This window comes from Rhizobium sp. B21/90, from assembly GCF_019355815.1.
GTDB classification, from domain to species: domain Bacteria; phylum Pseudomonadota; class Alphaproteobacteria; order Rhizobiales; family Rhizobiaceae; genus Rhizobium; species Rhizobium rhododendri.
The window spans coordinates 1437995-1553337 of sequence record NZ_CP072163.1; the positions used below are offsets into that span (position 1 = coordinate 1437995).

Consider the following 115343-nt stretch of genomic DNA (forward strand, 5'->3'; position numbering starts at 1 on the left):
CGAGCCATGCCATGATCGCCTCGCCATGGGCCTCTGTCTTTCGGGAATTTCGATCTCCGCCAAGAGGACCAGGTTGCACGTCGCCTTGGCAAAGTTGCAGATTCCGCCAGCGGCTGACGCTCGCGGCACTCACGCCGAACCGTTCGGCGGCTTCGCGGTGGGTCGCACCAGCGGAAACAGCAGCAAGCACGCGAATACGCAGATCGATAGACAGAGCCTTTGACATATCCGCCGACCTCCATCGGCAGATAGTTTGAATCAGACGGCACCTGATTTGCAAAGTAAGCATTCGCCGAGGACCGCAGGTTCAGCTTTTCTTTCGCGATCGGCGTTTCCACTTTGCAGCTAAAGCCTCGACGTTTTTGCGGAGATTGCCGGCGTCGACATCGCCAGGATCGTAGTGCGCATCGCCCCACCATTCCACAAGTTCGTGGTGACGCTCATGGTTGGTGTCCGCAATGGCCTCGCGGAACTCTTCATAACCCCACGGACCGCCGACATCCTCCGGTGGACATCGTCCGACAACGTCAAGCAGGAAGGGATCGTCGAAGCCGGCGGTCGCCGGTAAAACCTTTTCGATTTTCACGGTGTGCGTCCAGCCGTCGCCGAAGTCATAGAGATACTTGAATGATTTCGCGCCGATATCTTCTATGGCAGCAAGAAGCGTTTCTTTGCGTGCATCGATGGGACCATCAAAGCCGCCATCAGGCACGCCGAACCCGATGTCACGGATCCTGAACTCATACAGATGGCTGTTCGTCCAGCCGAAAGCCTCCTGAAGAACCTCATGAAGCCGGTCAAGCCGAATGCGGAATGGGACGACAACGCGCCGCATCACCAAGGGATCAACGTCATCGAGCATGATCTTTAAGCGAACGAGAGGACCTGCCATCAGGCCGCCTGCCTCAGTGGCGATGTTGTGGTTTCCCGCCAATTCCAGGGGAGAAGCTCATCAAGACGGCTGACTGGATGGTCGGCGATGCGGGCAAGGACATCGGCAAGCCAGGCCTGTGGGTCAATGCGATTCATTTTCGCGGTGACTATCAGGCTGTACATGGCCGCCGCCCGCTGGCCCCCTCGATCGGAACCGGCAAATAGCCAGGCTTTCCGTCCGAGTGCCACACCGCGCAGAGATCGCTCCGCACAATTGTTCGACAGGCAAATGCGCCCGTCGTCGAGGAAACGGGTGAACGATTCCCAGCGGTTCAGCATGTAGTCAAACGCCTTTGCCAAGTCATTGTCGCGCGGTAACCTAGCGCGATGTTCGCGTATCCATATCTCCACGTCGTCGATCAGCGGTTTTGACAACTGCTGGCGGATTGCTTTTCTCTCATCGGCCGTACGGCCATTGATATGGCGCTCGATTTCGAACAGTGCGTCGATCCGCTGCACCATGTTCAAGGCGACCGGCGAGATGACGGCGGCATTTTTACCCTGCGCTTTTCGGCGCGCGTTGGCCTCCAAATCGGCTTGCGCAAAGAATGGTCGCCTCGCATGCGCCCAACACGCCGCCTCATGAATCGGGCCCGGACTTCGATCAGGAAGATAGAGCTGGCCATAGCCCGTATAGGCATCCGCCTGAAGGATGCCGCTATAATTGGCCAGATGCGCCTGTGGATGTTCGCCGGCCCGGTCCCGGGAATAATAGAACATCGCCGACGGAGGCGCCGTTCCGCCAAACGGAGCATCGTCCTTGACGTAGCTCCATATCCGACCGGTGACGGTCTTGCCGAGAGCGAGAACCGGCACGGTCGTGTCATCACCGTGGATCCGTTCAGACGCGAACGTATGGCTTTCAATCCGCCTCACAAGCGGGTCAAGGACCTGGCAGCACGCGCCAATCGCGTCTGCTGCTGTCGACAGACTGACTGGCACACCTTCCAGGGCAAAACGTTCGACCTGGCGATTGAGGGGAATGTGCTGGCCGAACTTGTCGCAGAGCATCATCGCCAAAAGGCTCGGACCCGCCCATCCTCTCGGTATGACATGGAAGGGTGCAGGTGCCTGGCTGATCTTCTCGCAGTCACGGCAGGTGAACTTTTCCCGCACCGTCTGAATGACCTTCCAGCTACGCGGTACGCTCTCCATCGTTTCGGTGATGTCTTCGCCGAGCTTGCGAAGCCGTTCACCGCCACAGCAGCTGCAGGCAACCGGACCAGGCACCACGACACGCTCACGCGGAAGATATTCCGGGAAAGGCTTCTTGACGGGCCGCTTGCGCGTAAAGCCGGTGACCGCAATCGCAGCAGCTGCGGCAACGGCCATTTCGGCGGCAAGCTCATCTTCGGTCGCCGCCGCTTCGGCGTCCTCAAGCATCAGCTCCATCTGCGCGATCAGCCGCGCTGTCCGTTCCGACTTCTGACCGCGCAGTTCCCGTTGCAGCTTTTCGATATAGACTTTCTGGCGAAGAATGATGGCCTGATCGTCGGCCTCCTTGGCCTTGGCAACAGCCAATTCGGCCAAAGCAGTAGCCCGTTCCGACCGCGCAATCGCTAGCTCTGCTTCCAGGGCTGCAGCATGATCACGGTGATTTCCCGAGCCGGTTTCCATGCTCGAAGTGAATCACAAAACCACTGATTTGTATAGCTTTTCTTGGTGCTGCCGCACGCAATCCCGCCAAAAAAACGCTATCCCGCGCTCGTCGGGCGCCATGTCTGCTGCGGGTTTCGCCAGTCAATTCCCTCAAGCAGATAGGACATCTGGCCAGCCGTCAGCGCAATCGCTCCATCCTCCGTCGCCGGCCAGATAAAGCGGCCGCGCTCGAGCCGCTTTGCGTATAGCGAAAGTCCAATTCCGTCATGCCAAAGAGCCTTGATCAGCCGGCCACTTTTCCCCCGGAAGACAAAAACGTCCCCCTTGAACGGATCACGGCCCAGACCTTCCTGCACGATCAGAGCAAGACCCTGCATCCCTTTGCGCATATCGCAATGGCCGCTCGCAATCCAAACACGCACGCTCGAACTGATCGGGATCATTTGAGCGCTCGCATTACTGCTGCGGCAAGATCACAAGGTGCCCCGGACGCAATCCTCACCTTGGTACCGTTCGCAAAGTCCACAGCGATCGTCGCCGCAACGACATCGCCACCGCCCGCGGCACCCACGACCGTCGCGGGCACGAAGGCAGGACCATCCGTCACCTCAACCGACAGCGCCTGGCGGCGCCACGTGTAGAGCAGCCCCGTCGAAACATCAAAACGACGCGCTACCTCCGACACATTTGCACCGGGAGCGAATGCTGCCTCCAGAATTTCCTGTCGATCATCCGGTGACCAACGACGGCGCCGTTCTTGACCCGTCAGCAAAATGGCCTGTGCCATAGTTCCTCATTGCGCTCTTAAATCCACTCTCAAGAGCGCAAAATCACGATATCGCCCAAAACTCGCAAGGCGGTCCACGCCGGAGCGATACTTTGCAAAGCCCCTACTGATTCAATCAGTCAGGGAACCGCTCTAGTGGTTACCGCCTGACATAAGAGTCCTGTATGGGATTCCATTTGCTGGGTTGGCATGCGAGTCTGGCGCATGCGCACAGGAATATCGTTCACCGTTTCGCCAACAGATCACCAACGCCTGATGGCCTTGACCAGGGATCGCAATGCGCCCCAAAAGCACGTCTGGCGGGCCGAGATCATCCTGCTGAGTGCCGATGGCGTCGGAACTGTCGAGATTATGCGCCAGACCGGCAAATCGAAGACCTGCGTATGGCGCTGGCAAGAGCGCTTCGCCACAGAAGGCGTCGAGGGTCTCCTGCGCGACAAGACGCGGCCGTCGCGTATTGTGCGGCTCGGACCCGATGTCGCCGAGCGTGTGGTGGCCCTGACGCTGGCTGATCCGCCGGGCGAGACGACGCACTGGACGGCCGACATGATGGCGACGGCCGCCGGCATCAGCGCCAGCGCAGTCAGGCGTATCTGGAAAGCGCATGGCCTCGCACCTCATCGGTGGCGGCAGTTCAAATTGTCCAACGACCCGAAATTCGTCGACAAGCTGCGAGACGTTGTCGGCCTCTATGTTGATCCGCCAGCCCACGCCGTCGTGTTGTCGGTCGATGAGAAAAGCCAAATCCAGGCGCTCGACCGCACCCAGCCGGGCCTGCCGATGAAGAAGGGTCGGCTCGGCACCATGACCCACGACTACAAGCGGCACGGCACAACCACGCTGTTTGCCGCCCTCAACGTGCTCGACGGCACCGTCATCGGCCGCAACATGCAGCGTCATCGTCATCAGGAGTTCATCCGCTTCCTCAACGCCATTAACGCCCAGGTGCCGGACGACAAGGCCGTCCACGTCATCCTCGACAACTATGCTGCCCACAAGCATCCCAAGGTGAGAGCCTGGCTCGACCGTCACGAGCGTTTCACCTTCCACTTCACTCCGACTTCAAGCTCATGGCTCAACGCGGTGGAGGGTTTCTTCGCCAGGCTGTCGAAGCGGCGTCTGAAACGCGGCGTTTTCCATTCCGTCGTCGATCTCCAGGCCGCCATCAACCGTTTCCTCGTTGAGCACAACAAAAAGCCAAAGCCCTTCACTTGGACCGCCGATCCCGACAAAATCATCGCCGCCGTTAAACGCGGGCACCAAGCGTTAGATTCCATCCACTAGACTAGCGAGATTTATTTGCACCAAATCTTGAATGGCGAAGTATATGTCCTTTGCCGTTGAGTTTATGTGTAACGGAGGGCGGGAAGACTGCTCGTGGCACCACCAGCCGCCGAATTCAGTTTTGCAGTGTAATTCGGAATGTCTCCAGGCTGCCCGACAACATGCTGCGCAGAGTCGTCAAATCGTAATTCAAGTTCAGACCTTCATTTAAGCCTTTCGGCGCAGATCAGTGCGACGATGTCTTGAAGCTGCTTGATTCGGTCGACAAGCCAATCAAGCTCTTCCTTGGTGATCTCATAGTGGGCTGAATAGCGGGCATCGACATAGGCACGGTCGAGACGGGTGAAGGATCTCGTCGCAAACTTTGTGTCGCGCGGCCAAGCCTCAATTAAGCGTGGATCTAGGCGCTCAGCATGTGTGCGGAGCATGCTAAGGCGGTGCGATTTCGGGCTGTACAGCGTCAGCACAAGAAGGACGCAGTGGTAAAGCCGTTCTGATGCTTGGTGCAGATCAAATGCGGCGTGGTTAAACATCCCGTCCTGGATGGCGTTCTGGCCTTGCTTAGCGCAATATACCGCATCGGAGAACCATTTATTGAAATGTCGTTGCGCCTCTTGGCGCTCAGCCTCTGGTGTCAGTGGCTTGGGCTCGGTTAGCGGATGCCCCGGGGCCTCATATAGCATGATGCCATCACGGGCGATGTCGACAAAGAAGGGCAGGCCGCGGGCAAGTTTATCATTCACGTCCGACAAGCTATGAACAATGACTTTCGCCGGCGTCTGGAGGCGCTGCGTGACGGTGAAGTCCTGTGTGAGGTGTTCGTCTATCTTAAGCCAGACCTCGTTTTCCTCAGCAAATCTGTTGGTGTTGACAATGGCCAGAAGGTCGTAGTCGGAGCGATAACCGCTGTTGTGATCTTCGACCCAGTCGCCACGGGCATAGGAGCCAAACAGGATAAGCTTCAGAATACGTCCCGCACGAGCTTGGTCCGAGAGTCTTGTTTTCTGGGCGTACTCGAACTCCTCAAAGATAATCTGCACGACGTGAGACAGCTCGCGGCGTTTTGTGACTGGCAGATGATCGAGTTGTTCGGGGAAGATCAAAACGGCCTCATAAAAACTTTCTTTGGAAATGCCCACCTTGCGAAAATTCGATTCTGTGACGCGAACGCCAAAAAAGCAAGCGCTGATACACTGCTATTAGGCGGTGCGATCCGCTCTCCTTTGCCAGGGAGCTAAAGCTATACTTTCGGCCCACTCCGCCGGAGGGCCGTGTGGCGGATGAACGCGAATAGTCCCTGTGTGAGAGTGGACCGCGACGTCGAGGTTGAACAGTTGTTTCGGATCCTGCGCGGGCTGGAGCCGGTGCGGTAAACCCGTTTCCGAGTGGAGCAGGGTGTCTTCACCCAAGCCCCTTTGATGGCTTGCGAAGCACAGCAGTAAATTCATTGGTGCCTGTTGGTTCGTGTGCCTCTTCGACGACTAGATCCGTATATCCTAGCGCGCCGAGATGCCTTACAATTTCTTGAAATGAGGATGGCGTGAATTGCCACGCGTGCACGTCGATGTACGCGCCGTCTGACCCTTCCCAAAGGGCAACAGCTTGCTTCACTCTGTTCAATAATTTTGTTTCGAAGTCTTCGTCGAAACTATCGCCTATCCAATGACGTGCGGGCTCATTGTGCGTAGTCAGCGCTAAATGCTCTATTACACTTGTTAAAGAATGAACTTTTCGCTTCTCAACATGTGCCGCAACGACCTCCGCCAGGTTGGAAACGTCAATTCCAGCGTCGAAACAATATCGTTTATCTGGTATGATTAGGAAGTAACGACCATCATCTCTCAGCAACCTGGAAACGGCTTGAAGATGATTTATTAGGTCTGGTTGGTGCTCAATGCAATGCGAGCTTAGCACCGCGTCGTACTCTTGATTTATGATTGAGAGGTCACCGACCGGCGAAACGAAATTAATGTTGGGAACGTGCTTTATCGGATAGCCAGTAGCTTTGGCTCGTGAGATTAGACCATTATGATCCAAGATATCGAAATATGAAACGTGCTCTCCAATCAGAACCGGATTGCAGAATGGGCCGATTTCGAGGACGCTGTTGGCTTGCAATGCGCGCATTGCCAAACCCATCCGATTTGATGCGTCAACGTGATATTTTCTCCCCTCAGCACGACCAAACTCGATGAAGTGCGTGGAGGGGTCAACCTTGGCATCGGCCACATCTGGGTTTAAGCGCAGATATACATCGGCATCGAAGTCAATTGGCAGCTTATTTTTCATTATTTGCTCCGCATCGCAGCTTTGGGTCGGACTCGCACAATCTCCACAACTTCCACGAGGCCATTGTCTGGGTGAAACTGAGAGCACAAGCTTGCACCGGGCCCAAATAACGACCATGCCACATTACGAAATACCAACATACCCCACGGCAGCCAACATAAACCAGCAGCGGAGCGAAAACTTCCGAGTTTAGCTAAAAGGTTCAGGCACTCCTCACGCATCAGGTCAGGTAATTCACTGTGCGGCTCATCCAAAATAACCTTGATTCGCCCAATAGGTTGAAGCTTGCGGAATGACATGACCGTTTTCCTAAAGGCAGGCTCGAGCCGCATTGGCAAGATCGGCCCGTTGATGAACGGGCTACTCCTGCGCTCGGAACAAAATGTCCCGGCTCTGTGATCCAATGATTTGGGCTGTACAAAGCGCATTTCGGGCCGTTGAGCTACGGACACGATAGCCTCGGCATCGGCTGCGTCATTCTTTTGGCGCCTCACAAAGGCTTCACCTAATGCGGCGCGTCCGAGTTAGTCATCGCACCAGCCCAATGGTTCGCACTTCCGCATGCCTCCGTCACGACGGAGCAGGAGGATGCTCCACCGCAAATTCCGAGAAGCCCTGTTGCGATCGTTTTTTCCGAAATTTCGGCTGGCCAATCATCGACGCCGCATGCAGTTGGAATACCGCCTTTGCCAGATCAACCCCGATCATTGTATCCTTTGTCACGGTTTTCCGTCCTTTTCGCTTGTTTCTCGGTAAGCGCCGTCTCCGCCCCATTGGATTGGGTGTATTTTGAGGCTTGCTGCATATGCGAGAAGGTTTCCAGTTGTATCTGGAGATTTTCATGGCAGATGATGGATTTGTTGGTCGCTACGAAGTTGTCGAGCCGCGCCGCGGAAACCGGCGTTGGCCGGATGATGTGAAGGCGCGGATCGTGGCGGAAAGCTTTGAGCCTGGTGTTCGCGTTGTGGATGTCGCGCGCCGTCACGGCGTTATAGCAAACCAGCTTTCCGATTGGCGACGTCAGGTGCGCGACGGCATTCTGGTGCTGCCGTTTGCGGCGGCAACGACGCCGTCGGAGCACGATGGTATCGAGCCGGCATTCGTGCCTCTGGCAATCGCTGCGGATGCGCCTGAGCCTGTCAATCGGTTGCCGCTGCCGAAGCTGGCCTCCGACGGGCCGAAGGTGCAGGTTTTGACGTTGGAGATTGGCTCAGACGTTGTGATGCGGGTTCCGAACGATGTGCCCGCTGAACGGGTCGCCGCTCTGGTTCGCGCTGTGCGAGGAGCGCCATGATTGTCGCGGGCCAACGACTGCCGATCCTGATCGCAACGCGTCCGGTGGACTTCCGCTGTGGGCATCAGGCGCTGGCTCTGATGGTGCAGACCGAGTTGAAGCTCGATCCACATTCCGGGATTACGGTCATCTTCCGGTCGAAGCGCGGAGATCGTCTGAAGATCCTGGTGTGGGATGGCAGCGGAATGGTGTTAATATATAAAATTCTGGAACAAGGCAGCTTTGCTTGGCCCAAGGTTCAGGATGGAACGATGCGTCTTTCCAGGGGTCAGTATGAGGCCATGTTCGAAGGTCTGGACTGGCGACGGGTGATGGCGCAACGGGTGAGTGCGCCGTCTGCAGCGGGGTAAATTCTGGCGGCTCTCGCATTGTTTTATTTGGATTTTTGATGCCATTTTGCTATAAAGTGGCATGTCGCAATCCTTTGATCTCAGCTTGTATCCGGACCTTCCACCAGAGGTCGCCAAAGCCTTCGCGGAGATGCAGTTCGAGCTGTCGGTCGAGCGTGCAGCACGTCAGCACGAGCAGGCAGTTGTGGCCGAAAAGGATGTGTTCATCGCCGAGTTGAAGGAGCTGATCGAGACACTCGAGGGTCAGGTTCATGAATATCGGCGCGCGAAGTTCGGGCCGAAATCGGAAAAGCTTGATCCGGGGCAGATGGAACTGGCACTGGAAGACCTTGAAACGGCGATTGCCGAAACACAGGCGCGGATCGCCGCCGTCGAGAAGAAGATCGAAGCCAGCGCAATCAATCCTGGAGAGGTTGGCGATCCGGACAAGGCCGTTTCTCGCAAGGAGCGTAAGGCCCGTGCACTGCCTGAACACCTGCCTCGGGTCGAGCGCGTGATCGAGCCCGAGAGCATCGTTTGCCCCTGCGGTTGCGGCAACATGGTGCGGATCGGCGAGGATCGGACGGAACGGCTCGACCGGGTCCCGGCACGCTACGAGGTGATCGTCACGATCCGCCCGAAATACGCATGTCCCAAGGGGCGAACTGGCGTTGTCCAGGCCAAAGCGCCTGCACATTTGCTGGAAGGGAGCTGGCCGACCGAAGCCCTTCTGGCGGAGATTGCCGTCTCCAAGCATTCCGAACATATGCCGCTCAACCGGCAGGCCGAGGTCATGGCACGACACGGGGTGCCGATAGACCGCACGGTCCTGGCCGATTGGATGGGGCGCACGGGCAGCGAAATCCGGCCGGTGGTCGACCATATGGCTAAACAGCTCCTGTGGGACAGCACGCGGCTCTATGTCGATGAGACGACCGCCCCGGTTCTTGATCCGGGGCGAGGCAAGACGAAGACGGGTTATCTCTGGGCCGTGCTGCGTGACGACCGCGGCTGGAATGGCTCTGCGCCATCAGGCGTGGTGTTCCATTATCGGCCTGGGCGTAAAGGCGAATATGCCGCTGAAATCCTCGACGGGTTCAACGGCACGATCCAGGTCGATGCCTACGGTGGTTACTCTCACCTTGCCACGTCGGAGCGTGTGGGCGGCGATCCCTTGAAACTGGCTTTCTGTTGGGCACACGGGCGCAGAAAGCTGATCAAGGCCACGCCGAGGAGCGGATCACCCATCGTTGATGAGGCGCTCATTCGCATCGCCGCGCTCTACAAGATCGAAGACAGTATTCGAGGCAATGAGCCCGAACATCGTCGGGCAGTCCGACAGGAGTTGTCGCTCCCGCTGGTGGACAAGTTCTTCACATGGATCGCGGCTCAGGCTGCACGTGTCTCACGCAAGTCAGATCTTGGAAAAGCCTTGGCATACATGCTGACGCGGCAAGACGGCTTCAGATTGTTCTTAGACGACGGCCATGTCGATATTGACTCCAACCTGGTGGAAAACGCGATCCGTCGCCCGGCCATGAACCGCCGCAATGCGCTCTTCGCCGGCCACGATGAAGGGGGCCGAAATTGGGCCCGGTTTGCCAGCTTGATCGGCACATGTAAAATGAATGGAATTGAGCCTTACGCCTATCTGTGCGACCTCTTCAATCGCCTCGCAAACGGCCACCTCGCCAAAGACATCGATGCCCTAATGCCTTGGGCCTATGCCGCCCGCATAAAGTCCTCACAATGAGCTCGTCAGATACTCGTCGGTGAGCTCACATCCGGACCCAAAGGCAATACCATCAAGCCGCTGCAACTGAAAAATCAATGGGGCGTGGACGCCGCATACGTTTCTCGCAGGACCACCAATTTTGCAAATCACGATGCCTTTTGCGGCGGCGGAAACCAATTCGTTCTCCTTGTGCTCCTCAGGCGGCAACTTCTGTCACTGCCACCAGTAATTTTTTTAAAAATCTTCAATGGCTTGAGCGTCTTGCGCGTGCGGGCAGCAAGCTTGCGGTAATTCATGGGCCGTACTTCGCGGCGCAGCGTTTGCTCGCTCACAGAAACGCGAATTTCTTCCCAAAGCAATTGACCCAGGTCGCTAGACGCCAGCGAACAATGCCGTCGAGATAGGGCGTTGGACTACGCTCGATGGCCTGCGTTACAGACAGCGATGCAAGGTTGATCGCGCCAGATGCGGGATTGCCGCCTGCAGGCTGTAGAGACAGTCGTTGAGCGGCAGAAGCGTATGTCGGCGAAACGCGATGATGTCGCCTCCTGGTCGCTCGAAAACACTGTCGACTTCGGCTCACTTGGACCGGTCGGCAGATCGACCATAAAGTTTCGCTTCTTCGACTTGGCCACGATCTTCAGGTTTGATGCCGTAGCGCTTGGTTAGCGCCCCCAGGCTTTCTTGACTATGCCGTATCTCTCGACGTACCGCCGCTGTTGTCGTGGCGCATGCGTGTCGAAACTGGCACACAACGCCTCCTTCCATTCATTGGAAGATGATCGCACCATTAAAGTTCGGGATCAAACACCGGAACTGTGCTCCTATGCAAATCGGACGATCGGACAGTAAACTGCACCCGCTGATTTCGAAAACAATGCGATTTCTGCCCGGCATAATATGCGCTATTTTCTAAATGTGACGGGTCGCCACAGCTCTGCTAACGACCGATCATCCGACGGATAAATCGAATGGGTGCTGAAACCCTCCAGGAGGTGCTATTCATCAGATCAACAATCCGAAGCCGGCTTAGAGTCAGCTCCTCCCGCAATTTGTGCATCTCGATTTCTTTACGCGAAGAAATTTCGTTGACGCGATTAATTTCGGCTCGGAGTTCAGTGATCTCACGCGACGCGTCCGAAGCTGGCTTCGTAACCAACCCTCGCTCTTGCATGGATTGCCCCACCGCAATCCATCGTTGCATCTGGGAAGATTTGAAGTACGGCTCCCTCGGTAAAGAACGATCACCCAATTCGGCACGAACGATGTCTGCGAAACTGCCAATTGCAATGGCTCCAACTACGTCAGGAAGCAGCACCGTCGTGTATTCGATGCCTAAACGCGTCAACATTTTTTCAAAATTTTGTATGGCGTCTGCGACGAGGTTGGAGTCGTGAAAAACTATCACGGCATCTTGCTTAACAAAATCCAACGTGCGCTCTGCATCAGAGAAGCAGGCAACATCAGTGTGCTCCCCATCGATAAGAACGAGATCGACTTTAGGTAGATCACGTGGCTCAACGTCACGGATATCAGCTCTAAAAATCCTCAAACGCGATAACTGCTCCGCGCGGAATTCAGAGCGAAGATTCGCCATCATTGCTTCCTCCCCGTTTGAAGGATAAGGAAAGCTAGCACCGCGCTCGTCAGGTTGATGATCGGGTCGAAGATCGATAGAAATTAATGTTGAGCAATTTTCGTCTGCCAAGATTGGAACGAGACTTCCGCCTTGGTCAGAACCAATCTCCAAGTAAACAAAATTTGGTATCATGGAGCTAACAATTCTTTGAATTCTCAACAGCGACTGCTTGTCATTGGGCGTAGTTGCTGAGGGAACCGAAAAGATACACGTGTCGAGGTCAGCGAGGAAGCTTGATGCAGTCATGTTTGTTCCAATTTTTTATCATATATACACGAATTGCGACTAAGATTTCTATTTGATAATTGGCCGCGATCATGCCCTCCGTCATCACTTCGTGCAACTAAGTTTCAGTCCCAAATAGCCACTTTCAGTTCAGAACGGCATCGATCTTAGCCGCCTATTAAGTGGGACGTAGCACGGCGATGAGCTCGTATATCACCGTCCAAGTGGAAGTTCAGGCGCGGCCGGCGAGTATGAAAGTACTTTTTTCGCCTTCGTATGTCCACGCTTGAAGAGGCTAAAACGCGTTTTGAACGCCAAAATATTAGCGAAGAGGCAGAATCAGCTGCAGATTCTCTGTTTGGTCTGACGAACGCGTCACAAATACTCACGGAGATGGCTATCAATGGCGCTCATTTTTGGCTAATTGCAAACTCTTTTTGAATGAAACCGTGAGATGCGATGTTTGCCGAGAAGCGTTTGGAATATGCGTGCCTAATTGCAGCGGTGCTAATAGCTGCGATCAGCTTATACAGGTCCATAGGGTACGCGATTTCTCTTAGCCACCCGCTGTATTACTGGGATCATTTTGGATATTTCGACGCTTTTCGGAACTGGCGCGTGAATGGCTGGGATACCTGGTCGTTTATTCACATGACTCACAACGAGCACCGGTTGGGACTAACGAAATTGACGATGCTTGCCGATCTTTGGCTCACCCGTGGGTCTAATGTCGTTCTGCAAGTTACGACCTATCTGACATTGTTCGCATCTGGAGCCCTTCTCATCGGCATTTCAGCAATAGGGATGCGAAGAAGATATCTTCAAATGCTGGCTCTTCTCGGCGGTGTATCGATGGTTGGCGTCGTTTCGCTCGGGAACTTGGCGTGGCCGACGCAGGTCCAATTTGGGTATGCTCAGCTCATCCCGGTCGTTCTGATGGTAGTCGCGTTTCAACCTGCTCTAAAATGGCCTGGAAAGGCGGTGGTCCTCCTGTTGTGTATCGTCAGCACGGAAACGATGGCAAGTGGCATACTGGCGCCGGTGGCAGGTCTAATCAGCGCCTTGGTGTTCGCCCGCGACGTCGAGCGATCAGCAATGATGGCTATAGGGTCCGTTTTAGCAATCGTTTATTATCTAATCCCCACAGCTCATGACTTTCCGGTTGGGCCAACTCACGGCTTCGGCGCTGACAACTTCATCTATTTTCTCGCTGCGTTAGGTAACTGGACGCAGCAGGCAGGAACTGCGTCCGCCATCTACACAGGGGCGCTACTGGGTTTTCTTGCCCTAGTGTTTGGGGCAATTGGGATATTAGGAGCACGTTTAAGAGGTATGCCCTTTACAGTTCTCCTTTCTGTTGCAATTTATGCTGGTGCCTCTATCGCTGCGATGGCGGTCAACCGCGGGACGGCGGGAAACCCTGACTGGGCGCTAACCTCGCGCTACTCGTCTCCCTCCATTTTGTTTGCCCTGTCCTTAGCCGGAATAATTCTGCGCTATGGTCTCGTCACTAAACGGAACGCGCTGAGTGCTTTAGCCGCCATTTTCCTTCTGGCCATTGTCGGTTTTTCAAATTTCAGCGACCGCGCCATTGCCGAGGGATTGGAGATCAATAGACAGCGAGACGAAGCAGCCGCTTTAATGCTTCGTGGCGACTACAATGCCGAAATCTACAAAAAAATTTACCCCAGTCCGCAAGTGCTTCTGCAAATAGTCGATTTCATGCGAGAGCGACACTACGGCCTGTTTCGCTCGGCAAACTAGATGCCGTAACGGGCCGGCTCTTCCGAGATTGTAGCCAGATTGGTGGCTGTCCCTCAGAATGACGATGTTGAAACGGGGTCCGAACGGGTCGGCCCCAAGGATCGGATCTGCCAAAGACTTATGACCACGCCGGGCGTTGGCGCGCTCGTTGCGATCACATATCGCTCGGCAGTGGACGACCCAACGCGGTTTGCAAAATCTCAAACCGTCGGTGCGTACTTCGGGTTGACACCGAAGAAGTACCAATCCGGCGAAACGGATCTGGACGGTGGCATCAGCCGGGTCGGTGACACAATGGTGCGCACTGCCCTTTACGAGGCGGCCCACATCATGCTGACCCGCGCCACCAGGTTCTCGGCGCTGAAGCGGTGGGCAGTCGACGTGGCAAAGCGGCGTGGCATGAAACGGGCAAAAGTTGCGCTTGCCCGCAAGCTTGCGACAATCCTTCATCGCATGTGGATGGATGAAAGCGAATTCCGTTGGGGCAAGGAAACCTCTGCGGCATAGATAGCGGCATCGAGACGAAGCCATTGTAAGGTTTCGTCTCCATCAAGGTCCCGTCACCGGGACGCGAGCCTGGCAAGGTCGTAAGTAGTGCTGTGAGGCTTCGGCAATCACGCCGCCTAGATTGACCTGCCGGTTCTGATCTTATGGCATGGTGTGGCGACCTTCGTGTTGACCACGGACAGAAGCATGATCCTGGTGATGAGATTTTGGAAATGAGGGACTTGACGAACAAAGGCCCATTACAGAAGCACTACTTTGGCAGAATTGAATTTTTGCTTTGAAAGTGCTGTTGACAGTGCGGATATCGGATCTGTGCTGTCGGTATAGCAAGCGCATTGATCACGGCTCGACGGACGGCTGGCAAGGTCGGTTCAGGCGGCCCTCGGCGAACTCGTCGCTTCCTTTTTTTCCCGCTTTGCAGTTTGCAATCTCTGGTGCTGGAGAAAAGCGTAAGCGATCATCGTCATCAGAGCGTGCCGATGTAGGCCTTGCCACGATCGGCCCTCGAAGTGATCGAGACCGAGCTCCTCTTTCATCTGCTGATGCGCCTGTTCGCAAACCCATCTCGCCTTGATCGCGGCCGCCAGCACTTTCAATGTCGCATCGACCGGCAAGTTGGACAGGTAGTATTTGCGCTCGTCGTTTGATCGCCATTCGCCAACTAGGCCACGGACTCATTAGTTGAGGCGATCCATATCCTCGTCGCGACGAGCTTGAGGGCGGCCATGTAGTTATCAGCGCGCCGGTCGTATCGCGTCGCGAGGCCTCGCATCTGCTTGATACGGTTGAAGAACCGTTCCACGAGATTGCGTTGACGGTAGACCCAGCGGTTGAAGCTGAATGTCTGCTTTCGATTGGCCTTTGCAGGGATATTCGCCCAACACTTGCGTTGCTTGGCAAAGTTACGAATTGCATCGGTATCATATGCCTTGTCGGCGAGGATCGTCGCGCCGGGCCTCAGGTCGCTCAACAGCTTTTCAGCCATCGGTGCATCGCCGGCTTGGCCGGCGGTGAGTTCGAGCCGAACCGGTCTGCCATCTGCATCGACAAGAGCGTGGATCTTTGTCGTCAGGCCGCCGCGCGAACGTCCCATGCAAGGATCGGCAGATCCCCCTTTTTAGCGTTGGCACCATGCTGGTGAACGCGAACACAAGAACTGTCGATCATCACGATGTCTCCATCGTAACGCTTTGAAACGGCGTCCAGAAGACGATCCCAGACGCCCGCCTTGCGCCATCGGGAGAACCGATTGTAAAGCGTCGTGCGCGGGCCATAACGCTCCGGCACATCTCGCCAAGACGAACCAGTCCTGAAACGCCAGAGGATGCCGTTGATCACCCGGCGGTCATCGACACGTTCAATTCCACGGCTATTGTTCGGCAAAAGAGGTGCAATGATAGCCCATTCTTCGTCGCTCAATTCGTGACGGCGCATAGCAATCTCCTTTCAAGGAAATTGAATCATACACCGTCAATAAAATGAACCCCGTTTATGGGGACACTGCCTAGCATTACAGTTGCAATTTTGATTTCAAGTGAGCGCGTTGGGCGACAGCTTGATGCGCTCGTCTCCAACATGACCATGCGATGATGTGGGCGGGCTTTATACGCCGCTGGGCAAGCTTATTCGCAATGCGTCGGACCTCTTGGATGGACCAGCGGATCAGATCGTGATGGTCGGCATCCTCGGTCTTTTTTGGGGTGCCGCATTATTGGCGCGATATCGGATCACAGCCATCATTGCGAAGGCGAGCATGACGAGCGAGACATGGCGATGCCAGCCATGCCACGAGCGGGTCTCGTTATGATCGAGGCCGAGTTCGTTCTTGGCTGTCTCGAAGCTGTCTTCGATTGCCCAACGGTGACCTTCGACGGATACGAGCGTCTGAATGCCTGTTCCGGCCGGGCACCAAGTCGTGAAGAATGCGAGGTCGCCATCGCTGATATTGCGCCGGATCAACAAGCCGCGCGTCCAAAGCCCGGTTTGCGTATCACTGTATTCGTCGGCATCGAGATCGGCCAGTTCGCAGTAGGCCCAGTCATGAAGCCGCGCGCCTTTTGTGCCATCGCCAGCGGAAAGGCGATGCCATGCAGCCGGATCGAGATCACGGGCAATCTCAAGAGCGGTTCCTGCGACGAAAGGCTTACCAGACCAAGCGCCAAAATGATGGTCGGATTTAACCCCAAGAACGTAACCTTTGCAGGCTCGGCGCAGCGCTCCTTCGACGTCTCCGACGCCATACACAGCATCTGCTGCCACCCATGAGAACGGCACTTTGGCTGTCAGCGCCCGCCGAATCATATCGACAGCGAGGGCAGGCTTGGTAGCGAAGGCTACAGTTTCAGGAACATGAGCGGCGGCAAGCCTTGCCGGATCGCTGGTCCAACTCTTTGGCAAGTACAAGGCTCGATCGATAAAGGCATGACCACGATCGGAAACATAGGCGGTGAACACACCGATTTGGCAGTTCGTTACCTTGCCCGCCGACCCTGTATATTGACGTGAAACACCGCAAGATGTCTTGCCCTGCTTGAGGAAGCCGGTCTCATCAATGACCAGGACCGCATCATCTGTGGCTAGGTGCTCCACAACATACTCGCGCACAATGTCGCGAAGTCCGTCTGCGTCCCAGCGTCCACGACCCAAGATGGCTTGCTGTCGCCACGGACCGGGATCGCCAGCCGCCTCAGCGCGCATCCAACCTGTCTTACGGCGCTCATCACCTAATAAGCCGTCCAGGAAAAGGTTCGCAGATGCTGCAACGCGTTCCTGCGTAAACAATCCGCGCATACGCGCCTTAACTTCACGCAGCGACGATGCCCAAAGTTCCAACGTTGTCTCGATCGATGCACCCATCATCCATGACCTCCGAATCATGGGGGCCTATGGATTCAGAACTTGTAAAAATACGCAACTGTAATGCTAGGCAGTGTCCCCATAAACGGGGTTCATTTTATTGACGGTGTATGATTCAATTTCCTTGAAAGGAGATTGCTATGCGCCGTCACGAATTGAGCGACGAAGAATGGGCTATCATTGCACCTCTTTTGCCGAACAATAGCCGTGGAATTGAACGTGTCGATGACCGCCGGGTGATCAACGGCATCCTCTGGCGTTTCAGGACTGGTTCGTCTTGGCGAGATGTGCCGGAGCGTTATGGCCCGCGCACGACGCTTTACAATCGGTTCTCCCGATGGCGCAAGGCGGGCGTCTGGGATCGTCTTCTGGACGCCGTTTCAAAGCGTTACGATGGAGACATCGTGATGATCGACAGTTCTTGTGTTCGCGTTCACCAGCATGGTGCCAACGCTAAAAAGGGGGATCTGCCGATCCTTGCATGGGACGTTCGCGCGGCGGCCTGACGACAAAGATCCACGCTCTTGTCGATGCAGATGGCAGACCGGTTCGGCTCGAACTCACCGCCGGCCAAGCCGGCGATGCACCGATGGCTGAAAAGCTGTTGAGCGACCTGAGGCCCGGCGCGACGATCCTCGCCGACAAGGCATATGATACCGATGCAATTCGTAACTTTGCCAAGCAACGCAAGTGTTGGGCGAATATCCCTGCAAAGGCCAATCGAAAGCAGACATTCAGCTTCAACCGCTGGGTCTACCGTCAACGCAATCTCGTGGAACGGTTCTTCAACCGTATCAAGCAGATGCGAGGCCTCGCGACGCGATACGACCGGCGCGCTGATAACTACATGGCCGCCCTCAAGCTCGTCGCGACGAGGATATGGATCGCCTCAACTAATGAGTCCGTGGCCTAGCATTACAGTTGCGTATTTTTACAAGTTCTGAATCCATAGGCCCCCATGATTCGGAGGTCATGGATGATGGGTGCATCGATCGAGACAACGTTGGAACTTTGGGCATCGTCGCTGCGTGAAGTTAAGGCGCGTATGCGCGGATTGTTTACGCAGGAACGCGTTGCAGCATCTGCGAACCTTTTCCTGGACGGCTTATTAGGTGATGAGCGCCGTAAGACAGGTTGGATGCGCGCTGAGGCGGCTGGCGATCCCGGTCCGTGGCGACAGCAAGCCATCTTGGGTCGTGGACGCTGGGACGCAGACGGACTTCGCGACATTGTGCGCGAGTATGTTGTGGAGCACCTAGCCACAGATGATGCGGTCCTGGTCATTGATGAGACCGGCTTCCTCAAGCAGGGCAAGACATCTTGCGGTGTTTCACGTCAATATACAGGGTCGGCGGGCAAGGTAACGAACTGCCAAATCGGTGTGTTCACCGCCTATGTTTCCGATCGTGGTCATGCCTTTATCGATCGAGCCTTGTACTTGCCAAAGAGTTGGACCAGCGATCCGGCAAGGCTTGCCGCCGCTCATGTTCCTGAAACTGTAGCCTTCGCTACCAAGCCTGCCCTCGCTGTCGATATGATTCGGCGGGCGCTGACAGCCAAAGTGCCGTTCTCATGGGTGGCAGCAGATGCTGTGTATGGCGTCGGAGACGTCGAAGGAGCGCTGCGCCGAGCCTGCAAAGGTTACGTTCTTGGGGTTAAATCCGACCATCATTTTGGCGCTTGGTCTGGTAAGCCTTTCGTCGCAGGAACCGCTCTTGAGATTGCCCGTGATCTCGATCCGGCTGCATGGCATCGCCTTTCCGCTGGCGATGGCACAAAAGGCGCGCGGCTTCATGACTGGGCCTACTGCGAACTGGCCGATCTCGATGCCGACGAATACAGTGATACGCAAACCGGGCTTTGGACGCGCGGCTTGTTGATCCGGCGCAATATCAGCGATGGCGACCTCGCATTCTTCACGACTTGGTGCCCGGCCGGAACAGGCATTCAGACGCTCGTATCCGTCGAAGGTCACCGTTGGGCAATCGAAGACAGCTTCGAGACAGCCAAGAACGAACTCGGCCTCGATCATAACGAGACCCGCTCGTGGCATGGCTGGCATCGCCATGTCTCGCTCGTCATGCTCGCCTTCGCAATGATGGCTGTGATCCGATATCGCGCCAATAATGCGGCACCCCAAAAAAGACCGAGGATGCCGACCATCACGATCTGATCCGCTGGTCCATCCAAGAGGTCCGACGCATTGCGAATAAGCTTGCCCAGCGGCGTATAAAGCCCGCCCACATCATCGCATGGTCATGTTGGAGACGAGCGCATCAAGCTGTCGCCCAACGCGCTCACTTGAAATCAAAATTGCAACTGTAATGCTAGCCAGGCCGCTTCGCCCGGCATGTGCTGCTGTCACTTGTCATAGATGCGCTGCGGCGTGCCATCGGCGATCCGGATGCGCAATGCTGCAAACCGTGCGGTCAGGCGACCTTTTGTGCCGCGGCGCCAACTGACCTTCTTCCAGCTTGCAGATGCCAACATCGTTTCGGCGGCAACTGAAAGGGTGTCGGGGATCGAATGCTTGCGAGGGCGGCCATGACCGGAGACGGGAAAAATCAATCTGACATCATCGGGATAAACCTTCTGATGCTTGGGGATACCGACCGCCCAGGTGAGGCCACGTTCACTTAAGCCCTTTCGGAACGCAGCCGACAGGCCGTAACCTGCGTCAGCCAGCACTGTGCCAAACCGGACACCGGTCACGATCAACCGATCGATCTCGGCAAGAGCAATCTCCGGCTTCGTGCGCGAGGTCCGCATGTCGTCTGGGACCCCAGCCTTCGCCATGCGCTCATGATCACCGATCCAGCTATCCGGCAGGAACAAACGCAGGCCAACCGGGACCGGCACTTCGTCTCGCGCAAGCGTCACCGACACCAGCGTCTGGCAATTTGCTCTCTTGCCCAGCATCGAGGCATATTGCGGCGCGACTCCGACCGAATGATCACCCTTCTTTGGCAGGCCGGTGTCATCAATCACCAAAAACGCATCGGATGCGCCAACTATTCTGTCCGTCTGCAGCGCGAGCTCGAAGAGGAACAGCATCCCAAAGGCCGTCGGAAATGAAATGGTGGAGGCGGTCGTACTGGCCTGGAGCGAACCGTTCCGCCATCGGCTCAATACTCTTGCGGTCTCCGGGACCGATAAGTCCCGACACATAAAGTGGACACATCTGTCGCCGTTTCTTGTGTCCAAGCTTCTCCAGAAACGGCTGCAAAAATGCTGAAAGCTCCGTATCCCAATCCGCCATATCGCGCCCCAAAAGTGAGAGCGCACATCATCTCAAACCAGGCTTGCCCGAATCTGCCAAAGTATTGCTAGCGTGGTGTCAATGTGGCGTGGCCTGAACTGCCAATAATTGATAACCTGATCAACGTTAAAAGGTGCCTCGGCTTGTCTGGATAGTTTCGGGCGTCTGCTAAGTGTTTCCGCCTCGGTTATGCCGCCACCATCATCGGTGCCAGCGCGTTCGAGTACGCCTGGACCGGTGTCTGCCGGTCAAGGGATGAATGTCGGCGTAGGCTATGTATAACAGAGTCGAGACAGCGAAGCGGTGGTGATTCGCGAGCATTCGTATCCGTGACATCCCTAGTCTGGGAAACTTGTATACATCCATGGATCAGTGGACAAGGGTCTGCCCTACTCCGCTGCAGCCTTTTGGGGCGGGCGTCATGCCGGATGCTCGAGTTCCGGTATAGATATTCGACTGAACACTGAGGCTGCGGTGGCTGGTTTTGCCAATTGGGCATGCTGATTCACTTGCCTATTTGCTTTGGCAAAGTTGCCGGAAGGGGGAGGAGCTCCGTCACAGGCCGCGAATACGGGCGCCGCATTGGTCCCTCACGAACGACTCGGGGGACGATCAAGTCACGCCAGTTTACGACATATCAGTTCGATCTGTTCTCGGGCACACACAGCGGGAAGACACCAGCGGTAACTCAGTGACAGATGTTGCCGAAAGGAACACAGCAGGTGTTCACGACCCCATCGTACGGCTGGTCGTCGACCGCGCCAACGACGAGAGCTCCTCCCAGTCGAAGTATGTCGGTCATGATGCATGGGAGGATCAGCTCACGCCATCTCGAGCGCGAGGCCATTCTGTCAATCAGCATGCAAAGTCGCCCCTTCTTTCTCGGGAGAGGAGTCTCGATCCTGATTCAACGTCGATTTGATACTTTACTTAAAGTCATCAGCGGGTCACTCTAGTTCGTCTCCTCAACACGCACCTTAAAGATTTACTTCCGCCCTTTCCACCAACACTCACCGCGAAGGCTCTTTACCTCTGCTGCATGTGGCGGTTAGAAAATTTGCCCCTCGAGGCCTACTTCGGGGGCGGGGCCGCCCCCCCCCGTCTTCGGTAAAGCTCCGCTCTTGTCTCAAGCCGAGAAAAGGCATTCACAGCACACGACCTCCTCATATTTGAACGCCAGAGTCGTGGGCGAACACGTTGTCTCGCCACGCACCCTGGCCATCCATCGAGATGGCAATTTCCGCCTTTTTCAACACCTCCGCAAAGTCGACGGAGGCAAGCTGCGACATCCTGGTCCGTGTTGAAGATTTTCGGCTTTCCGTAGCGGGCAAGTGCTCCTCCACCGCTTCGATTCAGAAGGCTGCTTCCCGAACAGGACGTGATCGATGCTCCGGAAGACTTACGGCGTGAAGTCGATGAACTTGTAGGACGCACCCATGCGGCCGACTGGCGATTTTGGCCAACGATCATGTCGACCTGCATATACTGTTATTGTTGGATAAGGTTTCGGTGAGTCTGCGAACTAAACCTTTGTCCTTATCCTTGAGAAACAGGATTTGCTCTCGCGTAATAAACTACCGTGACGCGAGTCCATTGAGTGGTTTTTTCTGGAGATCCACCGTATAGAGGCTTTGTGAGGAACCATTCAGTTAGGTTTTTATGAAGACGTCAGATTTATCCGCAACCCTCGGGGTTGTCACGCATTTGCCCATCGTTGTCGATCTCGACGGGACGTTGGTGCTGTCCGATACCCTCTACGAGACGGCGGCGATCGCGTTGTTTCGCAACCCCTTTGGTTTGGCTCGGTCCCTGCTCGCCCTTTGCAAGGGACGTCATGCCCTAAAGGCGAAGTTGGCCGAGGAAGTCGACGTCACCGAGGAAATACTGCCGCTGCGCGAAGATCTAGTGAAGTGGTTACGCGAAAAGGCTGATGAAGGGCACGAGTTGCACTTATGCTCGGCGGCCGATCAAACAATTGTTGACAAGGTTGCCCAGCGAGTGGGTATTTTTGCTTCGGCTACTGGCTCCGCCATTAGTAATCTGAAAGGTAAAGCCAAAGCGGAGTATCTGTCCGAACGTTTTGAAGAAGGCTTTATCTATGCCGGGGATCATGCTGTGGACCTGCCCGTCTGGCGGGCTTCGGCAGGAATAGTGCTCGCGGGCGTCACGACGCAGGTGGGGCGTCGAGCAAAGGCACTTGGTAAACCCGTCTTGAAAGAGTTTCATTCGCCTTCGTTGACACCGAAAGAGTTCATGAAGGCGATCCGAGTTCACCATTGGACGAAAAACGCTTTGCTATTCGTGCCGCTCATACTTGCGCACGAATGGTCAGATCTTCCAACCGTGTCGCACGCGATCCTAGCATTTTGTTGTCTTCTTGCAGTAACCTCGGCGACCTACTTGCTCAATGATATCGCTGATCTTAATTCCGACCGTCAGCACTGGTCCAAGCGCAACCGCGCTATGGCTAGTGGTCGTTTGTCGATCCGCGCTGGATTCCTTTTGGCTGGGGGGCTACTACTTGGCGGATTTACATTCGCAATACTGTTGTCCCCGAAGTTTGCGACCGCGCTAATGGCGTACCTGGCTATCACTGCCTGCTACTCGCTCGGGCTGAAGAGGGTACCGCTCCTTGATACATTGATCATTGGGGTCTTGTTTACGACGCGTCTCATCATGGGCACCGCATTGCTCGACAACCCCCGACCGGCTTGGTTGCTGACTTTCGCGGTGTTTTTCTTTTTCTCTCTCGCGACGGCAAAGCGTCATACGGAGATTGTACGTGCAGCGTCCAGCGGTGCGAATAGTCTCAGAAGCCGCGGTTACGAGTTAGAGGATGCGGCTTTGACCCTGGCGCTCGGTGTCGGCGCAGCGATAGCCTCGCTCGTGGTGTTCATGATCTTCGTGTTGCAGGAGCTGACGCCCGGATTTGCCTATTCGCGTCCAGAACTACTCAGCGGCATTTCAATTATGTTATCAATCTGGCTGGGCCGCATATGGCTTCTATCACATAGAGGGCAAATGAACGATGACCCGGTGAGCTTTGCCTTACGCGATCGGGTGAGTATCGCACTCGGCATCATCGTCGCGCTGCTCTTCCTGGTGGCGCTATGACGGTATTCAACCGCCAAGATGACTTTGGCTCATGGGGCAATGTGCTAAGGGCGCCGCATCAGGTGGCGCGGCCCTTTTGGCGTGACCAGTTGCATGCAACTGCGCTCGGCGGCCACCAGCAGGGACTGACGTTGCTTGGCGCAGGTTTGCGCCGGTCTTATGGAGATAGCGGCCTCAATCCTGAAGGTGGCATCATCGACATGACTTGTGTCGACCGGATTCTGCAATTTGACGGAGCTCGGCGTCTTCTGCGTGCAGAAGCCGGCCTGTCGTTCAACTCACTGCTGCAACTGATCGTGCGGCAAGGGTTTTTCCTGCCGGTGACGCCAGGCACGCGATACGTAACGCTTGGCGGTGCTGTCGCAAACGACGTGCATGGCAAGAACCACCACCGCAATGGTTCAATTGGCCGGTGGATACGCCGACTTAGTCTGTTGCGTTCGAACGGTGAAGAATTGCAGTTGTCACCGAGCGAGAATCCTGAATTGTTTGCTGCAACGATCGGTGGGCTTGGATTGACAGGCCTCATCACATGGGTGGAACTGGAGCTCACAGCGATTGATAGTGCTATGATCGATGCTGAGACGATTCCGTTTGAGGATCTCAACGCGTTTTTTACTCTTTCCAAAGAAAGCGAGGAACGCTTCGATTATACGGTCTCTTGGATCGATTGCCTGGCTAAGGGGTCATCTATCGGGCGCGGTCTGTTTTCGCGCGGTAACCATGCCGTGGTTGGTTCGCGACTTCTGGATCGTGGAAACACGCGCTTTTCTATGCCGTTCAACCTTCCGAGTTTAGCAATGAACCGCTACTCGATCAGCGCCTTCAACGCCCTTTATTACTGGAACGGAAAGCGAAAAGCGGGTAGATCCCGGGTTCCGCTCCATTCCTTCTTCTATCCGCTTGACTCGATCGGCCGCTGGAATCGTCTCTACGGCTACAAGGGAATGTTTCAGTATCAGTCTGTGGTTCCTCCAGCTGTGCAGTGGGACGCAACGAAGGAAATGCTGACAACTATATCGGCGAGCGGCCAAGGCTCATTTCTTGCGGTTCTCAAGACGTTCGGTGCTGCAAAGTCGCCTGGTATGCTGTCGTTCCCTACCGAGGGTACGACTCTTGCGCTTGATTTTCCCAATCACGGGAGCGAGACCCTGCGGTTAATGGAGCGGCTGGATGCCATTGTGCTCGAAGCTGGCGGCCGCCTGTATCCCGCCAAGGATGGCCGAATGTCGGCTCAAATGTTCCAGAGCGGTTTTCCTGCTTGGCAGGAGTTCGCCAAGTACGTAGATAGCGGTTTCAGCTCCCATTTTTGGCAGCGTGTCTCGCGAATATGAAGGGTTACTAAATTGCGCGTCATAATTTTGGGGGCGACGTCCGCCATTGCCGCGAGCACAGCGCGTCTCTATGCAAAGGATGGGGCATCGATTCTTCTCGTTGGCAGAGATGAGAGCCGGCTGTCACAGATGGCAGTCGATCTGAAAGCCCGTGGCGCTGAAAATGCCGTCGTTGCCACGAGTGATCTGGCGGCGACAACTGACATCGAGCAGCAGTTCGACCAGTTTGTTGAGCAGATCGGAGGCGTCGATCACGTCTTGATTGCCTATGGGACCCTCGGAGATCAGGGCCTCGCCGAACGCGATCTCGTCGTCGCTGAAGAGATATTTCGGGTTAACTTCACCTCCGCTGCGGCATGGTCGCTCGTCGCGGCCAATCTGCTTGAAGCGCAAGGAAGGGGTAGCCTGGTTGTCATTGGTTCCGTCGCTGGAGACCGGGGTAGACGAGCGAACTTCATTTACGGGGCCGCCAAGGCCGGCCTTGAAGCGTTGGTAGAAGGCATTGCCCACCGCTTCGCCAACAAGGGGCCACGGGCCATCTTGATTAAGCCGGGCCCGACGGTGACGCCAATGACCGAAGGAATGAACCGGAAGGGCGCTCTCTGGGCCAAGCCTGAGCAAATCGCCGCCATCACCTACGCCCGCGCCCACCGCGGCGGGCCGATAGCCTATGCGCCCGGGTTCTGGCGCTACATTATGCTGATCATTCGCAACCTGCCTGCGGCGATATTCAATCGGATGGAAATCTAGTGGAGAAAATCGTCATAACTGGAGCCGCCGGACTGGTCGGGCAAAATGTCATCGCTCGCCTGAAGGGTACGCCCGGGCTGAAGATCGTCGGCATCGACAAGCATCCTAGCAACACTGCGCTGCTGCGCAGTCTGCATCCGGAAATCGAAGTGATTGAGGCCGACCTGGCGATTGAGGGCCAGTGGATGGATGCCTTTGCCGGCGCAGACTCGGTGCTGTTGAACCAGGCCCAGATTGGCGGACTGATCGAGCAGGAGTTCACCGATAATAACGTGACTGCCACGGAGCAAATCGTAGAGGCGATGCGCCGTCATGGCACGCCATATTTCGTTCATATCTCCTCATCAGTAGTCAACTCCAAGGCAGACGATTTCTACACGCGCTCCAAGACCACCCAGGAGCGGTTCATAGACACCGTCGGCGACATCCCACATGTGGTATTGCGCCCAACGCTGATGTTCGGCTGGTTTGATCGTAAACATTTGGGCTGGTTGCGCCGCTTCATGGATCGCGTACCGGTTTTCCCGATTCCAGGCGATGGAAAATTCATCCGTCAGCCGCTTTACGTCGGGGATTTCGCGAGCATTATCATCTCGTCTCTCAAGAACAAGCAGGTTGGCACCTACGACATATCCGGGCTTCAGCAAACTTATTACGGCGATGTCATTCAGATGATACACGACACCGTCAGACCCAAGGCGCGCATCGTGCATATTCCCTACCAGTTGTTCTGGTGGCTGCTTTTCGTCTATGGCAAGGTTTCAAAAAAGCCGCCGTTCACAACAAGCCAGCTGGAAGCTCTTGTGATCCCCGAGACTTTCCCTGTGATCGACTGGCCGACTATTTTCAACGTCCAGGCGACGCCGCTGAAGGATGCCATTAGTGAGAGTTATCTCGACCCGCGTTACAGCAAGATTATACTGGACTTTTAGGAGAAGATGATGAGCCGAGTTGTGGTCATCGGCGCTGGCGCCATGGGGTTGGCGGCTGCACATCGCGCGGTGCAGCTAGGGCATGAGGTCGACCTGATCGAAATTGACAGCGTCCCAGGTGGCATGGCCGCGCATTTCGATTTCGGTCCGCTGTCGATCGAGCGTTTTTACCATTTCGTGTGCAAGTCGGATGAGCCGACCTTTGCCTTGATGCGCGAGCTTGGGATTGCCGACAAGATGCGTTGGCGCGCTACTTCGATGGGTTATTTCATCAAGGGAAAAATCTATCCCTGGGGGGATCCGATTTCCCTGTTACGGTTCCCGCATCTTAGCCTAATGGCCAAAATCCGCACTGGCCTGCAAATGTTCATAACCACCAAATCCAAGAGCTTCAAATCGATCGAGGACAAGACTGCCCGCGAGTGGCTCGAAAGTGGATCGGGCAGAGAAGTCTACAACACGCTATGGAAGCGGTTGATGAACCTAAAATTCTACGAGCTTGCTGACGATATTTCCGCCTCGTGGATCGCCACCCGCGTACGCCGTATTGGAAGTTCACGACGTTCCCTGTTTCAGGAAGAACTTGGATACATCGAGGGCGGCAGTCAGACCCTGGTCGATGCGCTCGTGTCGGCGTATACTTCTAAGGGCGGCCGTTTACATCTGGCAACCTCGGTAGAGAAGGTCGAGACGGAGGCCGGCAAGGTGAAAGGCGTGCGGGCCGGCGCTAGGTTCTATCCTGCCGATGCGGTCATTTCCACCGTCCCAACCCCGCTGATTTCGACCCTTGTGCCAGACCTGCCGGAGGACGCGAAGGCGCAATATGACGCGATCCGCAATATCGGTGTGGTATGCCTTATTTTTCGGCTTAAGAAGTCGATTAGCAAGCATTTTTGGATCAATATCATTGATGAGACGATCGAGATCCCAGGTGTGATCCAGTTCTCCAACTTGCGTCCCGTTGAAGACACAGTAGTTTACGTGCCATACTACATGCCCATTACCCAGCCGAAGTGGCAGTGGAGCGACCAGGAATTCATCAATGAAGCGTTTAGCTACATCCGCAAGGTCAATCCTGCAATTGCCGCGACAGACTTTATCGACGCAAAGGTCGGCCGTCTAAAATATGCGCAGCCTGTCTGTGAGCCCAATTTCCTAGACAAGCTGCCCCCCATCCAAACTGCGATCGCCGGTCTACAGATTGCCGACACCTGCTACTATTACCCCGAAGACAGAGGTATATCAGAAAGCGTGCGCTACGGTCGTGACATGGCGGAAGCAGTGTCAACATGAGGTCGGCATTGTCTGGTCTCTTATCCAAGCCATTTGTCAGATTTGCGATCTCGGGGGGCTTGGCGGCGGGCGTCAATATCCTTTCGCGGATTGCCTTATCTCAGATAACACCCTATTCGATAGCTGTTACGATCGCTTATTTGTTCGGCATGACCACCGCTTACGTACTGATGAAACTGATGGTGTTCGAACAGACTGGAAAGCGCGTTCACGAAGAGTATATCCGGTTCGCGCTCGTCAATGTCGTGGCTTTCGCCCAGGTTTGGTTGATAAGCATAACTTTGGCCCGCTACCTACTACCGAAACTAGGAATACAAACGCAAGCAGAGACAATTGGCCATATCATTGGGGTACTCAGCCCCATTGCGACTAGTTATTTCATGCACAAGTATTTTACTTTTTCGAGGCGCGGCACATGAGGGGAACGTCTCTTAGAACGGTCCGATACGGCCTTCTTCTTTTTCTGATGTGCGTAATTTTGTTTTACGCAAAATTCCAGCCGCTTCGTTTTCATCTAACCGAAGCCGGCCTTGATCCTTCTTGGCAGGCAACTCTCGCATTCGCCACTGAGCAGAGATGGCGATTCGGTACTGACATCGTGTTCACGGGTGGTCCGCTGTCGTCGCTCTATTCGCGGCAGTATGTTGGTGCATATACATACGCAGTTGCGGTTTTATCGATCCTTGTATTGCTGCATCTTGCAGTTTCGACCGCCACGGTTTTTAGGGATGGTGCCAGTCCCTATTCCGCTGCTTTGCGGTTCATCCTATTAAGTGTTTGCTTGATATACTTTGATACCTTCTTTCTAATGATGCCATTGGTCACCGCGCTCGTGTTCATAAACGGCGGTGGTCGAAATCTATGGCGAAATGCGCATTCGGCGGTCGGCTCGCTCCTGTGCGGAATCTTGTGCCTCGCGAAGTTTTCCATTTTTCCCCTATCTCTTATAACCGTCATTATACTTGACGTATTGACCATCCGCCGCAAGGCCGTCCCCGTTCAGACGGTGATGCTATTCATCGGAACAATTGTTGGCTTTACCATCAGTGGTCAGCAGATAGATCATTTGCCCTCGTTTTTTATTTCCAGCCTTGAGGTCTCCAGTGGCTACTCCTCGGCTATGAGCCTGCCTGGTCGATTTGCGGAGGTCAGCGCTTGGCTGATGCTTTCCGCAACCTTTGTTTTTGCTCTCGTACGACAGTCTTATATAGGCAGCGGTTCGAAAGATCCGCTCGCCGACGGGGCAAAGGTTATTGTAACCGCTGCCTATCTGTTTATCGCTTGGAAGGCCGGCTTTGTCCGTCATGACCTTCACTCCCTTATTGCTTGGAGCAGTCTTTCGGTGGCAGTCATCCTTGCGGGTTTCATGAGCTTGAAGCCTTTCAAGCCTGCCTGGTGCGGCATCGCTACGCTTGCAGTTCTCACTATCATACCGCCCTATGTGCTCGTATATAAGTTCAAGTTTCCGCTCCCGTTGGCCGTGGCCGAAGAGACTGCACAGGTCGTCAGTCGCGGTATTACGGACACTATTTCATTGATTATTGAACCGACAACTTGGCAGAAGCAACTTGAAGAACGACGCCAAATTTCACTTTCTGAAATTCGTCTAAAGCAGCCACTTCCCAAGCTTGAGGGGACCGTCGATATCATCCAATCAGAGCAGTCTGACCTTATCGCTAACGGCTTGCACTTCACTCCACGACCAACTATCCAGGAATATACGAGCTATTCAACTAAGCTAATCGCTCGTAATCACGCTTTTTTTGAAGGGAATCGGGCGCCGGACTATCTGTTTATGGCACCCGGTTCCATTGATGGGCGTCATCCAGCATCTGCGGAAGGCTCCTTGTGGCCCTTGTTTTTTGCATCATACAGTCCAGATAGTGACCTAGGACGCAATCTGCTTCTTAAGAAGCGGACGATGCCGATTGCGGGTGTAGAGGGGCAAGTGGTCCGCGTCGAGGCGAAGATGGGTGAAAAGATTCCTTTGCCCAATCAACCCGGTCCGATGATGCTATCGGTAAAAATGCATCCAACGGTTTTGGGGCGTCTTCTCGACTTGCTGTATCGACCCCCGCTTACGGCTTTAATCGTCACCTACGAGGATGGTAGTGAGACGGCCTACCGGATCATCCCGGCGATGGCTGCCGAAGGTTTCCTTATTTCCCCACTCGTCAGTACCCCATCAGACTATCTGATTGTGTCGACCGGCCACTCTCAAGAGGCGCATCTGCAAACTGCAAAATCTGTTGCGGTCGGCGAAAGCGCCTCAGTGCGATTGGCTTTTCAAAGCGACATCAATGTGGAGTTTACTCCGTTGAATAACGATGCGTTGAAGCGCGCGGATTCGGGAGCCCTCGTCTCGCAAAAGTTGACAGAACTGAAACGCCTCGAGCTGCTTGTCGCCAATAATCCTCTTAACGGGCAGACTCTGGCTGCGGTACCGGAAGGCATACTTGCTCATGCGCCGTCCAAACTGAGTATACCTGTTGTCTCCGGCGCCAACCTGAAGCTAGCGTTCGGAATGCGTGCAGGGTCCTGGAAGGATGGAGGTCAAACCGACGGGGTCTGCTTCGTTGCGACGGCTGTGACATCGACCCTAATGCAAAAGTGCCTCGATCCAGTCAAAAACAGCGATGATCGCATCGAGCAGGCGCAGATAATCGCTATTCCTGAAGGCGTTTCGACAATCGAGTTACGCACCGACTGTGGCAAGACATGTACTTGGGACTGGAGTTACTGGAGCGAGGTAAGTCTTGAGAAATAATCCTGAACCAACGGAATGTATTGCATTGCGGTTAACGAACCCCCAGTTTAATAGCGGGTACCTTCCTTCGAGTAGAAAAATTGCATCCTCTTAACAGATATATCCAAAATATTGACACAAATTTGAACGAATCAAAGAATTCTTCGGATTTTGGTTTCTTAATTTTTCTCTTAATATTATCTGTCTTTGTTCTTCTTGTCAGAGCTCCTGACGTATTCCCACCAAGATTTTGGGCTGAAGATCTGTTCCAATTTATACATGAATATCAGATCTCGGGCTTGTCCAGCCTCTTTCGACCTTATGCTGGTTATCTTCACGCTGTTCCGCGATTGTCGGCAGCCGCACTGAGCGTTCTACCGATTGAATGGGCGGCTTGGTGGTTTACCCTGGTGATGTTTGTCGTCACCCTTTGGGTAGTGAGTATCCTCATCCGAGTGATAGGCGGCTGTTTGAGTGCCACTGTGGCCGCATTGTCTGTTATTATTGCGCCCGGTTGGTCGGAGCCCATTGGTAGTGTTACCAATCTTCAGTGGATCATGGCTCCCGCGCTACTATGCGTCATCCTCAGATCGGGCTCCTTCCGAAAACGCGAATCTATAACCTTCGTGCTCCTTTCGTCGCTTTCGGGTCCCTTTTCAGTTGCGTTCGGCCCGATTGTCTTTGCGTCTGTGCTCGTGAACAGGCTCAAAAAGGGACAGTGGAACTGGGAAGCTTTGACCTGCGGTGCGTGTGCCGCGATCCAGGTCTGTGTCATCATTTACTCGTCCACTCCCACCGCTACAGAACCTCCCCAAATTCTTTGGCTTCTTTGGCGTCTGACGGAACTTCCGTTCCAGCTGTCACTCTGGCCCTTGGGCGCGCTTTTACTTCTGGCGTCGACCGTTTGGCACGGTGATGACAAATGGTTCCGCGCTGCGATATTGATTGGCGTGTTGTCTCTGACATTGATCATAGCTTTCAAGTTCAATCATCAACCGAGCATTTTTGTAAGCGGCACCGTCGCTCAAAGATATTGGTATGTCCAAAGCGTGCTATGGCTCCTCATTGCTGCATCGGCGTTGCGCGAACGTTCTCTGCTTTTGAAAATTGTCGGCGCTGCCGGCCTGATAGTGATGATGTGGTACTTGCCATTCGAACCGAAAAGCCGGGAGTGGCCATGGGCTACGGAAGATTGGCCAGCGTTCACCACGCGCGCGCGCGAAGGGGAGGCGACGTTCAAGTACGCCCCTAACTGGACATTTAACCTCCAGCTGAGCCATTAAGAGTTGGTTTACGATGCTTGTCCGGGTCGGAAGACGCCGTCAGGCTAACGCGCGGGTTGAAGCTATGCGCCAATCGGTGCTAGCAGAGATCGCGGGATCTCATAAAGGGTGTACCAGGTGAATAAAGTTCCTTCACAGACGGATTATGATGAGAACTACTATCGAAGCCATTGTGGCGGTCTTAATTACGACCGCAGCGAGCCGCATTGGTCACGTTTTTTTGGAACGATAGCCAGGCACATTACCAATGATCTTCGCCCCCGGACCGTTTTCGATGCAGGATGTGCGAAGGGCTTTCTGGTCGAGGAATTGCGAAAGTGCCATGTGGAGGCGTTTGGAAGGGACTATTCCGAATATGCGGTGGGCGATATGCCGCAGGCGCTCCAGGCTTTTTGCGAGGTCGGCTCGATCGCCGATCCCATTGACGGCACGTATGATCTTGTTACATGCATCGAAGTGCTGGAGCACATGCCTGAAGAGGATGGGCGCAGGGCAATCGCCAACCTGTGCAAAGCCAGCGACACCATCCTGTTTTCTTCGAGTCCGGATGACTTTACCGAGCCGACCCACCTGACGGTGCGGCCGCCGCTGCACTGGCTTAAGATGTTCAAGCAGCACGGTTTTGGTCCCCGTTCCGACTATGATGCAAGTTACTTATGCCCTTGGGCCATAGTGCTCGAACGCCGGGGCACCCCGGTGACGGATGAGGAACTGACTGCGTATGCAACTTTGGTGTTCACGCGCATGGAGCAATCCCGGCAGATGCAGAGGTTTCATGAAGACCTCGCTGCCAATTTAGCGCGCGTGCATGACGAGGCAGAACGGCGCTTACAAGACGCCCAAGCGGAGCACGAGAGACACGTACTTCAGAAGCAGAAGGACTTGCAGGAAGCTCAAAGAGGCTTGCAGGAAGCTCAAAGAGGCTTGCAGGAGGCTCAGAGTGAGATTGCAGGCCTGCATAATGCAATCAGTCATTTAAATACGGCTTTGTCTGAACAGTTGATGCGCCACGATGAAGCTCTTGATGTCATGCGCCGTTCGACCAGCTGGCGTCTTATGGCTCCATACCGATTGATCGGTCATCAATTCCGGCGCGCGCTCCATGTCGCTCGCGTGGTGCCGAAACTTGCCAGGAGCCGCGGTGGCTACTTTGCTCTGCTACGCTCGGCTAGGCACGTGATCTCCAAGGAGGGTCTGCTTGGTATCAAAAGAGCATGGCGGCGTGCAAACGACGCGAGAAATCAAGCGCTTGCCGAACACGGCATCATCCTACCTAGCAGTGACTACAAAGTATGGTTGCAGCTTTATGCGACGTTGGATGATAAAGCGCGTCAGCATATGAAGCGGCAGCTAGCGCGGTGGAAGCGCCCGCCGCTAATCTCGGTGGTTATGCCAGTCTACAATCCGGATCTGCCGTGGCTTGAGGCTGCAATCGATTCTGTCCGGAATCAAATCTACCCCAAGTGGCAGCTCTGTATCGCCGATGATTGCTCGACCGACTCGGGCGTGAAGGAATTTCTCGACCGCCAGTCCAAGAAGGATAAGCGGATCAAGGTCACCTATCGTTCAGCGAACGGACATATTTCGGAAGCCTCGAATTCCGCACTGGAACTTGCCACGGGCCATTGGATGGCACTGTTAGATCAAGACGACCTTCTCTCCGAGGACGCACTTTTCTATGTAGCGAAGGCTATTATCGATAACCCCGCCGCTGAGCTGGTCTATTCTGATGAAGACAAGACCGAAGACGGTCAGCGCTTCTCGCCCTATTTCAAGTCCGACTGGAACCTCGAACTACTACGCACACACAATATGATTTGCCACCTCGGAACCTATAAAATTGATCGGGTGCGGGCTATAGGTGGGTTTCGGAAGGGATTGGAGGGATCTCAAGACTATGACCTCGTTCTTCGTTTCTGCGAGGGCTTGACTGCAGCCAACGTCGTTCATATTCCCCGGGTTCTCTACCATTGGCGTAGCCATCCCAACAGTACGGCTCAGGCTAATGCCAACAAAAGCTATGCGGTTGTCGCGGGTCAGAAAGCCCTTGAGGATCATCTGCGGCGAATCGAGGTTGATGGGCAGGTCGAGATCCTGGAATCGGCGATGTACCGCGTCCACTACGCTCTTCCGGCGGAGCTACCGCTCGTTAGCTTGATCATACCGACCCGAAACGGTTTAGATCTCCTTCGGCAATGCGTGACATCTATCCTCGAGAAAACGACCTATCCAGCTTATGAAATCGTAATTATCGACAACAACTCCGATGACCCGCAAACCTTGGCCTATTTCCGCGACATCGTTGCAAACCCGAAGGTCCGGGTCGAGCGGGACGAGCAAGTCTTCAACTATTCCGCAATCAACAACCGGGCCGTCAAGCTGGCGAACGGAGATTATATTGCGTTGATCAACAACGATATCGAAGTTATCAGCCCGGATTGGCTGAGTGAGATGATGTCTCTCGCCACACAAAAGGGCGTCGGCGCTGTCGGCGCGCGGTTATGGTATCCAGATGATAGGCTGCAGCACGGAGGTGTGATCATAGGTCTTGGCGGTGTTGCCGGACATGCACACAAGCTCCTAAAGCGGGGCAATCCTGGTTATTTCCGTCGGGCGGAATTGCCACAGGATCTCAGCGCTGTGACGGCAGCCTGTCTCATCGTGAAGAAAGCAATCTTTGAAGAGGTTGGCGGCTTCAATGAAGTCGACCTCAAGGTTGCCTTCAACGACGTCGATTTTTGTCTGAAAGTCCTTGCGGCGGGCTACCGCAACGTCTGGACGCCCTACGCGGACCTATATCACCACGAGTCAGCCACGCGAGGTGTGGAGGACACTCCGGAGAAGGTGGAGCGTTTTAACCGAGAGGCTGGATACATGTACAAGCGCTGGGAAACACAAACTAAGCCCGATCCGGCTTATAACGTCAACCTGACCCTCAACAGTGAGGATTTCTCGCTCGCTTGGCCACCGCGCAACAGCGGGGATCCGACGCTTGCATCCTGATACAGCCTGGCGTCCGTACTTGTTTTTGAGCGCCTTGTGAAATATCGATCACGGGCGATTGTCCGCCGCGTGCGTCAACAGCATTCGCCTGAGAGAGAATGATGCCCAGCCAGAAAAACTATATGAGGCCTGCCCTGAATGATCTGTGGCAGGGTATAGATCGACGAGAGCTCTGGCTCTATCTCGGCTGGCGCGACGTCAAACGTCTTTATAACCGTTCAGTGCTTGGACCTTTCTGGCTGACGCTCTCCATGGGTGTCATGGTGATGGGCCTTGGCCTGCTTTATTCCCAGATCATGAAGGTCGATTTGGCGCATTATCTGCCAAATCTCGCGATCGGGCTGATCACCTGGGGGCTGATCAGCGGCGTCATTATCGGTGCATGCAACATTTTCACCGCGGCCGGTGGCTCACTGCGGCAAATCCGTATGCCACTCAGCATTCATATCTACCAGTTCGTTTGGAGCCAGTTGCTGACCTTTGCGCACAATTTCATCATCTATTTCATCATCATTGCCGTGTTCAGGATTAATCCCGGCTGGTCGGCGTTGCTATTCATGCCGGCGGTCTTACTGATCTTCCTCAACGGCGTGTTCATTTCCCTGATCCTCGGCCCGCTATGCGCTCGCTTCCGCGACATCCCGATGATCATTGCCAGCATAATGCAACTTGCCTTCTTCATGACACCAATCATCTGGAGCGCACAAACGCTAGAGGGGCGCGGGCTCGTACTGAACGCCAATCCGTTCTACCATTTCATCGAAATTACCCGCGATCCTCTGCTTGGTGGCACCGGCACCCTGATGAACTGGGGGGCCTGCATCGGTATCACCATAGCGCTGGGCATCGCCGGTATCACATTCTTCTCGCGCTACCGCGCGCGCGTCGTGTATTGGAGCTGAGCATCATGGCTAGTATTTCCCTTCACAACGTTGTGGTCGACATCCCGATCTATCAGCCGGCAAACCGCTCCCTCAAGAACAACCTGCTGGCTTCTGTTACCGGCGGCCAGATCAGGCCGAAACAGGGCACCAACAGCATTGTCATCCGGGCGATTGACGACATGACGCTCGATATCGATCATGGCGCCCGTGTGGGGCTGATCGGTCACAACGGTGCAGGCAAGTCGACCATCCTTCGTGTCATGGCCGGCATCTACGAGCCGACCGCAGGGAGCGTCCGGGTGGAAGGTGACGTGGCGTCGATGTTCGATATTGGCTTTGGCATGGACCCGGAGGCGTCCGGCTGGGAGAACATCATCCTGCGCGGCATGTACCTCGGGTACTCCAAACAGGATATCATTGCCGCCTCGCCGGAAATCGGCGCGATGACGGGTTTGGGCGAGTTCCTGGACATGCCTCTGCGGACTTACAGCGCCGGGATGTCCACTCGCCTGGCCTTTGCCGTTTCCACCTCTATCCAGCCGGATATTCTTCTTATAGATGAGGGTATCGGGGCAGGTGACGCGGCCTTTTTGGCGCAGGCCAAGGAACGCATGCGCACTTTTATCGGATCAGCTGGCATCCTTGTCCTCGCCTCCCATTCGAACGAACTGATCCGGGAATGGTGTTCGGAGGGTTTGTGGCTGGAGCACGGACGCGTGCGGATGCGCGGCCCCATTGACGATGTATTGGCGGCTTACACGGCATCCGTCGGGCACTGATCACGCTCCTTTCCTGGCAAGCCTGCGCGACTGAATTTGGATCAATTAAATGCGGTCGGTGATGGATGGCAATCATGAGCCGGAGGACAGGCAATTGTTCGCAGGCGACTCAACGGGCAGTGGTCAGCAGCGAATAGGCTGTGTCGTCGTGACCTATCGGCCGCACCATGAGCCGTTGTTGAGGCAGCTCGCCGCCGTTCACATGCAAGTCGGCACCATCGTTCTGGTCGACAATGGCGATGGTTTGTTGCTACCGACGTTTCCGGAAGAGTACGGTCTGGACGTCATCTGCCTTGGCGCGAACGATGGCATTGCACGGGCTCAAAATGTCGGAATGCAAAGGCTATGCGAACGGGGTGCAACCCACATACTGCTACTTGATCAGGACAGCCTACCGGCAGCCGATATGGTGGCCTGTCTTCTGGAAGGCCTGACCCAATTGCAGCAGGCGGGGATCGCGGTTGCGGCGGTCGGGCCGCAGTACAGTGATCCTCGTCAAGGCGCCCATTCGCCCTTTGTCTACCGGGAGGGGTGGGCGCTCAAAGAGCGCTCGCCTCACGAACCCCATTCTTCGGCCGTGTCGGCAGACTTCCTGATTGCTTCGGGTTGCCTTATCCCCGTAGCCGTTCTGGGCGCTGTCGGCGCCATGGACGAAAGTTTGTTCATAGACTACGTCGATATCGAGTGGGGCCTTCGCGCGCAGCAGCTAGGGTATTCCAGCTACGGGATACCGGCAGCGCAGATGGAGCATAGTCTCGGTGACGATTGGATCGTCCACAGAGGGCGGCGGTTCCCGGTTCATAGCCCGCTGCGGCACTATTACTATACACGCAACTCAATTCTGCTGGCCCGCCGTCCCTGGATCGGCTGGTCCTGGCGGTTTATCCTCCTTCGGCGCATGGCAAAGCAACTCGTCTTCTTCAGTGTCTTCGTCCCCGGCAAACGGCTGGAAAACGCTTGGATGATGACACGTGGTGTCTTACACGGGGTCCTAGGACGCAGCGGAAAATTATGAGTAACATACCTTTACAGGCGATCGCCATTGACCCAGCAGACTGACAAGCCAGCCGAATTCACGATTTTCGTGCATGTCTTCTATCCCGAGGTCTGGGAGGAAATGCGTCTGGAAATCGCCAATTCCGTCCGGCAGCCTTTTGGTCTCGTCGTCACGCGGCCGCCCGGCATGGGCGCGGTGGCCATTCCGGATACGCCATTTCTGGTCTTCTCACGCCAGATCGAACTCGAAAACCGCGGGCGCGACATCCTGCCTTTCCTGCGCGCGCTCCGCCATCCGGACCTGCCGCAGACGGATATCGGCTTGAAACTGCATACGAAGCGCTCACCGCATCGCTCTGACGGGGCCGACTGGCGGCGCTTCATGTGTTGCTCGCTCTTGGAAACGGAAGGGCAGGGCGCGTCTCTTGGGCATAGATTGCTGGCGCAAGAGAAACGGATCGCTCTTGTTGCTCCGCAGGCGCATCTCATGGCGCTCGATGGCCGCACATCGATCAACGACGGCATCATGTCAGGCATGCTCGCCAGCCTTTTCGGCTGGGATATGGCGGTAGATGTCACAGCGACCCGTTTCGCTGCCGGATCAATGTTTTGGTTCCGGCGCTCGCCGCTGACGCCGCTACTTACGGACGATCTTGAAGCTCAGTTCGCCGCCGAACACGGGCAGTTGGACGGAACAGCGGCACATGCGCTGGAACGACTGTTTTCCGCCATCGTTGTGCGTCAGGGTTTCCTGTCCTGCGCTATGGAAAATGCCGTGCCTGTCCTCGAGGCGCCGTCATCGACGCTCTCGACCGCGCAGTTGGCCAATCTCATTGAACGGACCTTGATCCACGAAAACCCGTTCTCGCTCCCTCTCCGGGATTTCTGGCGTAAAAATCCCCGTCTTCTGAGAGTGGCGCATGCTATCTACGCTCGTCTGCCCAAGGACATCATACGCGTTCTTCGCACAGCAATTCAGCGCTAACGGCATCCCGCTACCAGAAGGGCTAGGCTCACCGGCATGGTTACGAATAGAACGCGCATCGCCTTCGTCATTTCCGAAGACTGGTTTTTCGTGTCGCATTTTCTGCCCATGCTGCGTGCCGCGCAGGATGCCGGCCTTGATCCGCTCATCATTACCCGCGTTAGCCGCTGGCAGTCGCCCCTGGAAAGACTGGGCGCTCGCGTGATTCCGCTGAATGTCGAAAGGCGTCGTATCGGACCGCTGGCCGTTGCCTCTTCGGTTCGGCGCATGGCAAAAATCTTGAGGGCAGAAAAGGTCGACATCGTTCACTGCATCGCGTTGCGTTCGATTATTCTCGGCGGTCTCGCGGCCAATTTGGCGGGGGTTAAAAACCGCGTCATGGCGGTTACCGGTGGCGGCTTGCTGACTGCCAACAGGGGCTTGGGCGCCGGAATTTTGCGTCGTCTTGTCAAGAGTTCCATCACGCTGATTGCGTCGCGCGGCCAAAACCAGTTTCTTTTCGAGAATGTCACCGATCCCTTAAGTTTCGGGCTGGCGGCCACTGCCTCCAATGTCACCATCGTGCCGGGCGCCGGGGTCGATCCGCAGTTCTACACGCCTGCCGCGCCGGCCAAGGCCGGTGCACTGAAAATCGCCATGGTCAGCCGCATGGTCTGGTCCAAGGGAGCCGATCTTGCCGTCGAAGCGGTGTCTATCGCCCGCGAGCGCGGATATGATGTCTGCCTTTCCTTGTATGGCACGCCGGACCCATCCAACCCCAGATCGCTTTCCGAAGAAACGCTGAACAGCTGGTCGATGCGGCCGGGGATAAAATGGCAGGGCGCAACACAGGATGTGCGGTCGGTTTGGGCTGCCCATGATTTGGCGTGCCTGCCAACCAGAGGCGGAGAAGGGCTGCCGCGCTCGATCCTGGAAGCAGGCGCCTGCGGCCGGGCCATCCTGACCACCAATGTTCCGGGCACCCGGGACTTCGTGCGGGAAGGGCTGGAGGGCTGGCTCGTTCCACCCGACGACGTCCTGGCACTCGCGGATCGAATCTGTGCCCTGGCATCGTCTCCCGCACTGGTGGCGAAGGCCGGGGTCAATGCCCGCGCGCGGATTGTGGCCGGCTTCACGGAAGCGCATGTAGAGGGGCAGGTGTCAGCGCTCTACCGACGTTTTCTGGCGCCCTGAACGACAACGAACCCAAGCCATGGGACGGTTTCCGCCTGCCATGGACGCGCTGCCGGTTCAGTTGAACCGCCGTCACCGGACGGCGGTCCGGCGGTCCGCAGACGGTCGCTCAAAACGCGCTGTCGTCTCCCGCCTCGGCGAGCTTCATCAGGTATTTTCCATAACTGCTCTTGCCGAGGCCGATTGCTAGCTTTGTCAGTTGAGCGTCGTCGATATGGCCCATACGGTAGGCAACTTCCTCCGGGCAGGCGACTTTGAAGCCCTGGCGCTTTTCCAGTGTACTGACGAACTCTGCGGCTTCGAGCAGACTGTCGGGTGTCCCGGTGTCGAGCCATGCGTAACCGCGACCCATCAGTTCAACCGAAAGCTGACCGCGTTCCAAATAGATGCGATTGACGTCGGTTATCTCCAACTCTCCGCGCGCAGACGGCTTCAGGTTGGCGGCAATGTCGACCACTTGCTCGTCGTAAAAATAGAGACCTGTCACCGCCCAGTTGCTTTTCGGCTTCTCAGGCTTTTCTTCGATTGAAAGAGCCTTCATGGAGTGGTCAAACTCGACCACGCCGTACCGTTCAGGATCTGTGACATGATAGGCAAAGACGCGAGCGCCGCGGGTGGTGTCTGCGCCCGACTTTAACAGCTGTGGCAGGCCGTGGCCGTAATAGATATTGTCGCCGAGAATAAGCGCCGAGGGATTGCTGCCGACAAAGTCCGCGCCGATCACGAAAGCCTGCGCGAGACCATCCGGGCTAGGCTGCACGGCGTAATCGATGGAGATGCCCCAGTTGCTGCCATCGCCCAGCAGGCGCTTGAACGCCTCGTTGTCATGGGGCGTTGTGATGATCAAAATTTCCTTGATACCGGCAAGCATCAGCGTTGTCAGCGGGTAATAGATCATAGGCTTATCGTAGACCGGCATCAGCTGCTTGGACACGGCCATGGTGATCGGATAAAGGCGAGAGCCGGAGCCGCCCGCAAGAATGATGCCCTTCATGCTTCTTTCCTTGTGTCATGAGACGATGGGAGCGTCTTTGTGGAAGCGTTCTCCCATCCAGCCGCTTGGCAGCAACCAGAACGCTTCATCTGTCTTAGGTCGTTAAAAGTCTTTCACAAACCACACTCGTGGACTGTCGCCAGTCCGGGAGCACGATCGCGTAGATATCATTGAGCTTGCCGTTCGATAGCCGTGAATTGGCCGGTCGGCTGGCTGGGGTCGGATAGTCCGCGGTGGTGATGCGCCCGACGGTTACCGCCTTGCCGGTTTTCTGATGCAGATTGGCAAAAATCTCTTCGGCGAATTCCGCCCAGGTCGCCTCGCCGCTGCCGGTCAGATGAAAGACGCCGCGCAACTGCGGATCGGCATCCTTGGCCAGCCGCTGAGCGATGGCGATAACCGCATCGGCGATGTCGAGAGCGCTGGTCGGCGTCCCCTGCTGATCGGCAACGACGTTTATGGCGTCGCGCGTTTCAGCCAGCCGTAGCATCGTCTTGACGAAATTGGCACCGTAAGGCGAATAGACCCAGGCGGTTCGAAGGATTGCATGGTTTGCGGTCGCTGCTGCAATCGCCTGCTCGCCTGCCAGCTTGGATTTGCCGTAGACAGAGGTAGGCCCTGTCTTGTCTGTCTCGACATAGAAACCGTTCTTGTCGCCGGGAAACACGTAGTCGGTCGACAGGTGCACGACTGGAATGCCGAGTTCCTCGGCGATGGCTGAGATCGCTGCCGGACCGTCAGCATTGATGGCAAAGGCCGCCGCCGCCTCGCTCTCGGCCTTGTCGACCGCCGTGTAGGCGGCGGCCGAAACGATCGCATCGGGTTTAAGGGCGACGAGAGCTGTTCGGATGGACTCCTTGTCGGCCAAATCCAGTTCCGGGCGGCCGACAGCGACAATCTCGACACCGGCAAACGGCCCACGCTCGATCAGAGCGCTCACCACTTGTCCACGTTTTCCTGTGACGGCTATCCGCATGTTTCTGTTCCCGAACCTATTTCAGTACGCCGAGACGCTCGCCAGAATAAACACCCTGACGCAGCGGCTGCCACCACCATTCATTGTCGAGATACCAGCGCACGGTGCGCTCGATACCGCTGTCGAAATTCTCTTGCGCTTTCCAGCCCAACTCTCTCTCCAGCTTGGTGGCGTCGATGGCGTAGCGCGCGTCATGGCCTGGGCGGTCGGTGACATACGTGATCAGCTCGGCATGAGGCCTTGCCTTGGGACGCAGCTGGTCCATCAGTTCGCAGACACGGGTGACGACGTCGATGTTGCGCCGCTCGTTGCGACCGCCGACGTTATACTTCTCGCCCAGCCGGCCATGCCCTGCGATCAGATCGAGGGCGCGCGCGTGGTCCTCGACATAAAGCCAGTCGCGAATATTGACGCCCTTTCCATAGACCGGGAGCGGCTTGCCATCCATGGCATTGAGGATGATGAGCGGGATCAGCTTTTCCGGAAAGTGATAGGGACCGTAATTGTTGGAGCAGTTTGACACCACGACGGGCAGGCCATAGGTGCGGTGCCATGCGACCGCCAAGTGGTCGCTTGCTGCCTTCGAAGCGGAATAGGGTGAGGACGGATCGTAAGGCGTGATCTCTTCGAACAAGCCTTCTTCGCCGAGCGAGCCGTAGACCTCATCGGTCGAAACATGGAGGAAACGGAAGGACGCTTTTCGGTCGGCGGGAAGGTCGTTCCAATAATGCCGTGCCGCTTCCAGAAGGCTGAAGGTCCCCATGACATTGGTCTGCACGAAGTCGGCGGCGCCACTGATCGAACGGTCGACATGGCTTTCGGCCGCCAGATGCATGATACGATCCGGCTGGAAGGAGGCCATGGCCTCCGACATCTTCTGCAGGTCGCAGATATCGGCCCGAAGGAACCTGTAATTCTCGGCGCCGTCGACATCCCTGAGCGATGCAAGATTGCCGGCATAGGTCAGTTTGTCGACGTTCAAGACCTCGGCACCGACGTTTTTCACGAGATGCCGGACGAGCGCTGACCCGATAAACCCTGCTCCGCCTGTGACAAGAATGCGCATGTTGTTCTGTCTCCGTGGCTTTATTCGTTGGTCATCTGAAAGTATGCGGGCAGCTCCGCCAAAGTCGGCTGTTCCTTGTCCTTGTTGGACAGGATGGCGTCCTGGAGCGGCAGCGGCCACGCGATACCGATGCTTGGATCGTTCCACAGAAGGCCGCGGTCGTTCTGCGCGCTGTAGGGCGCTGTCACCTTGTATGAGATCACGCAATCGGGAACCAGGGTCGCAAAGCCGTGGGCAAATCCTGCCGGGATCCAGAGCTGCTCGCCGTTTTCCTTTGAGAGTTCGAGCCCGTACCATTGTCCGTAGGTTGCCGATCCCACGCGGATATCGACGGCGACATCGAAGATCCTTCCTGCGATGCACCGCACCAATTTACCTTGCGCGAATGGCTCCAGCTGGAAGTGCAACCCACGCACCGTTCCGACAGAAGCCGAGAGAGACTCGTTTTCCTGCACAAATGTGACGTCGGCCACATTCTCGCGGAACCAAGCCTCCTTGAACGTCTCGGAAAAGTACCCGCGATGATCACCAAGTCGGTTAGGGGTAATTTTTGTGAGGCCGGCAAGCGGCAATCGGTCGATCTTCATCATACACCTATCTGTTCCACTCGATCCTTTGTAATGTCCGAGACCGGTTTGCAAGCGACTTCTATCGAATCACAAATCTCCGGTCACCCTTTTTAGACTCAGGGACCGTTCAACCCTTAAAAAGAGCCGGGTGGAGGAGATACGCATTGCCAGCTCTAACTGCCCGTGCAGAAACCCTCCATTCGCCAAGTTTCAACACCGCAGTTTCCGTATCCGAACCCACATTTGGCGGATAAAATGCCGGTGACAGCAGTTGAGAATTTTCTGTGCGCCCTCGGTGCAAGCCAAGATCAACGAGAACCTCTAGAGACGCTCTGCGTATGACTCGATGCGCGCGAGGATCTCTTTCAGGCTTGGCCTTCCATGATAATAGAGCGCCGCGGTCCGCTCATACGCGCGTTCGTAAAGTGCGAATGTCTGGGGGTTGGAAAGACTGAACGCCGGGTTGCTGCTGATATCCGGATTGTCGAGTTTCGGGAAGCGCCGTTTCTTGTGGGCGCAATACGCGCCCGTACCGATGAAAGCTTGCACGTCGGCTTGATTCAGCAGGCAGTGGACGTCGTAATAATGTCGAAGGAAATTGACGGGAAATTGTCCGGTTTCCTGCTGCCTTCGATACTTGGTGGAGATGGTCTGAAGCTTTTCCACCAGAGTGTAGCCGGGTTCGTAGCAGGGCACGGACAGCGCGCGATTGTCGATCAGTTCCACCCGCAATGACGCATAGTCGTATGCCCAGGAACTAATGTCCCTTTCGATATTGGGGGTAACTGTATCGAAGCCGGCTTCGAGCAGTACGCCATCCTTAAGCGCAGACTTCATGCCTGTCATCTCGGGATAATAGAGGCGGATGCCACCGCTGCGATAACTTTCGTTGTCGAATTCGGTATCGCGCTCGATGTTTCGAATGCCGTTGATCGTGATCGTCATTGCGAGCCAGTCATAAAAGGCCCTGCGGCTTTCCCTGTGGGCGGGCTTGTCGTGGTTGGGGCCGGATTTGACGTCCATCGCTTCGGGAGGCTCGATACGGATATCGATGTCCTCGGAGAAGCGATTGATGATGCGGTATCCTTTGGAGAGCGACGTGCCGCCCTCCAGTTCGAACGACATGCCGAGCTGCTGCAGGCCGAATAGGCAGTGCATTATCCAGTAGTCTTTTTCGACCAACACCGGCGGCAGCATCATTTCGGCCGCGACGATGCGCAGTAGGGACCCGAAATCCTTATGGTTATGCAGGAAATCAGCCGGCATGTGTATCCGCTCCCAACCCGTTGAAGAACTTGCGCGTGCGCACCATGCCGAATTGCTTGACGGCACGGGCGAGAGCGCTGCGATTGCCTTGCAGGGCACGTTCCTTCACGCGCGCCAACACCCGTTCACTGTCTTCGCCCAATTGGTCGAGATTATTGACGAGATCGACGAGCAAAAACTCTCTGGTCAGGGTTTTGGGGAGGGCCGGCTTCTTGCGGAACTCGAATTCCCGTCCTCCCAGCGTGAAAGTGCCGTGGCGCTTGTGGTTGTAGACAACGGTCCGGTTGTAGAGCTGCGTCGCTCCGACACCGAGACTGTTATAGACATTGGGCGATGTGACCAGATATCGGTCGTCCTTCAAGAACGCCTCGACGAGAGCATTATCGACAGCAGGGGCCTTGCCAAACGCTGTCTGCTTCGGCCGGTGATAGATGCCGGTCGACAGTTTCGTCAAGTATCCCTCAGCAAGGAGCTGTTGCAGGTGCCGATCTATTGATGACGACCATTGGACGAGGTCCTCGCGACGGTAGACCTTGCCGGCTCGCAGATGCTTTTTCAGTGTCTGTAGCTTTGTCATGGGACAGCTCCTGTCATCATCGTACCGCGATATAGCGATGAATGCAATTTTTTCCAAAAATCATGCAAAATCGACGAAAATTACTCGCTTATCTAATTGCGATTGTTAGAGTTATAGCAAATAATTTAAATTCGGTTTTCGGAGAACTGTCGACGCTGGGCGCGGATTTTATCCATTCTATCAATTGCCAGGGCGATGATTCCAATGTCATCGAGACACATCGCTCAGACGGTCTTTCACCCGATCCCAAGTCCCGCCCACTTGCCCGCCGCGGCCTTATGCGGCGGGCGATGGCCAGGCATGCGTCCACAGCATGCAGTTTTGCGTCGGCCGCCTTGGTCAGCACCGGCAGTCTGACGCCGCAGGGGAAGCCACCGCCGCAGCTGACAGTGGTCTTGGCGACGATCGACTAAGCTGCATGCGGGGCAGGCAGGTGGCGGGCGCAGTCACCGACACCAATGTCGCCGGCCTGGATCCGGCAAGGCCCATCAGGCGCGACCAAATGGACGAGCGTCTCAGCGGGCGGCTGGACTGGACGCTGGCGTCATGCCGAGCGATGAGACCCTGCTGCAGAACGCTGCCGATCAGAACGGCAATGTCCCGCCCGCCCGTGCGACCGAGACTGTCGGGCGTGTCTTCATCCTGCGCATGATGGCGGCGTTGTCAGACCATAGGCTACCCCGACAGCGGGTGCCGTGAAAAGAGACGCCAGCGTCAACGAGGAATTTTGTCTTACCCCTTGCCGACAAATCCGTGAACGCGCCGAGAGTGACGAAACGCACCGTGGGCGCTTTGAACCAAGAACCTCGCTATTTCTCGCCAGGCTCTGCCTTCGCGCTGAGATCGAATTTCCGGACCGGTCGATCAGGGTTCCAGGACAGTTTCTCTCCGCAAACAGCTCGTCGGTTTTCGCATGGCTGCGCTGCAACAAAGTCTATTTAATGTGCGGTGAGATCGGATATCTTCACTGTCATCGAAGCGATGCTCCTCCTCCCGCAGCGCTTCGAATTCAGGCGGCCCACTCCTCCTCCCGGGGGCGCCTGTCGGAACAACGGCGCTTCTCCTCCCAAGCCGTTGTTCGGTTCTTTTCGAAAAGCCTGCCGCACCTCCTCCCGCGGCAGGCTTTTTCGTGTCAACACCATCGCGTCAGAGGCCGAGAGCGAGTTGCGGTTCTGCCTCGCGGTCCTCCGTGTTCAGGGATGACAGGGTCACGCCCAGCAATCGCACAGGACGTTTGAACGGGAACACCGAGGCAAGCAGGATCTCCGCGGCCTCTAGCACCATGTCGATATCCGAGACAGGCCCGGACAGGGTTTTGCTGCGGGTCGCCTGGCTGAAGTCCGAATATTTGATTTTGACAGTTACCGTCCTTCCCGTGATGGCGTTGGCCCCGCAATGGCGCCAGACCTTTTCCGCCAACGGCCTGAGCTCGGCCTTGGCCAGATCGAGATCGTCGATGTCCTCGACGAAGGTATCCTCGGCGCCAATGGATTTTCGGAGCCGGTCGGGCCTCACCCGGCGTTCGTCGATGCCGCGGGCGATCCCGTAGAAATAGGGGCCGGACTTGCCGAAAGTCTGCTGGAGGAAGGCAAGCGACTTCGATTTGAGGTCAAGGCCGGTCTCTATGCCGTGCCGTTTCATACGCTCGGCCGTCGCCGGCCCGACGCCATGGAATTTCTTGACGGGGAGGGTCTCTACAAAGCCTGGGCCATTCTTCGGCGTGATCACCGCCTGGCCATTCGGCTTGTTGAGGTCGCTTGCCATCTTGGCCAGAAACTTGTTGTAGGAGATGCCGGCGGATGCATTGAGGCCCGTGACAGCCTTGATCTTCGCGCGGATCTCCAGCGCAATGTCGGTGGCGATCGCCATGCCCTTCAGGTTCTCGGTCACGTCGAGATAGGCCTCGTCGAGCGACAGGGGCTCGATGAGGGGTGTGTATTCAGCAAAGATGTCCCGGATTTGCTGCGACACCTGCCGATAGACCTCGAAGCGTGGCGGCACGAAGATCAGCTCCGGACATTTCCGCCTGGCGGTGACCGACGCCATGGCCGAGTGGACGCCGAAGGTTCGCGCTTCGTAACTTGCCGCCGCCACGACGCCCCTTGCTGCCGATCCGCCCACGGCCAGCGGCCGTCCGCGCAGGTCGGGATTGTCGCGCTGCTCGACCGAGGCATAGAAGGCATCCATGTCGACATGAATGATTTTGCGGTTTGGCGGTAGCGTCACGTCGTTCATGGCGGCCATCTGGGATTGTCGGCGAAACAAAAAGAGAACATATCAGCGTTTCGACCGATATCCAAGACGCCCGATGCTCACCTGCCGGGAAACGAGGAAACCAGCGGGGCCGAGGGACGTTGTGAACGGTGACATCAGCAAGAGGAGATAGCCGCATGGCCGACAACAGCACCCTGACGATCCGAGCCACCTTCGCGACCCGGGCGGCAGCCGATCTGGCGGTCGAGCATCTGGTTCAGCAGCACGGCATCGCAAGGCCGGACATCTTCATCCAATCGACCACCGCTGAAAACACCGTCGGCACGTCGCCATCGGGCGGCGACGTTTCCCACCAAGAGGGCACGCGCGACGATGCGCCGCTCGGCGGCGAAATCGAGGTGTCCGCCGATATCGCCGCCAGCCAGGTTGGCGCTGTCCAACGCAGCCTGGGCGAGGCGGGTGCCATCCGCGTCTCGGGCCGATAGGCGCAGCCAGGCCTTTGCACGACCGCGGCGAATGGCTCTCTCGAATGGGGAGGGGGCCACATCTAACCTTTTCCGGGAAAGGGCAACCGCGTCCCGGTCGCATCCAGGACGCGACCGGACGTTACCGACGTCTTGTCCAGCCGCGTCCACCGATTTTTTTCCTGAGGCCAGACACGGCGCAAGCGGGGTTACGGCGCTGATTCGCCTCGACAATCTTCGTTCTTGCTAAAATTGGAGGAGGATATTCCTATTTTATAGCGACTTGACTCTCGTCGTTCGCCGGAACAGAACGTGAACTCCAATCGATAAAACGGCATGACGTCGTTCTGATGAGCCCCACGAACCGAGAGGATTGCGTGAACGATGACGGCTGCACGCGCGCATGTCATAGCCGATCTGCGCAGCCGCATCGCCGCTCTTGCGCGTGGCCCTGCGACGCCGCTGGAAAGCCTGCCCTTCGGTGTCGGCGAGATCGATGCCGTGCTGCCGGGAGGCGGTCTTGCGCGCGGCGCTCTTCACGAGTTTGCAGGCGGTGGCGCCGGTGCCGTCGATGGCGCCGCCGCCGCCCTGTTCGTTGCCGGGATTGCAGCCCGCACCAAAGGCAAGATCGTCTGGTGTCTGACGCGGCCAGACCTGTTCTTCCCGGCGCTGGCCCAAGCGGGCCTCGATGCCAACCGGGTCATCTTCGTCGAGGGCGATCGGCAGGAGGACGTGCTTGCGTCCATGGAGGAGGCCTTGTCCTATGGCGGCCTCGGCGCGGTCGTGGGGGAGCTCGTCCGACTGCCGATGCTGGAAAGCCGGCGCCTGCAGCTGGCCGCCGAACAGAAGGGGAGCTTGGCCCTCGTCGTTCGCAGATGGCGCCGGCAGACGGAAGCCAACGACTTCGGTCAGCCGACCGCGTCGACCACGCGGTGGCGCGTCAGCGTGCTGCCGTCGGCGGCCTTGCCGGTACCCGGCGTCGGGCGGGCAACCTGGTTGCTGGAGCTGATGAGATCGCGGGCCGGCGCCTGTGCCGAATTTGTCGTGGGAGCGTGTGATGACCAGGGTCGTATCGATCTACCTTCCGGATCTGTCGACGGATCGCATTCGTCGCGCCGCCGATCCGGCCATTCCGGTTGACCAGGCGATTGCCGTGATTGCAAAAAGCGGATCGAAACGCTGGGTGTCGGCCGCCGACGATCCGGCAAGACGGGCAGGCGTGCGCATCGGCATGGCGGCCGCAAAGGCCCAGGCCCTGTTCCAGGGACTGCTGACGATCGAGGCCGACCCGCGGGCCGACGCTGCGGCTCTGGAGCGGATCGCGTTATGGGCGTTGATCCAATATTCGCCCATCGTCGCCGTCGATGCCCCAAACGGTCTCGTCATGGACACGGAGGGTGCCGACCATCTGAAGGGTGGGGAACGTGCCATGCTGACGGGCATCGCCAATCGGTTCACCGCCAAGGGTCTGACGACACGTATCGCCATTGCCGACACGTGGGGCGCGGCGCACGCCTGCGCACGGGCGATCAAAAGGGAAACGGTCATCATACCCAGAGGCGAGACCGTGCGCGCTGTCGAGCGCTTGCCCGTCTGCCTGTTGCGGCTCCCGGACAAGATCGTCGGGGACCTCAGGACCCTCGGCTTTCGCACGATCGGTGAGCTCTCCGTGACGCCGCGCGCACCGCTGACGCTTCGCTTCGGGCCCGAGATCGGGCGACGCTTGGATCAGATCTTCGGCCATGTCCGCGAGCCGATCGAGCCCATCAGGAGCCCTGGGCAGATCGCGGTCGCTCGCACTTTCCAGGACCCGATCGGTGCGGCAGAAACGATCGATAAATATGTCGGGCGCCTGGTCGTCGAACTCTGCGACGAACTTCAAAGACAAGGGCTGGGGGTCCGGCGCGCCGACCTGATCGTCGACACGGTCGACAATGCCCGCCAGGCCATTCGTGCCGGAACGGCAAAGCCCGCAAGGGACGTGGCGTGGCTGACCAAGCTCTTCAAGGACCGCACCGAAAGGATCGATCCCGCTTTCGGCATCGAGAGGCTGACCCTGGTCGCCGTCCTGTCGCAGCCGCTCGAGGAGACCCAGACGGCATCGTCGTTTGTCGAGGACGGTGACGGCGATATCACGCCGCTTGTGGACATCTTCGGCAATCGCGGCCAGCGGGTCTACCGTCTGGCACCGGTCGCATCCGACGTCCCGGAGCGCAGCGTCCGGCGGATTGCCGCCACCGCTGACGATATCGACGTCTTCTGGTCGCATCAGTGGCCGCGTCCGGTCCGCTTGCTTGCCCATCCGGAAGAGGTCGAGGTGATCGCGCTGCTGCCCGACCATCCGCCGGTATCGGTGACGTGGCGGGGCAAGCGCCGGCGGGTCAAACGCGCCGACGGGCCCGAGCGCATCTTCGGCGAATGGTGGCAGCGCACGTCCGAATGGGCGGCGGTTCGCGACTACTTCACCGTCGAGGACGAGGCAGGCGAGCGTCTCTGGATTTTCCGCTCCGGCGACGGTGTCGATGGCGGGACCGGATCCCACGCATGGTATGTCCACGGAATTTTCGCGTGAGATATGCCGAGCTGCAGGTGACCACGCATTTCAGTTTTCTAAGGGGCGCCAGTTCGGCCCACGAGTTGTTTGCAACCGCCAAGGACCTGGGCATCGATGCGATCGGGGTCGTCGATCGCAACTCGCTTGCTGGCATCGTCCGTGCACTCATAGCCTCGCGCGAAACAGGCGTGCGGCTGGTGGTCGGATGTCGCCTCGATCTGGCGGACGGCATGTCGATCCTCGTCTATCCGACCGACCGCGCCGCCTATGCCCGGCTGACGCGGCTCATCACCCTGGGAAAGGCAAGGGGCGGAAAGAACAACTGCGTTCTGCATCTGGACGACGTCGCGATGTATGCCGATGGCCTGCTCGGTATCCTGGTCCCGGACCTTGCCGACGAGACGTGCGCCGTCCAGCTGCGCAAGATGGGCGACGTCTTTGGGGATGGCGCCTACCTCTCCCTGTCACTGAGGCGCCGCCCCAACGACCAGCTGCGCCTGCATGAGCTGTCCAACATGGCCGAACGCCTCAAGGTCAAGACCGTCGTTACCAATGACGTGCTGTTCCACGAGCCGGGCAGGCGGCAACTGCAGGATATCGTCACCTGCATCCGCAACAACACCACCATCGACGCGGTCGGGTTCGAGCGGGAGCGTCATGCCGACAGGTTCCTCAAGCCGCCGGAAGAGATGGCGCGTCTGTTCCCGCGCTACCCGCAAGCGCTGCGGCGAACCATCGAGATTGTCGACCGCTGTCGATTTTCGCTGGAGGAATTGACCTACCAGTATCCGCTGGAAGCCATCGTTCCTGGAAAGTCGGCGCAGCTATCCCTCGAGCACTATGTCTGGCAATGCGTGCCGGATCGCTATCCGGAAGGCCTGCCGCCAAAGACGCTGCAGATCGTCCGCCATGAGCTCGATCTTATCCGGACGATGGAATACGCGCCGTATTTCCTGACGGTCTTCTCGATCGTGCGGTTTGCACGAAGCCAGGGCATCCTTTGTCAGGGGCGCGGCTCGGCTGCAAATTCGGCCGTCTGCTACATTCTTGGCGTCACCTCCATCGATCCCGAAACCAACGATCTGCTGTTTGAGCGCTTCGTCAGCCAGGAGCGGGACGAACCGCCGGACATCGATGTCGATTTCGAGCACGAGCGGCGCGAGGAGGTCATCCAATGGATCTACAGGACCTATGGCCGGGAGAAGGCGGCCCTCTGCGCGACCGTGACACGCTACCGCGCCAAGGGGGCGATCCGCGATGTCGGCAAGGCGCTGGGCCTGCCGGAAGGTCTGATCAAGGCGCTGTCGTCCGGCATGTGGTCGTGGTCGCAAGAGGTGAGCGCCCGAAACGTGAAAGAGCTCAATCTCAATCCGGACGATCGCCGGCTGGTGCTGACCCTGCAGCTGGCTCAGCAGTTGATGGGAGCGCCCCGCCACCTCGGACAGCATCCCGGCGGCTTCGTGCTGACGCGTGACCGCCTCGACGATCTGGTCCCCATCGAGCCGGCCAGCATGAAAGACCGGCAGATCATCGAATGGGACAAGGACGATGTCGAAGCCTTGAAGATGATGAAGGTCGACGTCCTGGCGCTCGGCATGCTGACCTGCATGAGCAAGGCCTTCGATCTCATCCGCAAGCACAAGGACGAAGACCTCGATCTGTCGACGATCCGCCAGGAGGATCCGGCGACCTATGCGATGATCCGCAAGGCCGACACGCTCGGGACGTTTCAGATTGAGTCCAGGGCCCAGATGGCGATGCTGCCGCGTCTGAAGCCGAGGACATTTTACGATTTGGTCGTCCAGGTTGCCATCGTCCGCCCGGGACCAATCCAGGGCGATATGGTCCATCCCTATCTGCGCCGTCGCGAAGGCAAGGAAAAAGTCGAGTATCCCACCCCGGAACTGGAAGCCGTGCTCGGCAAAACGCTGGGCGTGCCACTGTTTCAAGAATCGGCGATGCGGGTCGCGATGGTCTGTGCCGGGTTTACCGGCGGGGAGGCCGACCAATTGCGCAAGAGCATGGCGACCTTCAAGTTCACCGGGGGCGTGTCGAGGTTCAAGGACAAACTGGTCTCGGGCATGGTGCGAAACGGCTACACCGCCGCGTTCGCCGAAAAGACCTTCAGCCAGCTCGAGGGGTTCGGATCCTATGGCTTTCCGGAATCGCATGCGGCTTCCTTCGCGCTGATCGCCTATGCGTCCAATTTTGTGAAGTGCCACTTCCCGGACGTTTTTTGCGCGGCCCTTTTGAACAGTCAGCCCATGGGCTTTTATGCGCCCGCCCAGATCGTCGGCTGTGCGCGTGCCCATGGCGTCGAGATCCGCCCCGTCTGCATCAACCAGTCGCGCTGGGACTGCACGCTGGAACGGATTGGCGATACGGGTCGCCATGCTGTCCGGCTGGGCATGCGGATCGTGAGAGGCCTGGCTGTCGCCAACGCCGCCCGGATCGTTGCCGCGCGCATGAACGCAGAGTTCGGTTCCGTCGATGACCTGTGGCGCCGGTCTGGCGTACCCGCCGCCTCGCTGGTCGAGCTTGCTGAGGCCGATGCGTTCCGGCCGGCCCTGAAGCTCGAGAGACGCGATGCGCTCTGGGCGATAAAGGCGCTGCGCGACGAGCCGCTACCCTTGTTTGCCGCTGCCGCTGCACGCGACATGCAGGCCATCGCTGAGCAGCGCGAGCCCGAGGTCGCGCTCAGGCAGATGACCGAAGGCCATAACGTGGTGGAGGACTACGGCCATACCGGGCTCACGCTTCGCGACCACCCAATCGCCTTTCTCAGAAACGATCTGGCAAAGCGCAGCATCGTGACCTGCGAGGAGGCCATGACCGCCCGGGACGGACGATGGGTCATGACGGCGGGCCTGGTGCTGGTGCGGCAAAAACCGGGCTCGGCCAAAGGCGTGATGTTCATCACGATCGAGGACGAGACCGGTCCCGCCAACATCGTCGTCTGGCCGAAGCTGTTCGAAAAGCGGCGTCGAGTGGTGCTGGGAGCCTCGATGATGGCGATCAACGGGCGAATCCAGCGGGAAGGCGATGTCGTCCATCTGGTTGCCCAGCAATTGTTCGACCTGACGGGGGATCTTTCCGGCCTTGCAGACCGGGAGATCGAGTTCAAATTGCCGGCGGGCCGGGGAGACGAGTTTGCCCATGGTTCTGCTGGCGGTGGAGATTCACGCGATCGGGCACCGCCACCGAAACCGCGGGACATTTTTGTACGCCCCTTCCGAATTCCGCATGGCCCGGTCCATGCCGAGCCCGATCCTCAGCCGAGCCAAATCCCCAAAGCCCGCATGGAAGGCAAATGACCCGTCCCGGATCGATCCGGTAAGGTGAAGTGTTGGTGTGCGCCCTTGTCCGCCATGCAGGAACGAGGATCTGATCGGTCGATATGATGCGGCGCACCATCACAGATATATGATCGGGGACGATAGCGGCATGCGACGACGCCCCCTATTTGTCGCCGCCCATAGCCCTAGCTTGGAAAGACAAGGGGCGCTGTGTGAGCACTTTTGCGCCCCGATCTTTTCCAACGAAGCGGAGCCGACCATGCCAAGCCCAATCGATCTGGAACTGTCCCGCCGCGACCTCCTCATCTCATCTGCCGCGACCGTGGTGGTGTCCGGGATAGCGGGCAAGGCGGTGGCGACTGAACCGGCGGGGAGCGAAGCGACCTTCACCTCCAAGGTCTCGCTGAGCGTAAACGGAGGCCGTCGCGAACTGGACGTCGACAACAGGACGACCCTCCTCGACGCCCTGCGGGAGCATCTTCATCTGACCGGCACGAAGAAAGGCTGCGACCACGGCCAGTGCGGCGCTTGTACCGTCATCGTCGACGGGCGCAGGATCAATTCCTGCCTGACGCTCGCCCTGATGCACGAGGGCGACCAGGTCGTCACGATCGAAGGCCTCGGCAAGCCCGGCGATCTCCATCCCATGCAGGCCGCCTTTGTCAAGCATGACGGGTTCCAGTGCGGCTACTGCACGCCGGGACAAATCTGTTCCTCCGTGGCGATGTTGGAGGAGATCAAGGCAAATGTCCCGAGCCACGTGACGGGCGATCTGACGGCGGACGGAAAGGCGACGCTTGCCGAGATCCGCGAACGCATGAGCGGCAATATCTGTCGCTGCGGCGCTTACTCCAACATCGTCGATGCCATCAGGGACGTCGCGGGGACAGAAGCATGAGATCCTTTACCTTCGAGCGCGCCAACTCCGTCGAGGCCGCCGCCAAGGCTGCAGCCAGCAATCCGAACGCCAGGTTCATCGCCGGTGGCACCAACCTTCTCGACCTGATGAAGCTGCAGATCGAGACACCGGGCCACCTGATCGACGTCAACGGTCTCGGTCTCGACAAAATCGAGGTCACGGCCGAGGGCGGCTTGCGCATCGGGGCGCTTGTGCGCAATACGGACCTTGCTGCCGATCAGACCGTGCGGCGCGACTACGGGCTTCTGTCCCGCGCGCTGCTCGCCGGTGCCTCCGGGCAATTGCGAAATAAGGCCACGACCGCGGGAAACCTGCTGCAGCGGACACGCTGTCCCTACTTCTATGACACCAACCAGCCCTGCAACAAACGCCAGCCGGGCAGCGGATGCTCGGCCGTCGGCGGCGTCACCCGGCAACTGGCGATTGTCGGCGCGAGCGACGCCTGCATCGCCACGCATCCCAGCGACATGGCAATCGCCATGCGCGCCCTGGATGCGGTCGTCGAGACCGTGAAGGAGAGCGGGCAGACCCGCGCCATTCCGATCGCCGATTTCCATCGTCTGCCGGGCGACACGCCCCATATCGAGACCGTGCTCGAGCCTGGCGAGTTCGTCACGGCCGTCACCCTGCCCGCGCCGATCGGGGGTAAGCACATCTACCGCAAGGTTCGCGACCGCGCCTCCTATGCCTTCGCGCTGATCTCCGTCGGAGCGATTATTCAGCCCGATGGGACCGGGCGCGTCGCCGTCGGCGGTGTCGCCCACAAGCCGTGGCGGATGGACGCCGCCGAGGTGCAATTGCCGAAGGGCGCGCGGGCCACCACTGCGGTCCTCCTCGCAGACGCCCGCCCGTCCGACCAGAACCGTTTCAAGGTGAACCTCGTCGAGCGCGCGCTCGGTGCTGTCATCACCGAAGCCAGGGGTTGAGCCATGCAGTTCGATACGCCAGCAACGACCAATCCAATCGACCAGTTGAAGGTGGTGGGCCAGCCGATCCCGCGCATCGACGGCCAGCTCAAGACCACCGGTCGTGCGATCTATGCCTATGAGTGGCACGATCCCGCGATCCGCTATGCCTATGGCTATCCGGTGGGCGCGGCCATCGCCATGGGTCGCATCAAATCGGTGGACGCGGACGCCGCGAAGGCCGCGCCGGGCGTCATCGCCGTCGTCACTGCGCTTGACGTCGGCAAACGCAAGAAAGGCAAATTCAACATCGCCAATCTATTTGGCGGCGAGGAAATCCAGCATTACCATCAGGCGGTCGCGGTCGTGGTTGCCGAGACCTTCGAACAGGCGCGGTCGGCGGCCGCCTTGATCAAGGTTGATTACACGGAAGAGAAGGGTTCCTTCGACCTGAAGGACGCTATGGCCGGCGCGGTCGAACCGAAGGAGTCCAAGGACGAGCAGGATACAGCCGTCGGGGACTTCGAGGGAGCCTTCAAGGCGGCCGCCGTCAGTCTCGACGAACGCTATACGACACCCGACCAGTCCCATTCGATGATGGAGCCGTTTGCCTCGATCGCCGCATGGGATGGCGACGAGCTGACGGTCTGGACCTCGAGCCAGATGATCGACTGGTGGCGGACCGACCTTGCAACCACTCTCGGTATCGACAGGGAGAAAATTCACCTCATGTCGCCGTTCATCGGCGGCGGTTTCGGGGGCAAGCTGTTCCTGCGCGCCGATACGGTTCTTGCGGCTTTTGCAGCGAAGACTGCCAAGCGCCCGGTAAAGGTAACGTTGCCGCGGCCAATGATGGCCAACAATGCCACGCATCGTCCGGCGACCATCCAGCGCATTCGCATCGGCGCCGGGCGGGACGGCAAGATCACGGCCATCGGCCATGAAAGCTGGTCCGGCAACCTGAAAGATGGGAAGCCGGAGACGGCCGTGATGCAGTCCCGGCTTCTCTACGCCGGCACCAACCGCATGACGGCCATGCGGCTGGCAACGCTCGACCTGCCGGAAGGCAACGCCATGCGGGCGCCGGGCGAGGCGCCCGGACTGATGGCGCTCGAGATTGCCATCGACGAGATCGCCGCGAAGGTCGGCATGGACCCGATAAAGTTTCGGATCGTCAACGACACCCAAGTTGACCCGGAAAAACCCGAACGCCCGTTCTCCCATCGCAATCTGATCGGCTGCCTGGAACGTGGGGCAGAACGCTTCGGCTGGAGCGCCCGCGCAAGGCCGGGATCGAGGCGCGACGGCAACTGGCTGGTCGGCATGGGCGTTGCTGCGGCATTTCGCAACAACCAGACACTTCCGTCCGGAGCAAGGGTCCGCCTCGACAAGGACGGGATCGTGACGGTCGAAACCGATATGACCGACATCGGCACCGGCAGCTATACGATCATCGCCCAGACTGCCGCCGAGATGATGGGCGTGACGATGGAAAAGGTGGGCGTTCATCTCGGCGATAGCCGCTTTCCCGTCTCGGCCGGGTCGGGCGGTCAGTTCGGGGCCAACTCCGCCACGTCCGGCGTCTATGCGGCCTGCATCAAGCTGCGTGAGGCGATTGCCGAAAAGCTCGGGCTGAATGCCAACGACGTCGCCTTCGAAAACGGTATGGTGCGCTCCGGCGACAGATCGGTTTCGCTGGCCGAGGCCGCAGGCGCCGACGGACTTGTCGGAGAAGACACGATCACGTGGGGCGATCTTTCGAAAACGCATCAGCAATCGACGTTCGGCGCGCATTTTGTCGAAGTCGGCGTCGATGTCGCGACGGGCGAGAGCCGTATCCGGCGCATGCTCGCCGTCTGTGCGGCGGGCCGCATCCTCAATCCCATCACCGCACGCAGCCAGGTCATCGGCGCAATGACGATGGGCGCAGGCGGCGCGCTATTGGAGGAACTGACTGTCGACACCCGCAAGGGGTTCTTCGTCAATCACGATCTCGCCGGCTACGAAGTGCCGGTCCACGCCGACATCCCGCACCAGGAGGTGATCTTCCTGGACGAGACGGACCCGATGTCTTCGCCGATGAAGGCCAAGGGCGTTGGAGAGCTTGGCCTGTGTGGCGTGTCGGCTGCCATCGCCAACGCCGTCTACAACGCGACTGGCATCCGGGTCCGGGACTATCCGATAACGCTCGACAGACTTATCGGCGGCCTTCCGGAGGTCGCCTGACACGGTGGTGGTCAAATGGAGCCGTGGAACTGCCAAGATAGGTCCTGTGAGTGAATGTCGCCGAGATCCAGATGCCTCTGCCTGTAAGCAGGGCACGCACGGGAGATCCGGGACAAGCCCTGCGCCAAGCCAACCAGTGGTTCCGTGAGGCCGACGGCGCTGGCAAGCCTCTTTATCTGCGGCGGGGCGGCAAAACGATGGTGGTGGGCACGGTGGTCAGACAGGCCAGCCGCAGGCATGCATTTAAGCTCGAGCGAATGGCCCTGAGCCCAGGGAAAGCCTGCCACAATCGTTGACCTTAGGACCACGCACCGAGCGAGTTGCCGATGGTCTGAGCCGGCCGGTTGGAACAGGCTGCAAGCGTTCGCGCATCGACAGCGACGTATGTTTCGCGTGCCTGAATGGCGAGCGGTGAAAAAACGGACCCCGAGCGGACCCGTCTCGGCATTCTTTTTACTGTGGAAACCTAAGGCTGGGACATTGAGGTGTCGTGAAGCCCTATCATTCTGTTCAATTCGGACAGGAGCTGATCGTTTGACATCGGGATTTCGTTGGTCTTTCCGGGTGCTGACATCGGATTTGAGGACACCGTCTCGCCCGCCAGGCGACGACCGGGCTGCCACGTCCGACATCTCGATGCTCCCTTCTATTCACTGCGAAATGAGGGCGACAAAGACCGGGTCGCGGTCGATCGGCGTCTCACGAGCACGGTATCTGTCGACAGCGCGCTCGTATATAGCGCGACGTCTTTCCGTCAGCGAAGGTGCGTCTTCCTCATTCAAACCTATGGCCTTCCCTATGAGATCATCAGCTCGTTCGATACCTGTCGATCATTGCTTTCAAGGAACAGGACATTGCCATCGGCTATCGACACGCACATGCTTTCCGTCTCTACGTCAAAAGGCGCGCCCCGAGAATGGGCGACTTCCGAGGGTTGCGTAAATCGTTCCCTTACCTGTACGTCGAGGCGCGGTGCGTATTCTTATACGCCTGGCGAGACGGTACTAACGGCGATCGCTGTTCGTCCAGCGCGAGAGCGTTGCAAATGGCCTTTCCGGAAAGACCGTGGCAGCGGGCTTGGCGCTCATTCACGATGCATCGATGCTGCGTCCGCCGGCGCACGGCGTGCGAAGATCAGCTATGCAAACCGCTCCGCAATGTCTCAGCGCTACGGTTAGCTCGGTCTGGAAGTCGATCCCGACGATCGCTCCTCCCGGAGGCTTCGAAGACGGGCAGACTTCGCCTGTTCTTCCCGGCGCCGTCTTTCCTCCTCCGCGAAGGCGATTTCCTTGGACTTCTCGGCAAGCAGTCGCTTCTGCTCTCTCGTCAATTGAACCCGGCGTTTTTTCTCTTCCATTTTCTGTCTCCACCCGAATAACGGACCGAGGACAAATGCAAGAGGCAGATCAAGGTTTCGCATATTTTCTATCTGTCCGGAACCGGACGAAACGCGCTACTCTGCGCCTGGGCGGGCATTGCGTTGCGGCATCCGCAAATGGCTGCTTCCAATGCGGCCAAAACGGAGGTGACGGCAAGATCGTTGCAAGGGTCCATCTCAAGGGTTGACGACCTGTGCCGAAGCGCCTCGGTCTGGTTTCGGATCCGCGTCATTGGGGGAACTGGGACCGAGGAAATGCGCCTTGCGCAGATGATACTTCATCTTCCACAGCACGAGATCACGCGATGAGCCAAGCGACACAAGCAGCCATGTGAGCGTCACCGAGCCGACCGTCAGCTTCACCAGCGTCAGGTCTATCGAGGAGAACTCCGAAAGTGCTGCGTCGATCTGCGCAGTGAGCTCCAGGTCGGGAACGGCTTCATAGGCGAGAAAGAAGTCGGAAGCCGACATGCGTGTCAGGACATCGCGTAGATGGCCGGGCGAAAAAAGCGCCGATTTCAGATCCGGGCCGACGTGATGAGGCTGCGTCTGCTCGTAGCGCCAGCTTGAAGACTGTGACCGCTGTCTTCCGCTTTCCGCTTGCGACGATCGGGTCTGTACCGCCAGTGATGAACTACCGCGCAGGATGTCGCAGATGACCGTGGTCGCTGACTTCCAATCGGCTTCGTTTTCGAACATCGCGCACCTGGGTGATGGTTGCAGGATAGGGCAACAGTCTGTGTCCGGATTTGTTCCCGAACCCTCTCACCCAATCGTTGGCGAGCAGCTGTCTCAGCCCTAGGAAAACTCCGAACTTAGATAACAACTGCCGCCAGACTCGATGCAATCATGCGAAAACCCGACAGATGGTGACCGACCTTATCTTCGGGAGAGATTTGCAGCAAGAGCATCCCAGGGCCCTTCAGGTCGACCGTTGGTTTGAAGCGTCGGCTTGCCGACCTGGCGACGGCCGAGCAGGGCGACGGTAGGGCTTTCGTCGATGAGATTTTGGAGTTTGGCTTCAATTCTGCGTTTGATCATGCTTGCAGTTATGGATCAGCGCTCCAAACTTGCAAGAATGACTTGGCGTTTTTGGCTCGAAACAGGCCTCAGTCCGGGCGCCTCGACCGCGTTAATCGTGAGGTATCTTCGACAATCTGGGGCGCATGTGCGCGACACGTCAGACGCGCTGAGTAGTTGGAGGCCAAAGCTGGAGACGTCTGCACCGCAATCGATCTCTGCCCGCCCACTGGGGCGTCACGGTGTAACGAGTGGCCCAGATTGCGAAATATCGGCCCCTAAATGAGGCGTCCGAACTGACCTCTGTTAGATGTTGAGGTAACCCTATCGCCCACCGGTCGCGCTCGATCGGCACGTCTGCCTTCCGGCGCAGTCTCATCGACACGGTTACACCCCTGGAACCTTCCGAACGGCTCATCGCGTTTGGGCAAAACGCAGACACGGTCAACCGCTCACCCTTTAGATGCCGCCGAGCTGATCGAAATGGTCAGTCCTGAACTCGTCTGATCGTATCGACGGAAACGGTTCCTTCAAGGATACCACGTGAAAGATCGTCTCGATCCCTGTCGATCTCGATCACAGTGTACAGCTTTTCGCTCCGGAACGCGCTGGCATTCGACGTTGTTACACCGTCTGCCGGAGCCGCATCGACTTCCATGAAGTCCAGTTCATGGCTGGATGCCACGATCCGGGCATCGCCGGACGTTCTCGCCGCCACGACAACCTGTCCATGGTAAGGGGAGTTCCCCCAACTGGGATCGTCGCGCTCGGCGATCGGCACCAGCTTGTAGACGTTAAGTGTCTCGCCACCGCGGACTTCGGGAGCCGACGTCTGAGCCGCATCATGTATCTGCGCCTGGCTTTCTACCGACTTTCCGAACGTATTGGACGTCGTGGCATTGTTTGGCTCGGTTCCATCTGTCTTGACCACGTTTGACATGTCTGCTCCTTTTTAATGTCTGCAAGAAACGCGCGTTTTAAACACACGGACCGTCTTCCATTCTCGTCCATTGGACGACCGGAATGTCTTCCGGCTGGTATTCCCGCAATCTGGATCCGGTGGTTACTCGCCGATCGAGGAAACTCCGGTTGTGATCGCCGTCGAGCTCGGTGGATGGGAGCGAGGTGTAGACCGGGCATGATCTGATGTCCTTCCTCGACATGTTTCCTAAAATGTCTATGCGCACTGATTGCATTGGCCCTGCTCGTTGTGAGGGACGGCACGAGGTAACGGCCGCATACCGCGCGGTCGGCGCAACATGCATCTCTGAGCAAGTAGACCTATAGAATTTAGCCGACTTATAGCGAGGGCGGGTGTCGCGATCACTGCAATGGCTGCGCCCCCTTCAGTAGCACCTCTCACGGATGTGCTTGCGATGTTGCATCAGGTATACGTCGAACTTCGCTTGAGGTTGCATGCTCTTGGCAATTTTACTCGGAAACCATCCATCGACGACATGGCCGCAAGCTGCCTCAGACCTCAGAGCCTCGGCTTGCGCACATGTGGTTAGGCCCTTGTCCGGGCGACCGCGGCAGGTTAGCCCTGTCTGGGCCTCTGCTCACGGTGTTTCTCGCACCCCGGCGTCAAGACAAGCACGTTCGGACGTATCAGGCAGCTGTTCCGGGGTGGACGTAGAATCACTCAGGAGGAAGACGATGAGATCCCGCAATACGCTGGTGCCGACGTCAGGCCGGCAGCTTCAGCTGGTATTCAAACCCCGGGCGCTCGACGCACTGAGCGACAAGGATCGCAACTAGGCGGTATCGCAGCCGGTCTGGTCGTCGAGGAGATCAACGATGACCAGCACTGATTTGATTCCGACAGCGGTGCTCGCGCGCAAGGCCGTCGTCTATGTGCGGCAGTCAACGCAGTCGCAGGTTATGATCAATCTGAAGGCCAGCGACGGCAATATGATCTCGTTGACGTGGCGCGACAGCGCTTCAGCGACCTCGAAGTAATCGACGACGACCTGGACGCTCTGCCAGCGGAACGGTCGCGCGTCCCGGCCTCGATCGCCTCGTCGCCCTGTTGTGCGCCGGTAAAGTTGGTGCCGTTTTATGCTTCGATGCCTCACGCCTCGCACGTAACGGTCGCGACTGGCACCATCTGCTTGAGCTATGCGGCCTCGTGGAGGCCCGCGTCATAGACCACGACGGTATTTACGATCCTTGTCGGCCTAAAGATCGTCTGTTGTGGGAATGAAGGGCAGTATCAGCGAGTTCGAACTGGGCATGCTGAGAGCCCGCATGCTGGATCTTGCCAGATCGAAAGCGAGGCGCGGCGAATTGCGGCTTTCCGTTCAGTTCGGCTACATTTGGCATCGGGGGGCGGGGCTTGGACTGGACCCCGATCTGCGTCTGCAAGACGTGATCCGATCCATCTTCGCCCGCTTCCATGAGCTTGGAAGCGCACGGCAAGTGCTGTTGCCGATGACAAAACTACTAGGACTTCCGATGTTCGCATCAACATCGCAAGGCGGCCCGCACCGTGGGCTTACCCTGTTTGACGCGGTCATGGGGACGTATCGGCAAGAGCGCGGGCAGGGGATGTCTCATCACTTCAAGCGGGAAGAGGAGGCGGTGGACCTATTTCTCGGCCTCTTTCGTCAAAAGCGGGCAAGTGGATATAAACCTGCAGGTCTGACATCGGCGAAAACCGTCCCCGCAAACAGAAGATGCTCTGACACGGCGAGACGTGAGACGCCGGCCGGAGCGAGGCAGCAGGTCTCGGTGCAAATTGGCGCTATCTGGACCGCATGACCTGGGAAAAAGACTTCCGGCGTGCGATAAATTCCCTCAAGAGCGGCAAGAAGAATGCCTTGCTAAAACGACCGATCGGAGGCTCAGGTTCCAGGTAGAACGACCGGCCGATGATGTCGCTATAGAATTCGTCGAGGATGATCCAGAGACGCAGATCGACATCAAGGCCCGCCCGGCGTTTTTCGATCGCTGGTATTTCCGCCGTGAAACGATTTGCCTCCGGCTGCTTCGTCGTGATGGGGACGAACAATGCGAGATCCCCGCCCGCTCGCGGGATACGAACGCCGACTGCCACTGGTCGATCTTTGCGCCCTTCCGTTTCACCCTTCCTTGCTTCACGGCTCCAGAGATAGGGATAGCGGATCACCGCCGCTGTCTGGATCTCTTCATATCCGCTCATCGGTTTGTGTCATCGCTATTGGCGTAAGCATCGACAGCGCCTTCGAATTCGCAGAGCAATGCGTCGGACATAGTCTCAAGCGTGCCGGCCATACGCATATCGGACTGACGCATCAAGCGCTCGTAGTCTTCGATGTTAAGAAGTACCAGTCGCGGCTTATTGCGTTGTGTGATGGTAACGGGATGACGCAAGGCCTCGGCGATGATGTCGCCTGATTTCCGCGATAGGTCACTTGTCGTGTAGGAACCGATGCTGTTCGTCATTGCGTTTCTCCTCGCCATCAAATGTTATTAAATCGGATAAAGAGTGCCTTGAGACATCTTACAGCAAATGCAGCATTGCTGTAAATGCGTAAGCATTCGCCGGAGGACCGCAGGTTTTATGCGATGCCCGAACAGATGGTTCGATGAGTGCGTGTCACCCTGCATGTGCGATACTCCCTCGAAAGGAGGGGGAGGCGCGGGCCAAGCCTGCCCCGACACTGAACGCCCGGCCGATTCCGAGCAAGCGTCGTGCGACGCTGCAGGGCAATCGGCCGGGCGGGTGATCAGAGGTCAGCGAAAGCCGCCGCTCGCGGTCAGTCGTTCGCCCGTCAGCCATCGCGCGTCGTTCGAAGCGAGGAAGACCGCGACATCGGCGATATCGTCCGGCTGGCCGGTGCGGCCGAGCGGGGTCTGGGCGACGGCGCTGACCTCGAAATCGGATCCGACGAAGCCGGCCGTATGCGTGCCCTCGGTTTCGACGATGCCGGGCAGGATGGCGTTGACCCGGATCTTGCGCGGACCCAGCTCGTTGGCAAGGACGCTGGTGATGACATCGACGGCGCCCTTGGTGCCCGAATAGACGGCGGAGGTCGGCGGAGCAAGGCTCGTCACCGCAGACGAGATGTTGATGATGCTGCCGCCTTCGCCGATGTGCTTGACCGCTGCCTGCGTCGTCAGCAGGACGCCGAGAACGTTCACGTCGAACATGCGACGATAATGCGCCTCGGTGATCTCCTCGATCGCGCCGAACTCATAGACGCCCGAGTTATTGACCAGCACGTCGAGACGACCGAACGCCTCGATGGCGGCGTCGACGAGCCCCTTTGCCTGATCGGCTTTCGTCACGTCACCCTGTACCGCAATGGCCTTGCCGCCGGCAGCAGCGATGGCATTCACAACGGCGTCAGCGCCCTCCCGGCTCGAGGCGTAGTTGACGACGACCTGTGCGCCCTCGGCAGCGAATGCCTTGGCAATTGCCGCACCGATCCCCTTGGACGCACCGGTCACCAGGGCCACTTTTCCCGTAAGTTTAGACATGATCGTTCCTTTCGACACGGACGCCATCGCTCTCTCCGGCCTGTTCCGTAGTTCAGAATTTCGGAACTATTGATCTGCTTTTCAAGTAGCCCTATATAAAGTTTATGAGACCGCTCGTTCACCCCGCGATAGACCACATCCGGCCTGAGGCCATCCTGTACGCGCTTTCCGATCCGGAACGGGCCGCGATCTTTGCGCAGATCGCCGGCGTCGGCTCCAGCGGAACGTGTACGGCGCTCGCCTGCCTTGGTGAGCGCGTCATTCCGAAGTCGTCGCTCTCCCAGCATTTCAAGGTCCTGCGCGAGGCCGGCCTGATCCGCTCCGAGCGCCGTGGCATCGAAATGAGCAATCATTCGCGCTGTCAGGAAGTGGACGGCCGTTTCCCGGGGCTCATCCTGGCCATTCTGCGCGCTTACGGCCAGCAGCCTTAGCTGCCGGCCCGGACACCTGATGTGTCGTCCCTGCCGGCAGCAAGACCGAAATTCGAGCCGCGTTGCGGCGACGGTAAGAGACATGCCGCGATAGATGGCTGGCGAAGTGTGTCGGCCCATGGTTCGACCAAACCGGTCACGACACGCCCATGGGATCTTTTCAGGACTAATGCTGGTATCCGCTATAGAGATGTTGCTGAAATCCGTTCTGAATTGGCTGATGTTCTGGCTGTTCTTAGGAGTACGGCACAGAGCGTTGAAGGAGTGGTCATATTAGAACTCAACGCCATCCTGACCGTGGAGCAGGTTATTGCTCTAGTGGGCGAGATTGATTCCGCCATCTCCGAAGGCTGTGCCATCTACTCTGGTCAACAGGAGCGGATCGACGAGAGATACGAATCTTTCTTGCGGATCATCAAATCATCCAAATGACCGCTCCCGGCGCAGGGGCGACCACCGGCGAGAGCCGGTGGTCCGGTGTCACAGTTCAATCTGCTCTGCAGTACGTAGCGCGTCGTCCACCTCTACGCCAAGGTATCGCGCTGTGCTTTCGAGCTTGGTATGCCCGAGCAGGATTTGAACTGCACGGAGGTTGCCCGTCTTCTTGTAAATCTGGGCAGCCTTAGTTCGCCTCATGGAGTGAGTGCGTAAGCGCTGGTTTCCAGCCCGATGGACGCAACCCATCTACGAACAATCCGGGCGTACTGCCTTGTCGACAAATGCTGCGAGGGTTTCCGGCGGCTCGGGAAAGGATAGCTGCCGCCATTCCTTCGCACGAATGGGAGCCACGCCGCTATTGCGGTCTTCGTTTGATCGGTGACCTCAAATTGTACGGGCGGCTTCGTCTTCTTTTGGATAATAGTCGCTCGGTCCCGTATAGAATCATCAGCGATGTTGATACCGACCGCAGCTGGGAATAGCAGTCAGGAATTAAAGCTCCGCTAAGCGGGCATACCCTTTTGGAAACGACGCTCATTCGCGTAAAGCAACGTCTTCTACGAACGCAATTGATCGCGCCCGCTGTTGGCGCTATCCGGCGTGACAGCATTCCTCAGGGCATCATCTATATCGGAGTGGAGAGTGCAACTGACCGCTTAATTTTGGCCAATCCTTTTGACCGTAACAAGTACAATGCATATAAAAAATTCGGTAGCAGGAAAAGCGGAGCTACAAAAGCATATGCTGGCAGTGGCTGATTTGGGCTCCCGCCACCGGTATGGCTCGCCACCAGAAGCAGCGAACAATCCCACACGGCATGCAGGAGTATGACCGGATAAAGCGAACCAGTTCTCAAACGAAGCGCCATCAACATAAAGCCAGTCTGAAACGCCGCCATCGCCTGAAGGGTTGCGACTGTCCATTGCCCAGTCGATAATGCATTCAGGACGTGAATGAACCCGAAAAGTCCACAACACACCCAGAGGGATGGCCACAGCCTGAGCTTCGAACGCAGCCCGGCAAACAATATTCCCCGGAACATCACTTCCTCAGACATACCGACAAAAACCGTGTTGATGCCTGTGAAAATCGCGCTACGCAGCGGAGGCAAACCGACTATTGCGATTAGGACCCCGAGTGCGGCCAGGTAGACCATGGGCAGCCAACTCAGCTTGAGCGCCGTTCTCACCGAGAATGCAGAGAAACCCAGGTCCCACCACCGGAACGTGGAGATTACCATCGCCATAAAAACCACTGCGAAGACCATTGGCCACGCGATGCCTTGGCCGACAAATCTGACCACAGCACGTTCGCTGCCCGCGCTTAAATGGCCAGCGACGCCCATTATCACGAGCCATCCCAGCAATGTCGCCAGAGATAGCGGGAGCCGGTAGCGAACCCCGATACGCTTGAAATATTCGATCCTAAAAATAGGGTCTCCGTTCTTTTCCAGATGCTGAAAGTTTAACGTTCGATGATGAATCCGATTCGCGGAGACGGAGCAAATGACGCACTATTGCGACTGCCGCTTTTCAAACATAAATCGGCCACCAGTGTACTGCAGACGCCATATCCAGTCTCCGCTGAGGAATACCCTTTGAAGTACAAACTGCCACTCGCCATTGCCGCGTCTGCGATCGTTCTTCTTGGCGTAGGTATCGGATACATTTGGGATCGAAATGGAGCCTACGGGATCAATACCATCCTGAGACGAGGCGGAACCTATTGGATCACCATCAACAAGGACGATCCTCGGCTTTCTCCGTCGATGCGTTTGGCTCTTCAGGACAATCCTCCCATCGGTATCGCTGGCGCTTACGAGTGGCGGGAGGTGGAACCTGGGTACGAGGTCGCCGAGATGCCCGTGATTGCAGATGGGAAGGAAGCCGACCGCATTCTTCTTAACCGGATCGATCCCACCCGCTTCAAGTTCATCGCCCGCAATGCTCCAGCTGGCGACAAGGGCATAGACGAATGGGAAAAGGCACTGCCGAATGCCGCGCTCATCGTCAACGGGAGCTACTTCGACCTCCACGCCCTTCCAGACACTCCGATCATCAGTGAAGGCGTCGCGATGGGGCCAACGACATACGATGCCAAGGCCGGGGCATTCGTGGCGAGCGACGGCGCGGCGGATATCAAGGCACTGGCCGACCAGCCTTGGCAGACCGCCATTTCCGGGTCGACCAACGCAATGGTCTCGTATCCCCTGCTGATTGGTACTGATGGGCTGACGCATGTCCCGACAACAAGCAAATGGCTCGCGAACCGCACCTTCGTTGGGAAGGACGGCGCTGGCAGGATTATTGTCGGCACCACAAAGGAAGCCTTTTTCCCGCTCGCGACCCTTGCCCAGTTCCTGAAGTCTTCGCCGCTCAACCTAAAGGTCGCGCTGAACTTCGACGGCGGACCTATCGCCTGTCAGAGCGTTAGACTTAACAGGATGCGGAAAAAGGCCCTTGCTGTGAACGGACTGCCATGATTCCATGCCTGAGTGATTGGTCGGCAGGAGCAGGACATGCGCGGTAATGATATCCAGACGGCGGGTTTGTTTTCTTATGTGAGCTGCGAAGCCCGGGTTCCGACAAGCCATCCGCTGCGGGCGATCCGCGCGATTGTAGACGAGGCGCTGGAAGTTTTGTCGCCGGATTTCGAGGCGATGTATTCAGCGATCGGCCGTCCGTCGATCCCGCCGGAGAAGCTGCTGCGCGCTCTGTTGTTGCAGGCCTTTTACACGATCCGCTCGGAGCGTCAGCTCATGGAGCAGATGGACTACAATCTGCTGTTCCGCTGGTTCGTCGGCTTGTCGATGGACGCGCCGATCTGGGACGTCACCGTGTTCACCAAGAACCGTGAGCGGCTCTTGGCTGGCGATATCGCCGCCAAGTTTCTGGCCGCGTTGCTGAGCCAGCCGCGGGTGAAAGCATTGCTGTCAGACGACCACTTCTCGGTGGACGGCACCTTGATCGAAGCCTGGGCCAGCATGAAGAGCTTCAAGCCCAAGGACGACACAGATGGTGGCGACACCGACGGCAGCGGCTCTGGCGCTGAAGAGAAACAGCCGCCAGAAGCCAAAGGCCGCAACTCTGAGCGCGATTTCCACGGCGAGAAGCGCAGCAACGCAACCCACGCATCGACCACCGACCCGGACGCCAGGCTTTATAAGAAGGCCCGTGGCCAGGCGGCCAGGCTTTGCCACATGGGCCACGTCACCATGGAAAACCGCAATGGTTTGGTTGTTGACGCCACGCTGACCCATGCGACCGGAACCGCCGAGCGCGAGGCGGCACTGGATATGGTGGGCCGCATGGATGGTCGTCATCGCATCACATTGGCTGCAGACAAAGCCTACGATACGGCCGATTTCGTTGCTGCCTTGCGGGACGCAAAGGTGACGCCACACGTCGCCCAAAACACGACGAACCGACGCTCGGCAATTGATGGTCGCACCACCCATCACCCTGGCTACGCTGTCAGTCAGCGCATTCGCAAGCGTATCGAGGAAGTGTTCGGTTGGGCCAAGACCAGCGGCGGAATGCGTAAGACCCGCCATCGTGGAAAGGATCGCGTCGGCTGGATGTTCACCCTAACAGCCACCGCTTATAATCTGGTGAGGCTGCCAAAGCTGCTGGCGACAGCCTAATCGCGCCCGGAATCCGCCGAACCAGGCGGATGACGACAAAATGGGCCGACAACGGCCGCTGAAAAAGCCTCATCACGGCCTGTCTTCGAGCCGTCTAGCCAGGATCGGCGGAAAAATCGGCGCTATTTCCGCGACCTGTTAATGGCTTCGCACGAAAGTTCTATGCAAAGTGGGAATCGCAGTGGCATGAGGACAAAGTCACCCTGCTGCGCTGGCCATTTCCCCATGCCTCATGGGCAATGCCAATGATCCTCGAAGTGGAGAGACGATAGGCGCATTATTGCCGTCAATGTTGCAGCGATAGCTTTCGGAGCTCCCCGCCCCACTTGGTCAACATTTCAGGAAAACACCGCTTACGCGGAAATCTCGGGTTTCGGGAAAACGTTCCTTCCTCTCGGCGACGACCGAGCTGCCACGTCAGACATCTCGATGCTCCCTTCTATAGATAGCGCGACGTCTTTCCGTCAGCGAAGGTGCATCTTCCTCATTTAAACCCATGGCCTTCCCTATGAGATCATCAGCTCGTTCGATACCTGTCGATCATTGCTTTCAAGGAACAGGACATTGCCATCGGCTATCGACACGCACATGCTTTCCGTCGCTACGTCAAAAAGGCGCGCCCCGAGAATGGGCGACTTCCGAGGGTTGCGTGAATCGTTCCCTTACCTGTTCGTCGAGGCGCGGTGCGTATTCTTATACGCCTGGCGAGACGGTACTAACGGCGATTTCAGTGACCGTTACCCGCTTGTCTGTCGTTGGGTCTCACCCTATCGTGCCGCAATGATGACCGATCCGCCAGACGATGCCTTCTGGCAAGCACTTGAGCGATCTGCCGATGGCTATACGCAAGGCCTGTTCGAAGGGCGACGATGGGGGGTGACCGTCAACCGCTCCGCCGATCGCAAACGCGTCTGGCTCTATGCCGAAGACCTGGTCGGATCCGACATAATCAGTTTCAATCTCTACCGTCTGAATGACGCAGGGCTGACACTGAAGCCGTGCGAGATGTCATCCGACAAGGTCGTGACCTTCGTGCTCGGCTTTGTCACGGGACCATCGGCATCGACGGCTGCAGTCTCAAAGCCGATCGCACCCTAAACCTGCCATTCGACCGGGAGCGACCTCTTCAGTTGCAGCAAGCGGCCCACCAGTCTGCATAAGGTGTGTTCTGGGCGAGCTTGCGATTGTAATCCGGCGCGCCATCCTCCCACCAGACAGGCCCGCGCTCCCCAAGGGCGATTTTGGCCTCTTCGACCCGACTGCGCGCCGCAGTCGTTGCGTCCTTTTCCCCTTTGGCATCCCGAACGGCCCGACGGGCCGCCATCAGCTCGCCGACCAGTTGGACGCGTCTCGGCTTATCCAGACCAGGATTGCTTTTGCGCCAGAGCCTGCCCCGCACCACGAAATACCGGCCATCCGGCGTGTCTGGATAGACGCGCTCGCTTTTTGCCATTCAAAGGAGCGCCGACAACAGGTCTGCGGCTTGGCCGGGACGCCCGCCCAGTCCGCCGACCGCCGTGTATCGCGGCAGAACCGTCATTTTCTCTTCCGGCAGCGGTCGCTGGAGTTTCCTGGCCTCTTTCCAGTCTGCCGTCATCCAGATCTCGCATTCCTCTCGTGTCGTCAAAAGCACCGGCATGGCTTTGGGATGGATCGGTTTGACGAGATCGTTGGGGTCGGTCGTCAGGAAGGCGTAGATGTCGTGCTCGCCTTCGCGCGGCGCTTTGATCGGACCGCGGGCACCGGTCCATCGCGTATGAATGCCTGCAAGGGCGAACACCGGCTGGCCTTCGTTCAAGGCGAACCACCGCAAGGGCTTCCTGCCCGTTTCCGGATCGGCCAGCTGTTCATATTCGCTGAACGCGGTTGCAGGAACAAGACAGCGGTTCTTGACCCCAAGCCACTGCTGCCAATGCGGGATCCATGTCTTGCGCACATTGGTCACGCCCTTGTCCGGCTTGCCGCCAAGGTGGACATCCGGGGTCGGCATGCCCCAGACCGACATGACCAGCTCCCGTTCACCGTCGGCATCGACACGGATGATCGGGCCTGGACGGTCTGGGTGGACGTTGATGGATGGAGGTAAATTGCCCTCGCGATATCGGGTGACATCGATGAAATCGCGGATGGCTTGCTGGTTGCTCGTCAGATTGTACAGATTGCACATTACGCTACCCCCCGGTGTCATACTGAAGATAGTCCATGCGTTGCGCCCGGCAACCGTGGAAGAACAGGAGATCGTCTCGTTTTGCCGTCAGCGGATGAGACACTGCCGTGCTGATAGATGCAGGACCATTCGACCCGACGGCAATGAAGGCGATAGGGCGCTCTTGCCGGGACCCTCCCGGGCACGTTGTCAAGCGTGCCAGAAATGGAACCCAACATGAACATCATCAGGACCTGCGACGAGCCCGGATCGTCGCCGGACGCGTGCTGCAAATAACTGCCCGAAACACCACGCGATCCGATCAAAGTTGGATTGTCGCTGGAGGACCCAGATAGGCATCCAAGCCTGACGCCTCCGGCAGCTTCACTGGGGCGCCGCTGCTAGCTGCCTTGGCCAATCTCGTGTGCCAACCGCTCAAGCTCCGCGATTTCGTAAATTGTGCTCATCTTTTTCATCCCTCCTTGTCGTCAAAACACTAGGGCTTGGCATATCGACGGCCAGAACCAAGAACTTCTTTAAGAGGCGGAATTCGAGCGGGCGGTTTTGGCGAGCAATTCAGACAACAGACGTGGGTGAAACCCTTGAGCGTCAACGCCTACATCGTATTGCCTTGGCAGGGGTTGGAGCCTGCCATGAGAGTGACCGTGCAAGTTAATAGATTTTTTCCCGACCTTATTCCATGTCCGGAAAGGAAAATGGCAAAGCACTAGAAGCTGGCCGTCGACCTCAATCTCGGCGTAGTGAAGGGTGTCGGTCCATCTAGACGCCGAGAGAACACTCTCTGGATCGTTGTTGCCGATGATGAGGCGCTTGCGGCCATTTAACTTTTCAAGAATCTGATCGCAATCTCCGCCTCTGGACGACATGAAGTCTCCCAGATGCCAGACTTCGTCGTCATTCCCGACCACGCCGTTCCAGTTTTCGACCAAGGCGGCATCGTGGGCGGCCAAGTCCAAAAAAGGCCGCCGGTCGATATTAAGGACCCTCCGGTCTGCGAAATGCGTATCAGCGGTGAAATAGATCATGTGTCCACTTTAATTGAGAATACGGGTGCCACCGTAGGCAAAAAGCCGTTCGTTCGGGACCCACAGTATTAAGAGTCATGAGAATCGCCTCGGCCGCCACATCTGGTTGGCTCCTCGTGCGATTGGTGGCGTAAGGGGTCGACAATCCGGCCGCAACCGTGCCTGCTGAGGTGGATCGCGAGCACAGCGGAATAAGGATGACTTGCTGGCGAAAGGACCGGCGCACCGATTGTCCATACCCCGAGGTAAGTCTCGATCGCAAGCACGGTCAATGGCGCAAATCCCGCGGCCAGTAGCCATGCGAGGTCGGACGTGAAGGCGATGCCTCGGTCGGGATACTGTGTGGCCGGCCGTGGCGCCGTGGCGGTCAAGTTTCAGATCCCCCTTGAAATCAATCGCCGTACCGCTACGTCGTCATAGCGCGTGGGAGCAGCAATGGCTTACGAAAACGATATGCAGATCGTCTATGACGCGGTGACCAAATCCGCCGTAGTCATTTTTCGCGACGTCTTGAGCATTCTTGGCCCCTTCCAAAGCGCACGCTCCGCATATGACGCTGGTGAGCAACACTGTCGCGACAACGGCTGGGACGACTCTCTCGATCCCGATGCGCCGACTACGCCTTTCGGGGCGATTGTGGATATATGATGTCAATCCAGGACGAGACGCATCCGATGGCGGCGCTTTCCTTTCACGCGTTCAGGAAGCAAGCACTGATCCAAGCACAGTCGGATAGCGTAATCGGCGGATCCCTAACGTTTTACATCGGAGCTAGCCGCAAGTCGCAGACGCCGAAGTCGCTCCGATTTCTCATCTAAGCAGCGCCGTTCCTCCTGTGCTGTCTCCATTGCCACGCGATTTGTATGTTCGAATTCAGCCCTGCGTTGTTGCACGGTCAGGGTCTTTTTGATCCGGCTTACCATGGTCACCATTAGTGAAAATGAATGTCCTCATTTAAATGGTGCCGATCTCGCAGCGCGCCAATGCCCTGTCCGCGAACGGACAGAATGAGTCTGGCGGAAGACCGGGCCGGCGCTAGCCCGAGCAAGTTTGGTCAGGGTGAGGCATCAGACCTCCTCAACAGAAGATCAAAAATGCCCAACGACACAAAAACTATCCTTGCAACCTTCGATACCCGTGAAGCTGCCGACGCAGCGATGGAACATCTCGTCCAGCAGCAAGGTGTGGAGCGGCCAGACATATTCGTACAGGCCAGGGTCGGGCAAACGCCGCTGGCATAGCTCCCTCTGGAGAAGACGTCGCCCATGACGGAGGAGACCGCGAGGACGGCCTCTTTCAAGGAGAAATTGCAGTGTCCGTGGACATCCGTGACGATCAAAGCTCGGCTGTCCGACGAATCTTGGGCGAAGCTGGGGCTCTCAGGGTTTCTGCGAAATAGCGCGGCAAGGATTACGGGACCAAGTCGGGTAGGTCGTTCCCGACCGCTGGAGACCGCGAAGGTTTCCGGCAGAGGACTTGCCGGTCTTCGGGCTCTGAACAAGATCGCAGGAGGTTGGGTGACTGTCCTGCAGGCCTTTCAGGCCGCCGGGTTGGGCGGAAGGGCATGGACGAAAACGGCGGTTTCCCTGTCGTCGGGTTTGATGGACGCGAAGCCGTTTGGCGGGTCAAACCACTTCACCACTCCTGTCGCCATCACAGCTTTCCAAGATTTGAGCGCAGGCAGGATAAACGGTCGGATGTCGGGTACCAAGATGCTCGTTTGTGCACAGCAATTCCGATTCCGACGATTGAGCAAGGCTGCCCCTGTGTTACAGCTTTCCAAGGACCATGGTTGCCGCTAAGACCGGACGCAACCTTAAGCCTGGGACAGATATGAAATCCACAACCACCTTCATTCGCTCGACCCTGATCATGCTTGGGGTAGGGGTTGCCGTGTTGCTCGGCATCGTCGGGTTCTCACTCTGGTTGGCAAACCTCAATAGCAACGTCGCCGATGAAACTGCTTCGCTTCGCAGACTCCGCACTTCGATCGTAAACGTGCTGACGTCTGTCCAAGACGCGGAAACGGGGCAGCGCGGTTTCCTTTTGACGCAAGATCGATCTTATCTCGCTCCTTATGACAAAGCGCTCGCGGAGCTTCCGGCCAAAACCAAGGCTCTTGCAGACAATGTTTCGTCGCGGCCCGAATATGCAATGCGACTGCCTGATCTCGACATGGCAATCGATGCCAAGATGGCCGAACTGGCTGATACGATCGCGCTCACGAAGGGCGATGACCTGGGGGCTGCCCGGTCACGAATGAAGAGCAATGACGGCCGTGACCTGATGGATCGCGTTCGCTCGATCCTGAACGACTACATGTCGATCACCGATGACCGCTTACGCGTGCTGGTCGCCCAGCAGCTATCGGCGGCAAACACGTTGCAGTGGGTGACAACAGGCGGCGCGATCGCAATCGTCTTCGTTCTCGGTGGTGCGCTCTTCGTCATTTTCGGCCATGTGTCCGAACTGTCGCGGACACGCGAGGAGATCATGGCCCTCAATGCGGGTCTCGAAGAGCGCGTTGATGAGCGAACCCATGATGTCATCCGGGCCAACCAAGAGATCCAAAAATTTGCCTACATCGTCACCCATGACTTGCGGGCTCCCCTTGTGAACATCATGGGCTTCCTCGCTGAATTCGACACTTCGCTAAAGGCCGTCACTGCGTATGTTCTTTCGGAAGGCAAGCCGCTGAGCGAGAATGACGTGCGCGATGCTCGCCTTGCGGTTAAGGAAGATCTTCCGGAAGCGATGGGCTTTATTCGATCGTCGACCCGCAAGATGGATGCCCTCATCAACGCCATCCTGAAAATTTCGCGCGATGGTCGCCGGAAGATCCAGCCTGAGCGCGTTGCCTTGAAGGCGACAATCGATGCGACCATCGCCAGTGTTCAGCACCAGATCGTCGCTTCCGAGGGCAAAATCGAAACAACTATCAAAGTCGGCGACATCGTCACCGACAAGTTTTCTCTCGACCAGATCCTCGGCAATCTTCTGGACAACGCCGTGAAGTATCACATGCCGGGTCGACCATTGTCGTTGGCGGTGACAGCCTATCCCTTTGGCAAGGGTCGCATCCGGATCGACGTGAAGGATAATGGTCGCGGGATCGCGGAGAAGGACCACGAACGGGTTTTCGAGTTATTCCGCCGCGCCGGCGAGCAGGATCAACAAGGCGAGGGCATAGGCCTTGCGCATGTCAGATCGCTGGTTAGAAATTTGGGCGGCGATATTACCGTCACGTCGGAACTTGGCGCCGGCAGCACATTCATGATCGATCTCCCAGTCGATCTCACCAAAATCATTCGGAGTATCGAATTATGAAAGCCACCGGCCGCGAAGTAACGATCGTGATGATCGAGGACGACGAGGGGCATGCCCGCCTCATCGAGAAGAACGTCCGCAGGGCAGGCGTCCACAACGAGATCGTGCCGTTCACGCTTGGCAAGACGGCACTCGACTTCATTTTGGGTGAGAGCCGCGACGGGCTGGTGAGCAAAGACCGCTTCCTGCTAATTCTGCTCGATCTGAACCTACCGGACATGTCAGGCCTCGATATCCTTGCCGAGATCAAGGGAAACGAGCACACCAAACGGCTCCCCGTCGTGGTCTTGACGACGACCGACGATGAAGGCGAAATCCAGCGGTGCTACGACCGCGGTGCCAACGTCTACATCACCAAGCCAGTCGATTATGAGGGTTTTGCAACCGCCATCCGCAACCTTGGCCTGTTTTTCTCGGTAATCCAAGTTCCATGACCGAGCCGGATACCGGACCGCGTGTCCTCTATATTGAGGACGACGAGGGGCTCGCGGCTCTGGCGCGGCGCATGTTGACGCGGCAAGGCTTTGAAATCGTCCCAGCCAGCACGGTGGCGGGAGGTCTGGCCCGGTTCCGGGGCGAGGTCGTCGACGCGGTTGTCCTCGACCACTACCTGCCAGACGGCGTCGGGATGGACTTCCTGAACGACGTCGGATCGTTGGCCGGTCACGTCCCTATTGTGTACGTGACCGCATCGGACGAGGCAAAGGTCGCAATCGAAGCCCTGACAGGCGGGGCGACGGACTACGTCGTAAAGACCGTTGGCGAGGATTTCTTCCCGTTGCTGACAGCCGCCCTCAACAAGGCAATCGAGACCGCCCGGCTCAAGAAGGACAAGGAGCGATCCGAGCATCTCTTGCTGGTCGCAAAGGAACGGGCGGAGCTGATGCTGGCGGAGATGAACCACCGCATCGCCAACAGCCTGTCGCTTGTTTCCGCTATGATCAGGATGCAGATCCAGGCCGTGTCGGGCGAGGAAACCAAGGACGCTTTGGCTGAAACCCAAAACAGGATCTCGGCGGTCGCTGAATTGCACCGGAGTTTATACACCTCCGACGATGTGGCCGAGGTGGACCTGAAAAGCTACCTGGGTTCATTGATCGCCAGTATGGAGAACGGCTCCCTGAGATCGCAAGAGCCTATTACCCTTACGCATAGGCTCGAACGTATCTTGGTCTCGGCCGATAAGGCGGTCGCACTCGGTGTTATTCTCACCGAGGTTCTGACCAACGCCTTCAAATATGCCTATCCTTCGAACGGTGGCGAGATCCGCGTCGAGATGGCCTCGGTTGACGGCGTGTGTCGTCTGTCGGTTGAGGACCACGGCATCGGGTTTGATCCGTCCTCGAAACCGCGAGGCACCGGACTGGGTTCGAAGCTGATCAGGGCGATGGCTGCGAACCTGGCGGGGCAGATGAGCTACGCCACTCCGCCCTGTGGTGGGACTGTTGCAACTATTGAGTGGAATGCGCTGTCTCATGATGCCTAGTGCGACCTGGATCTTTCTAAGCAGGGATTGTACCGCAACGTCGCCTTTTGGCAGTTCAACGCGACCTGTATGCCATCTGTGAACTTTGGATCATCGGGAGCGCACAAAAACAAGCCGTGCGGAGCACGCATCAAGCAAGAGGTGAGGAAAAGCCCGCAGACGCGCAGGGCGTTGTCAAAGTCTGATGCCCGGCGACCCGCCACTCGCAGTTCATAGCGTGCGCTGCGTCGCGCGGGCCGGTACCGGTCTGGCAATCTCACCTTCCAAACGACGATCGGCTTTTGCCATTCAAAATCCCAGATTCATCACGTCTGGACACCGATTTCAGAGGGGACCCGGTCCTACATTCGATTTTAAATTGCAGCGTTCCCCGACATCACCGTATTTGCAGCGACGCAAGTCCACGATCTTCGCTATCCCATATCCATAAGATGTGCGGTTGGCATCATGTTGACGTTGAGATTGTGGATGATCATCATCGAGCCGAGTACCACCAGTCCAACCACGAAAACCCCGAAGGCCAGTGCCAGAACATTGTTCGTGTCCTCTGGCCCGCTCGATATATGGAGGAAAAACACCAGGTGGACGCCCATCTGGCCGATGGCCAACGCAGCCAACAAGACCGGGACGGCGGGAGCGTAGACAAGATCTGTTTGCGCGGCCCAGAAAGATGCCACTGTCAGCAGGAAGGCAAGGATCAGACCCGCGACATAGCTTTTGATCGCTGCCTTGCCTTTGCCGTGCTCTCCTGGAGCTTTGGCCCCCTTGTTGCTTTGGCTGCCGGTCGCATCTGCCATCAGCTTGCCCCTAGATAAACAATGGTGAAAACCCCGACCCAGACGATGTCGAGCGCGTGCCAGAACAGGCTGAAGCAGAACAGGCGCCTCAACACCATGTCTCGCAGCCCAAGGGTTGCAACCTGCGCCATCATGACGATGAGCCATAGCAGCCCTGCGGTCACATGCAGTCCATGGGTGGCGACAAGGGCAAAGAACGCCGACAGGAACGCACTGTGCGTCGGCCCGGCTCCTCGCGCAACGAGATCGATAAATTCGCTCAGCTCAAGTCCGACGAAACCAATGCCAAGGACAAAGGTCCCGAGTGCGGACAGGTAGATCAGTATCCGCTGCCGGATCTCGACCCCGACGGTCATCAGACCGCAGGTGAAGCTCGACAGAAGGAGACAGGTCGTCTCAATGAACGTATGGGTCCGGCTGAACAGCTCGGGTCCGGTCGGTCCTCCCGCAGTGGACTTCGACAGGACCGCGTAGGCGGCGAACAATCCTGCAAAGACGACAATATCGCTGAGAAGGAATAGCCAGAAGCCGAACCGGACGACCATCTCCTTGGAGGATGGCCCACGCTCGGCAAGGGGGATTTTGGTGTCGTCACCGCTAGCGCTGGCGTCACTCATGCCGAAAGCCCCTCGCTCGCGGTCAACTCATGAGCGGAAATCGTGGTCTCCGTGGACGTCCGCCAGGCATAGATGAGGCAGGCCACCACAAGACCCAGACCGCCCAGGATTGCCATCCACCAGATGTGCCAGATCATCGAAAACCCCAGGACGACCGCGAAGAAGGAAAGGGTGATGCCGATCATGGTGTTCTGTGGGACTTCGATGGCATCGACCGGTTCTCTGCGGTCGTGGCTATCGCCATTTTGCTTTGTCTTCCAGAAGGCATCCAGGCTCGTCACCTTGGGAAGGACGGCATAGTTCCATGCCGGAGGCGGGGAGACTGTCGACCATTCGAGCGTGCGGCCATTCCACGGATCGCCCGTTTTGTCGAGGTTTTGAGCGCGGTTGCGGATGCTGACGATGAGCTGGAGCACGGTAAAGACGATCCCGAGCAGGATCAGCACCGCTCCACCGAGAGCAATGATCATCAGTGGCTGCCACGTCGGATCGTCGTAGTGCTGCATGCGCCGGGTCGCGCCCATCAGGCCAAGAAGATAGAGCGGCATGAAGGCCAGATAGAAGCCGACGAACCAGCACCAGAATGCCGCCTTGCCAAGGGGCTCGTTGAGCTTGAAACCGAATGCCTTGGGAAACCAGTAGTTATATCCGGAAAAGGCCCCAAACAGGACGCCGCCGATGATGACGTTGTGAAAGTGCGCGACCAAGAACAGGCTGTTATGCAGGTTGAAGTCCACAGGCGGGATCGCCAGGAGGACGCCGCTCATGCCGCCGATGACGAAGGTCACCATGAATCCCAGTGCCCAGTAGATCGGCAGCCCGAAATGGATGCGCCCGCCATAGAGCGTGAACAGCCAGTTGAATATTTTGACGCCTGTTGGGATTGCGATGATCATCGTCATGATGCCGAAGAAGGCATTGACGTCGGCACCCGCTCCCATCGTGAAGAAATGGTGCAGCCAGACGAGAAACGACAGGACGCAGATAGCCATCGTCGCCGCCACCATCGAACGGTACCCGAACAGGGACTTGCGCGAAAACGTGGCGATCACCTCCGAGAAAACCCCAAAGGCCGGGAGAATGAGGATGTAGACCTCGGGGTGTCCCCACGCCCAAACCAGGTTCACATACATCATGGCGTTACCGCCAAGGTCATTGGTGAAAAAGTGGAAACCGAGATATCGGTCCAATAAAAGCATCGCGAACGTTGCGGTCAGGATCGGAAACGCCGCGATGATCAGGAGGTTCGAGGCAAGCGCCGTCCAGCAGAAGATCGGCATGCGCATGTAGCCCATGCCCGGTGCCCGCAGCTTCAGGATCGTCGCCGTCAGATTGATCCCGGACAGCAGCGTGCCGAGCCCAGAAATCTGTAGCGCCCACAGATAGTAGTCGACGCCCACACCCGGAGAGTAGGTCAGCTCCGACAACGGTGGATAGACCAGCCAACCCGTCTTGGCGAACTCGCCGATGACCAGCGACAGGTTGATGAGCAGCACGCCCGCCGCCGTCAACCAGAAGCTGACCGAATTCAGGACGGGGAAGGCGACATCCCTGACGCCCAGTTGCAACGGAACCGCAAAGTTCATCAGGCCGACCATGAACGTCATTGCCACGAAGAAAATCATGATCGTCCCGTGGGCCGAAAATATCTGATTGTAGTGCTCAGGCGGCAGGTACCCTTGCGCCCCGTTGGCTGCAAGGGCCAACTGGGTCCGCATCATGATGGCATCGACGAAGCCCCGCATCAGCATCACGAAAGCCAGCATGACGTACATGACGCCGATCCTCTTGTGATCGACGCTGGTGATCCATTCGTTCCAGAGGTACGGCCACCACCCCTTCACGGTGATGAGGCCTAGCAGCGAAAGGGCCATCAGCAAGACGATGCCTGCGGCTATCAGCGGAATAGGCTGATTAAGGGGGATGGCGCTCCAGTCGAGCCTGCCGAGCATCAAGGCATCTCCATCGCTGTCGGGGTCGGTGGGGACAGATTGGTGGACTGTTGCATACTCCCGCCTGATTTCGCGACGATCGTGTTGAACAAGCCCGGCTGAACCTTTCCAAAAGTCTGGACGAGCCGTGGCGTGTTGGCGTCCGCCAGGTGGGTGTAGGCGGGCTCGTCCAGCGTGTTGCCACCGGCTCGGGCCGCGTCGGCCCAGCTGTTGTACTGGTCCGGCGGCAGGGATTGGACGTCGAAGACCATGTCGGAAAACCCCTTGCCGCTGAATTGCGCCGACTGCCCGTGAAATGTGCCCGCGTGGTCGGTCTTGAGATTGAGTTCAGTCACCATCCCGGCCATCGCATAGATCTGGCTCCCGAGCTGGGGGATCAGCAGGCTGTTCATTACCGAAGCCGAAGTGATTGACAAGTGCAACGGACGTCCGACGGGGACGACGAGGTGGTCGACTGTCGCCACGCCCTCCTCTGGGTAGATGAACAGCCATTTCCAATCGAGCGAGACAGCCTGCACGTTCAAGGTTTTCTGGTCAGAAGCAATCGGCTTGAAAGGATCGAGCTTGTGTGTGCCTAGCCAGGTTATCCCCGCGAGGAAGAGAACGACCAAGGTGGGGACGGACCAGACGACAAGTTCAATGTGGCCCGAATAGGTCCACTCGGCCCTGTAACGGGCCTTGATGTTGTTCTCGCGGAACCACCAGGCGAAGGCGACAGTTCCGAGAATAACCGGAACAATCACCGCCAACATGATCGCCGTGGCATCGAAAAGGATCTTCGCCTCTGATGCAGCGACAGGACCTTCGGGGGCCATGATACCGCTTGTGAACACGTTTTTTTCCTGAGCTGCCGATCGTCGGGCCTTGGGCCTCATTGGCGAACTATGCTGATCGGACCGACTTTCAAGACAGCGGCTCCAGGATTTCCTGGCTTGACGGAACATTGTTTCAACCGCCGGGTTTTCCTCGTCAACGAGCTCCCACCGCGAGCCCACCTAGCCGCCGGAGGATAAATTGCCAAACGATCGTCCTAAACCTTACCGCAGAATGACAGCCTTCGTCGTCGCAGCTCTCGTCGTCGCGTTTGCGTTGGCCGCTTGGTACTCTTACCAGGTGCATCCCGGCGACCCGCAAAAGCCTGCGGGTGCGGCAACGACAGCAAACTGATCGACCTCGCGTTGTCGTGCTGGCCAGTGAGGCCAGCAACGGTACTAGGCGGGCAAACTTTTTTAATCTCCTTATTTCAACCAGAGGCGATCATATCATTATTGATCCTCCGGTGACCGGAATAACGGCGCCTGTCATGTAACTTCCAAGGCCCGAGGCCAGCAGGACATAGGCTCCGGCAAGCTCGGCGGGCTGACCGGCACGGGCGAGAGGCATCTTCTCGCCGCACGCCTGCGCCTTCTCTTGTGGCAGGGTCGATGGGATCAGAGGTGTCCAGATCGGGCCGGGAGCAACGGCATTCACGCGAATGCCTTTTTCTGCGAGCATTTGGGCCAGGCCAGCCGTGAAGTTGGATATCGCGCCCTTGGTGGCCGCATATGCCAATAACTCAGGCGATGGTTGCCGAGACTGGATGGACGTTGTGTTGATGATGGCACTGCCTTGCGCCATGTGGGGAACAACTGCCTTGCACAGGAAGAACATCGCATGGATGTTCGTCTGGAAGGTTTCCAGCCATTCCTCGGTGCTGATCTCGTACATGGATTTACGCGAACGCTGAAAGGCAGCGTTGTTGACGAGCACGTCTATCCTGCCGAACTCGCCGACCGCCGCCTCGACCAGACCGATGCAGTGATCTTCGCTTTTGATATCTCCGGCAATGACCACTGCGCGCTGGCCAGCTTTGCGCACCCAGTCCGCCGTCTCTTCGGCATCTTCGTTTTCACTGAGATAAGAAATGACGACGTCGGCACCTTCGCGAGCAAAAGCAATGGCGACAGCCCTGCCAATACCGGAGTCCCCGCCGGTGATCAGGGCAACCTTACCAGTGAGGTGTCCGGCACCCCGATAGGTCTCTTCACCATGGTCTGGCAAAGGGTCCATAAGCTTTGTCAGGCCAGGCGGCTCTTGCTGCGGAGCAGCATAGGAAGGGGTTGGGCGAGATTCATTCGACATGGATGGAATACCTTCTCTTTAAAAAAATAAGTAGCGTACCGAGCGTGGCACCATCGGGTCCCACGCCGAAGCGATCACGCAGTCAGGACCACCTTGATGCAGCCGTCCTTTTTGTCCCTGAAGGTCTCATAGAGGGCAGGGCCGTCCTCGAGCTTCGCACGATGGGTGATGATGAAGGCCGGGTCGATCTCGCCTTCCTCGATGCGGCGAAGGAGATCGAGCGAGTAGCGGTTGACGTGTGTCTGCCCCGTCCGAATCGTCAGCCCCTTGTTCATCGCGGCTCCGAAAGGGATCTTGTCGAGGAGGCCGCCGTAGACGCCGGGAACGGATACGATACCACCGGGACGGCACGCCATGATGGCAGTGCGTAGGGTATGGGGCCGATCCGTGCCCATCAGCGTGGCCGCCTTCACCTTGTCGATGACGGCGTCGAAGGACGCAGTCGCATGGGATTCCGCCCCGACCGCATCGATACACTTGTCAGCTCCGTACCCGCCGGTCATCTCCTTGATGCGGTCCGGAATGGTTACGTCGACCTCGTCGAAGTTGATGATCTCGGCTCCGGCAACCTGGGCCAGCGCAAGGCGCTCCGGGACATTGTCGATGGCGATGACGCGCTGAGCCCCCTGCATCAATGCACTCTTGATGCAAAACTGCCCGACGGGACCGCAGCCCCAGATCGCCACGATATCCGTGGGCTCGATCTCGCAGTTGGCAGCCGCCATCCAGCCTGTCGGAAAGATGTCACCGAGAAACAGGGCCTGCTCGTCCGTCATGCCGTTCGGAATGATGATCGGCGACACATCGGCGTAGGGGACGCGCACGTACTCGGCCTGACCTCCAGCATAGGCTCCGGTCAGATGGGAGTAGCCGAACAGGCCTGCGGTCGGATAGCCAAACGCCTTTGTGGCGTTATCGGCCGTCCGGTTGCTCCGCTCGCAGACGGACCAGTTGCCCTTGAGGCATTGTGAGCACTCGCCGCAGCAGATCGTGAAAGGAACGACGACGCGGTCGCCCACCTTCAGCTTCTTGTTGTCGCGGCCGACCTCGACAACCTCGCCCATGAACTCGTGGCCGAGAATATCGCCTTTTTCCATAAAGGGGATGTAGCCGTCCATCAGATGGAGGTCGGAGCCACAGATCGCGCAAGCGGTCATTTTGATGATCACATCGCGGCCATCCTCGATTCTTGGATCAGGAACGCTATCGCAGCGGATGTCCCCTTTGCCATGCCAGCAGAGTGCCTTCATTTCAGTCTCCTTGAGTGAATCTATTTGGTCGCGGCGCTGCCGAGCGCACGCACGTCGGTGACGGCCACAAGCACGAGGGCAAGACCGGCCAACACGTAATTGGGCCAGCGGGCTTGCGTTGGGAAATCGAGCAGCCAGGGCGTCAGCAACATGGCCAGGCCGAAGACCACATCCAGAGCCAAGTGGAAGCGGATGCGAAGGAAGCGGATCAGCCCCCACTCGTAGTCCGTCATGGCGCTGTACAGGATCACCAGCAATCCGATGACGACGAGGGTCCATCTTTGCGACCCTTGAAGACCGAGGACGAACGGCAGCACAATCACCAGCAGTCCGACCAGGTAGTCGAGGGCGCCGTGGATCATCGTCGGTAAGAAGCGCATGTTGTTTCTCCTGAGGCCGGTGATAAGCCCCAGGAACCTCGACGCGTCCCAACAGTTCCACGTCAGTCCGGTAGCGCTCAAATCGATTGTGGGGGCCTGAAAATTTGGCCACCCCGGAACGCTTAAGGTCAACGCACGTTGGCTTATGGAAACGGAGGACTAAAGATGAAGACGTTTGCTCTAACAGCCGCACTGCTGATGATGTCGACCTCGGCCTTTGCCCAGTCGGCCGCCGAATCCACAGGCGTCAATTCGCTGATGGGCAATGCCCCGAAGACGGAGGATTTCGTCACTGAGGCCGCAACCAGCGACATGTTCGAGATCGCGTCAAGCAAGCTTGCGGTCGAAAAAGCCGATCCGGCGACCAAGACGTTTGCCCAGCAGATGATCACCGATCACACCAAGACTTCGGCCGAGATGAAGGCGATGGTCGATTCCGGCAAAGTGAAGGCCGCAATCCCTGCCGCCATGACGTCGTCGCAGCAGAGCATGATCGATAAGCTCAAAAGCCTGCAGGGCGATGACTTCAACAAGCAGTACCATGCGGACCAGGTTTCGGCCCACAAGGATGCCGTCGATCTCTTCAAGCGTTACGGCGACGGCGGCGACAATGCTGAGCTTAAGACCTGGGCGGCGACAACGCGCCCGGCCTTGGAGCATCATCTTATGATGGCTCAAGACCTGAACAAATAAACCTCGGGCAGGGCGGGCGACCTTCTCCGTCGCCCTGCCTTCAAGGGAAAGTCATGATCGGAGGCGATCGAGGACGGTAAATGGCGACAATTCCGGCAAGGCGTTGGCGTCCGACATCGAAAAGGATGCGGCCGATACCGCAAGGGCATTGCGTCCAGCGACAACAACGAGGTGGCGAGCGGGAAGCCTCGCGTCATCACCCGTTCCGATGACGCGACTCACAAGAAAACCACGCCTGCAGAAGTGCCCAGGAAAGACTGGGACCTGCACTACGGCCCGCCTGACATGAGCGAGTGCGATTTTTGCGGCGAACGACCGGGCGACTTATCATGAATATGCCATGGATCGCGACAGAGACGACATCCGGCAGGCCAACCGGCAAGGCATGATAGACTGGCTGCAGTCTTGCGAACAATTGGCGAGGTCAGCGAGGGAAGTCCTCGTAATTATGCCGTATGGCGGGTTAGGCAGCATGACGCCCGAGTGACCCACGAAGTGAGACGCTCCGGTTCCTGTTGCCCAATCTCTACTATTGCTCCATGGTTTTCCCTTGCGATGCCGCTTTTATATCGATCGTCGGCGGGTTGCGGCTCTGATTATCGGGGGGACGGATAGGAGGACGCTGGAGACGAGTATTCCAACCGAAAGCAAACCTATCGGAGTCATTCTCAGCTCCAGCCGGGCAGACGATCGTCCAAATCGCACGTCGATTAATGCGCGATTGCCCTTGTGGATGCCTTCCTTCGCAGTTTCGTCGATCATTCCATCTCCCACTTCGTAAGCAAGGTTAACGTTTGTAACGGACCCTGCGTGATCTCTAACCGGCGCCCGGCTCCACGCTCTCCTCGTCGTCGGTCGGGAGAGCGCCTGCGCCCGGGGTCTTGCTGTTGTCTGTAAGCTCTTTTTTGGCGTGAGGGCCGGCAGCCGGGCTGTCTGCAGCCCGCGCCTTGCCATGGCCGGAATCCTCAACCGCGTCGCGGGCATTCTGGTCATCTGTCATTGTCATCTCCTCGTACCATTGCACATAAGGCAAACTCTTTGCCCTATGAAGGTTGAATTCTGGACCTCATCTGCCCACCAGACCGGGCTCCGCCCACCGAGCCTGACCGTCGCCTGGTCCACTCAAGATCGCGCTTTTCGAAACGCGTTTTGTCGGCTCCGGCGTCTTTCACGGCTCTTCTGGCATCGATCCGCGCGTGCACAAGGCAATCATACATCTCGTCAAGGACGTGTAGATTCGACGACCGCCAAAAACCGCCCCGCACACGATGTATCGCGCATCCGTCGTTTCCAGGACCGCCAGCTCTTTTCAATGAAGGACCCCTTCGTGTGGAGGCTCCAACTCGATCATGGCAGGCACGCGGTCCCGTCATGTGTACCCCGCGTGGTAATTTGCGTCCTACGCCGCCGGATGGGAGCCAAGGCGCCACCCACCCACTGAAAGGGACGTGGTCGATGCGAAGCGCGGCATCGCGTTCGAAGGGCTTGCGCCAGTCTCTCCAGAATGTGTCGATCCGCTGATCGGGATGGAGGCGCCTGATTGCATCGGTCCATTCCTGCGACAAATGCTCAGCGTCAGCCTTCCGCACCTCGCGCCGGAAACGCCCATCATCCCGCCGAATTCCGGGCTTATCGACATCAAGATCGGTCGATATCGCATTGAAATCGCCGACCAAAATGGCGAAGGCCCCCAGCTGCAGCACGTCGTCGGCGTAGGGTTGAAAACGCTTGAACCATTTGAGCTTGTCGTCGAATTTAAGTCCCGGCACAGGATTGTGCTTGGCATGATATAGGCCGCCGACGGCAACACCGTCGACGATTGCTTCGATATAGCGCCTTTGACTGCCGCCCGGATCGCCGGCAATTCCCCTTCGCGTCCGTCTGGGCTCGCTGCCCTTCAAGAGGATAACCACGCCATTCCATCTTTTCTGGGCGTTGCTGATGGCTCCACAGCCTGCCCGTCCAAGCTCCATTCGGGAAAACTTCGCGTCGATCGAGTTGAGTTTCCGAAAGCACAGGATATACGCCTGGCCTTCCTCAACCCTTCTGAGGGGGATAGGTGGCCCACCGATGATGCCGTTGCCGTTGTAGGTTGCTATCTTCACTGGATCATCCCAAGTCATGTGAGGCGATACCGGACAGGTTGGGCGCTCGACTGCCAATTCGTTGGCCACAGCCAGAAACCGGAAAAACTGCTGTGTTCGCCATCCCTTCCGCGTCCGGTTGACACGGCCCGCGCTCGGTAAATCAATGTCGATCAGGAGAGATGGTTCCTGTGCGAGCGACTATTCAGGCTTCCGGTTTGACAGGAAAGAGCTTCCCGGGATGCATCCATTTTCGCATAAGCGCGTTGACCTCCATGCTATACGAACGGTGGAGCGCCGACATGAGTTTTGAACCCCCGCGTACCGAGGAACCTTTGCCGAGGGCCAAGCAAGCAAGTGATCTCGCGAGGAAAGCCCTCGAGAGCCTTTTGGCCGATGCCAACTCCGCTGGATGGGCAAGCGATGAAATGATTGCCGCCATTGGCCAAGCAGCGGGCCTGCTTAAAGAGGTAAATCTCAAAGATCCCGATCCAGCCGAGGATCCTGACATCAGCGACGTCCTCGCTGATGGCGGGCAGCTGGGTCATGGCGAACGGTTCGATTAAGGGGTTTCGGGCGTGGTTTACGCGGCTCGAAGCCTGTCTTAGAGCCAGTCCGTCCGGCCTTTGTCACGCCGAACCTGGATCAATTTTGGAGACCATTCGCAGGTCAGCCAACGGCTCCCCGCAGAAGTTCAACTTCCGGTAATTTTTGATGCGTTGGCGTCGGTGGCCCATCCATCCGTTGCAAAGCTCGAAAACCATTGATTAGGACCGCATTATCCGCTGCTTGCAACGGTTTAACGCAGACATCGATGATAACCCAGTTCGTCCAGCATGTCGCCGACAAGCGCTGGTGCTTCCATCGTCATCCTCGACCCGCAGCAGCGAACCGTCTTTGGTAGGCCGGCGGCGCTCGACATGCAGCTCACTGGCATCGACGGAAAGGGCACATCGAGCCGGTCGATCGAATTCTGCAATGAAGACGGGACCATTCTGAGGGCCGTCCCTTTCGGGGCGGCGTTGAGTCGCCTCAACTGAGGGTGGCTTGCCGGTCGAGCCAGGTAAACTGTCCAGGTGATGGTACAGCCTGCTCACTATCTGTACGGTTTGTGACATATCATCACCGCCGGCGCATGACCTGCTAGGATAGCGCACAAGGTGGTGCAGTCGAGGTGTCCTGATGAACATCGACGAGCGGGAGCTAACGTCGGGCGGTGCACTTGATGTTGGCGCAAACGTCTATCGGCAGATGGTGGAAAGCGTTGGCGACTTCGCGATGATCGCCACAACGCTCGATGGCCGTATCACCGCCTGGAATACCGGCGCCACCAATATTCTTGGCTATTCCCGTCATGAGATCATCGGTCAGAACCTCTCTGTCATCTTCCCCTTCGACGATCAACTGCGCGGCGCGCAGCTCTCAGAAATGCGCGTGGCGCTTTACGATGGCAAGGCCGAGGGCGACCACTGGTGCGTTCGCAAGGATGGCGTCCAAGTCTGGACATCCGGACTGCTGACACCCTTGCGGGGCGAGAGCGGCCAGATCGATGGCTTCGTCAAGATCATGCGGGACCGCACGGAAGCGCGAAAGGAGGAAAGGGCCATCAGGGCTGACGAGGAAAGGGCGCGTTTCATCCTGACGAGTGCTGTCGACTACGCCATATTCACCTTCGACGAGAGCGGGCGCATTTTGAGCTGGAACGCCGGCGCCGGCCGAATATTTGGCTACGACGGAGCTGAGGTTCTGGGGCGCGACGCGCGACTTCTATTGCCGTGCGAGGGGATCGAAGGCGCCCTCGAAGGGGAAATGGCGGCAGTCCGCCGCCTTGGCCGGGCTGAAAACGAGCGCTTGCATCTGCGAAAGGACGGCAGTCAGTTCTGGGGCAGCGGCCTGACCATGCCGCTTTGTACCGACCGCCACAATCCTGGCTATCTCACCATCCTGCGGGACGGGACCGATCGGCATCAAGCTGACCAGCACCAGCAGGTGATGATGCGTGAGATGAGCCACCGGGTGAAGAACAGCCTGACGCTGGTGACCAGCATGCTTTCTCTGCAGGCCCGGTCCACGCACATCGCTGACCTGAAGCGCGCGCTAATGGATGCAGAAACGCGTGTCGCGACCATCGCTGCATTGCATGACCATCTCTGGCGACAGCCCAAGCTGGAGACCGTCGATCTTTCGGATTTCCTCAACGGGCTTTGCCATCGGCTGGCGCAGACATCATCAAGACACGCCGTTGCGCTTGAGGCCACCACCTGCAGCATCGATACGGACAGGGCGATCCAGATTGCACTGCTGGTAAATGAACTCGTGACAAACGCCTTTAAGCATGCCTATCCCGCAGGCGGGGGAAGGGTCGATGTAGAAGTCTACAGCGCAGATGATACGATCGTTCTTAAAGTCTCCGACCAAGGTGTCGGCTTGCCCGGTGGCTTTGACCTGCTGCAGGATTCCTGCAGCAGCCTTGGAATGCGGATCGTCAGGGGACTGACCAAGCAACTCAACGCAAAGATCTCGGTCGAGACAGCAGCCGCAGGTGCGTCATTTACACTCTCCATCCCGATTGCGTCGCAACGGCTGTGAACTTCATTGTCACTTGGTTTGGGGAGCTTCGCGCCCTCGCGATGCCGATGTCGTCTTGACCGGAAGCTGCTTCACCTCCGAGCCATCCTTTGGCTACCGGGTCGTCCTGTCTGCAGGCAAGCCTATTGTGTCGACTGGCTCAGGCATGTCACGCGACTCCCATTTGCCAACCTTCCTTTGCAGGAGCGGAACCAATCCGGCTGCTTGTAATTGACAATGGCGGCCAGTTGGATGTCGGTCGACAAGGTCTTTTAAGGCGGGGAGAAGCTGATGACCCAGATAGAACTTGGTGGCGATGCGCGGGCAGGCGAAAAAGATCGGGACGACGGAACCCGGGAAGTCACAACCGACATCGCGTATTTCCGGACCATAATGGTGAATGTCGTCCTGGTCGGCACATCTGGCGCGGGCGACCGCAATTGGGTTCTCGTTGATACGGGCGTCGCGGGGGCCAAGGATGCTATCAAGCGCGCTGCATCCAAGCGCTTCGGCGTTGATGCGCGGCCTGCTGCCATCATTCTCACCCATGGGCATTTCGACCATGTCGGAGGCTTGGAGGATCTTGCAGACGAATGGAGCGTCCCGGTCTATGCCCACCCCTTGGAACATCCCTACTTAAGTGGCCGGGCGGCATATCCGCCTGGCGATCCGTCAGTCGGTGGTGGCCTTATGGCGACTTTGTCCGGGTTCTACCCCGCCAAGCCTGTGGACATATCCTCGCGGCTGAGGGCTCTTCCCGATGACGGCAGCGTTCCCTTCATGCCAGGCTGGGAATGGCTGCATACCCCCGGCCATGCACCTGGGCATGTCTCTTTCTGGCGAAAGTCGGATCGTACGCTGCTCGCCGGTGATGCTTTCGTTACCACGAAAGCGGAGTCGGTATATGCCGTCGCGATCCAGACCACAGAGATCCACGGGCCGCCTCAATACTTCACCATAGACTGGCACGCATCTCGGTCCTCCGTCCAGCGTCTGGCCGCGCTGGCAACCGAGCTTGTTGTGACCGGCCACGGCTTGGCCGTGCAAGGCGCCGCCATGCGCGCGGCACTGGAAATATTGGCCCACGAATTCGATCAGGTGGCCGTTCCCGACGGGGGGCAACTATGTTCGCAATCCTTTGAAAGCTGAAGATGGGTCGGCTTACTTTCCGCCCGGATGAGGCTATCCGTCTGAGGACGAACGGGCGATTTTCCCAGGATGTCTGAAAGCGTACAATGCGGGACGAGGTCGCCTTGTTGAGTTAGCTTGGGAGTCCAGGGATGAACCAGGGGAGATAGCATTGTGCGCGTTGATTTTGCTTCTGGAAGATGAGGAAATTATCGCGATGGACGTTGAGCGCACCCTGCTCGATGCACAGGCAGGAGAGGTCGTCTGCCTCACGTCCTGCTCTGACGCATTACAGTGGCTTGCGGAACGGACACCTGACGTCGCGGTCATCGACATTTTTCTTCGCGACGGAGAATGTTGTAAAGCGGCCGAGATTCTGACGCAGCGTCGTGTGCCATTCGTCGTTCACAGTGCCCGAAGGCGCGTGAGCAGCCCGCATCATCTCGTCTTTCTAAGAGGCACTTGGCTGTCGAAACCCGTCCGTCCAGCCGAGCTCACGCAAGCCGTTCTGCATCACCTGCGCCGACCACGGTAGCAGGGGGCATAGGCGAGAGGGAAAGCTTCCACCACGGATTCCGAAGTTGCAGTGGAGGGGCGGAGGCCGAGCATGCGCGAAACCGTCGGCTCTTGTGTCCTTAGGCTGGACACCAAGCTTCCCATCCGTAGATGTTTGTCTCGGTTCCGTGAATTGGAGATCGGCGGGGCAGAAATCCGCCAGAGTGCGCGTCTCGAAGGCCTTAAAACTCCTTGTGCCGCGTCGCCCGACCACCGTGCATTCCCAAGGGCAAAATGGGGCGCCACCCCGTCGTGACAGCATGGGGTAGGGCGCTTCTCCACGCGAGACCATCAGGCCATTGCGCGCCCGGGCAACCCGGCTCCTGATCGCACGGAGTCGCAGCGGTAGGCCTCAGCTATCGCGCGTAACCGTCACCTCGTCTTTTCTGGTGAATACGTGCTGACAGGCCTACTCGATGGCGAGGTCCATCCAATGGCCGGATTTGAGACCAGCTCATCTCAAAACAGGCCAACCGGGCGTCTGGCGAGGCCTATCGGCCCGATCGACGGCGAAGCATTTTCTCCCATGTCGTAAACTTACGCCGAGGTAGCGTCTGGTTTGTCGGCTGCCACCCTTGGTGTTTTCAGGGTTCATAGCTTTCCTCATACTTTGGATTTTCGAAAACGGTGAACTCACTTTCAAAACCTTGGTTCCAACTTTGGTCGCGTCTACGCAAGTCGTGCAGTTCCAGAGTCGATTGAGTGAAGCCGTGTTCGAAATTTTGACCACCGTCTTTCCGCGACGTCTGATGTGCACCGGGTCCGTCTAGCTTGCCCGATGACGACTATTTCAATTCGACAGAGTTCAGCTGTGACCAGCTGAGAAGAAGGTAATACACATGCCATTTGTCGCCCGCCGTCTGTATCGATGGAACATTGCCAACCGGTACTGGTTGGCATCTGTGACAACAGCAAGTGGAAAGGAGAGCTGGCATGGCAAAGGATACTCGCCGGTCGGTGGACCCCGGCGCACCTGACATGTCTCCAGTCGATGCTCGGCAGGGAAGAATCGGCACACCAGTACTTTTGGTCCTTCTCGGCGGCCTTGTTCTTTCAGCCGTTGTCTGGGCGGGCGTCGAGATGTGGGGCAGGCACATCAACCCCGACAAATCCCCGACAGCTGTACCAGGCCCCGGGCCATCTTCGAATATCGCTACGGGTGCCAGCCAAAGAACCGCAGGCGCTACCCTGCGCCAAGGCGGACCCGCACTAATCGGTCCCATCGACCGCGTCGAGAAAACCGAAAAAGGCATCAATAGCGCGCTTCAATATACCGACCATGATGCCGTTCAAAAAGAGGCGTAAAAGACATGGTTGGTGGGCGTCATCTTTGCGTTGATATGCAGCGAGTTTTTTACGAGAAAACGCCGTAGAACGTGCCATGGATGCCCCGCGTGCTGCCTCAGGTCCTCAAGATCGTTAGCCGATATCCGGAACAGACGGTATTTACACGTTTTATCCCTCCGCAAACAGCCGCTGAAGCTCCTGGAATGTGGAAAGATTACTATGAGAAGTGGTCGATGATGACTCGCGATCACATCGATGCGGAATTACTGCAACTCTTGCCGGAATTTGACCAGTTTGCGCCGCCCGCCCGTGTGTTCGACAAGATGGTATATTCGCCGTGGGTGGACGGTCGGCTTCATTCCCACCTCCAGGGCTCGCGGGTATCGAGGCTCGTGGTCAGTGGTGGAGATACCGACGTTTGCGTTCTCTCAGCAATCCTCGGCGCAATCGATTTGGGCTACGAGATCCTCCTTCTGTCGGACGCGATCTGCAGTGGAGCGGACGAGACACATGACGCATCACTGAAGCTGCTAGGGGACAGGTTTTCGGTGCAACTAGCGATCATGACCACTGAACAATTTCTGGATGGAAGTTGATGATGAATGAACTCAACGAGCACGGCTCGAGAAAGCCAAAGCTTCGGAGCCGAGCAACCTCAATTGACCTCGGCAGATTGTGGATCGACAGGCTGGGCCACAGCGACCTCGCTTTCGGATCGTCAAATCGGCGGCTCGATAGAGTGACGCTCGACGAGTTTAAGCGAGTGGTCGGGTTGGACGATGTACGTTTCCGCCGTCCGGCGTCCGGTCTCGTCATAAAATTGGTGGGGCAAAACACTGCCGACTGGAGATTTTACCAGTCGGCCTCTAGGCTGGCCGCCATAAGTTATGCTTCCCGGAATGGGTTGAATCGGATCGTATGCACCGACCTGACAAGCGCTCAATGCCAACGGTAACAGGAAGACAAGAAAGGGGTTTTTCATGGAACACGCTCCGTTTTAACTGGTAAGATCCCACGGAACTACCACCGTCAGCCAGGGTTCCATTTGATTTCGCTGCGCCCGTTGTGTCCGGCTGGGTCGGATCGCTTCGACGCCGATGGTTCCCTCGATAGCCCCACGTTGCAAATGCACACGATCACGGTCGATCTCGATAGAAGTTATCACTTGTCGCTTTGAAACGCACTTGCGGTAGATGTCGTTAAGTGGTCAGCCGGAACGACATGGATGTCCATGAAGTCAACCTCTCAACCTGCGGGGACCATGCGGGGTCGCCCCCTGTCCTGGCAGCCACGACAGTCTTACCTTGCCTGACGAGTTATCCGAGCTGGGATCATTTCAGGCCCAGAATAATTCAGCGCATTGGTCCAGGAGGCCGTGTCGACGCCCCATGGCGTGATCTTGCCAACCTTGATGTGTTGTTGCCTTCAAATCGGCGGTCTTCGTTCAATGAGCGGCTCAAGCGAAGGATCTCGGCCTTGGTGGCGGAATAAATGTTCTGGAGCGCGAGCGGCGTTTCGCTGTCGATCTGTCCTATGGTGCACACCGTGACATACCCGTGAGCGCGAACCTGAGTCAAAGCGACATAGTCGCCGCAGGCCGGTCCTGTTGGATTGACATCAACGAGGCGGACGTGATCTCGAGCGGACTATCTTGACGTTCTTCGGCGTGGATGGACTTCGTCGCTACCACGGTTCGGGCAGGCCACTTGGGGTGAGAGGCGCTCACACTACTAGCGATATCTGAGAGGCACACCGATCAGACGCTGGTACTCCTGTTCCGCAACGCCGTAGCTTCCACCTGCGATGTCCTTGAGTTTTGCCCTGTTTAATATCTGGATGTTGCCGCGGGTTGATTTGATCGCACCGATGCCCTCGAGCAGATGCAATTGATCGGTTATGCCTGATCGACGTACGCCGAGCATAATGGACAAGAATTGATGCGTAAGACCCAGGTCATCGCCGAGGCGATCCTGACACATCAGCAGCCAGCGCGAGAGACGCTCATAAATGCTGAATCTGGCATTGGCCAGGGCGGTATATGACACCTGAATGGTGAACGAGTGCAAATACTTTAGAACCAGTGCTTGGAACTCCGGCCGGGTGTCGAGCGTGGACCTCATAACTGATGCCGGCACCAGATAGCCCGCGCCTTCTCCTTGCATGAAGGTCTTCGTCGGTGACCGGTCAGTATGGAGGGCCCTGTGCACCCCGGCCGCTCCCTCAAACCCTATATGCCCGACTTCAACCATTTCGTCCTCGGTGGTAACAGCAACAACCGAAGCAAGGCCGCTTTCCAGAAAACAGATCGTGGCAGATGGTTCATCTCGCTCGACGAGCGTAAACCTAAGAGGCAGTTCAACGAAACGCATGTGAGGCGCGATCAGTGCGTACGCATCCGGACTGGCGGCACGCAGCAAGAGGTTTCGCACTTGAGCTTGCGGAGGTGGGTTCATTTCTGCTCCAAGGGAAGAGCCAGGGCTCGTTGTTATGATCTGTTATCAACGGCTTATGCTGTAAGCTTCTTCTGTTTTCCAGAGCCTCGCGCGGTTGGTACGATTTCTGACAAACGGCCTTGCCGGCAAGGATGGGCCTCGAAAACAGGTCGAGAGGCAGCCGTCCGCGAGGATGTTGCGAAAAGGCAAAATGGAGGCAATGAGGGTGCTTGAAGCCCAGCGCCTTGCTGGCCGGGAGGAAACTGGACGGCTCAAAGCGGCGCGTCTGCAGCGGGATAGAAAACAAGATGAAACCCGACCCTGGCGATCTACCTGACGATCGATGCGACGGTCCGGTTTCTCACGCACACAATGCGGCTAAGTATTTCGTGCCAGAGTCTCCTTCAAATGCTTAGATAGTTGAGTACCAAGAAAGGCAGCGGAATGCTTTCAAAGACGGCGCGTTACTGAACATTGCCGACCGCGCTATTAACCAGTCAGCCACCTAGCAGGCCCAGCACGTAGGCACGACCACCTGACGTCAATCGATAGGTTCTTGTTCGGAGGTCATCGCCTCTGAATTCGATCAGACCCAGGTCTTGGGCAACCAGCGCTGTCTTCAAGCCGACCTGGTGCGGCAATGTGCGCCATCGGCCCTTTTGCAGATGATTGAGGAGCAGCTTGAGGCGGATCTGCTTCGCCCCCTTCGTCACTTGCTCCCGATCAGTCGGTCATATTCCCTCTCAGGCGCTCCGTAACATCCCCCGGCAATCTCCTCTAGCTTTGCCCGGTTGCGAATACGAATGCGGCCTCGGGTTGCTTTGATGGCATGCATGCCTTCGAGAATATGCAGATGATCCGTTACGCCGGAGCGGCGCACGCCCAGCATGAGGGACAGAAATTCGTGGGTCAGCGCCATGTCGTCGTCACGAATACGGTCATGACACATCAGCAGCCAGCGCGACAGCCGCTCCGCCATATTGTACCGGCCGTTCGCAAGTGCCGAATGGGCAAGCTGCAACTCGCAGGTATGAATGTAGTGTAAGAAGAGATCTCGGGAGGCGTTATCGTCCTCGATCAGGCGATAAACGAGTTCCACAGGGACTTTGATAGCGCTGCCGTCGATCTGCATGAAGGTCCGATTGGGAGTGGTGTCGAGCCTTAGAAGGAGATGCGTCCCGCACAGTCCTTCCCAACCGATATGGCCGACCTCGATGGCTTCCTCATCAGCCGTTCTTGCGACGATCGATGCCAGTCCGTTTTCGAGGAAGAAGATATGGCTGCTTGGCTGACCACTTTCCACCAGCACCGTTCGGATAGGGAGATCGACCTGTTCCATGCCGGGCTGGAGCAGGGCGAACGCCTTCTCACTCAAGGCTTTGAGGAGCCGGTTTCGAGTATCCACTTGTTGAACTTCTCGCATATCGGGCTCCAGCGGGAGGGAGCCCGCACTCGAACCCATCAGATGACGCGAGAGGTATCATAGGCTTATGGCGCACAATGCCTGAATACTCTAGCAGTGGACCATGAACTGTACGATTTTGACAGTTTCGTGGTCGTCCAGGACCGGGTAGACTTGTTGTAGGTTCCTCGCCAGCGCCAGTCGTGACTGATGTTGGCTCTTCCGCGAAGGGCGGTCAATGCCAATATACCACCGCAATATCGCGACAAGACGAAGATCATCGAAGATCGCGAAGGGTCCGATCTTGCCGATTTGAACGATGCTCGTCGCGAGGCGATCATGGATGCCAGAGGCCTGATGAGCGCCGCAATCCTGCAGGGCCGCGATATCTCTCATCGTCACATCGAGATCTGCAACGACGATGGCGACATCCTGTTGAAGATGCCGTTTTCGGATGCTTACGAGCCAGGCGACTGACATCGGTCGCCCTGACAGATGCGGCCGCTCATGCGCGCCGGATCGAGAAGCCGATATATTGCGCGTATTCGTCTTCGGGTATGCCGTAGGATCCTCCGGCAATGTCTTCCAGCTTCTGCCTGTCGACAATCCGGATGTTTCCACGGGTCGCCTTGATTGCGTGGACACCTTCAAGAATGTGAATTTCGTTGGTGACACCAGAGCGGCGGACACCCAGCATGATCGACAGGAACTCGTGCGTGAGGGGCAAATCATCGGTCTGCAAACGATCGTGACACATCAGCAGCCAGCGCGCCAACCGTTCCGGCATATTATAGCGGGCGTTGGCAAGCGCAGAATGCGCAAGTTGAAGCTCGCAACAATGGACGTATCGCAAGAGCAGGTCATTGGCAGCCGGTACCTGTTTGACCATGCCGAGGAACACCGACGTAGGCACGGAGATGCCGCTACCCTCCGCCTGCATGAATGTCTTGTTGGGTGTTTTCGACACCTTCAAGAGCACATGCATGCCTGCCAGGCCTTCATATCCGATATGTCCGACTTCCACGATTTCGCTGTCGCTGCTCGTGGCGACAAGCGACGCAAGACCGCGCTCTAGAAACACTACATGATCGTTCGGCACATCGGGTGTCACCAACTCAAACTTCAAAGGAAGATCCATCCGCTGCATAGCAGGCTTCAAGACGTCGAACGCCTCGAGCGGCAATGCGCGCAGCAGCAAGTTCGAAACGGTTGATTGCGAAAAGTCGGACATCGCCCAGCCTCCGGCGGGAATGAGCCCGAACTCATGCGGACCCATACCGAAGCGTCCGCAATAGTTAGTTTATGCGTCAATCTGCTGGTTTTGGCCAAGACCCGCGATCGCTTTGTGCGGTTTTGACATTTCTATCTGGCGGTCGAACTCATCAAGGTAACATCAGGCCGATCGATGATTTTGACCGCGGCTGTGAACGACAGAACGATGACAGTGAAGCCACTTTCATCGACAACGTTCATCAGCCACGCAGAAACATCAGCCTTTGCCAGCATGGTTCCACGAAGACGCTCGGCGATTGTTTCGACCGCTTCGTTTCGCGCGCTGTCGACGTCTGGATGTTCTGAGCCTACCGTGTCCGCTATGGAAACACCGTCGTGAACATTGAAGAAATATCGAGGCATTGATGTTCATGCTCCTGTACAGGCAAGAGCATAAAGCGATCTCTCAGCCACTCGCGCCTGACGCACACGGCGAGTGATGACCTCTTGTTTCATATGATTAAGTTCTAAAAAAGGTGGTTCATTCTCTGCGGAACCCTCTGTCTGGATGTTTTCAAGCAACTGTAAGGAGCGTCTTTGGTCGTCATTAGTCAGTGCACTCTCGCCCGTAAATCGGTTACTGTGGCCACGGCGCGTGGCCCCTCTGGCGAGGTTTGATCCCGAGAGACTGCAGGCACAAGCGGATCTTTCCGCACTGGCGGGCCTGAGATGCAGCCAACCTGGTGAAGACGATCCTGCCGAGAAACAGAAGGCGGCGATTGCGGTAGACTACCAACTCTATCTCACCTACTGCGGACGCCGATATTGCAAGCCCGATCACCGACATCAGCGAGATCCTTCACTATCCAAAAAGCTTTACGGCGCTGGCTGGAAATACCGAGGGACTGCGCGGGTCGTTTGCCCATCGTGGCACAGCGGTTTCTCTGCTCTGCCTGGCAACGCGGCTCGGGCCCTCACAGCACGCGTGCTTCTCGTTCCGCACCGTATTCAGACTGTTGGGATCGTTATGGAGTCACGGAAGTCCATAGAGCTGGCACGCCCACGCAAAATGCAGGAAGAAAGTACCAACAAGAATGCAGTTTGGTTTCTGATCTGCTCCGCCCCATGGGGCTGCTGGTCTCTAAATGCTTAGGGCTAGGCTGATGGGGCCTTAGTTTTATCGTTTATGACCTCATTTCTTCTTCGACACATGTCCTCAAAAGTTGTTCGGACAAAGGTGTGCGAGATGCCATCCATGCTCTGCCTCGCTGGCGACGACACGATAGAGCGTCTAAGTGGCAACCAGACCTTGACCGCCGCTGCGGCTTAGTCTGGCTTTTCCCTGATGCGTTTTGCCATGCGCGCGATGGTCGAACTCGAACAGTGGGTCTTGTGGCGGATGCTTTCCCAGCTCCTGCCGTCCCGAAGCATCGCCATGATTTCCTCGTTCCTGCGAGTGTTCTCGGGCCTGCCGGGGTATCGACCTGCTGTCTTCGCATTCGCAATGCCTTGCTGCTGCCGCAACCGCCTATGTTGATGCCTCGTGCGCGCGGTCGTGGCCAGAGCATCCAGAACAGTGCTGTTGATCGCGTGGATCACCACACCGTGCGTCTCGTCCGGCTCTGTCGACACCATCCTCCAAGACGTCGGCAGGTCGGCAGACACGATCCGCACGTCACGGGCGGTAATCTCGGCACGCAAACGATCCCATAAGTCTGTGTTCAAGCGCGCCAGACTATCGATTTCGCCGATGAGAAGAATGTCGCCGGGCTTGCAACCCGACAAAAGTCGGAAAAGCACAGGCCGCTGATGTGACACATCGCTTCCATTCTCGATGGACGTTGACGCTATCTTCCATTTTCTTTGGGATGCAAATTCCGTCAGACGTTTGCGGGCGCGTTTCGCGTCCTCATCCGTGATGCTTGCTTGCAGATAGGCATGAATGACCATGGGAAGCCGTACGTGACATTGTGTTGCGACTGAAAATACAGCTTTTTCAACCAACGAAAAGGGGTGAACAGCCCGTCCGAGGGTCGGGGATCTCTATTCGCGAGACTTCGAACGCCTTGGTGCTGCACTTGGCTGAAGCCCAATTATGAGCAACCAGTGGCCATGAATTCTGGACGCAAAGCAACCAGCCATATCCAGACACCGAGATCGATGTCCGGATAGCCTGCAAAGGTGCTGTTAGATGTCCAGGAGCGCTTTCTTTTCAGAAACAAACTTCTCGATGTCAGACTTGCCTTTAACCGTCCAAAAAGATGCCTCGGCCTCGTAGTTGTAGCCCATGACGTCAGGGGGCATATCAAAGACTTCGAACGCCTCGTTATAGTCGGGCGCAAACGAGCAGGCGTAATACGGAATGAGCTGGTCGACATGATACGAAGGCTTCAGACGCAGTGTGGACGCGAGGCTGCGAGCAATGGCCGAAGCCAGCCGGCGAGAGCCCGCGTCCGCGCTGTAGAAAACGGCAGATGCCAGCACTCGGTACCAGGGCCTTTTCTTCTCAGGGCGGAAAATAAAGCCCCCGTCGCATAGTCTCGAGGCCGAGGTGAACATATCCCATGGAGACTTGTTCATAACCGCATCAACGTCTATCACCAGAAGCCTCTCGATGCCTCTATCCAGAATTAAGGGGGCAAGCAAAAACCGAGCCGCCGTGTAGTAGACTTGGCGATGGCGCAGGCCTGCAGCCAATTCGCACCGGTCTATCGTCACTGTCAGCCTCACCCATTTGAGGCTTGCCCGCAGCTTTTCCGCAGCCGCAATAACGCTTTGGGGGGGCTCGAGCAGGTGGATATGAAGAGACTGGCGCACCCCCAACCTTTCCATTGATAGAATTAAATCGACTGAGAATAAATTGAAGTAATTGCCGTCGCACGCTGCAAGGATCACGTCCTTACCCATCGTCGGGTCGGGTAGGTCGCCGTCTACGGCGTCTCTAAATCTTGAGAAGCCTGTGGCTCCATAATTCGGCAAGCGGAGCGCCTTCCGAACTATCCTGCGTGCTCTGAACTGAAAAACGGCACCATGACTTTTTTCCAATGACGTAACCAATTGCCTCTGCCTTGCAAATATCGACCTATCTATTCATACGGATAGGTAGTCCTAGTGGTTACCGCCTGACATAAGAGTCCTGTATGGGATTCCATTTGCTGGGTTGGCATGCGAGTCTGGCGCATGCGCACAGGAATATCGTTCACCGTTTCGCCAACAGATCACCAACGCCTGATGGCCTTGACCAGGGATCGCAATGCGCCCCAAAAGCACGTCTGGCGGGCCGAGATCATCCTGCTGAGTGCCGATGGCGTCGGAACTGTCGAGATTATGCGCCAGACCGGCAAATCGAAGACCTGCGTATGGCGCTGGCAAGAGCGCTTCGCCACAGAAGGCGTCGAGGGTCTCCTGCGCGACAAGACGCGGCCGTCGCGTATTGTGCGGCTCGGACCCGATGTCGCCGAGCGTGTGGTGGCCCTGACGCTGGCTGATCCGCCGGGCGAGACGACGCACTGGACGGCCGACATGATGGCGACGGCCGCCGGCATCAGCGCCAGCGCAGTCAGGCGTATCTGGAAAGCGCATGGCCTCGCACCTCATCGGTGGCGGCAGTTCAAATTGTCCAACGACCCGAAATTCGTCGACAAGCTGCGAGACGTTGTCGGCCTCTATGTTGATCCGCCAGCCCACGCCGTCGTGTTGTCGGTCGATGAGAAAAGCCAAATCCAGGCGCTCGACCGCACCCAGCCGGGCCTGCCGATGAAGAAGGGTCGGCTCGGCACCATGACCCACGACTACAAGCGGCACGGCACAACCACGCTGTTTGCCGCCCTCAACGTGCTCGACGGCACCGTCATCGGCCGCAACATGCAGCGTCATCGTCATCAGGAGTTCATCCGCTTCCTCAACGCCATTAACGCCCAGGTGCCGGACGACAAGGCCGTCCACGTCATCCTCGACAACTATGCTGCCCACAAGCATCCCAAGGTGAGAGCCTGGCTCGACCGTCACGAGCGTTTCACCTTCCACTTCACTCCGACTTCAAGCTCATGGCTCAACGCGGTGGAGGGTTTCTTCGCCAGGCTGTCGAAGCGGCGTCTGAAACGCGGCGTTTTCCATTCCGTCGTCGATCTCCAGGCCGCCATCAACCGTTTCCTCGTTGAGCACAACAAAAAGCCAAAGCCCTTCACTTGGACCGCCGATCCCGACAAAATCATCGCCGCCGTTAAACGCGGGCACCAAGCGTTAGATTCCATCCACTAGCTTAGGAGAATGTCACCCCTCTCTTCGCAGATGTCAGCCTCAAACCTCGAAGACGGCACGTCGTTGGGGAGGTCAATGGCGCCTGTGCACCGGTGTCGTCATGTGCTTGCCGTTACCACTCGAGCGCCTTTGGGCTGCCATGCGTTCGCCCTTTTAGAATATCTCGAGTCTGTAGGCAGTGATCCATGCTCCAACCTGCTCACGGGCAAAACGGTAGGGCACGAAGTAAAAGTGCTTGTCGATATCGACATGATAATTGAGGCCAGCCCGGCTTATCTACCACTCAGCGAAGACATATCGTTCGACCGGAGCGGTCGCAGGACGGGATAGTCAAACTCTTCAAAGGACTGGCGTCTTGGCCGCCAAGGAGTGGTCCCGGGCATCATCGGTGCGGCCAAGTTACACTACGCGAGCAAGTTTCCGTCTATAATGACATACAGACAAATGAAGCGCCGACATCTGACGCTTATGCTCTAGTGGTTACCGCCTGACATAAGAGTCCTGTATGGGATTCCATTTGCTGGGTTGGCATGCGAGTCTGGCGCATGCGCACAGGAATATCGTTCACCGTTTCGCCAACAGATCACCAACGCCTGATGGCCTTGACCAGGGATCGCAATGCGCCCCAAAAGCACGTCTGGCGGGCCGAGATCATCCTGCTGAGTGCCGATGGCGTCGGAACTGTCGAGATTATGCGCCAGACCGGCAAATCGAAGACCTGCGTATGGCGCTGGCAAGAGCGCTTCGCCACAGAAGGCGTCGAGGGTCTCCTGCGCGACAAGACGCGGCCGTCGCGTATTGTGCGGCTCGGACCCGATGTCGCCGAGCGTGTGGTGGCCCTGACGCTGGCTGATCCGCCGGGCGAGACGACGCACTGGACGGCCGACATGATGGCGACGGCCGCCGGCATCAGCGCCAGCGCAGTCAGGCGTATCTGGAAAGCGCATGGCCTCGCACCTCATCGGTGGCGGCAGTTCAAATTGTCCAACGACCCGAAATTCGTCGACAAGCTGCGAGACGTTGTCGGCCTCTATGTTGATCCGCCAGCCCACGCCGTCGTGTTGTCGGTCGATGAGAAAAGCCAAATCCAGGCGCTCGACCGCACCCAGCCGGGCCTGCCGATGAAGAAGGGTCGGCTCGGCACCATGACCCACGACTACAAGCGGCACGGCACAACCACGCTGTTTGCCGCCCTCAACGTGCTCGACGGCACCGTCATCGGCCGCAACATGCAGCGTCATCGTCATCAGGAGTTCATCCGCTTCCTCAACGCCATTAACGCCCAGGTGCCGGACGACAAGGCCGTCCACGTCATCCTCGACAACTATGCTGCCCACAAGCATCCCAAGGTGAGAGCCTGGCTCGACCGTCACGAGCGTTTCACCTTCCACTTCACTCCGACTTCAAGCTCATGGCTCAACGCGGTGGAGGGTTTCTTCGCCAGGCTGTCGAAGCGGCGTCTGAAACGCGGCGTTTTCCATTCCGTCGTCGATCTCCAGGCCGCCATCAACCGTTTCCTCGTTGAGCACAACAAAAAGCCAAAGCCCTTCACTTGGACCGCCGATCCCGACAAAATCATCGCCGCCGTTAAACGCGGGCACCAAGCGTTAGATTCCATCCACTAGTCTGCCGGCAAGACGCAAGGCTGGTCTCGGTTACCGACCGGATCAATCCGCGAGTTAAGGTGTTTGGCTGCAACTTCGTCGACGCCGCGGTTAGCGGCTTCCGCATTGTTGCCGAACTTCTTAAACCAGAAGCCGGTTAGAATTGGCACGACGATGGACGTCACGATAATGCAGATCGCAACAAGTGCAGTCGCGCTTGGCGCGGCCGGCGCAAATTGCGGCGCGACGGCGACGATTGCAATCGGGTTTGCTGCGGCAGCACCGGCAGTGGAAGAGGCAGCAAGGCCGGCAGTGCCGTTTCCACCCCCTATATATTTATCTGCGATGATAAGCGGGATCCCGGTCAGGACAATGACCGCAAGCGCGAGAGCGATACCGAGTCCGGCCAGTGGCGACAGCAGGGTGTGCAAATCAATGGTGTTGCCCAGAGCAAAGGCAAAAAACGGAATCATCAAGACACTGCCGGGCGCAAACAGCACCCTGAGCTTTGAATCCAGATTGCCCAATGCGAAACCGACGACGAACGGCAAGATGGCACCGATAAATATCTGCGGCTCAAAGTGTGCGACGCCGGATGCACCGAGAATGACCATGCTCATAAGCGGGCCGGATTCGATAGACGTCAGAACAAAGGCTCCCGCTTCCTCTTTGGTGCCGTAGGTCTGCATCAACGAGGCATAAAGACCGCCATTGGTCATATCCATGGCGCAAACAATGGCAAGCACGGACAGTCCCGCAAATATGCCGGTCTGAATACCCTCGGGGGGAAGGATCAAGGATGCGATGAAAGTAGTGATCGCCGCGGCTACAAATTTCGTCAGCACGATCGTGCCCGACTTGCGCAAGACCGTTCCGGTCGAGCTTAATTTGATCGATGCCCCCATGCAGAAAAACCAGACCGCCAGAATCGGGATGACACCGGTCATGATCCCTTGCGTAAAGCCATTGAAATAGCCTGCCGCGTCTGGCGCAAAGGTTTTGCATACCGCGCCTGACAGCAGGGGTACGAGCATCAAACCGCCGGGTATGCGGTCAACCGCGTCCTTGATCTTCATTTCATCTCCTCCCAGCAGGCGCTGCTCGCCCCGGCCTGATTTTAGTAGCGCGACCTGTCGCGCAGTCTCCTCCCGCGCGATCCGAGTCTATTCGGTAGCACACTACTTTTTCAAGCCCCTTTACCAGTCAGTGAGATCCAACCAGGGTGCGAAGACCATCATCGCACCGAATTCGATCTGAGGTTCGGCGGTTGCAGAATCCTTTCTGTCGGGTTCTGCATTACAGCGCATCTGTCCCAGTTCTTTGAGCGCTTGCGATTGTCGACAGCTTTGCCCTCGTCAAGTTCAAGTGTGGCGTATTGGTTGTTTTGGCCACAATGAACGAGAACAAGGCGGGGGACGGGCACCTGGCTAACCAAGGTCGCAAGATGGCCGCACCAACTCTGCTTCAGTAGTCCGCCATACCCAGTTTGGTGTGATTTCTGGTCAAACTTCGTCATGGGAGCGGACTGTATGCCAAGCATCGCGCGCTGCGGTGAATTCTGGTAGTCCTGCACTATGTATTGACATCCGTGCAAACTGGATCCGTCTTCATGAATTCCCGCTGGGTTTGGTTGCTGTCCCAAATTGCCCGCCGCATCTGGTTCAGAGCAACGCTGTTTTCCATTCTTGCGATCGCCACCGCTCTCCTTGCCATTGTCGTTGGCCCCTTCATCCCAGATCATCTTTCCACGCAGATCGGCGCTGGGGCCGTCGACAATATTCTGGAAATCATCGCGTCCAGCATGCTGACGGTGACAACGTTCTCGCTCAGCACCATGGTTTCGGCCTATTCGGCAGCGACCAGCAATGTGACGCCGCGCGCCACCAGATTGGTCATGGAGGACAGCACCACCCAAAATGTCCTTGCGACGTTCATGGGATCGTTCCTGTTTAGTCTGGTGGGGATCATCGCGCTCAGCACAGGGGCTTATGGAAACAGCGGACGGGTCGTCCTGTTCCTTGTGACAATCGGCGTGATCATCTTGATCGTTGTCACGCTGCTTCGCTGGATAGACCATTTGTCAAGGCTGGGACGCGTGACCGAAACCACGGAACGGATCGAAAGGGTCGCGGTCGAAGCCATGCGGGCTTTTTGGCAACGGCCTTATCTGGGAGGAAGCCGTCTGACGCACGCCAACGAGATCCCATGGTCAGCGAAGCCGATTTTCATAAACCGTATCGGCTATGTGCAGCATCTCGACATGAGTGCGCTCTCATCGATCGCCAAGGGTTCGAAGGCGCGGATCTACGTGAGGATGATTCCCGGCAAGCTCGTCGATCCGACAAGTCCGGCTGCATGGATTGATGGCCTGGACGAAGAGCAGGAGTGCGTAACGGCCGCCTGTGTGAAGTGCTTTTCTATTGAGGACACCCGATCCTACGACCAGGACCCTCGCTTCGGGGCATCAGTTCTTTCGGAAATAGCCTCGCGCGCCCTTTCGCCAGCGGTTAACGACCCGGGCACAGCAATCGACGTCATTTCACGGGCGCTGCGCGTCCTGGCTGTTTGGACGGAGCCTGTCGATGAAAAGGTTCAGGGCGATGTTCTTTTTCCCGACATCTATGTTCCGGCGATCGATCTGGACGACCTGTTCAACGATCTATTCACACCGATCGCGCGCGACGGCGCTGCCCTCGTCGAGATCGGCCTGAAGCTGCAGAAGGTGTTCGCTATCCTGGCAAGGTTCCCCCAGTCTTGCTATCGCGATAATGCTTTGCGCCACTCGAAGGAGGCGCTTGCGCGCGCCGAGCTGGTTCTCCACCTGGAAGCCGACAAGCAGAGGCTTAGGCTCGCAGCGAAAGCAGTCATCGAGGTCCAGCAATAGGATTTGCGGCCTCGGATAGACCGCGAACACCAAACAACCTCTGACCAGCGGATCACCGTGGCCCCGGCAATGAAGACACCCACGCGCAAGAAAAATGTGGCCATCGATGACTCTGTCGTCATCGTCAATTTCGGTGAACTGTTGATCGATCTGCGGTAGCGCGGTGAGCCTCTTGACCGGCTCTCCCACAACGGTGTGCCTCTTCCGAGATCCTCGTTTTCGGCTTTCGAGGCCCAGCGACACCAAGGTGGGCCGTCTTTGAAAGGGCCAAGCAAGCCACTATACGCTGGACGCAGGGTGGTTCTGTGCTGAGCTAAAAACCGGCGGCGAAGGAGATCAAAACCCGAGTGGACTTCTGGAATGGTATGAAGGTTTGGAACCTGACTTACCTTCGTCACAACAATGACTTTAAGTATTGCCCAAGGGTAGGCAAGCGACACAGCTCGCCTCCAGCCGTAATTTTTTTTGCTGAGACCCACGCGGGAAATTTAAGCTGCAGCGCGCAACGCCATCCATTCTGTAAGGCTATCGATCGCCATCGGCCTGGCGAATAAATAGCCTTGAAATGTATCGCACCCGATGCCGCGCAGGATGTCAAGCTGGCGAGTGTCTTCGACACCTTCCGCGATACATTGCATCTTCATCGATCGGCATAGCGCAACGACCGCCGCCAGTATTTCGCATCCCGACTCGCTCGCAGTCCCAATCACGAAGCTTCGGTCGATCTTCACCTTATCGATCGGCAGCCTGTGAAGATAGCTCAGGCTGGATTGACCCGTACCGAAGTCGTCGAGCGCGATTTTGATGCCAAGGCCGCGAAGAAGGCGGATTGATTGCTCTGCAGCATCGAAGTCACGCATGACGGCGGTTTCCGTCAGTTCCATGGTGATGCGGGAGGGTTCAGCGCCAGCTTCGAGGATCAATGCGATGATGCCAACCACGGTCTCCGAGGAAGTGAGGTCATGGGCAGACAGGTTGAACGATAACGTTATTCCGGCGGGTAGCCGTGTGAGATGCGCGAGCGCCTTGCGCAGGAGTGTCAAGGTTAGCCGGTGGATAATGCCCGCCCGCTCGGCAAGTGGGATGAAGATATCAGGGGGGATACGGCCAAGGGTGGGACTGGTCCACCTGGCAAGCGCCTCCACTGCCCTCATCTCGAAATTCGGCCCACTGACGATTGGCTGAAGGTTGATCTCCATTTCGGTCTCGAGATCAGCGGCCTGCAGTGCCGCTTCCACGGCGCGTTCCGACCGAATGAGCCGCTCGTGCTCGCTTGAATATAGCACGGCAAAGCCGCGTCGCTCGCTCTTCGCTCTGTAGAGTGCATAATCAGCGCGGTCGTAAAGTGTCATGGCGCTCACGACCTCGGACGTCGATGTAGAAAGACCACAAGATGCTCCGATAGAGATTGCGATATCACCAAGCTTGAAAGGCCTCAACAGAGCTGCGCACGTCTGGTTCGCAAATACCGTCGCTGCTTCGCCGTCCATTTCAAGGAGGAAGGCGAATTCATCGCCTCCAAGACGTGCGACCATTGCTTCAGATCCGAAAGCCACGCGAAGTCGCTCTCCGGCGGCCTCAAGCAATTGGTCTCCGACAATGTGGCCATAGGTGTCATTGACCGCTTTGAAGCGGTCAAGATCAATAATTCCCACGCAGATCCTGCCGCCCTTTTTACCATCCAGTCCGATACGGCTCGACACCTCTGAGAAGAACAGCCGACGGTTTGGAAGTCGAGTAAGAGGATCCGTATGCGCGAGAACCGTCACCTCACGGTTTAACCGTTGCGTCTCGGCCTCCGAGCGGACCAGTCGAACGAAGCCGCGATGACTGTTAAGTAGGACGCGGATCATCACGATGGTCACAAGTAGGATATTCAGGGCGATGGCGATGTACACCGCATCGCCAAGCGAAAAATAATAAATGAGATAGGGAATAGTCACGATGGCAGTCACGGCCAGAGCTGCCTGGGGAAGGTGGATCAGGCAAAAGATACATCCAATGACAGTAATTGCGATAAAGATCGCAACGTGTGCCTGTTGGTGGTCACCCCCGTAGCTGCCCAATCCCAAAGACCAGGAGATGTAGACCGAGGCCATCACACCGCCAAGGACTGTGGTCCTTCTGAGCGTCTGGATTGCTTCGGCCCCATTTATAGGCGCATCAGGCTTTTTCAGCCAAGCAATAAGGCGCAGAATGCTGGCGGATACCAGAACCAGCGGAATCCATACGGTCATCCAGGCAGGGGCAACGTCAAGATGAGTGTAGGCGACCGCAACTGCGTTCAAGCTTAGCAAAGCATAAAGCAGGGGAATTTGGCCCTGGAGCTCGCGGCATTGGGCGATCGCCAGCTCGGGCTGCTCTTCGCGCAAGGTGAGCCAACGAAATAATCGCATATAGCTAAGCATGGCATCCTCATTTTTAGATGAAGATGGCAGCTTCGCGTAAAATCATTCCTAATATACTGATGATAATTACAAGAACAACAGGTTTGGAGAGCAATTCATGCGGTATGCAGCTTGTGTGTATGTGGCCGCAATGAGCGACCAAAGTTGCAGGTGGCACATACCAAGCTCAGCGATTCCACCGCGTTTGTCGTCCCGGCCTATATCGTGCAACAGTACGAAATGCCGTTCGATACGCACGCTAGGTCAAGGAATTCTGTGCATTTAAGCGCTGAAAGTTCTTGAACATCAAACATGGAAAGCCGCTGCCATCGCCAATTTTGCAGGTGTCTTCCGCATCTCTACGCTGTGTCCTTCCTATTGGAGCGAAAGAGCGGGCTCTATATCCAAAACTCCGATCTATCTGACACAGAATTAAAGGCGCCTCCGTGTTTCTAGACAACCTCGTTTGGCCGAAAAAGCGGCCAAGGGCAACGGCGTTCATCTGATACCAAAAATAGTTACCCGCCGTCGGGTACAAATGCTGAAAAGGCGTTCTTATCGTCACCGAAAATTAGGCAATGTCTTGTATTTGTCAAATTGTTGCGTCTGGAGAAGAATAATGAACCTCGCCCGTGTCATAGCCTGTGTGACTTTAACGTTCATCTGGTTTTCCAGCGCAAACGCAGGATCCCTTCCAGAGGCAAAAAACGAGACGATCCTGACCATCTCCGGAAACATCGAAAACACAAATGCCGGGCTGGATGCTCAATTCGACCGCGATATGCTTGAAACGCTGGGCCTAGAAACTGTCGAAACGTCAACGCCTTGGTATGATGGCAAAGTTCGCTTCGAAGGAGTGTCACTCCAAAAGCTGATGACCCTTGTCGGCGCCAAAGGATCGACTGTAACTGCAATCGCACTTAATGACTATAGCTGCGTAATTCCGCTTGAAGACTTTAAAAAATATCATGTCATTCTCGCCCTGAAACGAGATGGAAAATACATGGCGATTCGAGACAAGGGGCCATTGTTTATCGTGTATCCCTACGACAGTGATTCTCAGCTGCAAAACCAGCTTTATTACACACGGTCGGCCTGGCAGGTCGCCAAGCTTAGAGTCGAATAGAGATTAAGCGTGAGATGGATCCTGGGAGCCGTCATCTGCGGCCTGATAGTAGCAACGTGCTACATCGCCACCATTATCGCTGCGCAGCAAACAGGTTTGCAAAAATTTACCCGGTACAACGATTCTTGGACCGTCAATCAAGCGTCTGTCGAGTATTTGAGGCTCGAACGCAGTCTGGCTGCTTATGCTTTAGATATGACAGAGGCAAATAGAGCAGACGCCCGCCTCCGCCTCGAGATTGCGATTGGTCGTGTTCAGCTTCTGCAGCAGGGCAGTCTACGCGTTCTCATTGAAGGCGACCGGCACAACAGAGCCGTGTTCGAGGCGTTCAGAGCAACGCTTCTGAGCTTGGATGAACGGTTGGAGCATCTGGACAGGGCAGGTGTGCAAGCTGCTCTTCAGTCGATGGGCAGGCTCGATTCGCCTTTGATGGGCCTTGGCGTTGCGGCAACCGAGTATGGCGCAACCCTTCTTAACGACGCGCAGGCACAAATGCGTCATCTTTATTTCATTCATATCGGACTTGCGTCAGGACTTATTCTATGTGGCGTCGTGCTGGTGATCTTTCTGCTTCGTCAAAACCGGCTGCTCGGTCGCGCCCACACCCGCACGGAGCGATTGGCAACCGATCTTCGCCAGGCAACGGAAGAACTGCAAAATCAGAACCTTCGTCTTGAACACGATGCTCATCACGATGCACTCACCGGTCTTCCCAATCGCGTCCTGCTCAGACAAGACCTGGAGCTACGGCGGGCAACAGCGCATACCGAAGTATCTTCTATTCTTCTTCTTGATCTCGATGGGTTCAAGGATGTCAACGATACGCTCGGGCACGATATGGGTGACGTGCTCCTCCAGGCTGTCGCGGCGAGGTTAAACCGTCTGAGCCATGGCGGCGATACAGCTTGCCGTCTGGGTGGGGATGAGTTTGCCGTATTGTCCACAGGCTTGACCCGGGAAAAGGCATTTGATCTCGCCAACATCATAATCACAAAGATCGCCGAACCGTATCAGATCGATCAACTGCGAATCAAAATCAATACATGTATCGGTATTGCTTTTTCGGATGATGTGTCGACGACAGAGGAGCTGTTGAAGCAAGCAGATCTCGCCCTCTATGAAGCCAAGGCGCTCGGAGCGGGGCATGCATGCCTATTCGATCCTCAGATGCAAGTACGCTTGCAGGAGACGAAATCCTTTGAGATCGACTTGTCACGGGCTCTGGAACAGGGCGAGATGGAGGTCTACTATCAGCCCCAGGTCATAATGGCGACCCGCGACATTTGCGGCTATGAGGCGCTGCTGCGATGGAAACACCCGACACGCGGCTTCGTCTCGCCCACGCTATTCATTCCGGTCGCTGAGAGGATCGGTTTAATCCACGAACTGGGGGCGTGGGTTCTCGAGACAGCTTGTGTTGAAGCTGCGGCGTGGGGACGCCTCTCCAAGATTTCCGTCAACCTTTCTCCGGTTCAGTTTCGTGGGGTGAACCTCATCCAAAAGCTTGCGGCCACCCTCGACCAGACTGGGCTTTCCCCCGACCGGCTGGAATTGGAAATCACAGAATCTGTGATGCTTGACAAAAATGAACAGACGCTTGAAACGCTACGGCAAATAAAGGCGCTCGGGATCCACATCGCAATGGACGATTTCGGTACCGGTTATTCGTCGCTTGGTAGCCTCAGCAGCTTTCCCTTCGACAAGATGAAAATCGATCGATCTTTCGTCCGCGACGTTACGACATCGCCGAGTGCTTTGACGATCGTTGAACTAGCGATAGGGGTAGGCCGCAGCCTGAGCATGACCACAATCGTGGAAGGCATTGAAACGGAGGAACAATTCGAGTTGCTGAGGCGGCTTGGATGTGAACAGGCCCAGGGCTACCTGACTGGACGGCCCATGCCTGCTTCGGAACTTGCGTACCTGCACCCCGATCACGTAGAAGGGCAAAGATTGGTAGGCAAGGCTTTATAGTGGAATTGGGAGTGTGCCGGCATGGAGCTATTGACCATACATGGAATTGACGTGCCCCTGGCACCCTGCGAGGTTTCTCCTGTCATATGGTTGGCGCTTACCAGCGGCAGTTATGAAGCAAAAGAAGCACGGGCGGTTTTCAGGGCTGTTAAACCGGGAGACCGGGTACTTGAACTTGGGTCAGGCATTGGCATCATCACGTCGATCATCGCGAAAATCGAAGGGGTATCGGTGTGGGCGTTTGAAGCCAACCCAACCACTGCACTGCTGGCACAACGAGTCATAAGGGCTAATGGTCTCGACAATGTCATCTTTTCGCAGGGGCTTCTCACAAACGGAGAACCAAAAACCTGCAGGTTTTACGTACGCAAGGACCTTTGGATGTCATCTATGGATGAAAACCAAGGGGCCTACGAGCACGAAATAGAGCTTACATCTGCCAACATTGACACATTCATCATGCGCAATCGTATCAACGCCCTCGTTATGGACATAGAAGGAGCAGAACGGGATCTCCTACAGAACGCCGAGCTGCCAGGGATCGAACGCATCTTCTTGGAACTTCATGACCATCTATACGGGTTGTCCGGTATCCGCGACATTACGCATGCGCTGGCGCTCAAGGGCTATGCCTATGATCCAAGGGGTTCGCAGGGTCATTGCGTCCTGTTTTCAACAGACGATAGTCCACGCCAGTATGACCCTGAGGTTTGAAATCAGTGAACAAAAGCAAGATGGCCAAGCCACATAGGCCGGCCATCGCTGTAGCCAAACCATGGACTTTACGTTTGTATTAACTACGCCGGTGGAAGCAGATGATATTGTCCGGTTGTATCTCCCGCCATTAGCATTTCGTACATTCGACATCCCACATATGAGATTGGTATGTTTCGGGGGTGTTGTGAATGTTCAGGGTATTGACGTGTCTTTCGGGTGAACACGATCTTCGTCTGGTGGTGTCGGCTGGGATTTTGTGCTTCCTGTCGAGCTATGTCGCGATGATGTTGCTCCAGAGAGCGCAGAAAACCGGCGGTATTGCCCGAGGAATCTGGTTGGCGACTGCTGGCGTCGCCGGTGGTTTTGGCATCTGGTCGACGCATTTTATTGCCATGCTCGCCTATGATCCCGGCGTCGTCGTCGGCTACGAGGCCTACCGCACTTTCCTATCCCTACTGATCGCCGTCGCGACGACTGGAGCCAGCGTCGCCACAGCAACCTACTTGCGCAGTCGTGCCGGTTTTCTGGCTGGAGGCAGCCTTTTTGCGCTCGGTGTCGGCGCAATGCACTTCCTCGGGATGTCGGCGATTGAATTCCCCGGCAAGATCACGTGGGACCGTGACCTCATCGCCGCCTCGCTGCTCTTAGGGTGCCTATTTTCGATGGCCGGCTTCTCCGTCGCCTACCAATGCGGAAATAGCCTTAGAAGCAAGCTGCTCTCGGCAAGCATGCTGACGCTTGGCGTCGTTAGCCTGCATTTCACTGCAATGGGTGGGGTCAATATCGTCCCGGCCGCAGTACAGCTGGATCGTTTCAATCTTCTGTCGCCGATCGTGATGATTGTGACGATCGCCAGTGTCTCACTTTCACTTTTGGCATCCGGCCTTGCAGCAGCTCTTTTTGCTGTTCGTGCGGAGAACGCCGCATCTGCGAGCAACGCAAACTTCAAGATGCTGATTGAGGGCGTTACCGATTACGCTATCTACATGCTCGGTCTTCAGGGTCATGTCAGCAGCTGGAACGCTGGCGCCGAACGCGCCAGCGGATATACCGCCGCGGAGATCGTCGGCAAGCATTTTGCAATTTTCTATTCACAGAAGGATCGGCACAACGGGATCCCGGCGACCGCGCTGGACATCGCAAGAACCAGAGACAAATTCGAGGGAGAGTATTGGTACTATCGCAAGGACGGCACGTGTTTCTGGGCACATGTTGTCATCAATCCAATTTTTGCGGACAATGGCGAACTGGCTGGTTATGCCAAGATTATCAGGGACAAGACTATCCACAAGGCCGACGCAGATCGCCTTGCCGCGGTTATGAGAAACCTTGATGTCGCCCTGCAAAATATGTCCCAGGGAATTTGCCTATTCGATGCGAATGAGTGCCTGGTACTGGCCAATGAGCGCTATAGCGAGATATTCGGCTTCCCTCCCGGTTTTATCGTCCCGGGCCTTTGCTATCGCGACATCGTCGAGCGTGGCTATTCCCTGACCGATGCTTCGCCTGACGTCTACGGTCCGAAAGCCTCGCACCATTACGACCGACATATGGCCGTCGTACGGGGTGGCGAGCACGGCGCCATAATCCATAGACTTTCGAGCGGCACCTCGGTGCAGGCAAATTACAATACTATGGAGAGCGGCGCTTGGGTCGTCACATTCGAGGACATCACTGCGCGGCTATTGTCCGAAGAAAAGATCTCTTTCATGGCCAGCCATGACGGCCTGACCGGTCTGGCCAATCGTGCAGAATTCAACGCATCTCTCGCGCAGGAGCTTGTTCTTGCCCGTCGAACCGCGGCCCAGCTTGCGGTCATCGTCATCGATCTCGACAAGTTCAAAGAAATCAATGACCAGCATGGACATGCGACAGGCGATCAGGTTCTGAGCGTGCTTGCCGACCGCATGACTGCAATGCTCGACGACGACGAATTTGTTGCTCGTTTCGGAGGCGACGAATTTGCAGCGGTCAAGCGCTTTACTGAGATGGTCGAACTGCATGACTTTCTCGCTCGGCTGGAAGCCTGCCTGTGCGCCGAGATCCACGTCGAAGGTTTTGAGATCAAGCCCGGTGCGAGCATGGGGATCGCGCTTTATCCACAGGATGCTGACAGCGCTGAGTTGTTGCTTGGTAATGCCGATCTGGCGATGTACAGGGCGAAAGGCGCTTTGAGGCAGTCGGTCTGCTTCTACGAAACGGCAATGGATGAGGCGGCGCGCGGCCGCCGCGCACTGGCAAATGATCTATGGGCGGCCGTTGAGAAGAAACAGTTCCACCTGCATTATCAAGTGCAGAAATCGGTCATGACAGGCGCCGTTACCGGTTACGAGGCCCTGTTGCGCTGGAACCATCCGGACCGAGGGAACGTGCCGCCGATGGACTTCATTGTTCTGGCTGAGGAGTGCGGTGCAATCCTTCCGATCGGCGAATGGGTGCTGCGCGAAGCTTGCCGTGAAGCGGCTCGTTGGCAGCAGCCGCACAAGATTGCTGTCAACCTCTCGCCGGTGCAACTGATGAACACCGATATCGCCGCACTGGTTCATACTGTTTTGCTCGACACGGGTCTGAACCCGGCACGCCTCGAACTTGAGATCACCGAAACATCGATTATAACGGACAAGGATCGCGCGCTACACGCGCTTCGACAAATCAAGCAACTCGGTGTCTCAATCGCCATCGACGATTTCGGCACAGGCTATTCGTCGCTTGAAACCCTTCGGGCCTTTCCTTTCGATA

The 115343-nt window shown here is 57.2% G+C and carries 102 protein-coding genes and 10 pseudogenes (2 of these 112 running past the window's edge); 61 read left to right on the forward strand and 51 right to left on the reverse strand.

Translation table 11 applies throughout. From position 1 onward, the window contains the following. The 5 genes from J5278_RS24640 to J5278_RS24660 form a co-directional block, all read right to left on the reverse strand. Window positions 1-226 (reverse strand): IS630 family transposase gene (locus tag J5278_RS24640; protein WP_209186805.1) (it extends 721 nt beyond the left edge of the window). Within the gene, window positions 1-226 belong to an annotated coding region that runs on past the window's edge; the region does not span the whole gene. A gap of 81 nt (window positions 227-307) precedes the next feature. Further along, window positions 308-892, reverse strand: a complete 585-nt coding sequence (locus J5278_RS24645) for a plasmid pRiA4b ORF-3 family protein (RefSeq protein WP_209187419.1) — start codon at window positions 890-892, stop codon at window positions 308-310. After that, the gene (locus J5278_RS24650; RefSeq protein WP_219258763.1) at window positions 892-2550 is read right to left on the reverse strand and encodes an IS66 family transposase; all 1659 of its coding nucleotides are present in this window, start codon (window positions 2548-2550) and stop codon (window positions 892-894) included. Before J5278_RS24650 ends, J5278_RS24645 begins: the two co-directional genes overlap by 1 nt. 77 nt (window positions 2551-2627) lie before the next feature. Next, on the reverse strand, window positions 2628-2909 hold the full coding sequence (gene tnpB, locus J5278_RS24655) for an IS66 family insertion sequence element accessory protein TnpB (protein WP_374109200.1): 282 nt from the start codon (window positions 2907-2909) through the stop codon (window positions 2628-2630). A 62-nt stretch (window positions 2910-2971) separates the two neighbouring features. Next, window positions 2972-3319, reverse strand: coding sequence for a transposase (locus tag J5278_RS24660; RefSeq protein WP_209187428.1), 348 nt, complete (start codon window positions 3317-3319; stop codon window positions 2972-2974). A 204-nt stretch (window positions 3320-3523) separates the two neighbouring features. Here J5278_RS24660 and J5278_RS24665 point away from each other — a divergent pair, with 204 nt between their 5' ends. Beyond that, entirely contained in the window at window positions 3524-4603 is a 1080-nt protein-coding gene (locus tag J5278_RS24665; protein WP_111223089.1) for an IS630 family transposase, read from the forward strand. A gap of 203 nt (window positions 4604-4806) precedes the next feature. Here the strand turns inward: J5278_RS24665 and J5278_RS24670 are convergent, their stop codons facing one another. Both J5278_RS24670 and J5278_RS24675 read right to left on the reverse strand, forming a co-directional pair. Beyond that, window positions 4807-5742: a HEPN domain-containing protein gene (locus tag J5278_RS24670; protein ID WP_257623438.1), complete on the reverse strand. Its 936-nt coding sequence runs from the start codon at window positions 5740-5742 to the stop codon at window positions 4807-4809. Window positions 5743-6004: 262 nt separating this feature from the next. Continuing rightward, window positions 6005-6892, reverse strand: a complete 888-nt coding sequence (locus J5278_RS24675) for a class I SAM-dependent methyltransferase (RefSeq protein WP_257623439.1) — start codon at window positions 6890-6892, stop codon at window positions 6005-6007. Between the two features lie 841 nt (window positions 6893-7733). Between J5278_RS24675 and J5278_RS24680 the strand changes: the two genes are divergently transcribed. From J5278_RS24680 to J5278_RS24690, 3 genes are all read left to right on the forward strand, one after another. Next, window positions 7734-8186, forward strand: a complete 453-nt coding sequence (locus tag J5278_RS24680; protein ID WP_219258765.1) for a transposase — start codon at window positions 7734-7736, stop codon at window positions 8184-8186. After that, a complete protein-coding gene (gene tnpB / locus J5278_RS24685) occupies window positions 8183-8536 on the forward strand; it encodes an IS66 family insertion sequence element accessory protein TnpB (protein ID WP_209207799.1) in 354 nt (117 codons plus the stop codon). Before J5278_RS24680 ends, tnpB (J5278_RS24685) begins: the two co-directional genes overlap by 4 nt. Before the next feature lie 61 nt (window positions 8537-8597). Then, window positions 8598-10268, forward strand: a complete 1671-nt coding sequence (locus J5278_RS24690; protein WP_219258767.1) for an IS66 family transposase — start codon at window positions 8598-8600, stop codon at window positions 10266-10268. A gap of 417 nt (window positions 10269-10685) precedes the next feature. Here J5278_RS24690 and J5278_RS31245 read toward each other — a convergent pair. Then, window positions 10686-11018: pseudogene (locus J5278_RS31245) on the reverse strand (IS481 family transposase); the annotation flags it as partial. A 172-nt stretch (window positions 11019-11190) separates the two neighbouring features. Next, window positions 11191-12135 carry a class I SAM-dependent methyltransferase gene (locus J5278_RS24695; RefSeq protein WP_209186544.1) on the reverse strand — a complete coding sequence of 315 codons (945 nt, stop codon included), beginning with the start codon at window positions 12133-12135 and terminating at the stop codon, window positions 11191-11193. Between the two features lie 438 nt (window positions 12136-12573). Between J5278_RS24695 and J5278_RS24700 the strand changes: the two genes are divergently transcribed. Together J5278_RS24700 and J5278_RS24705 are read left to right on the forward strand one after the other, a co-directional pair. Next, complete coding sequence (locus tag J5278_RS24700; protein ID WP_209186545.1) at window positions 12574-13878, forward strand: hypothetical protein; 1305 nt, start codon at window positions 12574-12576, stop codon at window positions 13876-13878. 99 nt (window positions 13879-13977) lie between these two features. Further along, window positions 13978-14385, forward strand: a pseudogene (locus J5278_RS24705) (transposase); the annotation flags it as partial. A 371-nt stretch (window positions 14386-14756) separates the two neighbouring features. On the opposite strand, the pseudogene J5278_RS24710 reads toward J5278_RS24705, so the two are convergent. The 3 genes and pseudogenes from J5278_RS24710 to J5278_RS24720 form a co-directional block, all read right to left on the reverse strand. After that, a pseudogene (locus J5278_RS24710) lies at window positions 14757-15050 on the reverse strand (transposase); the annotation flags it as partial. Then, window positions 15047-15825 (reverse strand): IS5 family transposase gene (locus J5278_RS24715; RefSeq protein ID WP_374108320.1). Its coding sequence is split into 2 segments (ribosomal slippage): window positions 15047-15483 and window positions 15483-15825, totalling 780 coding nucleotides; the frame shifts between segments, so codons are not numbered across the junction. The gene J5278_RS24715 and the pseudogene J5278_RS24710, both read right to left, overlap by 4 nt. Window positions 15826-16047: 222 nt before the next feature. Further along, window positions 16048-17262 (reverse strand): IS701 family transposase, encoded by a 1215-nt coding sequence (locus J5278_RS24720; RefSeq protein WP_219258769.1) that lies wholly within the window; start codon window positions 17260-17262, stop codon window positions 16048-16050. 113 nt (window positions 17263-17375) lie between these two features. Between J5278_RS24720 and J5278_RS24725 the strand changes: the two genes are divergently transcribed. Both J5278_RS24725 and J5278_RS24730 read left to right on the forward strand, forming a co-directional pair. Continuing rightward, window positions 17376-18154, forward strand: a protein-coding gene (locus J5278_RS24725; RefSeq protein WP_374108320.1) for an IS5 family transposase whose coding sequence is annotated in 2 segments (ribosomal slippage) — window positions 17376-17718 and window positions 17718-18154 — 780 coding nt in all. Because the reading frame shifts where the segments join, the coding sequence is not laid out codon by codon here. 45 nt (window positions 18155-18199) lie between these two features. Beyond that, window positions 18200-19414, forward strand: a complete 1215-nt coding sequence (locus J5278_RS24730) for an IS701 family transposase (RefSeq protein WP_219258769.1) — start codon at window positions 18200-18202, stop codon at window positions 19412-19414. Window positions 19415-19605: 191 nt separating this feature from the next. On the opposite strand, the pseudogene J5278_RS24735 reads toward J5278_RS24730, so the two are convergent. Continuing rightward, window positions 19606-20500 (reverse strand): annotated as a pseudogene (locus J5278_RS24735) (IS701 family transposase); the annotation flags it as partial. A gap of 1104 nt (window positions 20501-21604) precedes the next feature. Continuing rightward, a pseudogene (locus tag J5278_RS31250) lies at window positions 21605-21835 on the reverse strand (IS3 family transposase); the annotation flags it as partial. Window positions 21836-22159: 324 nt separating this feature from the next. On the opposite strand from J5278_RS31250, the gene J5278_RS24740 reads away from it, so the two are divergent. From J5278_RS24740 to J5278_RS24805, 15 genes and pseudogenes are all read left to right on the forward strand, one after another. Next, the gene (locus J5278_RS24740; RefSeq protein ID WP_209186546.1) at window positions 22160-23614 is read left to right on the forward strand and encodes a UbiA family prenyltransferase; all 1455 of its coding nucleotides are present in this window, start codon (window positions 22160-22162) and stop codon (window positions 23612-23614) included. Next, on the forward strand, window positions 23611-24948 hold the full coding sequence (locus tag J5278_RS24745; protein WP_209186547.1) for an FAD-binding oxidoreductase: 1338 nt from the start codon (window positions 23611-23613) through the stop codon (window positions 24946-24948). The genes J5278_RS24740 and J5278_RS24745 overlap by 4 nt, the downstream gene beginning before the upstream one ends. A 27-nt stretch (window positions 24949-24975) precedes the next feature. Beyond that, window positions 24976-25506: pseudogene (locus J5278_RS24750) on the forward strand (SDR family NAD(P)-dependent oxidoreductase); the annotation flags it as partial. Window positions 25507-25518: 12 nt separating this feature from the next. After that, window positions 25519-25698 carry a hypothetical protein gene (locus tag J5278_RS31255; RefSeq protein ID WP_247749898.1) on the forward strand — a complete coding sequence of 60 codons (180 nt, stop codon included), beginning with the start codon at window positions 25519-25521 and terminating at the stop codon, window positions 25696-25698. Continuing rightward, on the forward strand, window positions 25698-26630 hold the full coding sequence (locus tag J5278_RS24755; protein WP_209186549.1) for an NAD(P)-dependent oxidoreductase: 933 nt from the start codon (window positions 25698-25700) through the stop codon (window positions 26628-26630). The genes J5278_RS31255 and J5278_RS24755 overlap by 1 nt, the downstream gene beginning before the upstream one ends. 9 nt (window positions 26631-26639) lie before the next feature. Then, the gene (locus J5278_RS24760) at window positions 26640-27923 is read left to right on the forward strand and encodes an NAD(P)/FAD-dependent oxidoreductase (RefSeq protein ID WP_209186550.1); all 1284 of its coding nucleotides are present in this window, start codon (window positions 26640-26642) and stop codon (window positions 27921-27923) included. Next, window positions 27920-28342: a GtrA family protein gene (locus J5278_RS24765; RefSeq protein ID WP_209186551.1), complete on the forward strand. Its 423-nt coding sequence runs from the start codon at window positions 27920-27922 to the stop codon at window positions 28340-28342. Before J5278_RS24760 ends, J5278_RS24765 begins: the two co-directional genes overlap by 4 nt. After that, a complete protein-coding gene (locus tag J5278_RS24770; protein WP_219258771.1) occupies window positions 28339-30690 on the forward strand; it encodes a hypothetical protein in 2352 nt (783 codons plus the stop codon). The genes J5278_RS24765 and J5278_RS24770 overlap by 4 nt, the downstream gene beginning before the upstream one ends. A gap of 122 nt (window positions 30691-30812) precedes the next feature. After that, on the forward strand, window positions 30813-31952 hold the full coding sequence (locus tag J5278_RS24775) for a hypothetical protein (protein WP_209186553.1): 1140 nt from the start codon (window positions 30813-30815) through the stop codon (window positions 31950-31952). 117 nt (window positions 31953-32069) lie between these two features. Next, window positions 32070-34955 (forward strand): glycosyltransferase, encoded by a 2886-nt coding sequence (locus J5278_RS24780; protein ID WP_219258772.1) that lies wholly within the window; start codon window positions 32070-32072, stop codon window positions 34953-34955. Between the two features lie 101 nt (window positions 34956-35056). Next, window positions 35057-35857, forward strand: coding sequence for an ABC transporter permease (locus J5278_RS24785; RefSeq protein WP_209186555.1), 801 nt, complete (start codon window positions 35057-35059; stop codon window positions 35855-35857). Beyond that, on the forward strand, window positions 35848-36618 hold the full coding sequence (locus J5278_RS24790; protein WP_247749894.1) for an ABC transporter ATP-binding protein: 771 nt from the start codon (window positions 35848-35850) through the stop codon (window positions 36616-36618). Before J5278_RS24785 ends, J5278_RS24790 begins: the two co-directional genes overlap by 10 nt. Before the next feature lie 49 nt (window positions 36619-36667). Then, window positions 36668-37633, forward strand: a complete 966-nt coding sequence (locus J5278_RS24795; RefSeq protein ID WP_247749895.1) for a glycosyltransferase family 2 protein — start codon at window positions 36668-36670, stop codon at window positions 37631-37633. Window positions 37634-37660: 27 nt separating this feature from the next. Continuing rightward, the gene (locus J5278_RS24800) at window positions 37661-38599 is read left to right on the forward strand and encodes a rhamnan synthesis F family protein (protein ID WP_209186556.1); all 939 of its coding nucleotides are present in this window, start codon (window positions 37661-37663) and stop codon (window positions 38597-38599) included. A 36-nt stretch (window positions 38600-38635) separates the two neighbouring features. Continuing rightward, on the forward strand, window positions 38636-39772 hold the full coding sequence (locus J5278_RS24805; RefSeq protein ID WP_219258781.1) for a glycosyltransferase family 4 protein: 1137 nt from the start codon (window positions 38636-38638) through the stop codon (window positions 39770-39772). A 109-nt stretch (window positions 39773-39881) separates the two neighbouring features. On the opposite strand, the gene rfbA is transcribed toward J5278_RS24805, so the two are convergent. From rfbA to J5278_RS24835, 6 genes are all read right to left on the reverse strand, one after another. After that, window positions 39882-40766 (reverse strand): glucose-1-phosphate thymidylyltransferase RfbA, encoded by an 885-nt coding sequence (gene rfbA, locus J5278_RS24810; protein WP_209186558.1) that lies wholly within the window; start codon window positions 40764-40766, stop codon window positions 39882-39884. Window positions 40767-40860: 94 nt separating this feature from the next. Beyond that, window positions 40861-41742 (reverse strand): dTDP-4-dehydrorhamnose reductase, encoded by an 882-nt coding sequence (gene rfbD / locus J5278_RS24815; protein WP_209186559.1) that lies wholly within the window; start codon window positions 41740-41742, stop codon window positions 40861-40863. A 16-nt stretch (window positions 41743-41758) separates the two neighbouring features. Then, entirely contained in the window at window positions 41759-42808 is a 1050-nt protein-coding gene (gene rfbB, locus J5278_RS24820; RefSeq protein WP_142831028.1) for a dTDP-glucose 4,6-dehydratase, read from the reverse strand. 20 nt (window positions 42809-42828) lie between these two features. After that, the gene (gene rfbC, locus J5278_RS24825; protein ID WP_209186583.1) at window positions 42829-43395 is read right to left on the reverse strand and encodes a dTDP-4-dehydrorhamnose 3,5-epimerase; all 567 of its coding nucleotides are present in this window, start codon (window positions 43393-43395) and stop codon (window positions 42829-42831) included. Between the two features lie 303 nt (window positions 43396-43698). Continuing rightward, the gene (locus tag J5278_RS24830; protein ID WP_209186560.1) at window positions 43699-44643 is read right to left on the reverse strand and encodes a nucleotidyl transferase AbiEii/AbiGii toxin family protein; all 945 of its coding nucleotides are present in this window, start codon (window positions 44641-44643) and stop codon (window positions 43699-43701) included. Beyond that, a complete protein-coding gene (locus J5278_RS24835; protein WP_209186561.1) occupies window positions 44633-45220 on the reverse strand; it encodes a DUF6088 family protein in 588 nt (195 codons plus the stop codon). Before J5278_RS24835 ends, J5278_RS24830 begins: the two co-directional genes overlap by 11 nt. Window positions 45221-45261: 41 nt before the next feature. Between J5278_RS24835 and J5278_RS24840 the strand changes: the two genes are divergently transcribed. Next, window positions 45262-45633, forward strand: a complete 372-nt coding sequence (locus J5278_RS24840; RefSeq protein WP_209186562.1) for a hypothetical protein — start codon at window positions 45262-45264, stop codon at window positions 45631-45633. Between the two features lie 133 nt (window positions 45634-45766). Further along, window positions 45767-45919 (forward strand): hypothetical protein, encoded by a 153-nt coding sequence (locus J5278_RS24845; protein ID WP_219258783.1) that lies wholly within the window; start codon window positions 45767-45769, stop codon window positions 45917-45919. A gap of 447 nt (window positions 45920-46366) precedes the next feature. Here J5278_RS24845 and dinB read toward each other — a convergent pair whose 3' ends face one another. Next, window positions 46367-47455 (reverse strand): DNA polymerase IV, encoded by a 1089-nt coding sequence (dinB, locus tag J5278_RS24850; RefSeq protein WP_209186564.1) that lies wholly within the window; start codon window positions 47453-47455, stop codon window positions 46367-46369. Window positions 47456-47610: 155 nt separating this feature from the next. Here dinB and J5278_RS24855 point away from each other — a divergent pair, with 155 nt between their 5' ends. The 7 genes from J5278_RS24855 to paoC all read left to right on the forward strand — a co-directional run bounded on the left by J5278_RS24855 (window position 47611) and on the right by paoC (window position 57798). Further along, entirely contained in the window at window positions 47611-47919 is a 309-nt protein-coding gene (locus J5278_RS24855) for a hypothetical protein (protein ID WP_209186565.1), read from the forward strand. Window positions 47920-48282: 363 nt separating this feature from the next. After that, window positions 48283-49038 carry an ImuA family protein gene (locus J5278_RS24860; protein WP_209186566.1) on the forward strand — a complete coding sequence of 252 codons (756 nt, stop codon included), beginning with the start codon at window positions 48283-48285 and terminating at the stop codon, window positions 49036-49038. Then, window positions 48956-50470 (forward strand): DNA polymerase Y family protein, encoded by a 1515-nt coding sequence (locus tag J5278_RS24865; RefSeq protein ID WP_209186567.1) that lies wholly within the window; start codon window positions 48956-48958, stop codon window positions 50468-50470. Before J5278_RS24860 ends, J5278_RS24865 begins: the two co-directional genes overlap by 83 nt. Beyond that, window positions 50467-53766, forward strand: a complete 3300-nt coding sequence (locus J5278_RS24870; RefSeq protein WP_219258784.1) for an error-prone DNA polymerase — start codon at window positions 50467-50469, stop codon at window positions 53764-53766. The genes J5278_RS24865 and J5278_RS24870 overlap by 4 nt, the downstream gene beginning before the upstream one ends. Window positions 53767-54007: 241 nt before the next feature. Then, window positions 54008-54646 carry an aldehyde dehydrogenase iron-sulfur subunit PaoA gene (paoA, locus tag J5278_RS24875; protein WP_209186569.1) on the forward strand — a complete coding sequence of 213 codons (639 nt, stop codon included), beginning with the start codon at window positions 54008-54010 and terminating at the stop codon, window positions 54644-54646. After that, complete coding sequence (locus J5278_RS24880) at window positions 54643-55593, forward strand: xanthine dehydrogenase family protein subunit M (RefSeq protein WP_209186570.1); 951 nt, start codon at window positions 54643-54645, stop codon at window positions 55591-55593. The genes paoA and J5278_RS24880 overlap by 4 nt, the downstream gene beginning before the upstream one ends. A 3-nt stretch (window positions 55594-55596) precedes the next feature. After that, window positions 55597-57798 (forward strand): aldehyde oxidoreductase molybdenum-binding subunit PaoC, encoded by a 2202-nt coding sequence (gene paoC, locus J5278_RS24885; RefSeq protein ID WP_209188248.1) that lies wholly within the window; start codon window positions 55597-55599, stop codon window positions 57796-57798. 1174 nt (window positions 57799-58972) lie between these two features. Here the strand turns inward: paoC and J5278_RS24890 are convergent. The 3 genes from J5278_RS24890 to J5278_RS24900 all read right to left on the reverse strand — a co-directional run bounded on the left by J5278_RS24890 (window position 58973) and on the right by J5278_RS24900 (window position 61136). After that, window positions 58973-59155 (reverse strand): hypothetical protein, encoded by a 183-nt coding sequence (locus J5278_RS24890; RefSeq protein WP_209186573.1) that lies wholly within the window; start codon window positions 59153-59155, stop codon window positions 58973-58975. A gap of 198 nt (window positions 59156-59353) precedes the next feature. Continuing rightward, window positions 59354-59875: a hypothetical protein gene (locus J5278_RS24895; protein ID WP_209186574.1), complete on the reverse strand. Its 522-nt coding sequence runs from the start codon at window positions 59873-59875 to the stop codon at window positions 59354-59356. 808 nt (window positions 59876-60683) lie between these two features. Further along, complete coding sequence (locus tag J5278_RS24900) at window positions 60684-61136, reverse strand: hypothetical protein (RefSeq protein ID WP_209186575.1); 453 nt, start codon at window positions 61134-61136, stop codon at window positions 60684-60686. A gap of 857 nt (window positions 61137-61993) precedes the next feature. Here J5278_RS24900 and J5278_RS24905 point away from each other — a divergent pair. Together J5278_RS24905 and J5278_RS24910 are read left to right on the forward strand one after the other, a co-directional pair. Beyond that, window positions 61994-62635 (forward strand): annotated as a pseudogene (locus J5278_RS24905) (recombinase family protein); the annotation flags it as partial. A gap of 108 nt (window positions 62636-62743) precedes the next feature. Continuing rightward, the gene (locus J5278_RS24910) at window positions 62744-62956 is read left to right on the forward strand and encodes a hypothetical protein (protein WP_374109213.1); all 213 of its coding nucleotides are present in this window, start codon (window positions 62744-62746) and stop codon (window positions 62954-62956) included. On the opposite strand, the gene J5278_RS24915 is transcribed toward J5278_RS24910, so the two are convergent. The 3 genes from J5278_RS24915 to J5278_RS24925 form a co-directional block, all read right to left on the reverse strand. Beyond that, window positions 62940-63356, reverse strand: coding sequence for a hypothetical protein (locus J5278_RS24915; RefSeq protein ID WP_209186576.1), 417 nt, complete (start codon window positions 63354-63356; stop codon window positions 62940-62942). The genes J5278_RS24910 and J5278_RS24915 overlap by 17 nt on opposite strands. Then, window positions 63353-63619 (reverse strand): type II toxin-antitoxin system prevent-host-death family antitoxin, encoded by a 267-nt coding sequence (locus tag J5278_RS24920; protein WP_209186577.1) that lies wholly within the window; start codon window positions 63617-63619, stop codon window positions 63353-63355. The genes J5278_RS24915 and J5278_RS24920 overlap by 4 nt, the downstream gene beginning before the upstream one ends. 291 nt (window positions 63620-63910) lie before the next feature. Continuing rightward, window positions 63911-64657: a glucose 1-dehydrogenase gene (locus tag J5278_RS24925; protein ID WP_209188249.1), complete on the reverse strand. Its 747-nt coding sequence runs from the start codon at window positions 64655-64657 to the stop codon at window positions 63911-63913. A gap of 104 nt (window positions 64658-64761) precedes the next feature. Between J5278_RS24925 and J5278_RS24930 the strand changes: the two genes are divergently transcribed. Both J5278_RS24930 and J5278_RS24935 read left to right on the forward strand, forming a co-directional pair. Further along, the gene (locus tag J5278_RS24930) at window positions 64762-65088 is read left to right on the forward strand and encodes a helix-turn-helix transcriptional regulator (RefSeq protein ID WP_209187079.1); all 327 of its coding nucleotides are present in this window, start codon (window positions 64762-64764) and stop codon (window positions 65086-65088) included. A 21-nt stretch (window positions 65089-65109) separates the two neighbouring features. After that, the gene (locus J5278_RS24935; protein ID WP_209186860.1) at window positions 65110-65520 is read left to right on the forward strand and encodes a hypothetical protein; all 411 of its coding nucleotides are present in this window, start codon (window positions 65110-65112) and stop codon (window positions 65518-65520) included. Between the two features lie 48 nt (window positions 65521-65568). Here the strand turns inward: J5278_RS24935 and J5278_RS31695 are convergent. Both J5278_RS31695 and J5278_RS24945 read right to left on the reverse strand, forming a co-directional pair. Beyond that, a pseudogene (locus tag J5278_RS31695) lies at window positions 65569-66011 on the reverse strand (tyrosine-type recombinase/integrase). A gap of 140 nt (window positions 66012-66151) precedes the next feature. Beyond that, on the reverse strand, window positions 66152-66871 hold the full coding sequence (locus J5278_RS24945; protein ID WP_219258786.1) for a CPBP family intramembrane glutamic endopeptidase: 720 nt from the start codon (window positions 66869-66871) through the stop codon (window positions 66152-66154). 252 nt (window positions 66872-67123) lie between these two features. Here J5278_RS24945 and J5278_RS24950 point away from each other — a divergent pair, with 252 nt between their 5' ends. From J5278_RS24950 to J5278_RS24960, 3 genes are all read left to right on the forward strand, one after another. Continuing rightward, window positions 67124-68008 carry a phosphodiester glycosidase family protein gene (locus J5278_RS24950; RefSeq protein ID WP_257623440.1) on the forward strand — a complete coding sequence of 295 codons (885 nt, stop codon included), beginning with the start codon at window positions 67124-67126 and terminating at the stop codon, window positions 68006-68008. Window positions 68009-68044: 36 nt separating this feature from the next. Next, window positions 68045-69169: an IS5 family transposase gene (locus J5278_RS24955; protein ID WP_209230093.1), complete on the forward strand. Its 1125-nt coding sequence runs from the start codon at window positions 68045-68047 to the stop codon at window positions 69167-69169. Window positions 69170-69796: 627 nt separating this feature from the next. Next, entirely contained in the window at window positions 69797-70267 is a 471-nt protein-coding gene (locus J5278_RS24960) for a hypothetical protein (protein WP_307877469.1), read from the forward strand. A gap of 28 nt (window positions 70268-70295) precedes the next feature. Here J5278_RS24960 and J5278_RS24965 read toward each other — a convergent pair whose 3' ends face one another. The 3 genes from J5278_RS24965 to J5278_RS24975 form a co-directional block, all read right to left on the reverse strand. Then, complete coding sequence (locus J5278_RS24965) at window positions 70296-70622, reverse strand: hypothetical protein (protein WP_209186857.1); 327 nt, start codon at window positions 70620-70622, stop codon at window positions 70296-70298. Then, window positions 70623-71336 (reverse strand): SOS response-associated peptidase, encoded by a 714-nt coding sequence (locus J5278_RS24970; RefSeq protein ID WP_209186856.1) that lies wholly within the window; start codon window positions 71334-71336, stop codon window positions 70623-70625. It lies immediately after the preceding gene. Window positions 71337-71851: 515 nt separating this feature from the next. Beyond that, a complete protein-coding gene (locus tag J5278_RS24975) occupies window positions 71852-72361 on the reverse strand; it encodes a hydrolase (protein WP_209186855.1) in 510 nt (169 codons plus the stop codon). A gap of 435 nt (window positions 72362-72796) precedes the next feature. Here J5278_RS24975 and J5278_RS24980 point away from each other — a divergent pair, with 435 nt between their 5' ends. The 5 genes from J5278_RS24980 (at window position 72797) to J5278_RS25005 (ending at window position 77174) form a co-directional block, all read left to right on the forward strand. Next, window positions 72797-73009, forward strand: a complete 213-nt coding sequence (locus tag J5278_RS24980) for a hypothetical protein (protein WP_209186854.1) — start codon at window positions 72797-72799, stop codon at window positions 73007-73009. Between the two features lie 446 nt (window positions 73010-73455). Continuing rightward, complete coding sequence (locus J5278_RS31700) at window positions 73456-73602, forward strand: hypothetical protein (RefSeq protein ID WP_374108306.1); 147 nt, start codon at window positions 73456-73458, stop codon at window positions 73600-73602. A gap of 592 nt (window positions 73603-74194) precedes the next feature. Next, the gene (locus J5278_RS24995) at window positions 74195-75688 is read left to right on the forward strand and encodes a CHASE3 domain-containing protein (RefSeq protein WP_247749440.1); all 1494 of its coding nucleotides are present in this window, start codon (window positions 74195-74197) and stop codon (window positions 75686-75688) included. Further along, window positions 75685-76122, forward strand: a complete 438-nt coding sequence (locus J5278_RS25000) for a response regulator (protein WP_209186852.1) — start codon at window positions 75685-75687, stop codon at window positions 76120-76122. The genes J5278_RS24995 and J5278_RS25000 overlap by 4 nt, the downstream gene beginning before the upstream one ends. Then, on the forward strand, window positions 76119-77174 hold the full coding sequence (locus tag J5278_RS25005; protein WP_209186851.1) for a sensor histidine kinase: 1056 nt from the start codon (window positions 76119-76121) through the stop codon (window positions 77172-77174). The genes J5278_RS25000 and J5278_RS25005 overlap by 4 nt, the downstream gene beginning before the upstream one ends. A 413-nt stretch (window positions 77175-77587) precedes the next feature. Here J5278_RS25005 and cyoD read toward each other — a convergent pair whose 3' ends face one another. The 7 genes from cyoD to J5278_RS25040 form a co-directional block, all read right to left on the reverse strand. After that, the gene (gene cyoD, locus J5278_RS25010) at window positions 77588-77971 is read right to left on the reverse strand and encodes a cytochrome o ubiquinol oxidase subunit IV (protein ID WP_209186850.1); all 384 of its coding nucleotides are present in this window, start codon (window positions 77969-77971) and stop codon (window positions 77588-77590) included. After that, window positions 77971-78588, reverse strand: coding sequence for a cytochrome (ubi)quinol oxidase subunit III (locus J5278_RS25015; protein WP_209186849.1), 618 nt, complete (start codon window positions 78586-78588; stop codon window positions 77971-77973). Before J5278_RS25015 ends, cyoD begins: the two co-directional genes overlap by 1 nt. Then, on the reverse strand, window positions 78585-80540 hold the full coding sequence (gene cyoB / locus J5278_RS25020; protein WP_209186848.1) for a cytochrome o ubiquinol oxidase subunit I: 1956 nt from the start codon (window positions 80538-80540) through the stop codon (window positions 78585-78587). Before cyoB ends, J5278_RS25015 begins: the two co-directional genes overlap by 4 nt. Beyond that, a complete protein-coding gene (locus tag J5278_RS25025) occupies window positions 80540-81373 on the reverse strand; it encodes a COX aromatic rich motif-containing protein (protein ID WP_219258787.1) in 834 nt (277 codons plus the stop codon). Before J5278_RS25025 ends, cyoB begins: the two co-directional genes overlap by 1 nt. Before the next feature lie 424 nt (window positions 81374-81797). Beyond that, on the reverse strand, window positions 81798-82661 hold the full coding sequence (locus J5278_RS25030) for a glucose 1-dehydrogenase (protein ID WP_219258788.1): 864 nt from the start codon (window positions 82659-82661) through the stop codon (window positions 81798-81800). A gap of 74 nt (window positions 82662-82735) precedes the next feature. Beyond that, window positions 82736-83911, reverse strand: coding sequence for a zinc-dependent alcohol dehydrogenase (locus tag J5278_RS25035; protein WP_209186845.1), 1176 nt, complete (start codon window positions 83909-83911; stop codon window positions 82736-82738). A 20-nt stretch (window positions 83912-83931) separates the two neighbouring features. Then, the gene (locus J5278_RS25040) at window positions 83932-84291 is read right to left on the reverse strand and encodes a hypothetical protein (RefSeq protein ID WP_209186844.1); all 360 of its coding nucleotides are present in this window, start codon (window positions 84289-84291) and stop codon (window positions 83932-83934) included. Between the two features lie 165 nt (window positions 84292-84456). Between J5278_RS25040 and J5278_RS25045 the strand changes: the two genes are divergently transcribed. Then, window positions 84457-84984 carry a DUF4142 domain-containing protein gene (locus J5278_RS25045; protein WP_209186843.1) on the forward strand — a complete coding sequence of 176 codons (528 nt, stop codon included), beginning with the start codon at window positions 84457-84459 and terminating at the stop codon, window positions 84982-84984. An 817-nt stretch (window positions 84985-85801) separates the two neighbouring features. Here J5278_RS25045 and J5278_RS25050 read toward each other — a convergent pair. Both J5278_RS25050 and J5278_RS31705 read right to left on the reverse strand, forming a co-directional pair. After that, on the reverse strand, window positions 85802-85984 hold the full coding sequence (locus tag J5278_RS25050; protein ID WP_209186842.1) for a hypothetical protein: 183 nt from the start codon (window positions 85982-85984) through the stop codon (window positions 85802-85804). A gap of 43 nt (window positions 85985-86027) precedes the next feature. Then, window positions 86028-87107 (reverse strand): endonuclease/exonuclease/phosphatase family protein, encoded by a 1080-nt coding sequence (locus J5278_RS31705; protein ID WP_348532609.1) that lies wholly within the window; start codon window positions 87105-87107, stop codon window positions 86028-86030. Window positions 87108-87370: 263 nt separating this feature from the next. On the opposite strand from J5278_RS31705, the gene J5278_RS25060 reads away from it, so the two are divergent. From J5278_RS25060 to J5278_RS25090, 7 genes and pseudogenes are all read left to right on the forward strand, one after another. Next, window positions 87371-87634: a hypothetical protein gene (locus tag J5278_RS25060; protein WP_209186840.1), complete on the forward strand. Its 264-nt coding sequence runs from the start codon at window positions 87371-87373 to the stop codon at window positions 87632-87634. 270 nt (window positions 87635-87904) lie between these two features. Beyond that, window positions 87905-88108 carry a hypothetical protein gene (locus J5278_RS25065; protein ID WP_209186839.1) on the forward strand — a complete coding sequence of 68 codons (204 nt, stop codon included), beginning with the start codon at window positions 87905-87907 and terminating at the stop codon, window positions 88106-88108. A gap of 142 nt (window positions 88109-88250) precedes the next feature. Continuing rightward, entirely contained in the window at window positions 88251-89657 is a 1407-nt protein-coding gene (locus tag J5278_RS25070; protein WP_209229438.1) for a sensor histidine kinase, read from the forward strand. A 267-nt stretch (window positions 89658-89924) separates the two neighbouring features. Next, a pseudogene (locus tag J5278_RS25075) lies at window positions 89925-90816 on the forward strand (MBL fold metallo-hydrolase). Window positions 90817-90936: 120 nt separating this feature from the next. After that, complete coding sequence (locus tag J5278_RS25080) at window positions 90937-91299, forward strand: response regulator (protein ID WP_247749441.1); 363 nt, start codon at window positions 90937-90939, stop codon at window positions 91297-91299. Window positions 91300-92252: 953 nt separating this feature from the next. Further along, window positions 92253-92624 carry a hypothetical protein gene (locus J5278_RS25085; protein WP_209186837.1) on the forward strand — a complete coding sequence of 124 codons (372 nt, stop codon included), beginning with the start codon at window positions 92253-92255 and terminating at the stop codon, window positions 92622-92624. Window positions 92625-92695: 71 nt separating this feature from the next. Continuing rightward, window positions 92696-93202, forward strand: a complete 507-nt coding sequence (locus J5278_RS25090; RefSeq protein ID WP_257623441.1) for a cysteine hydrolase family protein — start codon at window positions 92696-92698, stop codon at window positions 93200-93202. A gap of 122 nt (window positions 93203-93324) precedes the next feature. Here J5278_RS25090 and J5278_RS25095 read toward each other — a convergent pair whose 3' ends face one another. From J5278_RS25095 to J5278_RS25105, 3 genes are all read right to left on the reverse strand, one after another. Continuing rightward, complete coding sequence (locus J5278_RS25095) at window positions 93325-93588, reverse strand: hypothetical protein (protein WP_209186836.1); 264 nt, start codon at window positions 93586-93588, stop codon at window positions 93325-93327. A 748-nt stretch (window positions 93589-94336) separates the two neighbouring features. After that, window positions 94337-95059: a Crp/Fnr family transcriptional regulator gene (locus tag J5278_RS25100; RefSeq protein WP_209188253.1), complete on the reverse strand. Its 723-nt coding sequence runs from the start codon at window positions 95057-95059 to the stop codon at window positions 94337-94339. A 688-nt stretch (window positions 95060-95747) separates the two neighbouring features. Continuing rightward, window positions 95748-96461: a Crp/Fnr family transcriptional regulator gene (locus J5278_RS25105; protein WP_209188254.1), complete on the reverse strand. Its 714-nt coding sequence runs from the start codon at window positions 96459-96461 to the stop codon at window positions 95748-95750. A gap of 189 nt (window positions 96462-96650) precedes the next feature. Here J5278_RS25105 and J5278_RS25110 point away from each other — a divergent pair, with 189 nt between their 5' ends. Then, a complete protein-coding gene (locus tag J5278_RS25110; protein ID WP_247749442.1) occupies window positions 96651-96917 on the forward strand; it encodes a hypothetical protein in 267 nt (88 codons plus the stop codon). Between the two features lie 28 nt (window positions 96918-96945). On the opposite strand, the gene J5278_RS25115 is transcribed toward J5278_RS25110, so the two are convergent. Both J5278_RS25115 and J5278_RS25120 read right to left on the reverse strand, forming a co-directional pair. Continuing rightward, a complete protein-coding gene (locus J5278_RS25115) occupies window positions 96946-97671 on the reverse strand; it encodes a Crp/Fnr family transcriptional regulator (RefSeq protein ID WP_209186887.1) in 726 nt (241 codons plus the stop codon). A gap of 131 nt (window positions 97672-97802) precedes the next feature. Then, window positions 97803-98075, reverse strand: coding sequence for a hypothetical protein (locus J5278_RS25120; protein ID WP_209186888.1), 273 nt, complete (start codon window positions 98073-98075; stop codon window positions 97803-97805). A gap of 431 nt (window positions 98076-98506) precedes the next feature. Here J5278_RS25120 and J5278_RS31710 point away from each other — a divergent pair, with 431 nt between their 5' ends. After that, window positions 98507-98701, forward strand: coding sequence for a hypothetical protein (locus J5278_RS31710; RefSeq protein WP_374109214.1), 195 nt, complete (start codon window positions 98507-98509; stop codon window positions 98699-98701). A 277-nt stretch (window positions 98702-98978) separates the two neighbouring features. On the opposite strand, the gene J5278_RS25130 is transcribed toward J5278_RS31710, so the two are convergent. Both J5278_RS25130 and J5278_RS25135 read right to left on the reverse strand, forming a co-directional pair. After that, the gene (locus tag J5278_RS25130; protein WP_209186889.1) at window positions 98979-99602 is read right to left on the reverse strand and encodes a recombinase family protein; all 624 of its coding nucleotides are present in this window, start codon (window positions 99600-99602) and stop codon (window positions 98979-98981) included. 237 nt (window positions 99603-99839) lie between these two features. Beyond that, complete coding sequence (locus J5278_RS25135; protein WP_247749443.1) at window positions 99840-100559, reverse strand: hypothetical protein; 720 nt, start codon at window positions 100557-100559, stop codon at window positions 99840-99842. A gap of 273 nt (window positions 100560-100832) precedes the next feature. Here J5278_RS25135 and J5278_RS25140 point away from each other — a divergent pair, with 273 nt between their 5' ends. Beyond that, window positions 100833-101912 (forward strand): IS630 family transposase, encoded by a 1080-nt coding sequence (locus J5278_RS25140; RefSeq protein WP_111223089.1) that lies wholly within the window; start codon window positions 100833-100835, stop codon window positions 101910-101912. An 84-nt stretch (window positions 101913-101996) separates the two neighbouring features. On the opposite strand, the pseudogene J5278_RS25145 reads toward J5278_RS25140, so the two are convergent. Continuing rightward, window positions 101997-102274: pseudogene (locus J5278_RS25145) on the reverse strand (IS21 family transposase); the annotation flags it as partial. Between the two features lie 183 nt (window positions 102275-102457). Here J5278_RS25145 and J5278_RS25150 point away from each other — a divergent pair. After that, entirely contained in the window at window positions 102458-103537 is a 1080-nt protein-coding gene (locus J5278_RS25150) for an IS630 family transposase (protein ID WP_111223089.1), read from the forward strand. On the opposite strand, the gene J5278_RS25155 is transcribed toward J5278_RS25150, so the two are convergent. Then, window positions 103534-104592 (reverse strand): 2-keto-3-deoxygluconate permease, encoded by a 1059-nt coding sequence (locus tag J5278_RS25155; protein ID WP_209186891.1) that lies wholly within the window; start codon window positions 104590-104592, stop codon window positions 103534-103536. The genes J5278_RS25150 and J5278_RS25155 overlap by 4 nt on opposite strands. A 533-nt stretch (window positions 104593-105125) precedes the next feature. Here J5278_RS25155 and J5278_RS25160 point away from each other — a divergent pair. Then, on the forward strand, window positions 105126-106400 hold the full coding sequence (locus tag J5278_RS25160) for a DUF2254 domain-containing protein (RefSeq protein ID WP_209186892.1): 1275 nt from the start codon (window positions 105126-105128) through the stop codon (window positions 106398-106400). Window positions 106401-106888: 488 nt separating this feature from the next. Here the strand turns inward: J5278_RS25160 and J5278_RS25165 are convergent, their stop codons facing one another. Next, complete coding sequence (locus tag J5278_RS25165) at window positions 106889-108808, reverse strand: bifunctional diguanylate cyclase/phosphodiesterase (RefSeq protein WP_209188256.1); 1920 nt, start codon at window positions 108806-108808, stop codon at window positions 106889-106891. A gap of 598 nt (window positions 108809-109406) precedes the next feature. On the opposite strand from J5278_RS25165, the gene J5278_RS25170 reads away from it, so the two are divergent. The 4 genes from J5278_RS25170 to J5278_RS25185 form a co-directional block, all read left to right on the forward strand. After that, on the forward strand, window positions 109407-109913 hold the full coding sequence (locus J5278_RS25170) for an oxidoreductase (protein WP_142831047.1): 507 nt from the start codon (window positions 109407-109409) through the stop codon (window positions 109911-109913). A 9-nt stretch (window positions 109914-109922) separates the two neighbouring features. After that, on the forward strand, window positions 109923-111887 hold the full coding sequence (locus J5278_RS25175; protein WP_209186895.1) for a bifunctional diguanylate cyclase/phosphodiesterase: 1965 nt from the start codon (window positions 109923-109925) through the stop codon (window positions 111885-111887). A 21-nt stretch (window positions 111888-111908) separates the two neighbouring features. Continuing rightward, on the forward strand, window positions 111909-112601 hold the full coding sequence (locus tag J5278_RS25180) for an FkbM family methyltransferase (protein ID WP_209186896.1): 693 nt from the start codon (window positions 111909-111911) through the stop codon (window positions 112599-112601). Between the two features lie 191 nt (window positions 112602-112792). Then, window positions 112793-115343: the 5' portion of an EAL domain-containing protein gene (locus J5278_RS25185; protein ID WP_209186897.1), read on the forward strand. 257 nt of this gene lie beyond the right edge of the window; the window shows 2551 of its 2808 coding nt (coding positions 1-2551); it begins with the start codon at window positions 112793-112795; its stop codon lies off the right edge, out of view.

What these genes read in the sequence shown, in the direction of transcription:
- J5278_RS24970 (WP_209186856.1), bottom strand. Translation starts at nt 71,336, where the DNA reads ATGTGCAATCTGTACAATCTGACGAGCAACCAGCAAGCCATCCGCGAT.
- cyoD (WP_209186850.1), bottom strand. Translation starts at nt 77,971, where the DNA reads ATGGCAGATGCGACCGGCAGCCAAAGCAACAAGGGGGCCAAAGCTCCA.
- J5278_RS24765 (WP_209186551.1), top strand. Translation starts at nt 27,920, where the DNA reads ATGAGGTCGGCATTGTCTGGTCTCTTATCCAAGCCATTTGTCAGATTT.
- J5278_RS24680 (WP_219258765.1), top strand. Translation starts at nt 7,734, where the DNA reads ATGGCAGATGATGGATTTGTTGGTCGCTACGAAGTTGTCGAGCCGCGC.
- J5278_RS24760 (WP_209186550.1), top strand. Translation starts at nt 26,640, where the DNA reads ATGAGCCGAGTTGTGGTCATCGGCGCTGGCGCCATGGGGTTGGCGGCT.
- J5278_RS25030 (WP_219258788.1), bottom strand. Translation starts at nt 82,661, where the DNA reads ATGTCGAATGAATCTCGCCCAACCCCTTCCTATGCTGCTCCGCAGCAA.
- J5278_RS24895 (WP_209186574.1), bottom strand. Translation starts at nt 59,875, where the DNA reads ATGTTCGAAAACGAAGCCGATTGGAAGTCAGCGACCACGGTCATCTGC.
- J5278_RS24975 (WP_209186855.1), bottom strand. Translation starts at nt 72,361, where the DNA reads ATGATCTATTTCACCGCTGATACGCATTTCGCAGACCGGAGGGTCCTT.
- J5278_RS24700 (WP_209186545.1), top strand. Translation starts at nt 12,574, where the DNA reads ATGTTTGCCGAGAAGCGTTTGGAATATGCGTGCCTAATTGCAGCGGTG.
- J5278_RS24920 (WP_209186577.1), bottom strand. Translation starts at nt 63,619, where the DNA reads ATGACGAACAGCATCGGTTCCTACACGACAAGTGACCTATCGCGGAAA.
- dinB (WP_209186564.1), bottom strand. Translation starts at nt 47,455, where the DNA reads ATGAACGACGTGACGCTACCGCCAAACCGCAAAATCATTCATGTCGAC.
- J5278_RS24645 (WP_209187419.1), bottom strand. Translation starts at nt 892, where the DNA reads ATGGCAGGTCCTCTCGTTCGCTTAAAGATCATGCTCGATGACGTTGAT.
- J5278_RS25100 (WP_209188253.1), bottom strand. Translation starts at nt 95,059, where the DNA reads ATGAACCCACCTCCGCAAGCTCAAGTGCGAAACCTCTTGCTGCGTGCC.
- J5278_RS25005 (WP_209186851.1), top strand. Translation starts at nt 76,119, where the DNA reads ATGACCGAGCCGGATACCGGACCGCGTGTCCTCTATATTGAGGACGAC.
- rfbA (WP_209186558.1), bottom strand. Translation starts at nt 40,766, where the DNA reads ATGAAGGGCATCATTCTTGCGGGCGGCTCCGGCTCTCGCCTTTATCCG.
- J5278_RS25115 (WP_209186887.1), bottom strand. Translation starts at nt 97,671, where the DNA reads ATGTCCGACTTTTCGCAATCAACCGTTTCGAACTTGCTGCTGCGCGCA.
- J5278_RS24855 (WP_209186565.1), top strand. Translation starts at nt 47,611, where the DNA reads ATGGCCGACAACAGCACCCTGACGATCCGAGCCACCTTCGCGACCCGG.
- J5278_RS24675 (WP_257623439.1), bottom strand. Translation starts at nt 6,892, where the DNA reads ATGAAAAATAAGCTGCCAATTGACTTCGATGCCGATGTATATCTGCGC.
- J5278_RS24840 (WP_209186562.1), top strand. Translation starts at nt 45,262, where the DNA reads ATGCAATTTTTTCCAAAAATCATGCAAAATCGACGAAAATTACTCGCT.
- J5278_RS24880 (WP_209186570.1), top strand. Translation starts at nt 54,643, where the DNA reads ATGAGATCCTTTACCTTCGAGCGCGCCAACTCCGTCGAGGCCGCCGCC.
- J5278_RS25040 (WP_209186844.1), bottom strand. Translation starts at nt 84,291, where the DNA reads ATGCGCTTCTTACCGACGATGATCCACGGCGCCCTCGACTACCTGGTC.
- J5278_RS25050 (WP_209186842.1), bottom strand. Translation starts at nt 85,984, where the DNA reads ATGACAGATGACCAGAATGCCCGCGACGCGGTTGAGGATTCCGGCCAT.
- paoC (WP_209188248.1), top strand. Translation starts at nt 55,597, where the DNA reads ATGCAGTTCGATACGCCAGCAACGACCAATCCAATCGACCAGTTGAAG.
- J5278_RS24835 (WP_209186561.1), bottom strand. Translation starts at nt 45,220, where the DNA reads ATGACAAAGCTACAGACACTGAAAAAGCATCTGCGAGCCGGCAAGGTC.
- J5278_RS24960 (WP_307877469.1), top strand. Translation starts at nt 69,797, where the DNA reads ATGGGCGACTTCCGAGGGTTGCGTGAATCGTTCCCTTACCTGTTCGTC.
- J5278_RS24995 (WP_247749440.1), top strand. Translation starts at nt 74,195, where the DNA reads ATGAAATCCACAACCACCTTCATTCGCTCGACCCTGATCATGCTTGGG.
- J5278_RS24830 (WP_209186560.1), bottom strand. Translation starts at nt 44,643, where the DNA reads ATGCCGGCTGATTTCCTGCATAACCATAAGGATTTCGGGTCCCTACTG.
- J5278_RS24915 (WP_209186576.1), bottom strand. Translation starts at nt 63,356, where the DNA reads ATGAGCGGATATGAAGAGATCCAGACAGCGGCGGTGATCCGCTATCCC.
- J5278_RS24945 (WP_219258786.1), bottom strand. Translation starts at nt 66,871, where the DNA reads ATGGGCGTCGCTGGCCATTTAAGCGCGGGCAGCGAACGTGCTGTGGTC.
- J5278_RS24730 (WP_219258769.1), top strand. Translation starts at nt 18,200, where the DNA reads ATGATTCGGAGGTCATGGATGATGGGTGCATCGATCGAGACAACGTTG.
- J5278_RS25060 (WP_209186840.1), top strand. Translation starts at nt 87,371, where the DNA reads ATGAGTTTTGAACCCCCGCGTACCGAGGAACCTTTGCCGAGGGCCAAG.
- J5278_RS24740 (WP_209186546.1), top strand. Translation starts at nt 22,160, where the DNA reads ATGAAGACGTCAGATTTATCCGCAACCCTCGGGGTTGTCACGCATTTG.
- J5278_RS25035 (WP_209186845.1), bottom strand. Translation starts at nt 83,911, where the DNA reads ATGAAGGCACTCTGCTGGCATGGCAAAGGGGACATCCGCTGCGATAGC.
- J5278_RS24965 (WP_209186857.1), bottom strand. Translation starts at nt 70,622, where the DNA reads ATGGCAAAAAGCGAGCGCGTCTATCCAGACACGCCGGATGGCCGGTAT.
- J5278_RS25130 (WP_209186889.1), bottom strand. Translation starts at nt 99,602, where the DNA reads ATGGTCATTCATGCCTATCTGCAAGCAAGCATCACGGATGAGGACGCG.
- J5278_RS24930 (WP_209187079.1), top strand. Translation starts at nt 64,762, where the DNA reads ATGAGACCGCTCGTTCACCCCGCGATAGACCACATCCGGCCTGAGGCC.
- J5278_RS24910 (WP_374109213.1), top strand. Translation starts at nt 62,744, where the DNA reads ATGTCTCATCACTTCAAGCGGGAAGAGGAGGCGGTGGACCTATTTCTC.
- J5278_RS24925 (WP_209188249.1), bottom strand. Translation starts at nt 64,657, where the DNA reads ATGTCTAAACTTACGGGAAAAGTGGCCCTGGTGACCGGTGCGTCCAAG.
- J5278_RS25140 (WP_111223089.1), top strand. Translation starts at nt 100,833, where the DNA reads ATGCGCACAGGAATATCGTTCACCGTTTCGCCAACAGATCACCAACGC.
- J5278_RS25095 (WP_209186836.1), bottom strand. Translation starts at nt 93,588, where the DNA reads ATGAAAAACCCCTTTCTTGTCTTCCTGTTACCGTTGGCATTGAGCGCT.
- J5278_RS24720 (WP_219258769.1), bottom strand. Translation starts at nt 17,262, where the DNA reads ATGATTCGGAGGTCATGGATGATGGGTGCATCGATCGAGACAACGTTG.
- J5278_RS24745 (WP_209186547.1), top strand. Translation starts at nt 23,611, where the DNA reads ATGACGGTATTCAACCGCCAAGATGACTTTGGCTCATGGGGCAATGTG.
- J5278_RS24900 (WP_209186575.1), bottom strand. Translation starts at nt 61,136, where the DNA reads ATGTCAAACGTGGTCAAGACAGATGGAACCGAGCCAAACAATGCCACG.
- J5278_RS31255 (WP_247749898.1), top strand. Translation starts at nt 25,519, where the DNA reads ATGACCGAAGGAATGAACCGGAAGGGCGCTCTCTGGGCCAAGCCTGAG.
- paoA (WP_209186569.1), top strand. Translation starts at nt 54,008, where the DNA reads ATGCCAAGCCCAATCGATCTGGAACTGTCCCGCCGCGACCTCCTCATC.
- J5278_RS25160 (WP_209186892.1), top strand. Translation starts at nt 105,126, where the DNA reads ATGAATTCCCGCTGGGTTTGGTTGCTGTCCCAAATTGCCCGCCGCATC.
- J5278_RS24805 (WP_219258781.1), top strand. Translation starts at nt 38,636, where the DNA reads ATGGTTACGAATAGAACGCGCATCGCCTTCGTCATTTCCGAAGACTGG.
- J5278_RS25085 (WP_209186837.1), top strand. Translation starts at nt 92,253, where the DNA reads ATGGCAAAGGATACTCGCCGGTCGGTGGACCCCGGCGCACCTGACATG.
- J5278_RS24845 (WP_219258783.1), top strand. Translation starts at nt 45,767, where the DNA reads ATGCCGAGCGATGAGACCCTGCTGCAGAACGCTGCCGATCAGAACGGC.
- J5278_RS25105 (WP_209188254.1), bottom strand. Translation starts at nt 96,461, where the DNA reads ATGCGAGAAGTTCAACAAGTGGATACTCGAAACCGGCTCCTCAAAGCC.
- J5278_RS25000 (WP_209186852.1), top strand. Translation starts at nt 75,685, where the DNA reads ATGAAAGCCACCGGCCGCGAAGTAACGATCGTGATGATCGAGGACGAC.
- J5278_RS24795 (WP_247749895.1), top strand. Translation starts at nt 36,668, where the DNA reads ATGCGGTCGGTGATGGATGGCAATCATGAGCCGGAGGACAGGCAATTG.
- J5278_RS25120 (WP_209186888.1), bottom strand. Translation starts at nt 98,075, where the DNA reads ATGCCTCGATATTTCTTCAATGTTCACGACGGTGTTTCCATAGCGGAC.
- J5278_RS24650 (WP_219258763.1), bottom strand. Translation starts at nt 2,550, where the DNA reads ATGGAAACCGGCTCGGGAAATCACCGTGATCATGCTGCAGCCCTGGAA.
- J5278_RS24955 (WP_209230093.1), top strand. Translation starts at nt 68,045, where the DNA reads ATGCGCGGTAATGATATCCAGACGGCGGGTTTGTTTTCTTATGTGAGC.
- J5278_RS25045 (WP_209186843.1), top strand. Translation starts at nt 84,457, where the DNA reads ATGAAGACGTTTGCTCTAACAGCCGCACTGCTGATGATGTCGACCTCG.
- J5278_RS31700 (WP_374108306.1), top strand. Translation starts at nt 73,456, where the DNA reads ATGCCCAACGACACAAAAACTATCCTTGCAACCTTCGATACCCGTGAA.
- cyoB (WP_209186848.1), bottom strand. Translation starts at nt 80,540, where the DNA reads ATGCTCGGCAGGCTCGACTGGAGCGCCATCCCCCTTAATCAGCCTATT.
- J5278_RS24785 (WP_209186555.1), top strand. Translation starts at nt 35,057, where the DNA reads ATGCCCAGCCAGAAAAACTATATGAGGCCTGCCCTGAATGATCTGTGG.
- J5278_RS25170 (WP_142831047.1), top strand. Translation starts at nt 109,407, where the DNA reads ATGAACCTCGCCCGTGTCATAGCCTGTGTGACTTTAACGTTCATCTGG.
- J5278_RS24890 (WP_209186573.1), bottom strand. Translation starts at nt 59,155, where the DNA reads ATGGAAGAGAAAAAACGCCGGGTTCAATTGACGAGAGAGCAGAAGCGA.
- rfbB (WP_142831028.1), bottom strand. Translation starts at nt 42,808, where the DNA reads ATGCGCATTCTTGTCACAGGCGGAGCAGGGTTTATCGGGTCAGCGCTC.
- J5278_RS25015 (WP_209186849.1), bottom strand. Translation starts at nt 78,588, where the DNA reads ATGAGTGACGCCAGCGCTAGCGGTGACGACACCAAAATCCCCCTTGCC.
- J5278_RS25070 (WP_209229438.1), top strand. Translation starts at nt 88,251, where the DNA reads ATGAACATCGACGAGCGGGAGCTAACGTCGGGCGGTGCACTTGATGTT.
- J5278_RS24770 (WP_219258771.1), top strand. Translation starts at nt 28,339, where the DNA reads ATGAGGGGAACGTCTCTTAGAACGGTCCGATACGGCCTTCTTCTTTTT.
- J5278_RS24695 (WP_209186544.1), bottom strand. Translation starts at nt 12,135, where the DNA reads ATGACTGCATCAAGCTTCCTCGCTGACCTCGACACGTGTATCTTTTCG.
- J5278_RS24980 (WP_209186854.1), top strand. Translation starts at nt 72,797, where the DNA reads ATGGCTTACGAAAACGATATGCAGATCGTCTATGACGCGGTGACCAAA.
- J5278_RS25110 (WP_247749442.1), top strand. Translation starts at nt 96,651, where the DNA reads ATGTTGGCTCTTCCGCGAAGGGCGGTCAATGCCAATATACCACCGCAA.
- J5278_RS24660 (WP_209187428.1), bottom strand. Translation starts at nt 3,319, where the DNA reads ATGGCACAGGCCATTTTGCTGACGGGTCAAGAACGGCGCCGTCGTTGG.
- J5278_RS24860 (WP_209186566.1), top strand. Translation starts at nt 48,283, where the DNA reads ATGACGGCTGCACGCGCGCATGTCATAGCCGATCTGCGCAGCCGCATC.
- J5278_RS31705 (WP_348532609.1), bottom strand. Translation starts at nt 87,107, where the DNA reads ATGACTTGGGATGATCCAGTGAAGATAGCAACCTACAACGGCAACGGC.
- J5278_RS25150 (WP_111223089.1), top strand. Translation starts at nt 102,458, where the DNA reads ATGCGCACAGGAATATCGTTCACCGTTTCGCCAACAGATCACCAACGC.
- J5278_RS25065 (WP_209186839.1), top strand. Translation starts at nt 87,905, where the DNA reads ATGTCGCCGACAAGCGCTGGTGCTTCCATCGTCATCCTCGACCCGCAG.
- J5278_RS25180 (WP_209186896.1), top strand. Translation starts at nt 111,909, where the DNA reads ATGGAGCTATTGACCATACATGGAATTGACGTGCCCCTGGCACCCTGC.
- J5278_RS24665 (WP_111223089.1), top strand. Translation starts at nt 3,524, where the DNA reads ATGCGCACAGGAATATCGTTCACCGTTTCGCCAACAGATCACCAACGC.
- rfbD (WP_209186559.1), bottom strand. Translation starts at nt 41,742, where the DNA reads ATGCGGATAGCCGTCACAGGAAAACGTGGACAAGTGGTGAGCGCTCTG.
- J5278_RS25155 (WP_209186891.1), bottom strand. Translation starts at nt 104,592, where the DNA reads ATGAAGATCAAGGACGCGGTTGACCGCATACCCGGCGGTTTGATGCTC.
- rfbC (WP_209186583.1), bottom strand. Translation starts at nt 43,395, where the DNA reads ATGAAGATCGACCGATTGCCGCTTGCCGGCCTCACAAAAATTACCCCT.
- J5278_RS25165 (WP_209188256.1), bottom strand. Translation starts at nt 108,808, where the DNA reads ATGCTTAGCTATATGCGATTATTTCGTTGGCTCACCTTGCGCGAAGAG.
- J5278_RS24690 (WP_219258767.1), top strand. Translation starts at nt 8,598, where the DNA reads ATGTCGCAATCCTTTGATCTCAGCTTGTATCCGGACCTTCCACCAGAG.
- J5278_RS24865 (WP_209186567.1), top strand. Translation starts at nt 48,956, where the DNA reads ATGACCAGGGTCGTATCGATCTACCTTCCGGATCTGTCGACGGATCGC.
- tnpB (WP_209207799.1), top strand. Translation starts at nt 8,183, where the DNA reads ATGATTGTCGCGGGCCAACGACTGCCGATCCTGATCGCAACGCGTCCG.
- J5278_RS25135 (WP_247749443.1), bottom strand. Translation starts at nt 100,559, where the DNA reads ATGGGTAAGGACGTGATCCTTGCAGCGTGCGACGGCAATTACTTCAAT.
- tnpB (WP_374109200.1), bottom strand. Translation starts at nt 2,909, where the DNA reads ATGCAGGGTCTTGCTCTGATCGTGCAGGAAGGTCTGGGCCGTGATCCG.